At 57.2% G+C, this 87834-nt stretch carries 75 protein-coding genes (1 of these 75 running past the window's edge); 37 read left to right on the top strand and 38 right to left on the bottom strand.

Annotated features, from left to right (window positions below; all coding sequences use genetic code 11):
- Positions 1–518: 518 nt before the first annotated feature.
- Together AC2FJB_RS15370 and AC2FJB_RS15365 are read right to left on the bottom strand one after the other, a co-directional pair.
- Complete coding sequence (locus tag AC2FJB_RS15370; protein WP_209509890.1) at positions 519–797, bottom strand: hypothetical protein; 279 nt, start codon at positions 795–797, stop codon at positions 519–521.
- A gap of 317 nt (positions 798–1114) precedes the next feature.
- The gene (locus tag AC2FJB_RS15365) at positions 1115–3400 is read right to left on the bottom strand and encodes an adenosylcobalamin-dependent ribonucleoside-diphosphate reductase (protein WP_496719418.1); all 2286 of its coding nucleotides are present in this window, start codon (positions 3398–3400) and stop codon (positions 1115–1117) included.
- Between the two features lie 129 nt (positions 3401–3529).
- Here AC2FJB_RS15365 and AC2FJB_RS15360 point away from each other — a divergent pair, with 129 nt between their 5' ends.
- Positions 3530–3961 carry a DUF1489 family protein gene (locus AC2FJB_RS15360; RefSeq protein WP_496719417.1) on the top strand — a complete coding sequence of 144 codons (432 nt, stop codon included), beginning with the start codon at positions 3530–3532 and terminating at the stop codon, positions 3959–3961.
- On the opposite strand, the gene hisG is transcribed toward AC2FJB_RS15360, so the two are convergent.
- The 3 genes from hisG to hisS are packed head-to-tail and all read right to left on the bottom strand — an operon-like array spanning position 3962 to position 7227.
- On the bottom strand, positions 3962–4651 hold the full coding sequence (gene hisG / locus AC2FJB_RS15355) for an ATP phosphoribosyltransferase (RefSeq protein WP_117873089.1): 690 nt from the start codon (positions 4649–4651) through the stop codon (positions 3962–3964).
- Entirely contained in the window at positions 4648–5736 is a 1089-nt protein-coding gene (locus AC2FJB_RS15350; RefSeq protein WP_496719416.1) for an ATP phosphoribosyltransferase regulatory subunit, read from the bottom strand. The genes hisG and AC2FJB_RS15350 overlap by 4 nt, the downstream gene beginning before the upstream one ends.
- 3 nt (positions 5737–5739) lie before the next feature.
- Positions 5740–7227, bottom strand: coding sequence for a histidine--tRNA ligase (gene hisS, locus AC2FJB_RS15345; protein WP_496719415.1), 1488 nt, complete (start codon positions 7225–7227; stop codon positions 5740–5742).
- A 129-nt stretch (positions 7228–7356) separates the two neighbouring features.
- Between hisS and AC2FJB_RS15340 the strand changes: the two genes are divergently transcribed.
- Entirely contained in the window at positions 7357–7551 is a 195-nt protein-coding gene (locus tag AC2FJB_RS15340; RefSeq protein ID WP_117873086.1) for a SlyX family protein, read from the top strand.
- Between the two features lie 4 nt (positions 7552–7555).
- Here AC2FJB_RS15340 and AC2FJB_RS15335 read toward each other — a convergent pair whose 3' ends face one another.
- The 3 genes from AC2FJB_RS15335 to dnaE all read right to left on the bottom strand — a co-directional run bounded on the left by AC2FJB_RS15335 (position 7556) and on the right by dnaE (position 11751).
- Positions 7556–7924: a hypothetical protein gene (locus AC2FJB_RS15335; RefSeq protein WP_496719414.1), complete on the bottom strand. Its 369-nt coding sequence runs from the start codon at positions 7922–7924 to the stop codon at positions 7556–7558.
- Between the two features lie 16 nt (positions 7925–7940).
- The gene (locus AC2FJB_RS15330) at positions 7941–8159 is read right to left on the bottom strand and encodes a YMGG-like glycine zipper-containing protein (protein WP_496670435.1); all 219 of its coding nucleotides are present in this window, start codon (positions 8157–8159) and stop codon (positions 7941–7943) included.
- A 91-nt stretch (positions 8160–8250) separates the two neighbouring features.
- Entirely contained in the window at positions 8251–11751 is a 3501-nt protein-coding gene (gene dnaE, locus AC2FJB_RS15325; RefSeq protein WP_496719412.1) for a DNA polymerase III subunit alpha, read from the bottom strand.
- Positions 11752–12094: 343 nt separating this feature from the next.
- On the opposite strand from dnaE, the gene xdhA reads away from it, so the two are divergent.
- The 7 genes from xdhA to AC2FJB_RS15290 all read left to right on the top strand — a co-directional run bounded on the left by xdhA (position 12095) and on the right by AC2FJB_RS15290 (position 21479).
- A complete protein-coding gene (gene xdhA, locus AC2FJB_RS15320) occupies positions 12095–13456 on the top strand; it encodes a xanthine dehydrogenase small subunit (RefSeq protein WP_496719411.1) in 1362 nt (453 codons plus the stop codon).
- Positions 13453–15855, top strand: a complete 2403-nt coding sequence (gene xdhB, locus AC2FJB_RS15315) for a xanthine dehydrogenase molybdopterin binding subunit (RefSeq protein WP_496719410.1) — start codon at positions 13453–13455, stop codon at positions 15853–15855. Before xdhA ends, xdhB begins: the two co-directional genes overlap by 4 nt.
- On the top strand, positions 15855–16790 hold the full coding sequence (gene xdhC / locus AC2FJB_RS15310; protein ID WP_496719409.1) for a xanthine dehydrogenase accessory protein XdhC: 936 nt from the start codon (positions 15855–15857) through the stop codon (positions 16788–16790). Before xdhB ends, xdhC begins: the two co-directional genes overlap by 1 nt.
- Positions 16787–18304: an ABC transporter ATP-binding protein gene (locus tag AC2FJB_RS15305; RefSeq protein WP_299897821.1), complete on the top strand. Its 1518-nt coding sequence runs from the start codon at positions 16787–16789 to the stop codon at positions 18302–18304. The genes xdhC and AC2FJB_RS15305 overlap by 4 nt, the downstream gene beginning before the upstream one ends.
- Before the next feature lie 63 nt (positions 18305–18367).
- Positions 18368–19450, top strand: a complete 1083-nt coding sequence (locus AC2FJB_RS15300; RefSeq protein WP_117873080.1) for an ABC transporter permease — start codon at positions 18368–18370, stop codon at positions 19448–19450.
- Positions 19451–19453: 3 nt separating this feature from the next.
- Positions 19454–20374: an ABC transporter permease gene (locus tag AC2FJB_RS15295; protein WP_117873079.1), complete on the top strand. Its 921-nt coding sequence runs from the start codon at positions 19454–19456 to the stop codon at positions 20372–20374.
- Between the two features lie 31 nt (positions 20375–20405).
- Positions 20406–21479, top strand: a complete 1074-nt coding sequence (locus AC2FJB_RS15290) for a BMP family ABC transporter substrate-binding protein (protein ID WP_117873078.1) — start codon at positions 20406–20408, stop codon at positions 21477–21479.
- A 127-nt stretch (positions 21480–21606) separates the two neighbouring features.
- Here AC2FJB_RS15290 and AC2FJB_RS15285 read toward each other — a convergent pair whose 3' ends face one another.
- Genes AC2FJB_RS15285 through AC2FJB_RS15275 form a run of 3 tightly spaced genes read right to left on the bottom strand, consistent with a single transcriptional unit; the run spans position 21607 to position 23659 of the window.
- Entirely contained in the window at positions 21607–22404 is a 798-nt protein-coding gene (locus AC2FJB_RS15285) for a metal ABC transporter permease (RefSeq protein ID WP_496670422.1), read from the bottom strand.
- Complete coding sequence (locus AC2FJB_RS15280; RefSeq protein ID WP_496719408.1) at positions 22404–23144, bottom strand: metal ABC transporter ATP-binding protein; 741 nt, start codon at positions 23142–23144, stop codon at positions 22404–22406. Before AC2FJB_RS15280 ends, AC2FJB_RS15285 begins: the two co-directional genes overlap by 1 nt.
- Positions 23145–23146: 2 nt before the next feature.
- Positions 23147–23659, bottom strand: coding sequence for a Fur family transcriptional regulator (locus tag AC2FJB_RS15275; protein ID WP_496670420.1), 513 nt, complete (start codon positions 23657–23659; stop codon positions 23147–23149).
- Between the two features lie 57 nt (positions 23660–23716).
- Here AC2FJB_RS15275 and AC2FJB_RS15270 point away from each other — a divergent pair, with 57 nt between their 5' ends.
- A complete protein-coding gene (locus AC2FJB_RS15270; protein WP_496719407.1) occupies positions 23717–24811 on the top strand; it encodes a zinc ABC transporter substrate-binding protein in 1095 nt (364 codons plus the stop codon).
- 260 nt (positions 24812–25071) lie between these two features.
- Here AC2FJB_RS15270 and AC2FJB_RS15265 read toward each other — a convergent pair whose 3' ends face one another.
- From AC2FJB_RS15265 to AC2FJB_RS15215, 11 genes are all read right to left on the bottom strand, one after another.
- Positions 25072–25833: a Phenylacetic acid catabolic protein gene (locus AC2FJB_RS15265; RefSeq protein WP_496719406.1), complete on the bottom strand. Its 762-nt coding sequence runs from the start codon at positions 25831–25833 to the stop codon at positions 25072–25074.
- Positions 25834–25846: 13 nt separating this feature from the next.
- Complete coding sequence (locus AC2FJB_RS15260; RefSeq protein ID WP_496719405.1) at positions 25847–26920, bottom strand: 2Fe-2S iron-sulfur cluster-binding protein; 1074 nt, start codon at positions 26918–26920, stop codon at positions 25847–25849.
- A gap of 13 nt (positions 26921–26933) precedes the next feature.
- The gene (paaD, locus tag AC2FJB_RS15255) at positions 26934–27392 is read right to left on the bottom strand and encodes a 1,2-phenylacetyl-CoA epoxidase subunit PaaD (RefSeq protein ID WP_299897812.1); all 459 of its coding nucleotides are present in this window, start codon (positions 27390–27392) and stop codon (positions 26934–26936) included.
- Positions 27393–27398: 6 nt separating this feature from the next.
- A complete protein-coding gene (paaC, locus tag AC2FJB_RS15250) occupies positions 27399–28157 on the bottom strand; it encodes a 1,2-phenylacetyl-CoA epoxidase subunit PaaC (protein ID WP_496719404.1) in 759 nt (252 codons plus the stop codon).
- Positions 28157–28441, bottom strand: a complete 285-nt coding sequence (gene paaB, locus AC2FJB_RS15245) for a 1,2-phenylacetyl-CoA epoxidase subunit PaaB (RefSeq protein ID WP_299897806.1) — start codon at positions 28439–28441, stop codon at positions 28157–28159. Before paaB ends, paaC begins: the two co-directional genes overlap by 1 nt.
- A 23-nt stretch (positions 28442–28464) precedes the next feature.
- A complete protein-coding gene (gene paaA, locus AC2FJB_RS15240) occupies positions 28465–29442 on the bottom strand; it encodes a 1,2-phenylacetyl-CoA epoxidase subunit PaaA (RefSeq protein WP_299897803.1) in 978 nt (325 codons plus the stop codon).
- A 15-nt stretch (positions 29443–29457) separates the two neighbouring features.
- Positions 29458–30660, bottom strand: a complete 1203-nt coding sequence (gene pcaF / locus AC2FJB_RS15235; protein ID WP_496719403.1) for a 3-oxoadipyl-CoA thiolase — start codon at positions 30658–30660, stop codon at positions 29458–29460.
- A gap of 232 nt (positions 30661–30892) precedes the next feature.
- A complete protein-coding gene (locus tag AC2FJB_RS15230; RefSeq protein ID WP_496719402.1) occupies positions 30893–31708 on the bottom strand; it encodes a PaaX family transcriptional regulator C-terminal domain-containing protein in 816 nt (271 codons plus the stop codon).
- A 168-nt stretch (positions 31709–31876) separates the two neighbouring features.
- Positions 31877–32908 carry a sterol desaturase family protein gene (locus AC2FJB_RS15225; protein WP_162896889.1) on the bottom strand — a complete coding sequence of 344 codons (1032 nt, stop codon included), beginning with the start codon at positions 32906–32908 and terminating at the stop codon, positions 31877–31879.
- 120 nt (positions 32909–33028) lie between these two features.
- On the bottom strand, positions 33029–33217 hold the full coding sequence (locus AC2FJB_RS15220; protein ID WP_117873064.1) for a hypothetical protein: 189 nt from the start codon (positions 33215–33217) through the stop codon (positions 33029–33031).
- Between the two features lie 35 nt (positions 33218–33252).
- Entirely contained in the window at positions 33253–34218 is a 966-nt protein-coding gene (locus AC2FJB_RS15215; RefSeq protein WP_496719401.1) for an NAD(P)-dependent oxidoreductase, read from the bottom strand.
- 132 nt (positions 34219–34350) lie between these two features.
- Between AC2FJB_RS15215 and AC2FJB_RS15210 the strand changes: the two genes are divergently transcribed.
- Positions 34351–35226, top strand: a complete 876-nt coding sequence (locus AC2FJB_RS15210) for a LysR family transcriptional regulator (protein WP_496719400.1) — start codon at positions 34351–34353, stop codon at positions 35224–35226.
- Between the two features lie 44 nt (positions 35227–35270).
- On the opposite strand, the gene AC2FJB_RS15205 is transcribed toward AC2FJB_RS15210, so the two are convergent.
- On the bottom strand, positions 35271–36176 hold the full coding sequence (locus tag AC2FJB_RS15205; RefSeq protein ID WP_496818601.1) for a LysR substrate-binding domain-containing protein: 906 nt from the start codon (positions 36174–36176) through the stop codon (positions 35271–35273).
- Positions 36177–36265: 89 nt separating this feature from the next.
- Between AC2FJB_RS15205 and AC2FJB_RS15200 the strand changes: the two genes are divergently transcribed.
- From AC2FJB_RS15200 to AC2FJB_RS15185, 4 genes are read left to right on the top strand one after another with little or no spacing between them, the layout of a single operon-like run.
- A complete protein-coding gene (locus AC2FJB_RS15200) occupies positions 36266–37441 on the top strand; it encodes a pyridoxal phosphate-dependent aminotransferase (RefSeq protein ID WP_496818599.1) in 1176 nt (391 codons plus the stop codon).
- Complete coding sequence (locus AC2FJB_RS15195; RefSeq protein ID WP_496670387.1) at positions 37438–38640, top strand: acyl-CoA dehydrogenase; 1203 nt, start codon at positions 37438–37440, stop codon at positions 38638–38640. Before AC2FJB_RS15200 ends, AC2FJB_RS15195 begins: the two co-directional genes overlap by 4 nt.
- A gap of 11 nt (positions 38641–38651) precedes the next feature.
- On the top strand, positions 38652–40841 hold the full coding sequence (locus tag AC2FJB_RS15190; protein WP_496719397.1) for a dehydrogenase E1 component subunit alpha/beta: 2190 nt from the start codon (positions 38652–38654) through the stop codon (positions 40839–40841).
- A complete protein-coding gene (locus tag AC2FJB_RS15185) occupies positions 40838–41875 on the top strand; it encodes an ACP S-malonyltransferase (RefSeq protein WP_496719396.1) in 1038 nt (345 codons plus the stop codon). Before AC2FJB_RS15190 ends, AC2FJB_RS15185 begins: the two co-directional genes overlap by 4 nt.
- Positions 41876–42001: 126 nt before the next feature.
- Here AC2FJB_RS15185 and AC2FJB_RS15180 read toward each other — a convergent pair whose 3' ends face one another.
- Positions 42002–42874: an amidohydrolase family protein gene (locus tag AC2FJB_RS15180; protein ID WP_496719395.1), complete on the bottom strand. Its 873-nt coding sequence runs from the start codon at positions 42872–42874 to the stop codon at positions 42002–42004.
- Positions 42871–43824: a nuclear transport factor 2 family protein gene (locus AC2FJB_RS15175; RefSeq protein WP_496719394.1), complete on the bottom strand. Its 954-nt coding sequence runs from the start codon at positions 43822–43824 to the stop codon at positions 42871–42873. The genes AC2FJB_RS15180 and AC2FJB_RS15175 overlap by 4 nt, the downstream gene beginning before the upstream one ends.
- Before the next feature lie 212 nt (positions 43825–44036).
- On the opposite strand from AC2FJB_RS15175, the gene AC2FJB_RS15170 reads away from it, so the two are divergent.
- The 15 genes from AC2FJB_RS15170 (at position 44037) to AC2FJB_RS15100 (ending at position 58733) form a co-directional block, all read left to right on the top strand.
- The gene (locus AC2FJB_RS15170; protein WP_299897768.1) at positions 44037–45083 is read left to right on the top strand and encodes an ABC transporter ATP-binding protein; all 1047 of its coding nucleotides are present in this window, start codon (positions 44037–44039) and stop codon (positions 45081–45083) included.
- 75 nt (positions 45084–45158) lie between these two features.
- On the top strand, positions 45159–46370 hold the full coding sequence (locus AC2FJB_RS15165; RefSeq protein ID WP_299897765.1) for an ABC transporter substrate-binding protein: 1212 nt from the start codon (positions 45159–45161) through the stop codon (positions 46368–46370).
- A 66-nt stretch (positions 46371–46436) separates the two neighbouring features.
- On the top strand, positions 46437–47459 hold the full coding sequence (locus tag AC2FJB_RS15160) for a carbohydrate ABC transporter permease (protein WP_299636542.1): 1023 nt from the start codon (positions 46437–46439) through the stop codon (positions 47457–47459).
- Position 47460: 1 nt separating this feature from the next.
- Positions 47461–48615, top strand: a complete 1155-nt coding sequence (locus AC2FJB_RS15155; protein WP_496719393.1) for a carbohydrate ABC transporter permease — start codon at positions 47461–47463, stop codon at positions 48613–48615.
- 127 nt (positions 48616–48742) lie between these two features.
- A complete protein-coding gene (locus AC2FJB_RS15150; protein WP_299897757.1) occupies positions 48743–49273 on the top strand; it encodes an ester cyclase in 531 nt (176 codons plus the stop codon).
- Positions 49274–49284: 11 nt separating this feature from the next.
- A complete protein-coding gene (hisD, locus tag AC2FJB_RS15145) occupies positions 49285–50616 on the top strand; it encodes a histidinol dehydrogenase (RefSeq protein ID WP_496719392.1) in 1332 nt (443 codons plus the stop codon).
- Entirely contained in the window at positions 50613–51665 is a 1053-nt protein-coding gene (locus AC2FJB_RS15140) for an ester cyclase (RefSeq protein WP_496719391.1), read from the top strand. Before hisD ends, AC2FJB_RS15140 begins: the two co-directional genes overlap by 4 nt.
- Complete coding sequence (locus AC2FJB_RS15135) at positions 51665–52429, top strand: SDR family NAD(P)-dependent oxidoreductase (RefSeq protein WP_117873048.1); 765 nt, start codon at positions 51665–51667, stop codon at positions 52427–52429. The genes AC2FJB_RS15140 and AC2FJB_RS15135 overlap by 1 nt, the downstream gene beginning before the upstream one ends.
- Positions 52429–53472, top strand: a complete 1044-nt coding sequence (locus AC2FJB_RS15130) for a LacI family DNA-binding transcriptional regulator (protein WP_299897748.1) — start codon at positions 52429–52431, stop codon at positions 53470–53472. The genes AC2FJB_RS15135 and AC2FJB_RS15130 overlap by 1 nt, the downstream gene beginning before the upstream one ends.
- Positions 53469–54458, top strand: a complete 990-nt coding sequence (locus tag AC2FJB_RS15125; RefSeq protein WP_117873046.1) for a nuclear transport factor 2 family protein — start codon at positions 53469–53471, stop codon at positions 54456–54458. The genes AC2FJB_RS15130 and AC2FJB_RS15125 overlap by 4 nt, the downstream gene beginning before the upstream one ends.
- 191 nt (positions 54459–54649) lie before the next feature.
- On the top strand, positions 54650–55615 hold the full coding sequence (locus tag AC2FJB_RS15120) for a cupin domain-containing protein (RefSeq protein WP_496719390.1): 966 nt from the start codon (positions 54650–54652) through the stop codon (positions 55613–55615).
- Positions 55612–56214, top strand: a complete 603-nt coding sequence (locus tag AC2FJB_RS15115) for a class I SAM-dependent methyltransferase (protein ID WP_117873044.1) — start codon at positions 55612–55614, stop codon at positions 56212–56214. Before AC2FJB_RS15120 ends, AC2FJB_RS15115 begins: the two co-directional genes overlap by 4 nt.
- 10 nt (positions 56215–56224) lie before the next feature.
- The gene (locus AC2FJB_RS15110) at positions 56225–57349 is read left to right on the top strand and encodes a cobalamin-independent methionine synthase II family protein (protein ID WP_496719389.1); all 1125 of its coding nucleotides are present in this window, start codon (positions 56225–56227) and stop codon (positions 57347–57349) included.
- Positions 57346–58041 (top strand): alpha/beta fold hydrolase, encoded by a 696-nt coding sequence (locus AC2FJB_RS15105; RefSeq protein WP_117873042.1) that lies wholly within the window; start codon positions 57346–57348, stop codon positions 58039–58041. The genes AC2FJB_RS15110 and AC2FJB_RS15105 overlap by 4 nt, the downstream gene beginning before the upstream one ends.
- Entirely contained in the window at positions 58038–58733 is a 696-nt protein-coding gene (locus AC2FJB_RS15100; protein ID WP_117873041.1) for an RraA family protein, read from the top strand. The genes AC2FJB_RS15105 and AC2FJB_RS15100 overlap by 4 nt, the downstream gene beginning before the upstream one ends.
- Before the next feature lie 297 nt (positions 58734–59030).
- Here the strand turns inward: AC2FJB_RS15100 and AC2FJB_RS15095 are convergent, their stop codons facing one another.
- Positions 59031–62492: an indolepyruvate ferredoxin oxidoreductase family protein gene (locus AC2FJB_RS15095; protein ID WP_496719388.1), complete on the bottom strand. Its 3462-nt coding sequence runs from the start codon at positions 62490–62492 to the stop codon at positions 59031–59033.
- Between the two features lie 127 nt (positions 62493–62619).
- Between AC2FJB_RS15095 and AC2FJB_RS15090 the strand changes: the two genes are divergently transcribed.
- Positions 62620–63087: an Lrp/AsnC family transcriptional regulator gene (locus tag AC2FJB_RS15090; RefSeq protein WP_496719421.1), complete on the top strand. Its 468-nt coding sequence runs from the start codon at positions 62620–62622 to the stop codon at positions 63085–63087.
- Positions 63088–63731: 644 nt separating this feature from the next.
- Here the strand turns inward: AC2FJB_RS15090 and AC2FJB_RS15085 are convergent.
- The 5 genes from AC2FJB_RS15085 to AC2FJB_RS15065 all read right to left on the bottom strand — a co-directional run bounded on the left by AC2FJB_RS15085 (position 63732) and on the right by AC2FJB_RS15065 (position 71013).
- Positions 63732–65396: a Na/Pi cotransporter family protein gene (locus tag AC2FJB_RS15085; protein WP_496719387.1), complete on the bottom strand. Its 1665-nt coding sequence runs from the start codon at positions 65394–65396 to the stop codon at positions 63732–63734.
- Between the two features lie 240 nt (positions 65397–65636).
- Positions 65637–66989: a (R)-1-hydroxy-2-aminoethylphosphonate ammonia-lyase gene (pbfA, locus tag AC2FJB_RS15080; RefSeq protein WP_496719386.1), complete on the bottom strand. Its 1353-nt coding sequence runs from the start codon at positions 66987–66989 to the stop codon at positions 65637–65639.
- Positions 66990–67095: 106 nt separating this feature from the next.
- The gene (gene phnY, locus AC2FJB_RS15075) at positions 67096–68559 is read right to left on the bottom strand and encodes a phosphonoacetaldehyde dehydrogenase (protein WP_496719385.1); all 1464 of its coding nucleotides are present in this window, start codon (positions 68557–68559) and stop codon (positions 67096–67098) included.
- A gap of 3 nt (positions 68560–68562) precedes the next feature.
- On the bottom strand, positions 68563–69807 hold the full coding sequence (phnA, locus tag AC2FJB_RS15070) for a phosphonoacetate hydrolase (protein ID WP_299897723.1): 1245 nt from the start codon (positions 69805–69807) through the stop codon (positions 68563–68565).
- A gap of 18 nt (positions 69808–69825) precedes the next feature.
- Positions 69826–71013 (bottom strand): 2-aminoethylphosphonate--pyruvate transaminase, encoded by a 1188-nt coding sequence (locus AC2FJB_RS15065; RefSeq protein WP_299897721.1) that lies wholly within the window; start codon positions 71011–71013, stop codon positions 69826–69828.
- 120 nt (positions 71014–71133) lie between these two features.
- On the opposite strand from AC2FJB_RS15065, the gene AC2FJB_RS15060 reads away from it, so the two are divergent.
- Positions 71134–72024, top strand: a complete 891-nt coding sequence (locus AC2FJB_RS15060) for a LysR substrate-binding domain-containing protein (protein ID WP_496719384.1) — start codon at positions 71134–71136, stop codon at positions 72022–72024.
- Positions 72025–72048: 24 nt separating this feature from the next.
- On the opposite strand, the gene AC2FJB_RS15055 is transcribed toward AC2FJB_RS15060, so the two are convergent.
- The 7 genes from AC2FJB_RS15055 to AC2FJB_RS15025 form a co-directional block, all read right to left on the bottom strand.
- The gene (locus tag AC2FJB_RS15055; protein WP_496719383.1) at positions 72049–74070 is read right to left on the bottom strand and encodes a putative 2-aminoethylphosphonate ABC transporter permease subunit; all 2022 of its coding nucleotides are present in this window, start codon (positions 74068–74070) and stop codon (positions 72049–72051) included.
- A complete protein-coding gene (locus tag AC2FJB_RS15050; RefSeq protein WP_117873033.1) occupies positions 74067–75182 on the bottom strand; it encodes a putative 2-aminoethylphosphonate ABC transporter ATP-binding protein in 1116 nt (371 codons plus the stop codon). The genes AC2FJB_RS15055 and AC2FJB_RS15050 overlap by 4 nt, the downstream gene beginning before the upstream one ends.
- Before the next feature lie 132 nt (positions 75183–75314).
- Entirely contained in the window at positions 75315–76334 is a 1020-nt protein-coding gene (locus AC2FJB_RS15045; RefSeq protein ID WP_299897710.1) for a putative 2-aminoethylphosphonate ABC transporter substrate-binding protein, read from the bottom strand.
- Between the two features lie 733 nt (positions 76335–77067).
- On the bottom strand, positions 77068–77907 hold the full coding sequence (locus tag AC2FJB_RS15040) for an EamA family transporter (RefSeq protein ID WP_299897707.1): 840 nt from the start codon (positions 77905–77907) through the stop codon (positions 77068–77070).
- Positions 77908–78103: 196 nt separating this feature from the next.
- On the bottom strand, positions 78104–80566 hold the full coding sequence (locus tag AC2FJB_RS15035; RefSeq protein ID WP_496719382.1) for a GcvT family protein: 2463 nt from the start codon (positions 80564–80566) through the stop codon (positions 78104–78106).
- 86 nt (positions 80567–80652) lie between these two features.
- Complete coding sequence (locus AC2FJB_RS15030; protein ID WP_496719381.1) at positions 80653–81408, bottom strand: DeoR/GlpR family DNA-binding transcription regulator; 756 nt, start codon at positions 81406–81408, stop codon at positions 80653–80655.
- 336 nt (positions 81409–81744) lie between these two features.
- On the bottom strand, positions 81745–83010 hold the full coding sequence (locus tag AC2FJB_RS15025; protein ID WP_496719380.1) for a 2-methylserine hydroxymethyltransferase: 1266 nt from the start codon (positions 83008–83010) through the stop codon (positions 81745–81747).
- A 108-nt stretch (positions 83011–83118) separates the two neighbouring features.
- Between AC2FJB_RS15025 and AC2FJB_RS15020 the strand changes: the two genes are divergently transcribed.
- The 5 genes from AC2FJB_RS15020 to AC2FJB_RS15000 form a co-directional block, all read left to right on the top strand.
- On the top strand, positions 83119–84003 hold the full coding sequence (locus AC2FJB_RS15020) for a LysR family transcriptional regulator (protein WP_496719379.1): 885 nt from the start codon (positions 83119–83121) through the stop codon (positions 84001–84003).
- Between the two features lie 220 nt (positions 84004–84223).
- Complete coding sequence (locus AC2FJB_RS15015; RefSeq protein WP_496719378.1) at positions 84224–84970, top strand: ABC transporter ATP-binding protein; 747 nt, start codon at positions 84224–84226, stop codon at positions 84968–84970.
- Complete coding sequence (locus tag AC2FJB_RS15010; RefSeq protein ID WP_496670316.1) at positions 84967–85758, top strand: ABC transporter permease; 792 nt, start codon at positions 84967–84969, stop codon at positions 85756–85758. Before AC2FJB_RS15015 ends, AC2FJB_RS15010 begins: the two co-directional genes overlap by 4 nt.
- Positions 85755–87356: a sensor histidine kinase gene (locus AC2FJB_RS15005; protein WP_496719377.1), complete on the top strand. Its 1602-nt coding sequence runs from the start codon at positions 85755–85757 to the stop codon at positions 87354–87356. Before AC2FJB_RS15010 ends, AC2FJB_RS15005 begins: the two co-directional genes overlap by 4 nt.
- A 9-nt stretch (positions 87357–87365) precedes the next feature.
- On the top strand, positions 87366–87834 hold the 5' portion of the coding sequence (locus AC2FJB_RS15000) for a response regulator transcription factor (RefSeq protein ID WP_496670314.1). The gene runs 215 nt beyond the window's last position; 469 of the gene's 684 nt are visible here — the first part of the coding sequence; it begins with the start codon at positions 87366–87368; the stop codon falls past the right edge of the window.

Here is an 87834-nt window from a genome sequence, read left to right as displayed (position 1 = left end):
CTTGGCGGTTACGATGAGCCAGAAACCCTCTCTTATCAAATCAACCTAAACTGTCCCATTGGTGCTGACGTCAGACAGTCGAATGTCAACTTCCGCTTCTGGTTCAGGGGTGATGTTGTACATGCGAGACGCTCAGTCAAAACGAGCGGCTGTTGAGCGTAGAAAGCAGCCCAACAGGATGTCGACTTCGGCTGGCAGCCTTGTCCGCATCTCGGAAGTCACTATGCTTGGAATTGAAGGTCTACTTTGGGCTACGAGCGGTCGGCAGCAATCATTGAGCCTAGGGCCGTTTTGTCCTGCATTTCGGGGTTTGCAAAGCCCTACGATGATTGTCCGCTTCGGGCTGCGACCCGCCGATGCTGCGCATTGAAGATAAAAACGGGAGTAGCTTGGAACAACGTGTTTGTTGTGTCACTGGAGAGTGCGCAATGAAGTGACCGTAGATGTTCAAGTGAGATTCAGGACTGACTCATCGTCAAAACGGATCGGTCTACGCGCCAGTTTCACGCCTTCCGGTCTCATTCGTCTTGTAGCACCGAGCCCGCTTCGGGGCGGAGAAGTACCGACAATACTCGGCGGTGAATACGATCTAGATCGTAATCGGTTAGTTCTAAACCCTCAGTCATCCGCGCTTTGAATGATTGAAAGTCTCCGCGAGTGATTTCGTCACGGTTTTTGTCGTTTCCGGCAAGTTGCTGCGCGAGTTTTTCCTTTCGGAAGTCCAGCAGAAAACGGGAAAATCGAGCGTTCAATTCGGAGTATTGAGGGGACTCCTCGATAGGCGATTTGTTTTTCATCAATTCGGTATCCGATTGCCATGGAACTGCCCGAGCGTTTTTGCTGGGCAAGTACAACATTCTGGTCAGCTTTTGCGTGTGAAGCGTATGAGACGGTTTGGTTCCATGGCCACAGTCTTGAGTTTTTCTGGTCTTGGTCAATAGCACGAATGCTATCGATGGTCGCACAACGCAGAACAATCTCGAATCTCTACAGGAATCTTTCTTATTTTGTTTCAAATCCTTAATAATCTGTGGGCATTAAAGCCCGTTCAAATGGGCGCAAAAATCAAGCCTATGGGCTATTTATGCCCACCCACACAACTGGACTAAGAAAACTAACCTGAACACTTCGAATGCCCACAACTGCGGCAGGTCATGCAGCCCTCGATCATCACCATGTCGTACTGGCCGCAGGACGGGCAGGCCTTGCCGCGCGGCGCGTCCATGTTGACCACCTGCGCCTGCGGGTCGGACTTCAAGCCCATGCCCTCACCCTCGAGGAACCCAATCGCGATCAGGTGCTGCTCGATCACGCCACCGATCGCCGCCAGGATCGACGGGATGTATTTGCCCTTCACCCACGCACCACCACGCGGGTCGAACACGGCTTTCAGCTCTTCTACCACAAAGGACACGTCCCCGCCCCGCCGGAATACGGCCGAAATCATCCGGGTCAGCGCCAAAGTCCAGGCGTAATGCTCCATGTTCTTCGAGTTTATGAACACCTCGAACGGACGCCGCCTGCCGCCGATGACGATGTCGTTGATGGTCAGATATATCGCGTGCTCGCTGTCGGGCCATTTCAGCTTGTAGGTCGACCCTTCCAGCGACTGCGGCCGGTCAAGTGGCTCGGACATATAGATGACGTCTCCGCCATCCACCTCGTGCGGAGCATCCGCGCTTTCGCCCGGCACCTTGTCATCGCTTTCCGAAACGGTCAGAACCGAACCGGTCACATCATTCGGGCGATAGGTGGTGCAGCCCTTGCAGCCCTGATCCCAGGCTTGCATGTACACGTCCTTGAAGGCGTCGAAAGAGATGTCCTCTGGGCAGTTGATCGTCTTCGAGATCGAGCTGTCGATCCATTTCTGCGCTGCCGCCTGCACCTTGACATGCTCGGTCGGCGTCAAGGTCTGGGCGTTCACGAAATAGTCGGGCAAATCCTTATCGCCAAACTTGTCGCGCCACATCTGCACGGCGTAATCTACCACCTCTTCTTCGGTGCGCGATCCGTCCTTTTGCAGAACTTTACGGGTATACGCATAGGCAAAGACCGGCTCGATCCCTGACGACACGTTGCCCGCATAAAGGGAAATCGTTCCTGTGGGCGCGATCGACGTCAGCAGAGCGTTGCGGATACCGTGCTCGCGAATGGCATCCCGGACATCGTCATCCATCTGCTGCATGGTGCCGCTGGCCAAGTATTTCTCGGCGTCGAACAGGGGAAACGCCCCTTTTTCCTTTGCCAAGTCCACCGACGCCAGATAAGCGGCGCGCGCGATCGCGTGCAACCAGCGCTCGGTCTGACGCGCCGCCTCGTCGGAGCCATAGCGCAGGCCCAGCATCAGCAGCGCATCCGCCAATCCAGTCACGCCCAATCCTATACGGCGTTTATCTTGCGCCTCAGCCTCTTGCTCGGCCAGCGGAAATTTTGACGCATCAACGACATTGTCCATCATCCGAACAGCCGTGGCGACAAGTTCTTGCAGGGCCTCTTCATTCAAACGGGCGGTTGCTTCAAACGGTTCAGACACCAGGCGCGCCAGATTGATCGAACCCAAAAGGCAGGCCCCGTAAGGCGGCAACGGCTGCTCGCCACACGGGTTTGTGGCCGCGATGGTTTCAACGTAGCTGAGGTTGTTGGCTTGATTGATCCGGTCGATGAAGATCACGCCCGGCTCGGCAAAATCATATGTCGCCTGCATGATCTTGTTCCACAGATCACGCGCCTGAACGGTATGATAGACTTTGTCACCAAACACCAGTTCCCACGGTCCATCAGCCTTGACCGCCTCCATGAACGGATCGGTCACCAGCACAGACATGTTGAACATGCGCAGGCGGGCGGGGTCAGACTTGGCAGTGATGAACTGTTCGATATCCGGGTGGTCGCACCGCATGGTCGCCATCATGGCGCCCCGGCGCGAGCCTGCCGACATGATCGTGCGGCACATGGCATCCCAGACATCCATGAAGCTCAGCGGCCCCGAGGCATCCGCCGCGACGCCTTTCACGTCAGCGCCACGCGGCCTGATGGTCGAGAAATCATAGCCGATCCCCCCACCCTGCTGCATGGTCAGCGCGGCCTCTTTCAGCATGTCGAAAATGCCGCCCATGCTGTCGGGGATTGTGCCCATCACGAAACAGTTGAACAGTGTCACCTGCCGCGCGGTGCCCGCACCCGCAGTGATGCGCCCGGCGGGCAGGTACTGGAAATCCTCCAGCGCCTCATAGAATTTCTCTTCCCAATGCTTCGGGTCTTTTTCCACGCGCGCCAGATCGCGGGCAATGCGCCGCCAACTGTCTTCGACCGTCTGATCGATGGGGGTGCCATCCGCCTGCTTAAAGCGGTACTTCATATCCCAGATCTGCTCGGCGATGGGGGCGGCAAAGCGACTCATTGGTGATTCCCTGTGCTGAAAGAGGTATCCAGACTACCCCAAATCACATGCTCACCACAACACCTTGATGACACCGGGAACCAAGCTACAATATAAAGATCAACGTCGGGACGACTCTGTGGGAAAGCTGTGGATAATTACGTAAACCTCATAAAACTGTCCGTTGGTTCGGAAAGTGTCGATACGTTGATGGGCTGGCAGGACAGCCGCATGGCGCTTTACGAGGACGGCTTACCACGCCACGTCACACGTATGTGGCCCAAGCGCGAAGCCGAAATACTCAACGGCGGATCAATCTACTGGGTCATCAAAGGTGTAATCCAGTGTCGGCAGCGAATCCTGCGTCTGGATGAAGTGATCGGAGAGGACGGCATCCGTCGCTGTGCCATTGTACTGGACCCCAAGCTATACCGCACCCAGAACGCCCTGAAACGCCCGTTCCAGGGGTGGCGTTATCTCAAGCCAGAAGATACACCAGCCGATTTGCCCAAAAACCGCGAGCAGGACGACGCCCTGCCCGACGATCTGAACCGCGCCCTGGCAGAAATAGGCGTGCTGTAATTACCGCAGCCGACCCAGCAATTCGGACAGGGCTGCTTTTTCTGCCGCGTCATATTTTGCAACCCGACTGCGCCACAACGTGGCCTGCGATTGCAGTATCAGACCGTCCGAGAGGATCTTCAAATGGTTGGCCCGCAGGGTCTCTCCGGTCGAGGTGATATCGGCAATTGCTTCGGCGGTTTCATTCATCACCGTGCCTTCAGTCGCACCTTGGCTGTCGACCAGCGTGTAATCGGCCACGCCCGCTTCTGTCAGGAATTCCCGAACCAGACGGTGGTATTTGGTGGCAATCCGCAGCCGGTGGCCGTGGGTCTTGCGAAACGCAGCAGCTGCCGCGTCCAGGTCATCAAGCGTATCGACATCGACCCAACACGCCGGGGTCGCGATGATCAGATCAGCTTTGCCGAAGCCAAGCCGCGAAACCTCTTCAACCTGCTGTTCCCAGCGCGGCAGTTTCTCGTGCACCAGATCGATCCCGGTAACACCCAGATGAATCCGCCCCGCCGCCAGTTCACGCGGGATCTCCCCCGCCGACAGCAGGATCAGAGAGACACCGTCGATCCCTTCAACCTTGCCTGCGTATTCCCGATCCGACCCGCTGCGTGACAAGGTGATGCCGCCTTTTTCGAACCACGAGAACGTCTTTTCCATCAACCGGCCCTTCGAGGGCACACCCAGTTTCAGACTCATACTGCACCTTCCTCGATCTCCAGCATCAAATCGGGGCGCAACACACCACCAACTGCCGGGATTTCGTCCCCGTTGCCCAATTGGCGGGTCAGCGCGTCATAACGCCCGCCCGTGGCGATCGGAGGCAGGTCAGGCCGACCTTCCGCGTAAAAACCAAATACGAACCCGTCGTAATACTCCATCGACGTCCGGCCGTAGGCGGCCTCGAAATCCAGCCGATCCACATCGACGCCACGCGCCTGCAGCGCAGCCACGCGCGCCTCCAACCGGTCCAGAGCGGGCGTGATCTGCGGCAGGTCCACTGCCACGTCGCGCAGCTGTTCCAGCGCGAATGGCATGGTCTCGCGCACGTTCAGCAACGTTTCCAGCCCTGCAAGTTCATTGTCTGAAATCGGCGGGGTATCGCGGTCTTCGCGCAGCGCCTCGACCCGCGCTGCGATTTCAGCTGCGCGGCGCTTGCCGATCATAGGGGCATCAAACGCCATCGGATCGGCTGCGTCCAGTAGCGCGTTGCGCCCTTCCAGAGGCGGCTTGCGACCTGCAAACCGATCCAGCAACATACGGAATCGGCGCGGTCTCCACAGGTGTCGCATCAGCGCTGCCTTGCGACGGTCGGTCGTGCGCAGCCCCTCGACAGCGGCAGTGAGGATACCGATATCCCCTGTCGCCGCCCGAAGAGGCAACCCACGCAACTGCAGTGCCATCAGCGAAAACACCTCAGCATCCGCCCCGGCGGGGTCTTCCCGATCAAAGACCTCATAGCCCACCTGAATGTATTCGTTGGCGCGATCGGGGTCATGCTCCTGACGGCGGAACACTTCGCCCGAATAGGTATAGCGCGCGGGCTCAGCGCCTTCGTTCATGTGCATCTGCACGACAGGCATGGTGAAATCCGGGCGCAGCATCTGTTCACCGCGCAGCGCATCAGACGTGACATAGGCGCGGGCCCGGATGTCTTCACCATAAAGATCCAAAAGCGTTTCCGCCGGTTGCAACAGGGGCGTGTCCACCACCTGAGCACCCGCAGCTTCAAACCGGACACGCATCATCGCGGCGCGGGCCTGTATCTGTGAACGGTTGGGCATGTGTCAGTCCTGACTGTCCAGAATTTCACGCACTTTCGAGACCAGATCACCGCGCGGCACTTCGAATTGGCTGGGGCGTTCCTTCCATTCCTCTAGCGTTGCGCTTTCGGCAATTTTGGCGCCAAGTATCAGGTCCTTGATCTGGACGATACCATTGACTTTTTCATCGCCGCCCTCGATCACCGCAATCGGAGAGTTCCGTCTATCCGCATATTTCAGCTGATTGCCGAAGTTCTTGGGGTTACCCAGATAAACCTCGGCCCGAATACCGGCATTGCGCAGTTCCGCCACCATCGCCTGATAGTCGGCCATCCGGTCGCGATCCATAACGGTCACGACTACAGGACCCGTGGCCTGCGCGGCGATCCTGCCTTTTTCGCGCAGCGCGGCCAGCAGACGGTCGACACCGATAGAGATGCCGGTCGCTGGCACTTCCTGGCCGGTGAAGCGCTTGACCAGGTCGTCGTAACGGCCGCCGCCCGAGACCGATCCGAACTGCCGCTTGCGGCCCTTTTCATCGAAGATTTCAAAGGTCAGCTCGGCCTCATAGACCGGACCGGTATAATAACCCAACCCCCGAACGACGGAAGGATCAATCTCGATCCGGTCCGCACCATAGCCACCGGCATCCAACAAAGTGCCGATCTGTTCCAGTTCGGCGATCCCATCCGCACCGATCTTGCTGTCGCCCACCGCAGCGCGCAGATTGGCCAGCGTTCCGGCGGTATCCAGAGCCTTAGATGTCAGGAAGGCAATCACCGGTTCAGCCTGATCTTTACTGAGCCCTACACCGTCAATGAAGGCGCCCGAGGCATCCAGGCGGCCCTTGGTCAGCAACGCGCGCACACCCTGCTCACCCACCTTGTCGAACTTGTCGATGGTGCGCAGAACGTTGTCTCGGGCGGCGGCGTCTTCGCCCAAGCCCATCGCTTCGAGCACGCCGTTCAGAACCTTGCGGTTGTTGACCCGCACCAGATAATCGCCGCGCGGTATGCCCACGGTTTCCAGCGTATCCGACAGCATCGCGCAAATCTCGGCATCCGCCGCCATCGAGGCCGTACCAACCGTGTCCGCATCGCATTGATAGAACTGACGATAGCGCCCCGGTCCAGGCTTTTCGTTGCGCCAGACCGGACCCATCGCATAGCGGCGATAGGGCGTGGGCAGGTCGTTGCGGTGCTGCGCGTATACGCGGGCCAGAGGTGCGGTCAGGTCATAGCGCAGGGCCATCCAGTCGCCATTGCCGCCATCATCGAATTCCTGCCATGCAAAGACGCCCTCGTTCGGGCGATCCACGTCGGGCAGGAACTTGCCCAGCGCCTCGACGGTCTCGACCGCACTGCTTTCCAACGCGTCGAACCCGTAACGATGATACACGCCCGCAATCGTCCGCAGCATCTCATTGCGCTGCGTGACTTCCTCGCCGAAATAGTCACGGAACCCTTTCGGCGTGACGGCCTTGGGGCGGGGCTGTTTCTTGGGCTTGGCCATGTGGGGCGTCCTTGGGAGAGTCCTTGTTCCGCGCGCGGTCTATCCCATGGCCCGCATCGGGGCAAGGCGCGCTTTCTCTGGCCTTGGTCCGACTGTGTCGCTATGACCTGCGCAGGACAGGAGGCACTTATGCAGCATCTGGAAGAAGAGATCGCCCATCTGACCCGTATCGTGGACGAGTTGAACACAGTCGTCACCAGACAACAGTCGGAAATCGACCGGCTGACCCATCGGGTTGAAATGCTGTTGCAGCGAGAAGCAGAACGGGCGCAGGAAGGATCCGGCGGCATAATCCTTGGTGACGAACGGCCGCCTCACTACTGATACATTACAGCCCCAGTGTCGATTTTACAGCATTGTCCACGACACCACCCAACAAGGCGTTTTCGTCCCCGGCACAGCCCTCTTTCAAAGCGGCCACAAAGGATTCGCGCAGAGCGGCCTTTTCCTCGTCCGAAGTCGCGTGGGCCTCGATATCGACCTGTCGGTTGTATAGCGACAGGGCCGTCATCTTCCCAACCACGTCCAGAATGTATTCTTCGTTCCCGTCAGCCTCTTCGACAACAGAGGCGCAGGTGTGATACATCAGCGGCAGCGCGTTCTGCATCATCTGTTCGGCTTCCTCGTCAGCAAAGGCCGATCCGGGGGCTGCGATCAGAAAGGCGGAGGCCGCTAGCTTCAGCGAATTCATACGCATCTTCGTTCTCCTCCACTCACTTGGAATTTGCGCCGATCAGCGCACCAGCCACTGCACCTGCGGCAGCACCCTTGCCGTCGCCGATCAGGGCACCGACACCTGCGCCGATCACAGCGCCTTTGATCGTATTTTCCTTTTTCTTGTCATCCGCCAGCCCAGCTGAAGCCGAAACCAAAGCCAGCGATGCCGCTGCTACAAATACAGTCTTTCTGAACTTGAGACCCGCTATTGCCATAACTGCGCCCTCCCGTGGCATGACCTAATGACATCTCTCTCTCTGTCAGGTCAGCCTAGCGAGGCGCTAATCAACTGGCAACAAAGCGGTGTCAGATCTCTTCGACGGTCATCACGCCCTCCAGCGATTTGATCGCGCCCTTGATCTGCGGGTTGATCGGGAACTCGCGCCCCAGATCCATTTCGACATCGCCGGGCAGGCTTGGGTCCAGCAACATGAACTGGATTGGCCCCCGTGCAGCCCCTTTCGCGGCAGAGGCGGCGTCTTCCAGCACCTTGGCGACCGAAGGCACAGCCTGCGCTTCGTCAACGTAAATTCGCAGCCCGGTTGCCCCGGCCTCGGCCACAAGGGAATCCGCCGGACCAACCGAGCGGCCCAGCAGCTTGAGCTGATCGGCTTCCATCGTCGCCTCGGCGGTCAGAACCACCTGCGCACCGGTTTCCAGAAACTCGCGGCACTTTTCCAATGTGTCCGAAAACAGCGTCACCTCATATGCGCCGGTGGGATCAGACAGTTGAGCGAAAGCAAAGCGGTTGCCCTTGGCCGATTTCCGCTCCTGCCGCCCGGCGACAACCCCGGCCATCTTGGCGATCAGCGGACCAGACCGGGCCTTTTCCGTAACCTCATCCAGCGTCATCACCTTTTTTCGTTTCAGCGCAGGCATGTAATCGTCCAGCGGGTGCCCTGAGAGGTAAAAGCCGATGGCCTTGAATTCTTCGCTGAGGCGCTCGGCCGGCAGCCAGTCCGGCGTCGGCGACAGGCGTGGTTCAGGCAGGTCGTCTCCGGCATCACCAAACAAAGACACCTGATTGGAGTTTTTCTGTTCATGGATGGCCGCCGAATACTGTACCAGGCGGTCAAGGCTTTCGAACACGCGGCGACGGTTCTTGTCGAGCTCGTCAAAGGCCCCGGCACGCGCCAGCATTTCCAGCGGACGTTTGCCGGCTTTTTTCAGATCCACTCGGCGGGCAAAGTCGAACAGATTGACAAACGGCTTGTCGGCACGCCCTTTAACCACAAGGTTCATCGCCTCGACGCCCACGTTTTTCAAAGCGCCCAGCGCGTAAACCAGTTCGCCGTTCACAACGTCAAACGTCGACAGTGAGCGATTCACGCATGGCGGCACGTAGGGCAATTCCAGTCCCTTGCGCACTTCTTCGAAATACACCGCCAGCTTGTCCGTCAGATGGATATCGCAGTTCATGACACCGGCCATGAACTCGACCGGGTGGTTCGCCTTGAGCCATCCGGTCTGATAGCTGACCACCGCATAGGCCGCGGCGTGGGATTTGTTGAAGCCGTAGTTGGCGAATTTCTCCAGCAGGTCGAATACTTCGGAGGCCTTCTTGGCATCCACGCCGTTCTCACCTGCGCCCTTTTCGAATTTTGGGCGTTCGGCGTCCATCGCCTCTTTGATCTTTTTACCCATCGCGCGGCGCAGTAGGTCGGCGCCGCCCAACGAGTAGCCCGCCATGACCTGCGCGATCTGCATCACCTGCTCCTGATAGACGATGATGCCCTGCGTTTCCTCAAGGATATAGTCGATCAGAGGATGCACGGACTCGATCTTGCGTAATCCGTTCTTGACCTCGCAATAGGTCGGGATATTCTCCATCGGGCCGGGACGATACAGCGCCACAAGAGCCACAATATCCTCGATGCAGGTGGGTTTCATGCGCTTGAGTGCATCCATCATGCCCGAGCTTTCAACCTGGAACACCGCCACGGTCTTGGCTGCTGAGTAAAGCTTATATGTCGCCTCATCATCCAGCGGTATGGCGTTGATCTGGTTTTCGGCCCCCTCAGCGGGTTCATAAAGCTCGGTGCCATCGGCGGCGATGTGCAATGGACGCCCAGACTTGAAGATCAGGTCCATCGCGTTCTGGATCACGGTCAGCGTCTTCAGGCCCAGAAAGTCGAACTTCACCAGCCCGGCCTGTTCAACCCATTTCATGTTGAACTGGGTCGCGGGCATATCGGAACGCGGGTCCTGATAGATCGGCACCAGCGCATCCAGAGGCCGGTCGCCGATCACCACCCCTGCCGCGTGGGTCGAAGCATTCCGCAACAGTCCCTCGACCTGCTGGCCGTAGGTCAGCAACCGGTCGACCACCTCTTCCTCGCGCGCGGACTCGCGCAGGCGCGGTTCGTCTTTCAGCGCCTTTTCGATGGAGACAGGTTTCACTCCCTCAACCGGGATCATCTTTGACAGGCGATCCACCTGCCCATACGGCATTTGCAACACCCGCCCGATATCGCGTACAGCGGCTTTTGACAGCAATGCGCCGAAAGTGATGATCTGCCCCACCTTGTCGCGCCCGTATTTTTGCTGAACATAGCGGATCACCTCTTCGCGGCGGTCCATGCAGAAGTCGATGTCGAAGTCGGGCATCGAGACCCGCTCGGGGTTCAGGAAGCGTTCGAACAGCAGGCTGTAGCGCAGCGGATCAAGGTCGGTGATCGTCAACGCATAGGCAACCAGCGATCCCGCACCCGATCCCCGCCCCGGCCCGACGGGAATGTCCTGATCCTTGGCCCATTGAATAAAGTCCGCAACGATCAGGAAGTAACCAGGGAAACCCATCCCTTCGATGATGCCCAGTTCGAAGTCCAGCCGTTCCTGATACTCTTCAGGCGTCACGGCATGCGGGATCACCGCCAGTCGTTTCTGCAAGCCCTCATTTGCGATGCGACGCAGTTCGGCAACCTCATCATCAGCGAATTTCGGCAGGATCGGGTCGCGTCGATAGGCCATGAACGCGCAGCGTTTGGCGATCTCGACGGTGTTTTCGATGGCCTCGGGCAAGTCGGCGAACAGGGTCGCCATCTCTTGTTGTGACTTGAAGTAATGCTGAGCCGTCAGGCGGCGGCGGCCTTCCTGCTGGTCGACATAGGCCCCTTCCGATATGCAGATCAGCGCGTCGTGAGCTTCGTACATGTCCGGTGTCGGGAAATAGACGTCATTCGTGGCGACCAGCGGCAGGTTCCTGGCATACGCCATCTCGATATGGCCACGTTCGGTCTCTCTCTCTGCCTCGGGCTGGCCATCCTCACCCGGATGGCGCTGGAGTTCGATATAAAACCGGTTAGGGAACATTGCCGCGAGCCGGTCGACCAATGCTTCGGCCGCAGGACGCTGGCTCTGTTGCAGCAGCATCCCGACCGGGCCGTCGGGCCCACCGGACAGGCAGATCAATCCTTCAGATCGTTCAGCCAATTCTTCCAAAGTGACCTGAGGCAGTTGCCCGCCCTTGTCCACGTAGAGACAAGTGCTGAGCTTCATCAGGTTTTCGTACCCGGTCTCGGACTGCGCCAGCAGCACCAGAGGCGCGGGTGTCTTCGGCTTCTCGCCGGGCTGGGCCTTGACATAGGTCAGATCAACCTGGCACCCCATGATCGGCTGCACCCCGGCCCCGCTTGCGGTGACCGCGAATTCCAGCGCCGAAAACATCGAATTGGTATCCGTCACGGCGACGGCTGGCATCTCCATCTTCTCGCACAGGCCCGGCAGCTTTTTCAGCCGCACGGCGCCTTCCAGAAGGGAATATTCAGTGTGAACGCGGAGGTGAATGAATCGTGGAGAACTGCTCATAACGCCCAAGTTACTCCAGCCGGCTGCGCGACAAAAGGCAGAACCGCGCCACCTTTGCCGCAAAAATATCGCCATTTATTATTCGGCTTTTTCAGAAGGTGCTTCGGGATTGACTGGGCGCCGCAATCAAAAACCGCTTTATTTACAACTGGCTGCCTATTAATCAGACAAGACGGTAACAGACCGTGGACGTGTAATGGTGCATAATAGAGGCGGTTTTTCTTGCCAGACAAGCCGCGCTGTTTCTAACATCTCATGGCAAGCTATTCGCCCGCCACTCTTTCTACGTCGCATCGAAGGAGGGCCGCAGGGGCGCAACTGGGTAAGGCGACGGGTTTCTCGAATGAACATCACGTTTCTTCTGAACGGAGAGACAGTGGAGCTGGCTGATGTTGATCCGACAGCCACCCTGCTGGATTGGCTGCGCGAAGATCGCGGTCTGACCGGCACCAAAGAAGGCTGCAACGAAGGTGATTGCGGGGCTTGCACCGTGATGGTGACGGATGAAGAGGGCGCCAAGGCTCTGAACTCGTGCATTCTGTTTCTGCCGCAATTGCATGGCAAGGCCGTCCGAACAGTTGAAGGCGCAAGTGACCCGAATGGCGAAGTGCACCCGGTCCAGCAGGCAATGGTCGATCTGCACGGCTCGCAATGCGGCTTCTGCACACCCGGATTCGTTATGTCGATGGTGGCCGGGCACACGAATGGCGCAACGGACCATGACACTCAGCTGGCAGGCAACCTTTGCCGCTGCACCGGCTATGCGCCGATCATTCGTGCAGCCGAAACTGCAGAGGAACATCCGGTTCCGGTTTGGGTGAAAGACAAACCGGTTGTGCCACCTGCCACTTCTCCGTTTCTACCTGGTTCTTCCGATGAATTGGCGAAGGTCTATGCCGAAAACCCGAATGCCACACTGGTTGCAGGGGCAACGGATGTAGGTCTTTGGGTCACAAAGCAACTGCGCGAACTGGACCCGGTGATCTTCCTCAACCGTTGTGACGATCTGAAAGAGATCACGATCACCGACGATGAAGTCCGCTTTGGTGCCATGGTCGACATGAATCGCATGGGAGAAGCGGTGGCTGACGTGCATCCCTCCTATGCCGAGATGATCCGACGCTATGCCAGCGTTCAGGTCCGCCATGCGGCAACTGTCGGAGGCAACATCGCCAACGGCTCGCCCATCGGGGACAACCCGCCCGCGCTGATCGCATTGAACGCGACACTGCACCTGCGCAAGGGCAACGATCGGCGGTCGATCCCACTGGAAGAGTTCTTCATCGACTACGGCAAACAGGAACGGGTTCCGGGCGAGTTTGTGGAAGCCGTCAGCTTCCCCCGCCAACCAGATCGCCTGAAGGCTTACAAGCTCAGCAAACGGTTCGATCAGGATATCTCGGCCGTTTGCGGGTGTTTCAACATAACCGTTTCGGACGGCAGCGTCACACAAGCGCGCATCGCGTTTGGTGGCATGGCCGGTACTCCGAAACGGGCTACCCATGTCGAGGCCGCGTTGATCGGCAAACCGTGGAATCGCGCGACCATTGACGCCGCGCTGCCATCATTTGCCGACGACTTTTCGCCACTCACGGATATGCGCGCCTCGGCCTTCTATCGTCTGGAAACCGCAAAAGCGATGCTGCAACGGTATTTCCTGGAAGATCAGGGTGAGATCACCAATGTGCTGGAGGTGTCGGCATGAGTGTGACCAGAGCCCTGCCCCACGACGCCGCCCCTTTGCATGTTTCGGGTTCGGCGCGGTACGTGGATGACATCCCGACACCCAAAAGCACGCTGCATCTGGCCTTTGGCCTGAGCTCGATTGCCAGGGGCAAGATCACCGCTATGGATCTGTCGGCTGTCAAAGGCGCCGAGGGTGTCGTGATGGTTATGACGGCAGGGGATCTACCTTTTGCCAACGATGTCTCGCCCTCAATCCACGATGAGCCGCTGCTGTCGGACGGCTCGGTGCACTATATCGGTCAGCCCGTGTTTCTGGTCGTAGCGACCAGTCACCTGGCCGCCCGCAAAGCCGCGCGATTGGGCAAGATCGACTACGCCGAAGACGTGCCGATCCTGACGATCGAAGAGGCGCTGACCGCCGACAGCCGGTTTGAAGACGGTCCACGCATCTATGCCAAGGGCGATGCGGATGCGGCCATTTCCAATGCACCGCATGTGATCGAAGGTTCGTTTGAATTGGGCGGGCAGGAGCATTTCTATCTGGAAGGTCAGGCCGCACTGGCCGTGCCCAATGAAGGTGCGGATATGCTGGTGCATAGCTCAACCCAGCACCCGACCGAGATTCAGCACAAAGTGGCCGACGCTCTGGGCGTTCCGATGCACGCCGTCCGGGTCGAAACCCGCCGCATGGGCGGAGGATTTGGCGGCAAGGAAAGTCAGGGCAACGCTTTGGCCGTGGCCTGCGCCGTGGCCGCACGCGCAACCGGCAAGGCGTGCAAGATGCGCTATGACCGCGATGATGACATGATCATCACCGGCAAGCGCCACGCCTTTCGCATCTCGTACAGGGCTGGCTTCGATGAGAATGGACATATACAAGGCGTCTCATTCCTCCACTATGCAATATGCGGCTGGGCACAGGACCTGTCCTTGCCCGTGGCCGACCGCGCGATGCTGCACTCGGACAACGCCTACCTTTTGCCGAACGCTCGGATCGAGAGCCACCGGCTGAAGACCAACACCCAATCTGCCACAGCCTATCGCGGGTTCGGCGGCCCCCAGGGCATGGTCGGCATTGAACGTGTTATGGACCATGCCGCGCATGAACTGGGTTTGGACCCCGTTGAGCTGCGCCGCCGGAATTACTACGCCCCCGCGCACGCAGCGGCCGAACGCGCACCGACAGAAAAAGCACTGGATCATCCCGATCCGCATGAGGACCTGACCAGCCGCGGCGCCGTTGTGATGGGCGATACGCCCGTGCGCCCTTTGCCCGCCGGTGGCAACACTACACCCTATGGGATGGAGGTTAGCGATTTCGAACTGCACAGCATGACCGAAGCGTTGCTGAAATCCAGCGACTATGCCGCGCGCAAGGCGGCTATCGCGAAATGGAACGCCGAGAACAGTGTAATCAAAAAGGGCATCGCCTTTTCCCCGGTCAAGTTTGGTATCTCCTTTACGCTGACTCACCTGAACCAGGCGGGTGCGCTGGTGCATGTCTATCAGGACGGATCAGTCCACCTGAACCACGGTGGTACCGAGATGGGTCAGGGCCTGTTCCAGAAGGTCGCACAGGTCGCCGCGTCGCGCTTTGGCATACCGCTGGCGATGGTGAAAATCACCGCAACCGACACGGCGAAAGTACCGAACACGTCTGCTACGGCGGCATCTTCAGGAAGTGACCTGAATGGTATGGCTGTAAAGGCAGCTTGCGACACGATCCGTGATCGGATGGCCGTCTATCTTGCAGAGCGTCATCAGGCCGATCCATCGACGGTCACGTTCACGGATGGGCATGTCTCCGTCGGAGAAGAACGGTACACTTTCGCCGAAGCCGCCGCACTGGCCTATCAAGGGCGCGTCAGCCTGTCGGCTACAGGCTTTTACAAAACACCCAAAATCGAATGGGACAGGATCGCGGGGCGTGGCCGCCCATTCTTCTACTTTGCCTATGGCGCTTCAGTTACGGAAATTGCCGTGGACACTCTGACTGGTGAGAACCGCATTCTGCGAACGGATATCCTGCATGACGCAGGCGCGTCGCTGAACCCGGCGCTGGACATAGGTCAGGTCGAAGGCGGTTATATGCAGGGCGCGGGGTGGCTGACGACCGAAGAGCTGGTGTGGGACGGAAAAGGAAACCTGCGCACGCACGCGCCCTCGACGTACAAGATCCCGGCCTGCTCGGATCGGCCGGACATATTCAACGTCACGCTTTGGGATGGCGAAAACCGCGAGGACACGATCTATCGCTCGAAAGCTGTTGGCGAGCCGCCTTTCATGCTTGGTATTTCCGCATGGCTGGCGCTGTCGAACGCAGTTGCCGCCTGCGGAGACAGATACCCGGCCCTGAACGCTCCGGCCACGGCCGAAGAGATTTGGCGCGGGGTCCAGAGGATCAAGGGAGGTATCTGATGGGATTTGACCTAGAGGCTTTGAGGGAGGCGGTCAAAACCCACGGGAAAGTGGTTCGGGTGGTCATCGCCAAGGTCAAAGGATCGTCTCCGCGCGAGGTGGGTGCTGCAATGCTGGTCTGGAAAGACGGGCAAAGCGGAACCATCGGCGGTGGTACGCTGGAATACCAGGCAGCGGATGCCGCACGATCGCAATCAGTGACCACGCGTCTGACGCATCACACGCTGGGACCGGACATGGGGCAATGCTGCGGCGGAGCAGTCTCGTTGTTCAGCGAGGTCTATGATCTCAAGACGGTTGAAACGCTGGATGATACGATCATTGCACGATCAGCTTCGGGTGGCACCATGCCTCTTTCGGTCAAGCGCGTGCTGGCGGCAGCACGCAGTCAGGGTATTGCGCCCGAACCACGCCTGATCGACGGCTGGATGATCGAACCTGTGCATAAACCGGCACGAAATCTGTGGATCTGGGGCGCAGGTCATGTCGGACGGGCGCTGGTGGATGTTCTGTCCCCCCTGCCCGATCTTGCAATCACTTGGGTCGATACCGGCCCCGAGCGCTTTCCCGACGTGATTCCCCAAGGCGTGACCGATCTGCCAGCGACGAAACCAGCCGACCTTGTGCGACATGCACCGGCCAATGCCGAGCACCTTGTGCTGACTTATTCACACAATCTGGATCTGGAACTGTGCAACAGGCTGCTTTTGCACGATTTCCGCTTTGCGGGACTGATTGGCTCGGCTACCAAATGGGCGCGGTTCCGATCGCGGCTGGCGGCCCTTGGGCATCCGCCCGACCGGATAAGCCGGATTACCTGCCCGATTGGTGACCCGTCGCTGGGCAAACACCCGCAGATGATCGCCGTGGGCGTCGCAGCGCAACTGTTGCGCCCGGCCCTGCAGAATGAGTTGAAGAAGGACATGAGCGCGTGACCACTCCATTGCTGAGCCTGCAAGGGTTGACCAAAGCCTATCCCGGTGTCGTGGCAAATGATCAGGTGTCCTTCGACATCGGTGAGGGCGAAGTTCACGCCTTGTTGGGTGAAAACGGCGCCGGGAAATCCACGTTGGTCAAGATGATCTATGGCCTGGTGAAACCGGACAGCGGCACCATGCTGTTGCGGGGTCAGACCTTCGCGCCCCCCGAGCCCCGCGCTGCACGGGCCGACGGGATTGCGATGGTATTCCAGCATTTTTCGCTGTTTGACGCTCTGAACGTGGCCGAAAACATCGCCTTGGGGATGGAACACCCGCCCGCCATGGGTGATCTGGCCTCGCGCATCCGCGAAGTGTCCGAAACCTACGGCCTGCCGCTGGATCCGTTCCGCACTGTCGGCGATCTGTCCGCCGGGGAACGCCAGCGTGTTGAAATTATCCGTTGTCTGCTGCAAGACCCGAAACTGCTGATCATGGACGAACCGACCTCGGTATTAACCCCGCAGGAGGTGGAAATCCTGTTCGAGACGCTGAACAAATTGCGGTCCGAGGGCACGTCGATCCTGTATATCTCGCACAAGCTGGAAGAGATTCGGACCCTGTGTGACCACGCCACAATTCTGCGCTTGGGCAAGAATGTGGGCGAATGCGTCCCCTCTGAAACCTCGGCCCGCGACATGGCTGAATTGATGGTGGGAGCGACCCTGCAAACCCCGGAACGTTCGGGGCGAGACTTTGGCGAAGTGGCGCTGGATGTCAGCGGGCTGTCTGTGCCTTCTCCGTCAGAATTTGGAACTGCCTTGCGCAACGTGCATTTGACCGTCCGCAAGGGCGAGGTTCTGGGCATTGGTGGTGTTGCGGGTAACGGGCAGGATGAGTTGCTTGGCGTTCTATCTGGTGAACTCTTGACGACGGCCGATGCGATCAAATTCAACGGCCAGGCAATTGGTAAGCTGGGCCCAACAGCGCGACGCAAGCTTGGCGTGTTGACCGCGCCCGAAGAACGGCTGGGCCATGCAGCTGCCCCGAACATGAGCTTGACCGAAAACGCCCTGTTGACCGGGTCGGTTCGAGAGGGTCTTGAAAGCAACGGCTTTCTGAAATGGGCTGAAACCAAGAGCTTTGCGGAGAAGATCATCGAGATTTTTGACGTCCGGACACCCGGGCCGGAAAACGCGGCGCGGTCCTTGTCTGGAGGAAATTTGCAGAAGTTCGTGATCGGACGCGAAGTATTGCAGAACCCGGATGTGCTGGTTGTCAACCAACCAACCTGGGGCGTGGATGCCGCAGCGGCCGCGTCGATCCGGCAGGCAATCCTCGATCTGGCAGCCAAAGGAACGGCGGTAGTGTGCATCTCTCAGGATCTGGACGAGCTGATGGAAATATCAGACAGCTTTGCTGCGCTGAACGAAGGCCGCCTGAGCGCGCCACGCCCAACAACTGGTCTGACAGTAGATGAGATCGGGCTGATGATGGGTGGCGCTCATGGCATGGAGGTGGCGCATGTCTGATCTGACGGGCCGTCTTCGGCGAGAGCTTTTGCAAGAGAACAGTGAAATCAGGGGAATGAGCTGATGATTGTGTTGGAAAAACGTCCTCAGCCATCCAAGGTCTGGTCCTATGCAACCCCGTTGGTCGCGGTTTTGGCGACGATGTTTTTCGGCGGTTTGTTGTTTGCCATACTGGGCAAGAACCCGGTTGAGGCCATCGGCACTATCTTCTGGGAACCCTTGTTCGGCGAGTTCTCGTTTTACTATCGCCCACAGCTATTGGTGAAAGGCGCGCCGCTGGTGCTGATCGCCATCGGCCTTTCGTTGGGATTTCGGGCAGGCATCTGGAATATCGGGGCTGAAGGCCAGTACATCATGGGCGCCATTTTCGGCGCAGGCGCCGGTCTGGCATTCTACCCGCTTGAGGCATGGTACATATTCCCGATCATGGTCATCGCCGGTGCCTTCGGTGGCTGGTTGTGGGCAATGATCCCGGCTGTTCTGAAAGTACGCTTCGGCACCAACGAAATCCTCGTGTCGCTGATGCTGGTTTACGTGGCCGAGCAGATGCTGGCCTCGGTTTCGCTGGGGCTGCTGAAGAACCCCGAAGGGTTCGGCTTTCCGGGATCGCGCAACCTGCAATCTTATGAAAGTGCTCACAATGCTGAATTGATCACAGGTTCCGGGATGCACTGGGGTGTGGTCGCGGCTTTCATCGCGGTGATTTTTGCCTATGTGCTGCTTAACCGTCACATGCTGGGCTTCCATATTCGTTTGACGGGTGAAGCACCCCGTGCGGCCAAGTTTGCGGGTGTAAACCCCGCCCGCCTGATCCTGTTCTGTCTTGGGATGTCCGGCGCTCTGGCCGGTCTGGCCGGGATGTTCGAAGTATCCGGGCCATCGGGTCAGGTCAGCATTGATTTCAACGTTGGCTATGGTTTCACAGCAATCATCGTGGCCTTTCTGGGCCGCCTGCACCCGGTGGGCATACTTCTTGCCGGGTTTCTGATGGCGCTCACCTATATCGGCGGTGAAATCGCGCAGTCCAAACTGGGCCTTCCTGCTGCGGCCATTCAGGTGTTTCAGGGCATGCTGCTGTTTTTCCTGCTAGCCTTGGATCTTCTGACAAATTTCCGCATCCGTGCGGCCCGAAAAGAGGTGGCGTGACTCATGGATCTTGGCCAAATCAACCCCGTACTTCTGGTCGCCTCACTGATGGTGGCCGCAACGCCCCTGCTGCTTGCCGCAATCGGAGAACTGGTCGTCGAAAAGGCAGGTGTTCTGAACCTCGGCGTCGAAGGCATGATGATCGTGGGCGCAATCAGCGGCTTTGCCATCTCGGTCGAGACGGGCTCGCCCTGGCTGGGCTTTGTCGCTGCCGCCATCGGCGGCGCTGTTCTTTCGCTTCTGTTTGTCTTGCTGACGCAGTTTGCATTGGCCAACCAGGTAGCCAGCGGTTTGGCTCTGACGCTGTTCGGCCTTGGGTTCAGTGCACTGATCGGGCAGAGCTATGTTGGGATCAAACCCCCCAGTATGGGCGACATCCATATTCCGCTGATCAGCGATATCCCAGTTGTCGGCCCGATCTTGTTCCAACATGACCCGGTCCTGTACCTTGGCATCGCGATAACGGCAGCCGTCTGGGCGGTGCTGAAATTTACTCGTGTTGGTCTGATCCTGCGGGCGGTCGGTGAAAACCACGATGCCGCGCATGCGCTTGGCTACAAGGTGATCAAGATCCGCATTCTGGCCATCATGTTCGGCGGTGCCTGCGCCGGTCTTGGCGGCGCCTACATCAGCCTGATCCGAGTGCCGCAGTGGACCGAGGGCATGACCGCCGGAGTCGGCTGGATTGCATTGGCTCTTGTTGTCTTTGCCAGCTGGAAGCCGTGGCGGGTACTGCTGGGTGCCTATTTGTTCGGCGGCATTACGGTATTGCAGCTTAATTTGCAGGCTGCAGGCGTTGCCATTCCCGTCGAGTATCTGGCAATGTCGCCCTATATCATCACGATCCTTGTGCTTGTGATCCTTTCGGCCGACAAGAGCAGCGCACCTGCTTCACTGGGCCGGATATTCCATGCCTCACACTAGGGGCCAACAGAACCAATTTGGGGAGTAACACATGAAATTCACTACACTTCTGACGAGTGCCGCTATGGCGCTGGGTCTGGCCTCGGGGGCCATGGCCGAAGACAAGACCAAAGTCGGTTTCGTCTATGTCGGCCCTGTCGGAGACGGCGGCTGGACCTATGAACACGACAAGGGCCGTCAGGCCGTTGAAAAAGAGTTCGGGGACAAGGTTGAAACCGTATTCGTCGAATCAGTTCCGGAGGGTCCGGACGCCGAGCGTGTGATGACGCAGATGGCGCTGGAAGGCGCAGATCTGATCTTCACCACCTCGTTTGGTTACATGGACCCTACCATCAACGTGGCCAAGAAGTTTCCGAACGTGAAATTCGAGCACGCGACCGGTTATAAAACCGCCGACAACGTCTCGGTCTACTCGGCTCGTTTCTACGAAGGCCGCGCCGTTCAGGGCCACATCGCTGGCAAAATGACCAAGTCCAACATCATCGGTTATATCGGTTCTTACCCGATTCCCGAAGTGATCCGTGGCATCAACTCGGCCTATATCCACGCCAAGAAGGTGAACCCGGATGTCGAGTTCAAGATTGTCTGGGCCTACACGTGGTTCGACCCGGCGAAAGAAGCTGACGCCGCCACCGTTTTGATCGAACAGGGTGCCGACGTAATCCTGCAGCACACCGACTCGACAGCGCCGCAAGCAGCGGCTCAAGAGGCCGGCAATGTGATCACCTTTGGTCAGGCATCGGACATGAGCGAATACGCACCGCTCCCACGAGTGTCATCGATCATCGACAACTGGGCCCCCTATTACATCGCGCGGACTAAGGCCGTAATGGACGGGACCTGGACGTCTTCCAACACCTGGGATGGTATCGGAGCAGGAATGGTTGAAATCGGCGAGATTTCGGACGCGGTTCCCGCAGACGTCAAAGAAGAGGCGCTGGCCCTGAAGGCGGCGCTTGCAGATGGCAGCTATCACGCGTTCACCGGTCCGCTGAAGAAGCAGGACGGCAGCGACTGGCTGGCTGAAGGCGAAACCGCTGACGATGGCACTCTGGCTGGTATGAACTTCTATGTTGAAGGGCTGGAAGGCGAGATTCCGCAGTAAGCTGTATCGTCAAAGAATGAATAAGGCCCGCACTCAATCTGCGGGCCTTTTTTATGCGCACCTGCATCGGACAACACCAGGACCTATCTGGTTAACGTGAATGACATTCGCTTACCGCCCGGGTCGATCAGGCCCTGCCCTGCGTTCGCCATCCGACCACGCTGAGACAGGCAAACAAAACAGCGGCCACGCAGACGATCGAAGGCCCTGCCGGGGTATCGAAAACATAGGCCGCTCTTAGCCCCGCGATCGCGGAAAACGCGCCTATTCCTGCTGCTATCAATGCCATGGATTCCGGTGACCGGGCCAGATTCCGCGCAGCCGCCGCGGGAATGATCAGCATCGCCGCAATCAGCAATACCCCCACGACCTTGATCGCAACTGCCACGGTTACAGCCAAAGACAGGGTCAGGATCAACTGTTCCCGCCTGGGGTCGAAACCACTGGCATAGGCCAGTTCCTCATTCAATGTGGCCGTCAGTAGTTGAGACCATCGCCAGGCAATCAGCGCCACGACAAGCGCCGCGCCGCCCCAGATCACAAGGAGATCAGAACGGGATACTGCAAGAATATCCCCGAACAGATATGCCATCAAATCTATGCGGACGCCGGACAAAAACGAGACAGCAACAAGACCGAAGGCCAAAGCGGAATGCGCCAACACCCCCAGCAGCGTGTCCATCGCATAGCCACGACCAGCCAGCAAGGTGACCGCCAGCGCCATAATCAGTGCAACGGCCAGCGCACCGGTGAAGATCGACATCTGAAATGTCAGCGACAGGGCCACGCCCAGAATTGCGGCATGTGCGGTTGCATCACCGAAATACGCCATGCGGCGCCACACCACGAAACACCCAAGAGGAGCAGCCGCAAACGCAACACCGACACCCGCGAGCGTTGCCCGCATCATAAAATCGTCAAGCATTATTCCGCCGCTTTCTGGGGGTTTGCATCATGGTCATGATGGTGGTCATGCTCGTGCCGGTAAAGGGCAAGCGCACCGCCTGTGCCCGTTCCGAACAAGGCCCGGTATTCCGGTGCCGAGGCGACCACCGCAGGCGATCCCTCGCAGCAGACATGCCCGTTGAGACATATCACTCTGTCCGAGGCGCTCATGACCACGTGCAATTCATGACTGATCATGAGAATGGCGCATCCGGTTTCGCGGCGCACAGCTTCGATTTGCTGATAGAAACTCGCCGAACCGCGCTGGTCCAGTCCCTGTGTCGCCTCGTCCAGCAGCAGGACTTCAGGTTTGTTGATCAGCGCCCGCGCCAGCAACACACGCTGAAACTGACCGCCCGACAAATGCGACATCTGACGCTTCAACAGATCCGGGACGCCCGCCGTTTCCAGCGCCTCGACGCATTGGCGACGTGAAACGCGATCCGTCAGGCGCATGAATCTCTCGACCGAGATTGGCAACGTGGGGTCGACATGCAGTTTTTGTGGCACGTATCCGATCTTCAATCCGGGTTTTAGTGATACATGCCCGGCACATGGCTTGGTCGCGCCAATGATAGCCCGTAACAGGCTGGTTTTACCCGATCCGTTTGGCCCGACGATGGTGACGATCTCACCAGGTTCGACTGCCATATCCACATGGCTCAGAACAGTATTGGCGCCGTAGCGCACACTGAGATTCTCGACAGAAACGAGCGACATTTTCAGGCCTTTTCGGTGCAGTCGGGGCAAAGTCCCTCGGCTTCTACAACCGTTCGCTCGATCTCGAAACCCGCTGCGCGCGCAGCAGCACCAAGAACACCTTTGGCAGGCGTGGACTGAGCCTCGGCAACCGCATCGCACTTCCTGCAGATCATGAACGCCGGAGAATGCGACGCGCCGGGATGAGAACAGGCAACGAATGCATTCAGGCGCTCGATCTTGTGAACGAACCCGTTTTGAACGAGGAAATCCAGCGCCCGATAGGCGACCGGAGGTTGAGATCCAAATCCTTCATCGCGCAAGCGGTCAAGGATCGAATAAGCACCAAGGGCCCGATGCTCTTGCAGCAACATCTCCAGAACCTTGCGCCGGACCGGCGTCAGACGCAGCCCTTCTTCCTTGCACCGCGCCTCGGCGGATACCAACGCCGTTTTGACGCAAGTCTGGTGGTCATGTTCCTGAAAACCGACCGGGGCTGTTTCACCGGCAGAGACAGGATGCGTATCACTTGTCATGTTATTTCATATCATGTATTGCCACTCGTAACGTTATAAAATCACACAGAGGGTCTGATGTCCAGAAAGCTTCTTCCAGTTTCGATTACGGTTGCATTGATGGGTGGCACGGCCCTTGCAGAGGTTCCAAACGTCGCGGTCGACATCGCACCAGTCCATTCGCTTGTTGCTCGTGTCATGGAGGGCGTCGGCTCGCCTGCCCTGATCGTGGCACCGGGTGCCTCCCCTCATGAATACAACCTGCGCCCGTCCGAGGCGGCGGCATTGCAGGATGCCGATCTGGTGTTCTGGATGGGAGAAGACCTGACACCGTGGATGGAAAGTGCAGTCGAAACCCTTACAGACAGAGCGACCGTCACGTCCTTACTGGACTCCGATGGCACTGTTCTTCTTGATTTCCGTGAAAGCGCTCTGTTCGAGGCCCATGATCATGAGAACGAAGACGAACACGATCATGATGATGAGCATACCGAAGACGACGGGCATGATCATGACGATCATGCGGACCACAAAGATCATGATGATCACGATGATGAGCATGCGCATGAAGACGAGCATGATCACGACGACCATGCCAAGGATGATGACCACGATCACGAGGAACACGCCGATCACGATGATCATCACGATCACGCGCACGGCGAGCACGACCCACATGCTTGGCTTTCACCGGCAAATGCTGAAACCTGGCTGAACTTGATCGCTGCGCAGTTGTCGTCAGCCGATCCGGACAATGCAGGCGCATATTTTGCAAATGCCGCAGCCGCGCGCGAAGAAATGGCTGCGCTATCTGCGGAAGTGGCTGAGACGCTTGATCCGGTTCGTGGTGGAAGCTTTATCGTCTTCCATGACGCCTATCAGTACTTCGAAGACGCATTTGACTTACCTGCCGCAGGTGCGATTTCGATCGCCGACGCCTCGGACCCGAGCCCGGCTCGCATTGCTGAGATTCAAAGCCGTATCCGCGAAGAAGGTATCAGCTGCGTTCTCGCCGAGCCACAGTTCAACCCCGGCATCGTCAAAACCGTACTCAATGGGACCGAGGCCAAAACAGGCGTAATCGATCCGTTGGGCTCTGAACTTGAACCCGGAGCCGATCTCTACCCGCAAGTTATTCTCAACATGGCAAAAACTCTGGCCGAGTGTCTCTAGTCCGGTTGCAAACCCGGTTCTGGTCGCGAAAACGGCCGGGTTCAGCCTTCCACGAGACAGGGCGGTTTAACTCGCAGACCGAAAAAATCGCCACTTACTTCGTCTCAAAGGCAATGTCAGGGAAACCTGGCACTGCCACCTCTCTGACAAGGCGTTTTGAAACCAGCCAACCGATCCTTCAGGAACACGTCACAATCGCCAACGCGCTTGTCAAATCACGTCAGAAACGGAATGCTCTCACTCCTTGAGAAATACTCTGGCTAGGAAGGTGGTTTCAAACCCAACCTTTTCAATGCTGCACCCGCTGCCTGTGTCCAATGTTCCTGTAGCGCAGTGTTGGCTCTGTGGCGCAAGCCCAGTGATTTCAGGTGCTCAAATCGTTTCGGATCATCTCTCCCGAAAGACACAGCTACGCGGGGCCACCAATAGTCCACCGCGCGTTGCATGTCTTGTGACTCTCCGTTTTCAACCAGCTTCACAGCGCCTTCCAACGCCAGTTCGCCGTGATGTGCCTCGATCGGTGCGATCTGTCGAAAAGCCTCGGCCAGAGGCTGGTAAGAGACGGTCGAAAACTCCGCCAGTTGCTCTGCTACGGCGCGGCTCATCAGCAGGTTCATGACGACGGCATCAGTCCAACCCGAAATCGGATAGTTGAACACCGCAAGACGCATGTCATGTTCGCTGCGGGCCGCACCAACATCCGCATCACGGTCCAACCGGGCAGTCCACGGGTGGTGCGTGACATACCGATCCGTATCGGCACCGAACTCACCCATGATTTTCAGGACCCGGTCCGCGTGGTCCGTCTTTTCCAACACAATTTTCGCCGCCGCAATGCGTTCCTTTATGCCAGGGCCTTGGTTGATGACATCAGCAAACCCTGCGGCACCAGCGAGTTCACTGTCCACAAACGTAGCCATCAGTTTCATCAGCTCGGCGCGGTAACGCGGCGGTACATTGGTCGGATTGGTCAGCACTCCGCCTGCGGCCAGGTAGCTGTCGAGTGTCATGGCGTCGGTCATTGATCCTCTCCCTTTACTGGTCGTAGTCCACGACCACGCGGTCGGTCACCGGGTAAGCCTGACAACTCAGCACATAACCTTTTTCGACCTCGTAATCTTCCAACGCGTGATTGGCGAGCATCTCGACCTCGCCTTCTACGACACGGCAGCGGCACGTTGAACAAACCCCGGCCTTGCAGGCGTACGGCGCGTCCATGGCATTTTCCAAGGCTGCATCCAGAATGGACTGATCTTTCGGCAAGGTCACGGTCTGCGTAGCGCCATCCAATGTGATCAAAGCGCTGGTCTGGTTTGCCTGCGTGCCTGCCTCTGCCGCGCTTGTCTTGCGCTTGACCCGACCCGGCTGGGCGCTGGCAAAGAGTTCGAACTTGATCTGGCTTTCCTCAAGCCCGTGTTCCCGCAGCGCGGCAGCAATACCCAGCATCATCGGCTCTGGTCCGCAGATGAACGCCGTGTCTGCAGTCTTGATATCGATCCAGTGCTTGAACAGCTCGCGGCATTTTTCCTGCGTTACCAGACCGGTAAACAGGTCAATCTCCTGCGCGTCGGTTTCAAGAATGTGGATAACGTTCAGCCGGCCCATATAGAGGTTTTTCAGATCCTCTAATTCCTCACGGAACATGATCGTGTTGATGCCCTTGTTGGCATAGATCAGCGTAAAACGGGATTTGGGTTCACCGGCCAATGTGGTCTTGAGGATCGACAGAACAGGCGTGATTCCCGATCCGCCAGCGAAGCCAAGGTATTGTTTTTCCGCATCCGCATCGATGGGTACGTGAAAATTGCCCATTGGTGGCATCGCCTGCACAACGTCACCTACATTGAGCTCTTCATTTGCCCAGCTTGAGAAGGCTCCGCCCTCGATGCGTTTGATGCCAACCTGAAGAACACCGTCATCCTTGCCAGCACAGATGGAATAGGAGCGGCGCAACTCTTCGCCGTCAAATTCGCGCCGGAAAGTCAGGTACTGGCCGGCGGCGAAGTCGAACTGTTCCGCTGCGCCATTTACGGGTTCAAGCGTAACAACAACCGCGTCGCGGATGGTTTTGTGGATGTCGGTGACTTTCAGGTCGTGAAAACGTGCCATCCGGTGCTCCTCCTCAGATGCACTTGAAATAGTCAAAGGGTTCCAGACAATCCGTGCAGCGCCAATGGGCCTTGCATGGGGTCGAGCCGAACTGGCTGACCTTTTCGACTGCCTTGCTACCGCAATGGGGGCAGCGATCTGGGCCGCCGGCGGGTTGCGGCGGCGCGATTCCATAGTCTTCCAGCTTGGCGCGACCTTTTTCGCTGAGCCAATCGGTGGTCCAGGCGGGCGAAATGCTGGTTTCTATGCGCAGTTCCCCGATGCCGTGATCGCGCAGGGCGGTTTCGATATCCATACTGATAATGGACGTCGCCGGGCAACCGGAATACGTTGGCGTGACGGTTACGACCAGCGTGTCAGCCTCCCAGCGCACATCACGCACAATGCCCAAATCCACGACGGAAATCACCGGGATTTCGGGATCGGGCACGGCATCCAGCCAGCTCCATATCTGGTCAGTCGGGACCCGCATCCGCTCTTACCACTTGGCTCCGGGATAGGCGCGTTGCAGCCATTGCATCTGCGTCAGCAGATGGCCAAGATTCTCGGTATGCATGCGCCCATCGCGGCCGCCTTTATGGGCAAAACGGCTTTCAGGAACGGTCAGCGTTGCCTGGTTCAGAACCCGCTCAACCAGAGCGTCGTATTCCTCTCGCAAGTCCTCCGGGTTCGGCGCGATACCTGCGGCGAGCATCTGGGCGTCAACCTCGTCGCTGGCAAACATCTCGCCCACATAGGGCCACAGGTAATCCAGTGCGTCCTGCATCCGGGCATGGCTTTCCTCGGTTCCGTCACCAAGCCCGACAACCGTGTCGCCCGAACGTTCCAGATGGTAGGTAACTTCCTTACTGGCCTTGGCGGCGATTGCTGCGACCCGCTCGTCCGAGGATGTCATGAGGCGTCCCAGCATGATCAAATGCCACGCATCGAACAGGAACTGGCGCATCAGCGTACGGCCGAAATCGCCGTTCGGCACCTCGACCAGCAACACGTTACGGAAATCCCAGGCGTCGCGCAGGAAAGCCAGATCGTCGGCGCTTTTGCCACTATCGGCCTCGCCCGCAAGACCCAGCCACATCTGGGTCTGACCTATCAGGTCCAGCGCAGTGTTGGCCAATGCGATATCTTCCTCCAGCACCGGCGCATGGCCGCACCACTCACTGACACGATGGCCGAGGATCAGGGTGTTGTCTCCCATCCGCAGCAGGAATTGCAGAAATGCCTCATCCCGGGTCATCACATTGCCCCCACTTCATCGGGAATGTCGAAGAAAGTCGGGTGGCGGTACACCTTGCTTTCGCTTGGTTCGTACAACGGACCTTTGTCGCTGGGCGACGAAGCCGAGATGTTGTTGGCTTCGACCACCCAGATCGAGACGCCTTCGTTGCGGCGGGTATAGACATCGCGCGCGTTCTTGATTGCCATTTCCGCGTCCGGGGCGTGCAGCGAACCGACATGTCGGTGGCTCATCCCATGTTGGCCGCGGATGAAGATTTCCCACAGGGGCCATTCGGTGCTCATCGGGTTTCCTCCTCAGGGTAAGCTTATTCAGCAGCCAGATTGCCGGCCTTTTTCTTGCGGGCATGGGCCAACAGCCCGTCACGAACCCACTTGCCGTCGTCCCAAGCCTTGTTCCGTGCGGCCAGACGATCGATATTGCAGGGACCATTGCCCTTGATCACGTCAAAGAATTCGGACCAATCGGGATCGGTGTAATCATAGTGGCCCCGCTCTTCGTTCCATTTCAGGTCCGGATCGGGAATCGTCAGACCCAGATATTCGGCCTGCGGAACGGTTTGATCGACAAATTTCTGACGCAGTTCGTCATTGGTGTTGATCTTGATCTTCCAGGCCATGGATTGCGCCGAATGCACACTGTCCTTGTCCGAGGGCCCAAACATCATCAGCGACGGGTACCACAGACGGTTCATCGCATCCTGTGCCATCTTGCGCTGTTCGGGCGTGCCTTCGGCCATCTTGCGGATCGCGTCATAACCCTGACGCTGATGGAAGCTCTCTTCCTTGCAGATACGGATCATGGCGCGGGAATACGGCCCGAATGACGTTCTTTGCAGCGGCACCTGGTTCATGATCGCCGCCCCGTCGACCAACCATCCAACCGCGCCAATATCGGCCCAGTTCAACGTCGGATAGTTAAAGATCGACGAGTATTTCATGCGGCCGTCCAGCAGCATCTCGGTGATCTCGTCGCGGCTGACACCCAGCGTTTCGGCCGCACAATACAGGTAGAGCCCATGCCCGGCCTCATCCTGCACCTTGGCCAGAAGGATCGCCTTCCGTTCCAATGTCGGCGCACGCGTGATCCAGTTACCTTCCGGCAATTGGCCCACAATCTCGGAATGAGCGTGCTGTCCAATCTGACGGATCAGGGTCTTGCGATACCCCTGAGGCATCCAATCCTTAGGCTCGATCTTGATATCCGCGTCGATCCGCGCCTGGAATTCAGCAAGCTTGTCCGGATCATCATTTGACGCTTCGGATTCTACCATCTGAGCATACATGTCCCGTCTCCTCCGTTACACGCGTTCAAGAATAAGGGCAGCGCCCTGCCCGACACCCACACACATGGTGCAGAGCGCATAGCGACCCCCGGTACGTTTCAGTTGATAGGCTGCGGTCAGCACCAGACGCGCGCCGCTCATACCCAACGGATGGCCCAAAGCGATGGCCCCGCCATTGGGGTTCACGTGGGGCGCGTCGTCCGGCAGGTCCAGCTCGCGCAAGGTGGCAAGGCCCTGAGAGGCAAATGCCTCATTCAACTCGATCACATCCATCTGATCCACGCTCAGCCCTGCCCGGGCCAAAACCTTGCGGCTAGCCGGCACCGGGCCGATGCCCATTACACGTGGTGCAACACCTGCAACCGACATGCCAACCACCCGGGCCATCGGGGTCAGACCGTTCTTGGCTGCTGCGGCCTCATTCGCCATCAGGATCGCCGCTGCGCCATCATTCACACCGGATGCATTCCCCGCCGTCACGGTTTTGTCGGGCCCGTTCACACCTTTCAAACCCGCGAGTTTTTCGGCCGTAGTTCCCGGGCGCGGGTGCTCGTCCGTATCAACGAAAATCGGATCGCCCTTGCGCTGGGAAACCGAAACCGGCGTGATTTCGTCCTTGAACACCCCAGCCGCATGCGCGGTGGCCCAGCGGGACTGGCTGCGTGCAGCAAAGGCATCCTGGTCTTCCCGGCTGATACCATAATCTTCGGCGACATTGTCGGCCGTTTGCGGCATGGAGTCCACGCCGTATGCCTGCTTCATTTTCGGGTTCACAAAGCGCCAACCGATCGTGGTGTCGTACACCGCATTGCTGCGGGTAAACGCCGAAGTTGCCTTGGGCATCACGAACGGCGCGCGGGACATGCTTTCCACGCCACCCGCGATGGCCAGATCGTAGTCGCCCGCCTTGATGCCGCGCGCCACCATTCCCACAGCATCCATGCCGCTGGCACATAAACGGTTCACCGTCGTTCCCGGCACTTCAATCGGCAAACCCGCCAGCAGTGCCGCCATACGCGCAACGTTTCGGTTGCTCTCGCCCGCCTGGTTGGCATCGCCATAGATCACGTCGTCAACACTGGCCCAGTCGACCTGAGGGTTGCGCGCCTTCAAAGCCGCCAAAGGAAGAGCGGCCAGATCATCTGTGCGGACCGACGAGAGCGCTCCTCCGTATCGTCCAATCGGAGTGCGCGTCGCGTCACAAATGAAAGCGTCCATCTTAGAGTACCCCTGTTCCCTCGGAACAATATCAACCGTCTGGTCGGTTAATAAATCTTCCCCTGATTCGATGCAAGACTTATGTTACTCAATTTTCTCATGTGTCGCACATCCTGTAACATTAAAGGTGACTGCTGACCAAAGAGGTTTTCGTGACTGCACAAAACGACACAGCCACTCTTGATTATGGCAGGAAATCCAACAGCTCGCCCGAATTTTGCCTTGCTGAGGGTTAGTCTATCAGCTCGGCTTCCAAGCTCGAAAGCGAGCGGCGCGGCAGTCTGTCCAACAAGTGTGAGACAGCGTCTCTGCACGCGGCGCCTTTCCAGTCGTCCGGCAGGAAAACCGGCGGCAGGCTCGGATGGCGCAGAACGATACGTCGCCAAGCGTGCACGACCAATACGCGCAAAACCGCCGAACGCATCGGATCGCCCGCCCCTTCCACAGGCAAAAGCCGCTCAACAATCTGAATTGCGTCCCAGAATTGATCATAGGCGGTTTTCAGCGGCTCCGGTCCACACAGATCCCGAAGCCAGTTTGGGACGGAAATCGTGTCGCTCTCGAAACCCAGAAGCTCCTCAAGGTCATCCGGCATCGGCCCGGGCGCCATGGCTGTGGACGCATTCAGTGAGAAGTAATCTCCTGTCAGCATCAGATCCGACAATTCCTTCCGGGAACTTTCCGAGTTGCTGGCGATGAGGACATGCCAGATATCCGGCATGTTCGAGTCGCGGGAATAGATACGCGGTGCGGCCGCTACGCTTTGACTGCGACCAAAGCTGGTCAGCCTGTGCACACTGTTCCGACCAACCCGCGTGCTTTCAATCCAACCTTCCTTGCGCAACCGATGCAACGCAACACGTGTGGCCTCGGCCCTGATCCCCGCCAGACGCGTAAGCGCCGTAATGAGTGATCCACTGATCTGATCCGACCCATCCTGCGCCAGATCGCCGAAAATCGTGACCAGAACTGACCACACACGTTGAGTACTTGTTGTGGTCAGCTGGCTGACACAGGTTTCAAACCAATCTGGAGCGGTATCTTTCATTTGCCCAGTATAATCGGGCCGGAGGGAATTGCCATCCGGCCCCGCGCGCCCAGTTTCGTACAGGGTCAGGATTTCGGCAACGGGGTCGGTTCAATCAAGCGTTGTCGGGCAAGAAAAATGATCCGCCATAGCGGCGCCATCTGCGCACGGCCCGCGTTGCGTGTCGCCCTATTTGGCGTGCATTTCGCGCTTGCGGTAGCGTGTTCGTTTTGTGGCCTCTTCCGAGCCGTCGTGATAGGTGCCGAACCACTTGTCCCAGGGCATTTCCGCGTTGCCGTAATTGCATTCGTAATAACGGTGATGCAACTGGTGGAAAAACGCCCCGATCAACAACGCCTGACGGTCGCGCACCCAGATGGCCTCGTACCCGGAATGAGACGAGGCGGCACCCAGCATAAGCCAATAGCCCAGAAAGATCATGTGGACCGGGTTGCTGGGCAGTACCAACACGATCAGGATGGCACTAAGATATCCGAAGGCCTCGACGGGGTGCATCGACATGCCCGACCATGGGCCGGTATTGACGTTGCGGTGATGCACGGCGTGAACATGTCTGTAGATGAACGGCTGATGCAGAAGCAGGTGTACAACGTAGAAATGAAAGCTCTGCCAGATCGCCAGGATCGGAAACAGCAGCACGAACCAGACCGGATGCGCGGTGAAGCTGAGCGTGGCGATATAGTTGTTGGCATACATCCAGCGCAGAAAGCACTCCAGCATCGACAGGAAGGTCGCACCAAAGACCATCGAGTAATAGGTGTTGTCCCACGTCTGATAGCCGAACTTGTACAAAGCGTTCTTTCGCTTCATGTAGGGTCTCGGGTCGTATTTCAGCAGCTTTCCTTGCCCGTCGACCCCATAGAACCACATGTGCAGGCCACCGGCGACGATCAACAGCAGCACCCAGTTCCGAATGAATACCCATGACACCCAGCCCGGCGCAAACGAGGCCTGCCCGACACCGACCGGTTGCACCCAGAAGGCCACCAGGAAGGCCAAGGCCAGAAAGATCGAGCGGTCCGAGAACTGAAGCCAGTTGTGCCAAACCCATTTCGCCAAGACGCCGATTTTCGGCGGCCAGTTCCAGTACGGGGCGTATTTCACCGGCAAGTACGGGTGCCAATGCCATTCGCGGCTCATGGGGCCTGGCTCGGGGAGTGCGTTGGTGGTGTCCTGAGGGTTCGCATCTTGGGTCGTCACGTGATTATCCTTTCCTGAATAGAGTCGCCTTTTTCAGGACCAAGCCGGAGGCGGCTCGTAAGGATACTTGCGTGATGGCCGGCGATACATGATGTGACCTATTCGTGGAACGGGCGGCGGTTATCGAGCGCTTCGCGCACTTGCCCCGCCCATCCGGTTTCTTGGGGACACGGGCAGCGGAAATGGAACCGTTCCCATCAGAAACGGCGGCACGAAGAACGGCCAGACGTTCCAGCCGTTTTGCTTCAGGCGTGATGCAGGATCCCCCATGTCGGCGAACGTAACGGCGTAAGAATGATGATCCGCCATGCTGTAGATCCGTTTCCTGCCCGCCGCGCACCGCCCTATTCGGCGGCCTTCAGGTCAGATCCCTGCGGGATCACTTCGTAACCGGGCTCTTCAGGTTCATCGTCCAGCATTTCCGCAGGGAACCCCGGCGCGCGGATATCCAGCCCGGTTTTGTCTTCAAGCCGGCGAATGACGTTGGGGGAAAACTCACGAGGGCCGTATTTCTCGATCCCATCCTTGAAAATCTCGATCATAAGCGGATTGATCTCCAGCGGCACCCCGGCGCGATCCGCCACCTCCTGGAAAAGGCCAATATCCTTTAGAACCAAATCCATCGTGAATGAGATATCGCGAGATCCGTTTAGGATGACCTGACTTTCGGTTTCATGCACGAAGGATGTCCCCGAACTGATCTTCATTGCCTCATACGCCGTATTCAAATCCATTCCGGCGGCCTTGGCGACGACAAGCGCCTCTGAACAGGTGATCAGGTTTGCAGTGGCCAGATAGTTGGTCAGCACCTTCAGCACCGAAGCTGATCCCAGTTCGCCCGTGTGCAGAATGCGACGCCCCATCGTGGTCAGGAACGGCAGGATACGTTCGAACGTGGCGCGATCACATCCGGCAAAGATCGAAATATTACCGGTATCCGCCCGATGACATCCGCCCGAGACCGGACAATCGACGGCAGCGCCACCGCGATCCTTCAACATAGCACCCAGACGCTTGACCTCTGCTTCATCCGTCGTGGACATTTCCATCCAGATTTTGCCCACGGTCACTTCGGGCAGCATTTCCTGCATTACGGCGTCCGAAGCCGCCGGAGAAGGCAGGCAGGTGATGACCGCATCACAATCCCGCATCAGTTGTGCCGGATTCTCGGCAGCCTTTGCCCCGCGGTCGACGAAACCTGACACCAGATCAGAGTTCAGATCGTGTACGGTCAGATCAACGCCGTTGCGCAGCAAACTGCCACTGAGTTTCCCGCCGACATTTCCAAGGCCGATAAATCCAACTTTCATACCTGCGTTCCCTTTCCGATGCCCAATCTGATGACCAGCACTGTTTTTCCCTGATGAAATTTACGGGCGTTGAATGCAGCGTGTAAAACGAATAAATATCGCCAGTATCCATAAATTTTTTTGGTGCTGGAAATGTCCAAATCGCCCAATCTGGTCTGGCTACGGTCTTTTGACTGTGCCGCACGGCATATGAGCTTTACTGCTGCGGCAGAAGAACTGGGCATCACACAGACGGCCTTAAGCCTGCACGTTCGTTCGCTGGAAGCACAGCTGGGCTGCCCTTTGTTCTTTCGCGCCGCGCGGAATCTAAGCCTGACAGAGGTCGGACAGGCGTATGCGTTCTCTGTTCGGCGCGCTTTGGGCGATATCGACCTGTCAACCGCAAGCCTGTTTGGTTCCAGTCAGAAGCACGAGTTGGTCGTGCGTGTGCCGATTTCCACGGCCAGCTTGTTCCTTGCCGGCAAATTGCCCGAGTTTTCGCGCGCCCACCCGGGTGTATCCATCAGGTTGGTTTCAAATATCTGGGCAGAATCCGCAGGCAGGGAAAACGTTGATGTCGAACTGCGTTTGGGAAACAGGGAATGGAACGATGGGCCAATCAGCAAGATCTCGGATGAGCGCATCGTTCCGGTTGCGACCAAGTCGCGAAATCAGAAATGGCCTTCTACTGAAGAACTGCTTGATAAACCGCAGATACAGATCTTGGGGTTTCAGGACATGTGGCACAGGTATTTCTCCGCATTCGGCATAACGTATTCTCCCACGGCGTCTTCCTACACCGTGGACACGACAATTGCCGCCGTGGACATTGTGTCGGAAGGTGGAGGATACGCAGTAATCCTTGAGCGCTTTGCCAGAACGGCAATCGAGGCCGGAAGGTCCATCGCGATTGTCGGGGACGCCATTCCAATCGAACAGAACCATTTCCTTGTCGATGGGCAGAGTTCGAACGCGAACGCTGCTGCAAAACAGATGTTTGAAACCTGGCTCAGGCAGATTTTTGCCTGAGATGTGCCTGCGGGCAATGAATTCGATCTTCTGTATTTGCCCAGTTACCCGCGTGCCCGCGTCTGCTTGCTGATCCAGTTTCCAAAAGCCTGAACCGCGTCGTTCTTCTGACCAGTTGGCGTCGCAATGTAATAGGCGCTGTTCGACGTGTTGGTGATCTGGCCGATTTCGGTCAGAACGCCGGATGCCACCTCTTCTTCAATCAAATAAGAGGGCAGAATAGCGGCACCCAAACCGACGACTGCGGCTTCGATCAGCATCGAGAACTGGTCAAACCGCATCCCCAGAAAAACCGCCCCCGGATCCATCCCGAGCTGAGAGTGATAGGTGGACCACAGCTCGGGGCGCGAGGTCAGATGCAAAAGCGGCAGATCAAAGGTTTGCGCGCGGGTGTCCAGCCTGTGACGCCTCAGCAACTCGGGTGCTGCCGTGACCACCAGATGCTCGGGGAACAACCTGCGCAATTGCGCACCCGGCCAATCCTCCTGCCCGAAATGGATTGCCAGATCCATGCGTCGTTCTTCAAGGCTGAAAGGCGTCGTGTAGGAGTGCAGGTCCAGTTCAATCCCCGGATGGCGCATTTTGAAATCCGGCAGGCGCGGCACCAGCCACCGCGTCGCAAAGGTGGGCAGTACAGCCAAGGTCAATAGCGACGCTCCGTCTCCTGCTGCAATTGCACGGTTGATCGTGCCACTGAGACGCTCAAGGTCACCTGCCAGCTCGTCTCGCAAGGCCCGCCCCGCTTTTGACAAGCGCACGGCCCGACCGACCCGCCGAAACAGCGTAACGCCAATCGCGGCCTCAAGCTCTCGGACCTGACGGCTGATCGCGCTTTGGGTCACACCAAGCTCCTCGGCCGCCATTGTATAGCTTTCATGGCGCGCGGCGGCTTCGAAACTGCGCATGAGCGCAAGAGATGGCAGTGAGTTGATGCGGGGCATGACATTCATGAGTTTTAGTCACTGAAAGGATACTTATTGGCGTATTTTTCTCAAGTGACTTTCTGGCTAAAACCAAACTCATCTGCAGAGGAAGTTATATGATGTTCCAGCGCGCTGACCGGTTGAGCGGTATCGAATTGTCGGAAATCGTCCAGATCTCAGAGGCCGCCGCCTGCCTGCGCGCTGAAGGGCGCGATGTTCTGGCGCTGTCAACCGGCGAACCGGACCTGCCTACACCGCCTTATGTGGTCGAAGCTGCGCATTCAGCGGCACTGGAAGGTAAAACCAAATATCCACCCACTGCCGGTGTGCCTGCACTGCGCGCGGAAATCGCCCGACAAGCGGGCACCGAGATGACTCAGGTCATCGTATCAACAGGCGCTAAACACGTAATCGCAAATGCGATGCTGGCCAGCCTTAACCCCGGCGACGAAGTCATCATGCCTGCACCCTATTGGACGAGTTATTCCGATATTGTCCGCATGGCAGGTGGGGTGCCGGTGGTTTTGCCTTGCCCGATGGAGCAGGGCTTTAAACTGCTGCCTGAACAATTGGAGGCCGCCATCACACCGCGGACGCGCTGGCTGATGCTGAATTCGCCCTCGAACCCGTCAGGCTCGATTTACTCAAAAGCAGAAATTTCAGGACTATTCGAGGTGTTGGAACGCCACACTCACGTCTGGATTCTGGCGGATGAGATTTACCGCCATCTCAGCTATGTGCCTTTCGCTTCAGTGGCCAAGGCCGCCCCGGCGCTGACCAATCGCGTGCTGATCGTCAACGGTGTGGCCAAAGCCTGGTCAATGACCGGATGGCGCATTGGCTGGGGTATCGGACCGACCGATCTGATCAGAGCCATGGTCGCTGTACAGGGACAGGTCACATCGGGGGCATGCTCAATCTCACAATGGGCCTCGCTGGCCGCGATCACTTGCGAACCCGGGTTGCTGGAAGAGCGTCGCGCCCTCTTTGCCACTCGCCGAGACCTGGTCGTAGACGGGTTGAATGCGGTGCCCGGATTGCGCTGTTCAGCACCGGACGGGGCGTTTTATGCCTTTCCGTCCTGCACTGATCTGCTGAAGGAACAAGGCGGGCCATTTGACAGCGACGCGGAATTCTGCACGTGGTTGCTGGAAGATGCCGGCGTTGCCCTGGTGCCCGGCCGCGCCTTTGGAATGCCGGGCCATCTTCGCCTGTCGTTCGCTTATGCCGAAGATACAATTGCAGCGGGCCTTGCACGTCTGAAAACCGCTGTGGAAAGGAAACTTGCATGAAACCTCAATCCGCCCCGCATCTCGGTCCCTTCACCTGGGACGACCCGTTCCTGATGGAAGACCAGTTGGCCGAAGACGAACGCATGGTTCGTGACGCTGCACATGCCTACGCGCAAGATAAGCTGCTGCCTCGGATAACTGCCGCGTTTGCCAATGAAGAAACCGACCCAGCCATCTTTCGCGAGATGGGCGAGATGGGGTTGCTGGGAACAACCATTCCCGAGGAATATGGCGGTATTGGGTCCAGCTATGTGACCTATGGTCTGGTCGCGCGCGAGGTCGAGCGTGTGGACAGCGGCTACCGCTCAATGATGTCGGTGCAATCCAGCCTGGTGATGTATCCGATTTACGCCTACGGCACCGAAGATCAGCGCACGAAATACCTGCCGAAACTGGCAAGCGGCGAATATATCGGCTGTTTTGGGCTGACTGAACCCGATGCCGGTTCCGACCCCGGTTCGATGAAGACAATCGCAAGGAAAACCGAGGGCGGCTATGTACTGAACGGGTCGAAAATGTGGATCTCGAACGCCCCGATCGCGGACGTGTTCGTTGTTTGGGCCAAATCCGAGGCGCATGGCGGCAAGATCAAGGGCTTTGTTCTGGATAAGGGAACGGCTGGGCTGTCGGCCCCCAAGATCGAAGGCAAGCTGTCTCTGCGCGCCTCGATCACCGGTGAGATCGTGATGAACAATGTCGAGGTCAGCGAAGACGCCCTGCTGCCCAATGTCGAAGGTCTGAAAGGCCCATTCGGCTGTCTGAACCGTGCGCGTTACGGCATTGCATGGGGGTCAATGGGCGCAGCCGAGGCGTGCTGGCACGCGGCCCGGCAATATGGGTTGGACCGCAAACAGTTCGGCCGTCCGCTGGCGCAGACACAACTGTTTCAACTGAAGCTTGCCAACATGCAGACCGAGATCACGCTGGGCCTGCAAGCCGCGCTGCGCGTGGGTCGCCTGATGGACGAAGCCCGCGCCGCGCCCGAGATGGTCAGCCTGATCAAACGAAACAATTGCGGCAAGGCGCTTGAGATCGCCCGTCATGCCCGCGATATGCATGGTGGCAACGGGATCAGTCAGGACTTCCACGTGATCCGTCACATGGTGAACCTTGAAACCGTCAACACCTATGAAGGCACCCATGACGTGCATGCCCTGATCCTAGGTCGTGCGCAGACAGGTCTGCAAGCCTTCGCCTAAGGACATCTGACATGGATCGCGCCGCAATCGTGCATGACAATTTCCTGCGCCGGGTTGCAGCGCGGGACTTTCCTGAAGGGACTGCTCCGTCAGGTCCTCTGACCGGCCCAGAAGCCGTTGCGCTTTTCAGGGCGCAATGCCTGAGCCGGGCGCTCGATCAGCAAAGCCGAGCGATGCAGAAGGCGGGTCAGGGGTTCTACACGATCGGGTCGTCCGGGCATGAGGGCATGGCGGCTGTTGCCGCAGCCCTGCGCCCGACCGATCCGGCCTTCCTGCACTACCGCGATGCGGCATTCCAGATTGCCCGCTCGGATCAGGTGCCGGGTCAAAGCCCGACATGGGACATTCTGCTGTCCTTTGCCTCGTCCTCCGAAGACCCGATCAGTGGCGGGCGCCACAAGGTTCTGGGATCAAAAGCGCTGTGCATTCCACCGCAGACCTCGACCATCGCCAGCCACCTTCCCAAGGCGGTTGGCGCGGCGTATGGCATTAGCGCAGCGCGTCGTCGCCGTCCGGAACATGCAGATATGCCGGACGACGCCATCGTCTTCTGTTCCTTCGGTGATGCCTCGGCCAACCATTCCACCGCACAAGGTGCGTTCAACACAGCGCAGTGGACGTCTTTCCAGTCAGTACCCCTGCCCCTGCTGTTCTGCTGTGAAGACAACGGAATCGGTATCTCGACCAAAACGCCGAAAGGCTGGATCGCGGCCACTTTCTCGGGTCGCCCCGGCCTTAAGTATTTCTCGTGCAACGGGTTGGACATGTTTGACTCCTACCACGTTGCGCAACAGGCGGCCGACTATGTGCGCAGCCGAAAGAAACCCGCCTTTCTGCATGTTCGGACTGTTCGTCTGTACGGTCACGCCGGGGCCGATATGCCAACCACATATATGCCAAAGGCCGAGGTTGAGGCCGAAGAGGCCAACGACCCGCTGCTGCATTCCGTGCGCCTGTTGGATCAGTTCGGCGCGATGAGCCCGGAACAGGCGCTAGGCGTCTATAATGATACCTGCGCCCGGGTTGCCCGCGTGGCCGATCAGGCAGTCACTCGCCCTCGCCTGCAATATGCCAAAGAAGTGATGGCCAGCCTGATCCCGCCCGCGCGCCCATGCGCACCAACCAATGGCCCAGCACCCGAGCGTCGGACCGAGGTGTTCGGCAGCGACCTCAAGGCACATTCCGAACCGCAGATCATGTCGCGATTGATCAACTGGGCACTGACCGATCTGATGCTGGAACATGGCGAGATCGTCATGATGGGCGAAGATGTCGGGCGCAAGGGCGGCGTTTACGGCGTGACCCAAAAGCTGCAAACACGGTTTGGCCCTGACCGGATGATCGACACATTGCTGGACGAACAGTCGATCCTGGGCCTGGCGATCGGCATGGCTCAGAACGGGTTCACGCCAATGCCTGAAATCCAGTTTCTGGCGTATCTTCACAATGCCGAGGATCAGCTGCGTGGTGAGGCCGCCACCCTGCCCTTTTTCTCGAATGGTCAATATACCAACCCGATGGTCGTGCGCATTGCCGGGCTGGGGTATCAAAAAGGGTTTGGTGGACATTTCCACAACGACAACTCGGTTGCTGTATTGCGAGACGTTCCGGGCCTGATACTGGCCTGCCCGTCGAACGGTGCCGACGCCGCGCGGATGCTGCGAGAATGCGTGCGCCTCGCGCGTGAAGAACAGCGGCTGGTCGTCTTCCTCGAACCCATCGCGCTTTACCCGATGCGGGACCTGCACGAGGCCGGAGACGGCGGCTGGATGCAAACCTATCCCGACCCTTCTGAAAAGATCGGCTTCGGCGAGGTAGGTGTGGAGGGTGACGGCAACGATCTTGCAATTGTCACATTTGGAAATGGCGTCTATCTCAGCCATCAGGCACGCCAAGCGTTGCAGGCTGACGGGATCAATACCCGGATCGTTGATATGCGCTGGTTGTCCCCATTACCCAAAGCGGCACTGACACAGGCCGTGACCGGGGCCAAACGCATCCTGATTGTAGACGAAACCCGTCATCATGGCGGTGTGGCCGAAGCTCTCATGGCGCATTTCCACGAAACCACCAATGTGCCGCTGGCCCGAATTACCGCCGAAGACAGCTTTATTGCCACCGGTCCGGCCTATGCTGCAACCATGCCATCGAAAGACAGCATCGAAGCAGCCGCGCGATCCTTGATGGAGGCCGGCAAATGAGTTCCGCCAAACAAACTGCCGTTGTCATCTGCCCCGGCCGAGGTACCTATAACAAGCCCGAACTGGGTGTTCTGGGTCGGCAATTCAGCGACAAGGCCCTTCTGGCGCGCTTTGATGACATGCGGCGCGCGCAGGGGCAAGACACCCTCAGCGAACTGGACGGTGCCGCACGATATTCCATTGCCAAGCACACGCGAGGCGACAATGCATCCGCCCTGATCTACGCCGCTACTCTGGGCGATTTCCGCGCCATCAATCCTGACAGAATCGAAGTGGTTGCGGTGACGGGAAATTCGATGGGCTGGTATTCGGCGCTGGCCTGCGGCGGTGCGCTATCAGCCGAAGGAGGGTTCGAGGTGGTCAACACCATGGGCACTCTGATGCAGGAAAACATGATCGGTGGCCAATTGATCTATCCTTTCATGGATTCCGACTGGCGTCCTGATCAGGCCCGCAAGGCAGAGCTGCTTGCCTTGGTGGATGACATTGACCGAACCGATGCAACGCTGACCCTGTCGATTGATCTGGGCGGCATGTTGGTACTTGCAGGCGACGACGCCGGTTTGGCCGTGTTCGAAAAGGCCGTACCTGTGGTTCAGGAACGTTTTCCCATGCGATTGGCCAACCATGCCGGGTTCCATTCGCATCTTCAGGCTCCGGTCTCGGCGCAAGGCCGCACGCAACTGGGCGCTGGCTTGTTTCGGCAACCGGACCTACCCCTGATCGACGGTCGTGGCCGGATATGGTGGCCCGGAGCTTGCGACCTGAATGCGCTTTGGGATTACACCCTGGGCCATCAAGTGACCGAGACTTATGATTTCACCCATGCCATAGCGCAGGCCGCGCACGAGTTCGCACCGGATCTGTTCATTGTCACCGGTCCCGGCACCACACTGGGCGGTGCCGTCGCACAAAGCCTGATCCTGACAAATTGGTCCGGACTGTCGGACAAGTCCACGTTTCAGTCTCGCCAAAACAGCAGTCCGATTCTGTGCTCAATGGGAATGGAGGATCAGAGGAAACAGGTGACATGAAGGTGCGGGCCTGCCGGTCAGCTTTAAAGCCTGCGTGCAGGAGCTTTCATTCGCATGGCCTTTCGCCGGGTTTGCCAAGCAGTCTCAGTAAAACGGCGCAGGTATGCTGGCTTGTATGTGCCGCCGCTATTCAATGCGATAGAAACGTTCTGATGTGCCGCGAAATACGTCGTCCAGCATCGACTCCGGGATGAGTTCCTCGTGTCGGGAAACGACTTCTTTGTAAGTTGAGGTAAGGCTGTCGACCGGGAAGTTCGATCCGAACATGCAGCGATCGGCGCCGAACTGAGACAAGCAGGTAGAAACGATCGGCGAGACGCTTTCAGCGTTCCAGTTGTGGTCGAACATTCCGAGGCCGGAGAGTTTGCAACAGATTTGTGGCAGGCTTGACAATGCCGTCAATTCATCTGCCCACACTCGCAAACCTTGCGGAGTCCGATCGTACGGCGAACCTGCGTGGCAGAGTGCGATCCGGGTTTCCGGGGCCTGTGCGAGGACATTCGCGGTTTGACCCATCAGCTCTGGCAGCAGTTGAAGATCAAAGGACAGCCCCCGGGTGCCTAGTTGCTTCAAACCAGTCAAGAACTTTGGGTCTTCAAGTAGCGCGTTCGTGCCAGTTGAGGCGTCTTCACCCGGAGCGCGGCCAATAATCTGACGAACGCCGCGCACCGAAGGCAGGGTTTGAAGACGGTCTAGCTGTGCATCCAGATCATCAGAGGTCAGATCGCAGAATGCCACTTGCACCAACGGCCAGTCCGGGAACTGGTCGGCAACGGATTGTACCCACTGCGCCTCGGCCCAGGGGTCAGCAGCACCGACCTGAATATGTACCGAAGCGCTGAACCCCAAGGCTATGGCGTCTGCGCGAAACTCCGGGAGCATATAGTCCCGCTGGATGGAAGACGGGTCGCCGAAAAACCGAACTGTACCTTTCTCCAAAAGCCAAGGATAGTTCACGGCCGAAAGGTCCCACAGGTGGTGATGCGCATCTATCCTCATGATGCTTCAATCCCGGTGGTGCGCGCCAGAATGTCTACACCTTGCCCTTTCCAGAAATGCAGCAAGTCGATGAATATCCAGTTTTCGGCCAGCTTGTCTTCGACGCGGCGATAGATATCGATCACCCTGAATTCACCGGGTTTTCCGGTGGCTGGCATCCCCATGAAACCCCCTGTGGGCGTAGCAGTAAAGTTGGGCCATCCAAAGAAGCCACCGTAATGCCCTTCGGCCAGGCGGCAGACGTGATTGGTCTTTGATCGATCTGTGAAAGCGGCGCGAAACGGTCCAGAGTGTTGCCTGGCATAGCGTTCGATCGTGTAGGTCGCGCCAATTCCTTCGGGCCCCCACCAGATCATGTCCTGGTGCCACGTTCGCGCCAATTCTTCTTCCAGCGACAGTCCGCTGTCCCAGCGGCCCAGATCCGCAATCATCGCGTTGATGACCGCCAGTGTCTTTTCGCCTTCGTCTGCGGGTTGTTCATCAAGCAGCAATCCATCATGCGACCTTGGTCCGGGCTGCACCAAATGTGCTGCTGTCTGAGGGGGGAACGGGTTCTGGCCAGCTTGGACCATCAGGTGCGGGATGTCGAAGAACATCGCGGTTTCGACAATTCTGTCACCAGCTACTTTGTAAAACGCGCAATAACGCAGGAACGCCAATTTTCCGTTTGGGCGAATACCTAACCACGGTCGATCGAACAGCCCCATCAAATGGCCCATGGCGACAACCCAAACGTCGGTCTCTCCGCGCAACGCGTTTTGCCCCGCAAACAGAATATCCACACGGTTCTGCAAGTGAGCTAGACTGCCCTTCAGCGGCTGCCAGAATTGCTGGGCAACCTGTTCGACGCCGTTGATTTCATTGAACGGATGAAAGCCGCGCCACTTCAACTCTGAAGCGCAGAACTGGCTCATTACCTTCGGAGTTTCTTTCTCCGCTGCGGAATCCATTACGGTATGAAACGCAGAGACAAGTTTTTTTTCTGTCTGAAAGTTCACGGTATTTACCATTTTAGTCAAAGTGTTGCGAGGGGTGACAAGCCAGTTTGAGTCGGACTCTTCCTGTAGTTTTGCATACGCATGCAAAAAAGTCTTGCCTGATTTGGTACATGCGAATTACAGTTTTGCAAACGTATGCAAAATGATTCCTTGCAGGGGGCACCATGGCGGAAATTCAATTGCGGAACGTCGGCAAGCGATGGGGCTCATTTGTTGGGGTTCACAATTTCGACCTGACCATTGCTGATCGCGAGTTTCTGGTCCTACTCGGCCCCTCGGGTTGCGGCAAGACAACGACGATGCGGATGATCGCCGGACTTGAGGACGTGACCGAGGGCGAAATCCTGGTCGATGGGAATGTGATCAACGATCTGGAGCCGAAGGACCGCGACGTTGCGATGGTGTTCCAGAGCTACGCGCTTTATCCCAACATGAACGTCTATGAAAACATCCGCTTTCCGCTGAAGGTGCGCGGCATCGACCCGTCGACCCACGACGAAAAGGTACGCCGCGCCAGCGCGATGGTCGAGCTGGACGATTTTCTACATCGCAAACCCGCCGAGCTCTCAGGTGGTCAGCGACAGCGAGTGGCGCTCGCCCGTGCTATCGTGCGCGAACCAAATGTGTTCCTGATGGACGAACCGCTGTCGAATCTTGACGCCAAACTGCGGGTCTCCACCCGGGCGCAGATCAAGAACCTCAGTCACGAGCTGGCTGTCACCACCATTTACGTCACCCACGACCAGATCGAGGCCATGACCCTTGCTGACCGCGTCGTCGTGATGAAACAGGGCGTGGTTCAGCAGGTCGGAAGCCCGACCGAAATTTATGACCGTCCCGCGAATACTTTCGTCGCCAGCTTCATCGGTTCACCAGCAATGAATTTGATGGATGGCGAAGTTGCCGACGGAATATTCCGCGCCGAGCATGTCGAAATTGCGGTGGACGCACCGGATGGCCCAATGACACTGGGCTTCAGGGCCGAAGATGCCAGCCTTGCCGATGGGAAAGGTCAGATCACCGCTCCGATCTATACACTGGAATTGCTGGGCGACGCGACCATGATCTCGGTTCGGGTAGGCGGAGCTCTGGTCTCGGTGAAAGCAGACAAAGCATTCCGCGCCGAGATTGGCGAAACGGTCTCGTTCTCGGTGCCGACAGAAATCTGTCACCTCTTCGAAGCTGGAAGTGGTGCGCGGATCGGGGGCTGACCCCACAAATGGCCCGAAAGGGCATAACACCGGTCCGGACGTCGACGACGGACCGATCCTGACAGGGAGAAACCTATGAAACTCAAGACGATCCTCATGGCCGGAGCCATGTCCATCGCCGCCACCGGCGCGTGGGCAGATTGCGCCTTTGAAAATGATGTACCGCTGAAATCACTGTCCGCCGGTTTTGAAGCCTGGAAGGCGGTCACCGATGCGATGGCAGAATGCGGCAATTTCAGCGCATCGCTGGACCAGGAATTCCGCGAAAAGCAACCTGAGGCATTTGCCGCTGATCCGGCGCTTTATCAGATCGGCGGTGTTTCGAACGCAACTCTGGTGCCTTTGCTCAACGCCGGTACGATCCGTCCGCTGGACGATCTGGTCGAGAAGTACGGTCAGGATTTGCTGCCCAATCAGTTGATCAAAGTTGATGGCAAGACCATGGCGATTGCGATGATGGTGAATGCGCAGCACCTGATGTATCGCGACGATGTTCTGGCTGAACTGGGCATCGAAGAGCCCAAGACATATGGCGATGTTCTTTCCGCGGCTGCCAAGATCAAGGAAGCCGGCGTCATGGACTATCCCATTGGTGGGACGTTCAAGACCGGTTGGAACCTTGGTCAGGAGTTCGTCAATATGTATTTGGGCGAGGGCGGTTCGTTCTTTGGTGACGGCAACATGCCTGCCATCAACAATGAGCAAGGCGTAGCAGCGCTTGAGACATTGAAGGCCATGACCGAGTACATGGACCCGGAATATCTGGTCTCTGACTCGACCTATGTGCAGCAGCAGTTCCAGCAGGGCAAGATCGCGATGGCAAACCTTTGGGCCAGCCGTGCAGCCGCGATGAATGATGAGGCCGAAAGCCAGGTCGTTGGCAAGGTGACCATGGCCGCGGCTCCAATGGGATCGGCGGTTCCGGCGACCACAATCTGGTGGGACGGTATTGTTCTGGCGTCGAACATGAGCGACGAAGAAGCAGATGCTGCCTTCCGCGTCGCACTTGAGGGCATGGACTCCGATACGGTCAGTGCGAACAACGATGTCGCCGTATGGCTGAGCACGGCCTATTCGGCAGGTCCTTTGGCTGCAGGTGCTGCAGCGTCCGCTGAAGGCGGTGCCAAGGCTTACCCGGCTTCCGGTCCTATGGGCATCATGCACACCTCGTTGGGTAACGGACTGGCCGACTACCTGACCGGTGCCAAAGACGCGCAGACGACTCTGGCCGATATCGAGGCAGACTACGTCACTGCCGCGAAAGAAGCGGGTCTGATCAGCAACTGATCCTCCCTTGGGAGGGCTACGGCCCTCCCATCCCTTTTCCTCGAGAACCATTAGAAAGGCAGAGCCATGAATTTCCGGACATTCGCCGTCTTTGTCGGTCCCTCTGTCTTTATGATGCTTCTCTTCATCGCGTTCCCGTTGATCAGCGTGTTCAAGCAGAGTTTCTATGTCACCCAGCCGATCTATGAGACCGTCGAAAAGGAAACCTGCACACCCGGATTCCTGACGCAGACCTGTGTGACCGAGCAAGTGTCACAGCCGAAGCTGGACGAGCATGGCGAGATTATTACGCAAACCCATTATGTCGGCTTGCAAAGCTATCGCAACGTGCTGGAGCCTGAGCGCGCATGGCGTGCCATAAGCGACGGCAGTTGGCATGTGTTATCCACCATCAATTTCTGGAAAGCGTTGCGGTTCACTTTAACCTTTACGCTGATTACTCTGCCGCTGGTGGTCGGGTGCGGGCTAGGGATTGCGATCCTGATCAACAATGCCGCGCGATCGATCCGCGGACCGGTGATTTTTGTCTCACTGCTGCCGTTTATCATTACGCCGGTTATCGGTGTACTGTCGATCAACTGGCTGTTCCGTGGCGACGGTATCCTGACTGCGATGATGGAATGGTGGCTGAACCGTGACATAGCCCTGTTCGCGCAGGCCTGGACGATTGAAGTTCTCATGATGATCTACCGCGTCTGGCACGTTGCGCCTTTTGCCGCCATCATCTTCTATGCCGGTCTGCAAACGGTCAATCAGGACAGCCTGGAAAGCGCCGTAATAGACGGAGCGACCCGCTGGCAGCGGCTGAAGTACATCGTCATCCCGCATCTGATGCCGCTGATCATCTTCGTGTCGATGATCCACCTGATGGACAGCTACCGCGTGTTCGAAGAGATCGTCGGCTTTTCGAGCCAGGGCTACGTTATCTCACTGCAATGGCTGACCTTCGACTACCTGACGCCGGATCAAGCCGGCAACCGGTCGATCAGCCGGGCTTCGGCCAACTCGATGCTGACCATGATTGGCGTCGTCGTCCTGCTTATCCTTCCGCTACGCCGAACCTGGCGTGATCACAAAGGAAGTCACTGATATGTCCTCGCGTGCGCTCCGGCAGCCTTTAAGTCTGCGGCTGACCTCAAACATTTTTCTGGCATTCTGGTGCCTGATCGCAGCCTTCCCGATCTTCTGGATCGTGGTGATGAGCTTCAAGTCACCCGTCGATGCATTCGACAGCAACGCGCTGAACGTGATCTTCGGGCCGGCGACGCTGAGCGTCGGAAAGGGTTTGTCGCTGCTGGATATCATTCTGGGCATTGCGGTTATCTGGGGCACGATCCTCGCGGCAACCAGAACGTTACCTTCAATGGTCAGATCCTACACCAAACCCGGACAGGAATGGTTCGGCTGGCTGATCGGTGTGCTGGCCTTGCTGGTGGGTTTCCTGCTGGTGTTCTTCGTCGTCCTGCCTGCAATCCTGAACCTGTTGAACCCGCTGTTTGGCCCTCTGGGACGGGATGTGCTTGGCCTGACGACCGAGCATTACAAAACCGTCTGGATCGACCGGGGCTTTTCAAACAACTTCAAGAACTCGCTGATCGTAACGACGGGCGTGGTGACAGTGTCGCTGACCGTGGGCACATTGGCAGGCTACGGCCTGGCGCGGTCAGGATCAACTTTGGCCTTCTGGATCCTGATCGTTGCACTGGTGTTCCGGGCGCTGCCGCATTCTGTTCTGGTGGCAGGCTATCTGCCGGTGTTCATAAACTCGGCAGAATGGCTGAGCCCGATCTTAGGGGAAAACGCACCAACCTTGTACGGCAAGCCTTTTGCGGTAATCGCTGTTCTGGTTGCGATCAATCAACCCTTCACGATCTGGATGCTACGCTCGTTCTTCCAGAACATCCCGTCCGAATTGGACGAGGCCGCCCGCGTGGATGGATGCAGCCATTTTCAGGCCTTCCGCCGTGTCATCATGCCGGTGATGTGGCCGGGTGTCATAACCACGGGTCTGTTCAGCTTTCTGCTGGCCTATAACGACTTTCTTGTCACCGCGTTGCTGTTGGACGCGCAGAACCAGACCATGGTTCCCGCCATCGTCGGCATGTTCAACCGCGAGACCACGACAACCGACCAAGTGGTTGCCGTGGCCGCCGCCGTGTCGATCACCGCTCCTCTGATCTTCCTTGTCCTGATCTTCCAGCGCCAGATCGTAAGCGGCCTGACAGCCGGGGCAGTCAAAGGCTGATGAGCAACAAGGCCCGACATAATGCCATGTCGCGCCATCCGGCGCTGAGCAGGATGCCAAGGGACTTTCTGAGCATTGGGGCCGCACGTCCCAATCCCTTCCCTCGGCAACCTGAAAGGATAGAAAGATGAAAGGTTCCCGTCCCGAACAAGCGGTTCTGACCCGCGACACGGACATGAGCAAAACCGACGACACACGCCGCGTGATCGAAACAATGGTGGATGGTCTGAACGACCACCGTATCGACGATATCGGAGAATTCTTTGCCCAAGGCTTCCGCTGGATGGGCAATCAAGGCTGCGGAACCAAGACCGGCCTGGAAGAGTTTCAGGACAACTGGCAACGCCCGTTCCAAGCGGCGTTTTCGGACAAGACCTGTATAGACGAGGCACGTCTTTACATGGGTGAATGGGCAGCCGCGTTTGGCCGTCAGGAAGCCACGCATTCCGGCGAGTTTCTGGGCATCGCCCCCACGGGCAAGCGTGTCGAGATCAGGTACATGGACTTCTGGAAAGTGGTCGACGGCAAGATTGTCGACAACTGGGTGAATGTCGACTTTGCCCACGTTGCGGCTCAGCTGGGCGTGGACCTGTTCAACGGCGAAGGCTGGGAAGCATTTGATCGGGGTGAGAAACGTCCGCCCCGGCCGCAAAACTGAGGATTGGAAAGATGGCAATCGAGTATCTTAAACGCGGCAAGTCCGATGCGGATCGGGCAGAGGATGATGCCAAGACCCGTGCCGTGGTTGAGGCGACACTGAAAGACATCGAAACCCGCGGGGATGCCGCGGTGCGTGAGTTGAGTGAGAAGTTCGACAACTACTCGCCAACCTCGTTCCGCCTGAGCCAGCAGGAAATTGATGACCTGATCGGGCAATTGTCCGATCGTGAGCTGGCCGATATCAAGTTCGCGCAGGAACAGGTGCGCAACTTTGCGCAGGCTCAGCGGGATTCAATGCTGGACATTGAGGTCGAAACCCTGCCGGGCGTTATCCTTGGCCATAAGAATATCCCTGTGCAATCGGTTGGATGCTACGTTCCTGGCGGCAAGTTCCCGATGGTCGCCTCGGCGCATATGTCGGTAGCGACCGCCTCGGTGGCAGGGGTGCCGCGCATCATCGCATGCACGCCCCCGTTTCAGGGCAAACCCAACCCAGCGGTGATTGCCGCCATGCATCTTGGAGGCGCGCATGAGATCTATGTCATGGGCGGCATTCAGGCGATTGGCGCGATGGCACTGGGTACCGAGACGATCGATCCCGTTCATATGCTGGTTGGTCCCGGCAACGCGTTTGTGGCCGAAGCCAAGCGCCAGCTGTTCGGGCGCGTAGGTATCGATCTGTTCGCAGGTCCTACCGAAACGATGGTCATCGCTGACGAGTCCGCCGCAGATGCGGAACTCTGCGCCACGGATCTGCTTGGTCAGGCCGAACATGGATACAACAGCCCCTGTGTGCTGCTGACCAATTCTCGCAAACTGGCCGAAGACACGATGGCCGAAGTTGACCGCCTGCTGGGTATCCTTCCGACAGCAGACACCGCCAAAGTGTCGTGGGATGAATACGGCGAGGTGATTGTCTGCGATACCTATGACGAGATGTTGCGGGTTGCCGATGATATTGCCTCGGAACATGTGCAGGTGATGACTGACCGCGACGACTGGTTCCTTGAGAACATGACCTGCTATGGGGCGTTGTTCCTTGGGCCGCGCACCAATGTTTCGAACGGGGACAAGGTGATTGGCACCAACCACACGCTGCCTACCAAGAAGGCCGGGCGATACACTGGTGGGCTTTGGGTTGGTAAGTACCTGAAGACGCACAGCTATCAAAAGGTTCTGACCGATGAGGCCGCAACGCTGATCGGCGAGTATGGTTCGCGCCTGTGCATGCTCGAAGGGTTCGTTGGTCACGCTGAACAGTGCAACGTTCGTGTGCGCCGATATGGCGGAATCAATGTTCCCTACGGTGCGCCGGCCCCTTACCGGGACGCTGCTGAATGAGTGACAAACATACTCATCACAAGGCCCTGATCGAACCGCTCAGGGCTGCGATGTACGATTTCAATGAGGCGGGTGTACGTCGGGCTTTCGCGGATATCACGTCGCCGGATGCCGTGTTCCGTCTGTGTCATCCCTTTGGGGACAGCATCGGCAGTGATGCTTTCTATGACATTGGGTATAAAGACTTGCTGGCGGCCTGGCCCGATCTTGAGCGTCGGGATTACATCGTCATGGCCGGGCCGGATGCGTTCGGTGCAGATTGGGTCGGATGCAGCGGGTATTACACCGGTGTTTTCATCGGCCCTTGGCTGGATATCCCACCAACGGGTCATCAGGTCACGATACGGTTTCACGAATTCTACCGATTCGAAAACGGCAAGATCGTCGAGATGCAGGCGCTGTGGGACATCCCCGAAGTTATGATGCAGGCGGATGCCTGGCCGATGGCGCCAAGTCTGGGCCGCGAATGGCACGTCCCGGGACCTGCCACTCAGGATGGGTTTGTCCCTGGTCCTTATGATGCGGCCAAGGGAAAACAGACCTGCCAGCAAATCATCGACATGCTGGAGCATCTCAAGAAACACCCGTCCCAGGGTGGCCCCGAGGTGATGGAGATGGAGCGGTTCTGGCACCCGCGCATGAACTGGTACGGTCCTTCGGGCATCGGCACCGGGCGCGGGTATGCAGGGTTCCGCAACTGGCATCAGATTCCGTTTCTGAACGGTATGCCGGATCGCGGGCAGTTTGTGGACGACATCACCTATCACTTCTTCGGTGACGGGGAATATGCGGCCGTGACTGGCTGGCCCAACATGATCCAGACCGTCACAGACGATGGTTGGATGGGCATCGCTCCATCAGGCAAGAAGATCACCATGCGCAGCCTCGATTTCTGGCGTTTGGAAAACGGCAGGATCCGGGAAAACTGGGTGCTGGTTGATTTGCTGGATGCCTACCGGCAGCTTGGCGTTGACGTCTTTGCCCGTCTGCGGGAATTCAACAAGGCTCGAAATATGGGCCGCATTGAAATACCGGATGGAATGAACTGATGACGGAATTGCCACGCACCCCTTCGTTTTCCCTGAACGGCAAATCCGCCCTCGTTACCGGAGCTTCATCTGGTATCGGTCAGGGCTGTGCAGTGGCTTTGGCCGAGGCAGGCGCGCATGTCGTCTGCGCGGCCAGAGGCAAGGACCGTTTGAACGACACTGTCGCTGCCTTGCAGGATCACGGCTGGTCGGCCGAAGCACTTGTGATGGATCAGGGTGATCTGGGCGCATTGGAACAGCTTTTCGCGTCGCGCTGCTTTGATGTCGTGGTGAATTCGGCCGGGATCGCACGGCACAGCGCGGCCATCGAAACCACGCCCGATGACTTCGATGTTGTCACCAATGTCAATTTGCGTTCGGCCTATTTCCTGTCCGCCTACGCCGCCCACGCTTTGATCAAGGCAGGAAAGCCGGGATCGATCATCCACATCTCCAGCCAAATGGGGCATGTCGGTGGGGTCGACCGGGCACTTTATTGTGCAACCAAGCATGGCCTGGAGGGCATGGTCAAATCCATGGCGATCGAGTGGGGTAAACAGGGCATTCGGATCAACACGGTCTGCCCGACTTTCATCAGAACCCCCCTGACCCAATCCACTTTCGACAATCCTGAACGTGCCGCTTGGATCATGGACAAGATCAAGCTGGACCGGATCGGAGAAGTCGAAGACATCATGGGCGCGGTGCGGTATCTCGCGTCAGACGCCTCTGCTCTGGTCACTGGTACTTCGATGTTGATTGACGGGGGTTGGACAGCAGATTGATGGCTAGAAAGGTCACATCTCTTCAGGTTGCGCAGTTGGCTGGTGTCAGCCAGTCCGCCGTCAGCCGCGTTTTCACGCCTGGCGCTTCTGTCAGCAAAAAAACCGAGGAGAAAGTGCGCAAAGCCGCCGCTGAACTGGGCTATCGCCCAAACGTTCTGGCCCGCGCCATGGTATCCGGGAAAAGTCGCATCATCGGATTGGTGGTCGCCTATCTGGACAACTACTTCTACCCAGAAGCGCTTGAGAAACTGTCAAATGCCTTGCAGGAACAGGGCTATCACGTTCTGATCTTCATGGCCTCCAGAACCGCTGGAAACATAGACGACGTGATGGAGGAAATTCTCGATTATCAAGTCGATGGCGTCATTCTGGCCTCGGTTGCGATGTCGTCGGATATTGCAACGCGGTGTCAGCAGGCGGGTGTGCCGGTGGTGTTGTTCAACCGCAGTCAGGATATCGACGGGATCACCTCGGTTACATCGGACAACTACGCTGGCGGTCGTAAGGTGGCCGAGTTCTTTATCGCCGCTGGTCACAGACGCATCGCCTATATTGCCGGGTGGCAGGGCGCTTCAACACAGCGAGATCGCGAGGCCGGCTTCCGGGCCGCGCTCAGCGATGCGGGCCAAGAACTGTACGCTCACGACATCGGTGAGTTTCACACTGAGAACGCACGCCTCGCGGCCCGCCGTATGTTTGATGTCGAACCGCTGAAACGGCCTGATGCCGTGTTTGTTGCCAATGATCACATGGCGCTTGCGGTCATGGACGTCATTCGGTTTGAGTTAGGAATGCGTGTGCCCGAAGACGTGTCTGTCGTTGGTTACGATGACGTCCCTCAGGCCGGATGGCTTGCCTACAATCTTACGACCATTCGTCAGCGGGCCAATTTGATGGTTTCCGAGACCGTGGATGCTCTGCTGGACCATATTGAAAAACCGACAGCTGCTGCGGCGCGTAAAGTCGCCATTGATGGGCCGCTGATCGTGCGGACTTCGGCCCGATTGCCCAAGGGATGGGCCCCACAAAGGACAGAGACATGAAAGGCTTCGATCCAAAATTCCGGGATTTTCCGGATTACATCATCGGCATCACCAAAGAGATATGGGAAGACCGGGGGATCGCCACGCTGCATGAATATTACAGCGATGACATCGTCGTCCGTTCGCCCGGTTCGGTCGTTTTGGGCAATCAGAATGTCATTGGGGCCACAATGGCAACGCTGGCCGAGTTTCCAGATCGGCAGCTGCTGGGCGAAGACGTGATCTGGTCCGGCACACCGGAAGAGGGCATGCTGAGCTCTCATCGCATCATTTCAACGGCCACGCATTTGGCCGAGGGCGTCTATGGCAAGCCAACCGGCACCAAGCTGCGTTACCGGATTCTTGCGGATTGCCACGCCATCGACAATCAGATCAACGATGAATGGCTGATCCGTGATCAAGGCGCGATTGTACGCCAGATGGGCTGGGATCCCAAGGAATACGCCGCGAATCTGATTGCCCGCGAAGGAGGCAAGGAGAACTGCGTCAAGCCTCTGACCCCCGAAATCGATCAGCCTGGACCATACAAAGGCCATGGGAATGACAACGAATGGGGGCAGCGCTACGCCGACATTCTGACGCGGATCATGAATGCAGATATGGGCGTGATCGGTTCAGAATATGACCGAGCTGTTCAATCAGAATATGTGGGTGGCGTAACAGGGCATGGCTGGCAGGCCGTCGACCGTTTCTGGATGGGTCTGCGGGCGAGTTTTCCGAACGCAGAATTCAAGATTGAGCATCAGATCGGGCGAGACGACCCTGATATGCCTCCGCGTGCGGCAATTCGCTGGAGCCTATGGGGCAAACATGATGGCTGGGGCGTGTTTGGGGCGCCGACTGGTGCACAGGTTTATGTCCTCGGTATCAGCCACGCTGAGTTCGGCGCACTGATTGCGGGGCAGCCGCAGTTGCGTCGTGAATACACTATTTTCGATGAAACCTCGGTCTGGAAGCAGATCCTGTTGCAGAGCGGAGAAGTCTGAGTGGGCCGTCCGGTCTCATATCGCATCCTTTCAGGCGGTCTGTCCGAGCCCCGGACCATTCGACGTTTCCATATGTACCGTCAAAGCCTTAGGGCGCGGAGACTGAACCTGCGCCCGCCCGGAGAGTAAGGGCGTGTCCTGCTCGGGCACACGAGCTTTCTTTCCAAAAACGTTAAATCGGATCGTACGTCATGACAAAATCATCCATCCCTTCCCGCATAGTCCGCTATGGCGAGCTTCAACCCTGTAAAACCGCTTTTATCGATGCCCACACTCCCGGCAGCGATCAGAAAGAGAATTTCACGATAATCGGCGGCGGCGTCTCGGAATCTCCGGACCAGCATGTCCACATCACCGACAAGATCGGCTTCAACATCGGAGCCGCGGGGCAGCCGCCGAAGTGCCGAAACTCACTGCACAGCCACACCACGGCCGAGGTCTTTTTTGTTGCCAAGGGTCGTTGGCGGTTTTTTTGGGGCCGCTATGGCACGGCCGGGGAATTCATCGCCGAGGAAGGGGACATCTTCAACATTCCAACGGGGATTTTCAGGGGCTTTGAGAATGTCGGCCAGGATTACGGAATGATCATGTCAATCCTGGGCGGAGACGATGCGGGCGGCGGCGTCACATGGGCGCCTCAGGTAATCGAAGATGCGCAGACACATGGTCTGATGCTGGGCGACAATGGCGTTCTGTACGACTCCAAACAGGGCCAGGACCTGCCCCATAATGTCCGTCCGATGCCTTTGCTGACCGAAGAACAACTGAAAAGCTATCCTGAGGTTCCCGTCGAGGATGTGGTCAACAAATACGTCGCGCGGTATTGGGATCTGATGGCGTTGTCGGCCAAAAAGCCCGCAAAGGTGATTGGCGAAAACGCAATGATCAAGGACAAACCCGGATTTGCGGTCGACTTCCTAGGACGAGGATCCTCGGTGACCCAACCGATTGCCGCAGAGAAACCGGTGGTTCTGATGCCGGCCAGCGGTCACTGGCGTGTTGCGATTGACGGGTACGAAACCACGATCTCGGTGGGCGACACGGCCTTGGTTCTTCCCGGCGAAACCTATGGCGTTCGACCATCGATGACCGGACAGGCGGGCCTGTACCGCATCACCGCAACCGATGACCCGGCAGGAGCGACCTGGACAGGATGAACGCGGACCCGAATGACACCCACGCCGTTTATGAGCGACAGGCAACAGAGTATGACAGGCGCCGTTCAAAGGCCCTGTTCGAAGCGCGCTGGTTGGCGCGCTTCACTGCCAGCCTGAAGCCGGGTGACCGCGTATTGGATCTGGGCTGTGGCTCGGGCGACCCCATTGCACGGTGGTTCATGGCAGAAGGATTTGATGTCACAGGCATCGATTTTTCCGACGCCATGCTTGCCATTGCGCGGGGCCGTTGGCCCGCTGGGGACTGGCGCAACGCGGATATGCGGAGCTTTGAATTGGATCAACAGTTCGAAGGTATCATCGCCTGGAACAGCTTCTTTCACCTTACGGCGGATGAGCAAAAAGACTGTATCGCCCGGATGGCGCGCCATTTGCGGCCCAAAGGAATGCTCATGCTGACTGTCGGACCTCGTGCCGGAGAGGTCAGCGGCACGGTGGGATCAGAACTTGTGTACCACGCCTCGCTGTCCCCGGCGGGTTACGCCGAGTGTCTCGAGAAAAACGGGCTGCAAATGACCGGATACCTGGCCGAAGACCCTGAAGCCCAAAGCCACACGATCCTGATGGCACGAAAGATCTAAGGAGGTCCCAATGACCGTAAAAACCACACATGTTGGCTCTCTGCCCCGAACGCAGGACGTCGTGGATTTTATTTTTGCCCGCGAAAACGATGAACCCTATGACACAGGCGCCTTTGATACCTGCATGGCCAACACCGTGGCCGAAACGGTGCGCAAACAGGTCGAAGCCGGTGTTGATATTGTCAGCGACGGCGAAACTTCGAAAATCTCCTATGCGACCTATGTCAAGGATCGTTACGCCGGGTTTTCGGGCGACAGCCCTCGTAACGCGCCGGCAGACTTGAAAATGTTCCCCGGCTTTCTGCAAAGACTGGCCGATGACGGCGGTACGCCACAATACGCAAGGCCGATGTGCACGGGTGAGGTGCGATCAAAGGGGCAAGGCGAGTTACAAAAAGACATCGCCAACCTCAAGGCGGCCATGGCTCGGCACGGGGCCGAGCGTGGTTTCATGAATGCCGCGTCTCCCGGAGTGATCTCGCTGTTTTTGCAGAATGATTTCTACCCGACGCGCGAGGCCTACCTGGCTGCGTTGGCCGACGCAATGAAAGAAGAATATGAAACCATCGTTACTGCCGGTTTGGACCTGCAACTGGATTGCCCCGACCTCGCCTTGTCGCGCCACATGCTGTTCACCGACCTGTCGGACGATGAGTTCATCAAGATAGCCAACATGCATGTCGAGGCCCTGAACCACGCGCTTCAGAACGTCCCGCAGGATCGCGTACGGGTACATATATGCTGGGGCAACTACGAAGGCCCGCATTGCTGTGACATCGCCATGGACAAGGTTTTCAACACCCTGATGGCGACCAAGTCGCGCTATGTCCTGTTCGAAACATCGAATCCGCGGCATGCCCATGAATGGACTGTCTTCCGGGACCGCAAGGCCGAGATTCCCGATGACAAGGTGCTGGTGCCCGGCGTGGTCGACACCACAACCAATTTCGTCGAACATCCCGAACTTGTGGCCCAACGGATCGACCGGTTCACAGAAATCGTGGGGGCGGACCGGGTGATCGCGGGCAGCGATTGCGGCTTTGGCACTTTTGCGGGATTCGGCGCCGTTGATCCCCAGATCGCCTATGCCAAGCTGGCGGCGTTGTCCGAAGGGGCAAAGCTGGCCTCAGCATGAAACCTCTGATCTTCTTGCCGGGCATGATGTGTGATGCCCGGCTTTTTGGCCCCCAGATCAATGCTCTGTCGGGCAGAATGCCCGTGATGACCTTTCCGTTGTCTCACCACGACAGCGTTGAGGCCATGGCGCACGATATCCTCAGAAATGCGCCACCGGTTTTCACGCTGGCCGGGTTGTCCATGGGGGGTATCGTGGCGATGGAAATAGCGCGCCAAGCCCCTGAACGTGTTTCGCATCTGGCTTTGCTTGACACCAATCCACTGGCGGAAAAGCCAGAGGTAAAAGCGCGTCGCTCGCCCCAGATGTCCGCCGTTCGCAACGGTCAGCTGAGGACCGTGATGCGTGACGAGATGAAGCCCGGTTACCTGGCTGATGGACCGAACCGGGAGGCGATCCTGGATCTGTGCATGGCAATGGCCGCCGACTTGGGCCCTGACGTTTTCATAAGTCAGTCCAAGGCACTTATGAACCGCCCTGACCAAAGCAAGACACTGACGGCTTATACCGGAAGGGCTATGGTTTTGTGCGGGCGTGAAGACCGGCTTTGCAATGTTGAACGCCACCGACTTTTGCATGACCTGCTGCCACAAAGCTCGCTCGAGATCATCGACGACGCGGGTCACCTCCCGACTTTGGAACAACCTGAAAAAACAACAGCGGCGCTGTCCCGCTGGCTGGAGGACACATGACCCCGACCCTTTTGTCTTTGCTCCGCAAAGTCGACACACCAACTGTCTGCAATGCCATCGAGGTGGCGCAGGGCAAGCGCGGGTTCGACAGGTTCACGCGTGGCACCATGCTAAGCTCTGCCCCCGAAGGGCCTGCCATCGTCGGCTATGCCCGCACTGCCAAGATCGCTGCGGTCAATCCCCCGACCGAGCCGCCCGAAGTCATCAAAGCCCGACGTATGGCTTATTACAAGTACATGGCCGAGGCACCCGGCCCTTCAATCGCCGTGGTCGAGGATCTGGATTATCCTGATTGTATCGGCGCTTACTGGGGTGAGATCAATACGACAGTTCACAAGGGATTCGGCATGTCGGGGGCTCTGACCAATGGTGTCATGCGGGATCTCGGGGATTTGCCCCAAGGGTTCCCGGTTGTCGCTGGTTCCATCGGACCGAGCCATGGTTTCGTCCACGTCCGCGAGGTTGACACTCAAGTTTCGATTTTTGGTCTGACAGTTGAGTCTGGTGATCTGGTTCACGCCGATCGTCATGGCGCTTTGGTCATACCGAATGATGTCGTCGATCAATTGGAAGGTGCTATCCAAAAGCTTTTGGCGACAGAACGTATTGTTTTGGACGCAGCCCGCGAGCCCGCGTTTGATTTCGAAGCATTCGAAACCGCCTGGGCCGCCTTTGAAAAAGCAAGGGTCTGATCGCGGGGGCAGAGACAATGAAAGCCGATTGGGTGAAAAACACTTACAGGTCCCTTACTCGTCAACCCAGAGCCGGAGCAAGACGGCCTCTGCCAACGCAATGCCCGTGACGAAGGTTTAGCCACATCTGCCTATCCGGTGACGGCGTCGCGCCGCTGCCGGTGGCGTCCGAACGTGATCCGGATTATGTCGCACCATTGCACAGACAGCAGCCCATTTCATCGCGATGTGCGGGGGTTCAGATCCGTTCAGCCCCGCCTGAAATCCGCGTTTCCGGACAGATTTCGGAAAGAACGTTCAAGCCTTATGAGAAGCAAAGCCCTGCGCATCACTTCGCTGTTCTCCGATCACGTTCAGCATGGCATCTACATCAGCACGTACGGTTCGTGTTGCCGCTTCGCGCACCGGACCAAAGCCGCGGATATCCAGCGGGGCTGACAGGATTTTCAGGCAGGTTTCCGCCTCCAGTTCGGGGTTGGCCTCTTCGATGCGGTCCAACACACTCAGAAACCAGGCTTGGGTTTCGTTTTCAAGCTTGCGGTCCCTTGAAAACCGGAACGGATCAAGCCATCCTCCGCGAATCCTGCGTACACGGGAAAGGAGCCTCAGGACGGGGGTCATCCAACCACCGTAGCTTTGCTTGCGCGGCCGTCCGCGTGCATCCTTCTGACCACCTAAAACCGGAGGAGCGAGGTGGTATTTGATCCGAAAATCCCCCTCGAACTCGGACTGTAGTTGTTTCTCGAATTGTCGCGATGTCAGCAACCGGGCGACCTCGTATTCGTCCTTGATTGCCATGAGACGGAACAAGGATTTTGCCGCAAGCGAAAGCGCTTTCTCCCGTATCTGATCAGGCAGTGCTGCGGACAGCCGGGCCAAGCGATCCCGGTACTGTTGCGCATAAGCGTCATCGTGGTAGGTCGCCAATTCGTCGGACCGGTAATCGATTATCTGCTGCGCGGATTCTTGCGAAGACCTCTTCTCCTTTGCATTCAGCACCTGTGGGTTTGCTGCGATCACCCGCCCGAGATCAAAGGCCATCGCGTTGGCCTCGATCGCGGTTCCATTGAGCTTGATCGCCTGTTTGATCGCAACCTCACTGATCGGAATGTTCCCCAGCTGCCACGCGACACCAAACAGCAAGGTATTGGCGAAAACCGAGTCCCCCAGCAAATCCACCGCCAATTGGTTTGCATCCAAACCGAAGACATTTTCTTCGCCGACGGTCCGGCGTATCAACGCTTCTCGTTCATCGACCTTGAGCTGGGCATCGCGCTGCAAAACAAGGTCACCTGTTGGCATTTCCGCACGGTTCAGTACGACTTTTGTGCGTTTGCGATAGTGAACCGAGGCTTTGGGCGCCGAAGACACGACCACGTCACACCCAATGACGGCGTCGGCGCTTTTGGACTCAATTCGGACCTGATTGATTTCGTCGGGCGTGCGGGCAATGCGAACATAGCCGACAACCGTACCGAATTTCTGGGCGAACCCGGTGAAATCCAGCACGCTGGCGCCTTTGCCTTCCAAATGCGCCGCCATCGTCAGAACGGCGCCCACTGTTACGACACCGGTACCACCGACCCCACCGACCAGAAGATCGTACGGCGCGTCCAAGTCAGGAAGCTGCGGGTCGGGAACCTTGGCAAGAAGTGAAGGGATATCCAGTTTTTGCTTGGGTTCTTTTCGCCGTGTCGCCCCTTCCACGGTAATGAAACTGGGGCAAAACCCGTTCAGGCAGGAAAAGTCCTTGTTGCAGGAGTTCAGGTTGACCTTTCGCTTGCGGCCCAATGGGGTTTCCAATGGTTCAATACTCAGGCAGTTGCTTTCGACAGAGCAATCGCCGCAGCCTTCGCACACCGCGGGGTTGATGAAAGCAAATCGTTTGGGGTCTTCTGTTTTTCCACGCTTGCGGCGACGACGCTTCTCGGTGGCGCAGGTCTGCTCGTAAATCAAAACCGTTACACCTTCGATGTCACGCAACTCACGCTGCACGGCATCCATCTCTTCCCGGGGGTGAAAGCTCGTTCGTGCCGGAAAATCTCTGGAATCGAATTTTGTAATATCGTCTGAAACTAACGCGATCCGGTCCACGCCTTCTGCGCGACAGGTCTGGGCGATCCCGGAAACGCTGATAGGGCCATCAACAGGCTGCCCCCCCGTCATCGCCACTGCATCATTGTAAAGGATCTTGTAAGTGATGTTTGTACCTGTCGCCACGGCCTGGCGAATGGCAAGCGACCCGGAATGATACCAAGTGCCCTCGCCAAGGTTTTGAAAGATATGTTTGTTGCCATTGAATTTCGAGGCAACAACATGCGGCACACCTTCGCCACCCATCTGCGCATAACCGACCGTGTTGCGGTTCATCCAACTTGCCATCACGTGACAGCCGATGCCTGACGCAGCCGTGCTTCCATCCGGAACTTTGGTGGACGTGTTGTGGGGGCAACCCGAGCAAAAATATGGTGACCTGACCGCACCCGGAACATTCAGAACAGATGGCGGTTCGTCCGTCAGCGCCTTCGCCTTTTCCAAGAATCCTTGTTCCGGAAAAAAACGGTCGAGTCGCTCTGCAACGACCGGAATCAGGTTCAACGGGCTCAACTCTCCGGTCCAGGGAATCAACGGATCGCCTGCCGCGCGGTGTTTTCCAACCATCTTTTCGGGTTTGTCCCCCGGCCAGTCATAGAAGTATTCCTTGAACTGGCTTTCGATGATCCCGCGTTTTTCCTCGACGACCAGCACCTCTTTTTTGCCACGGACAAAAGACAGCGCATCGCGCCGTGCCAAAGGCCAAACCATCCCGACCTTGTAAATGTCGATGCCCAAACGGCGGCATCCGCTTTCGCCGAGACCCAGAAGGCGCAGCGCTTCCATCAAGTCCAGATGGCTCTTGCCCGTTGTGACAATCCCGAATGGAGCATCCTTGATATCATAGATTCGCCGGTCGATCGGGTTGGCTTCGACAAAAGCCTCGACCGCCCGCAACTTGTGTTCGATCCGCGTCTCGATGGCCGGGCTTGGCAAATCGGCGCTGCGCACGTGCAAGCCGCCCGGCGGCAGATCTATTTCCGGCAAGGTAAATTTACGGTCCGGTCTCAACTGCACGGATTGCCCGCTTTCCACGGTTTCCGAAATCGCCTTGAACCCGACCCAGGTGCCTGAATATCGGCTCAGCGCGATCCCGTATTCACCGAACTCCAGGTATTCAGCAACACCGGCTGGATTCAGCGTTGGCATGAACCAGGTCATGAAGGCGACGTCGGACTGATGCGGCATTGAAGAAGACACGCAGCCATGATCGTCACCCGCGACAACCAGAACCCCGCCTTTCGGCGACGAGCCATAGGCATTGCCATGGCGCAGAGCGTCCCCTGAACGGTCGACTCCGGGGCCCTTCCCGTACCACATCGAAAACACGCCCTCGACCTCACAATCGGGATCCAGCGAAGCCTGCTGGGCACCAAGAACCGCTGTGGCGCCGAGGTCTTCGTTTACGGCCGGCATGAATGTGATCCTGGCCGCCTCGGTTTCCTCTTTCGCTCGCCACAGTTCCAGATCCAGACCACCAAGGGGGGACCCCCGATATCCGGAAATGAACCCAGCCGTGTTGTTTCCTGCTGCTGCGTCCCTGCGGGCCTGGTCCAACATGATGCGCACCAGAGCTTGCGTTCCCGTCAGGAAAACACGACCCTCCGAGGCTTTGTATCGGTCCGACAGGGCGTAAGTATCGAATTTCAGGGACTGGTCAGTCATGGATGCCTCGCCTTTTCTGGGTATTTTACCGGAAATTTCTGAGGAATCTGTTCTACCTTCCCGAAAATTATGAAGTTGTTTGAAAAATTCTCTCTCCTTTTGTTGCAATATGGGGTATTTTTCTCGGATGCTTCTCGACTCACGTGACTGCCAACTTCTCGCGATCCTTCAGAATGATTGCCGCATCTCAAACGCTGACCTTGCAGAACGGGTGGGTATGTCATCTTCTGCCAGCTGGCGTCGAGTTCGTGCGTTTGAAGAGGCCGGTCTGATTTCGCAATACCGGGCCGAATTGTCGCCTCAACACGCAGGGCTTTCATTTCAGGCCATGGTGCATGTACATCTGACCCGGCACAATCCGGAACATCTAGAGCAGTTCATTGCAGCGATCGAGACGCGCCCGGAAGTAATGGAATGCTACGCAACGACCGGGCAGGCAGACTACCACATGCGGGTGATCTGCAAGGATATCGGGGCGTATAACGTTTTTCTTGAAGAATTCCTGTTTCGCCTGCCGGCAGTGGAAAGCGCGCAAACGAATGTCGTTCTCCGCGAAATCAAACGCAGCAATGCCCTGCCCATTCCTTCTTGTTGATATCGATTGTCGAGGGACTTATTTGCCTTTTGTTTTTGGTTTAGTTGCACAGCTTTAAACACACCAGCGGAAGGCTCATTCATTTCGCTTTAGAAAAAATGCCGTGTTAGCAGGCAGCCGCAAACAGATTGGCCGTTTTTGAGTGCTCCAAACGGCAGGTTCACGCGAACACGTTACCAAGCGACGGTCACACCCTCCAAACCCCGCGGCGTTGCTGAAAACTGAGATTTTCACAGGTCAGGATTCCGCAAGCCCTCAAAAAAACCGACGCGCGATCAGGCATTAAGGCAGGTAAAACGTTGTCGCCTTTTGGACTGCGACATTTTGAATTCTGCCATCTATTCCGTGCATCAAACGGTACGATCGTGCATCTGAAGACCTGCCCTCAACTGTAGGAGAAGCTGGTTCACTTGAATTGATGTGATCTCTTGTGCGGCGCTCCGGGCGGAAGGTGCCAGAGACGCCGAACAATCTCAAAATCAAATTTCGAGCCTGAAGCCACTTTGATGCTTCGATTTTCGTTTTTTTTCTTTTCTTTTCCCTTGCTTGCATTGAGTCCGGCTCCTGTTCCCTGCCGTCATCAAGAGTGTAGCACCGTTTCTTTGCTTTTGCAGATTTGAGAGCGAACTCTCCTTGGCTTTCGGCTACTCCGCAATTTCGTCGATCAACCGCGTCTCCAGAAGCTGGCCATTCTGGTACAGAACCGGGTACGCAATAGATGCAATGTGGCTGTTGAACTCTCGGAACGCACGTAACGTCTCAAGATGAATATCACTGGTTTCGAAGCTTTCCCGTGACCCGTGCTGCAATCGGCGCAGGTGTCGTTTTCGGCTTTCACGTTCCACCCGTTTGATTTCGGTCTTCTCGAGGCTGAGCAGGCGCGCGCTTTCCAGATCGTCTGAAATGAGTACGTTTGAAGCCAGCTTCACATTAGCCAGAATGCCCTCGTGCATCTGAACAAGTTCCGACCAGCCTTCCTGCGAGAAACTCGAGCCCTTGGCCCGCATTTCACCCGCCAACACTGTCAAGCGCTTGGCAACGACGTCCCCGGCCGTCTCAAGCCGGATAGCGAACTCCATAAGGTCGCGTGCAGTTTTTGCGTCCCTTTTTTCGTATACATCTGGCGGGATCGCCGAAACAAATGCCCTGATCCCGGACAGACAATTGTTCACGTCTACGTCTATGGCTTGCACCGCTCGGATCTGATGTTTGTCCCCACTGCGATACAATTCCAGGCAAGGCCGGAACATGGTTTCGACAAGGTCGCTCATCCGCAACAGCTCACGCTTGAGGCTTGGCAGGGCCTGGCTGGGATTTGCCACGTTGCCTATGTCCAATGCGCTGGCCGGTCGTGCCGGTTGCGGTACATTTTCCTTTTTCTGATCAGGCAAAAACCTTTCGAACGGGCCTTTCAATTTGCCACAAAACGGTAAGGCGAGGACCAGCAGCGACAAATTGAACACAACGTGCACATTGACCAGCATCTGCCCGCCTTGCGGATCGCCCAATAACCCGGTCCGCAGAGCCATGTTGGCCGCAAATAAACTCATCAAAGCCCAACTGCCACGCAATGCCAGGTTGGCGTAGGGAATGCGCCGGGCCGGGACGGGCATGGCGCGGGTGAGCCAAATCGGAATGAAGGCAGAGCCGAAGTTTGCGCCAAAAACCAAGGACATTCCGGCTGCAAACGGGATCGCTCCGATCTGTACAAGGGTCACACACATGAGGATGGCCGCCACCGAGGAATGCATGATGAAAGCCAAAGCACCCCCTACAAGGAACGCGGTGATGTAATCGCGCGCCAAATAATCGGCCACCGCAGGCAGAAACGCACTATCCCGAATGGGATCCATCGCCTCGCGAAGGAACCGAAGCGAGATCAAGATAAAGGCCACACCCATCAGGATACGCCCCAGTTGTCGCGTTTTTTTGGCTTCGGTCTTTACGAACAGATACCCCCCAACCGCCAACAGCATTGGAACAAGCCAGTCCAGCCGGAACGAAAGTATCTGGATGATCAGCGCCGAACCCAGATCGCCGCCAAGTACAATCGCAAGGCCGGCAGGAAAACTGAGCATTCCACTGGCCGCAAATCCCGAGGTCAACAGAGCAACAGCCGCCGAGCTTTGCAGCACAACCGCCATCGTCAAGCCAACCACCGAGGCCTGCAGGTAACTGCGCTGTTGGGTCATTACACGCTGGAAAGACGCGCCATAGCTGCGCTCGATCCCGGTTCGCACCATACGAACCGCGTAAAGAAGCAGCATCGTCGCCCCGGCAAGGCTGATAAGGAAGCTGACAATTGCCATACTCTACCCCGTTATTATTGTTGGCTCAGTGTATCGCAGCGCATGGTATTTTTCATGTGTCTGACCGCGATTGGGAAGTGTTACATCCCATTGAGGCCCACAAGGCGTAAACTCCTGTGTGTTTCACTGCAACCATTTGAAAGCGTTTTGACGGAATACCCGTCGCTTATGAGGTTGGCCAAGGGGTCCCGGAAGGGCGCGATCACTGATCCTATTGTGACACGAGATTGGTCGCGGACGTCAACTCTCGGCCTTGATTGCGGCAATTACAATGTCGATTGCGCGGTCCAGGTCCAAACGCGAGATGGTCAGCGGCGGTGACAATGTCAGAACGCACCCCTGGCTGATCTTATAGCTTAGACCGGCCTCGAGGCAGGCATAGTATATCCGTTCGGCGCACGCGTTCCCCGGCGTTTTGTCGACGCGATCATCGACGATTTCAATCCCGAACATCAGGCCCCTTCCCCGGATGTCTCCGACAATCGGAACGTTCTGAAGTTCATCCATCAAGCGACCAATGGCATGTTCACCCAGTTCCGCTGAACGGTGAACCAAGCCTTCGTCTTCGATGATCTGGATCGTCGTCAAAGCGGCCCGGGCAGTGACCGGGTTCTTTTCGTGCGTGTAATGTCCGATGGCAAAATCTCCGCAAACATCCAGCTGCTTACGGGCAACGCAGGCCGCGATGGGCAGGATGCCGCCGCCAAGCGCTTTCCCAAGTGTCACGATATCCGGGATGATCTCGTCATGCTCAAAGGCGAACATCTTGCCAGTCTTGCCAAGACCCGTTGGGATTTCATCCATGATCAAAAGCGCCCCGTGACGGTTGCACGCCTCGCGAACCGTCTTCCAGAACCCCGGCGGAGGGACATAGGGCACCGCGCGCATCGGTTCCGCTATGACAGCCGCCACATCTCCTTCACGCTCGAGGACATATTCGACCATTTTCGCGCAGGCCAGTCCGCAGGTTTCAGGGACCGTGTGATTGTACGGGCATCGATAGCAGGCAAAGGGGGCGACATGTTCGGTACCGGACAGGAGGGGGCCTGCGATATGACTGCGAAACGTCGCCTCTCCGCCCACACTTGCGGCGCCGAAACCAGCGCCATGGAAGGCATCCCAGAAGCTGATCGTTTTGAACCGACCCGTAGCGGCGCGTGCAATCTTGAGGGCAACCTCGTTGGCGTCAGAGCCGCCGGTGGTAAAGAGCATTTTCCCCAGATCGCCAGGCACGATCTCTGCCAGTTTCTCGGCCAACTCTACGGCCGGATCATTGGTGAAGCGGCGTGGCGCAAAAGGAAGATCGTCAAGCTGTGCCTTAATGGCGGCAACCAAACGGGGATGGCCATAACCGATGTGGTGCACCGAGTTGCCATGGAAATCCATGTACCGGCGGCCCTCCATATCCTCGATCCAGATCCCCTCGGCCTTTGCAATGGTGCTGACGCAAGGTGAGGATAGAGATTGATGCAGGAACACGTTCGCATCGCGTTTGAGCAATGGCGTTGACTTCGGCCCCATGGACTTTTGCAACCACACCTTGCGCGCCTCAGACGTGTTTGATTCCCCTTCAGTATGGACAATTTGTGGCATGTCCGCTCCTCTTTGCCGTCATCAAATGATGCGGACCCCGCAAGGCCCGCCAGTACCAGGGAGGAACTGTGTTACCCTTTCCACAGATGGGGAAAAGGCGGTACGCTTAGTTAGGCCACGGCAACGAATAGGTTTTGACGTTGGTGAAAAACTTCATTGCTTCGATGACGCCTTCCTTCACCCCGTTTCCACTGTCCTTGATGCCGCCAAAGGGCGACATTTCAATGCGATAGCCCGGCTGTTCCCAGATGTTGCAGGTGCCGACGTTCAACCCGTTGATGAAAGCAATCGCCCGGTTCAGATCGTTTGTGCAGACGCCCGAAGACAGGCCAAACTCGGTGCCGTTTGAAATCGCCATCACCTCTTCGTCGTTGTCCGGCACGCGAACGATCGGCACGATAGGACCAAAGGTTTCCTCCATCACCAATTCGCTGTCATGGGGCACCTTGTCGACCACGATAGGCGGCAGCAGCGCACCCTGACGGCCGGGGTGGTACAGAATTTCAGCCCCCTCTTTTTCCGCCTGAAGAACACGGTTTTCAAAAATCTCGGCGGCCTTGTCATGGATCACGCATCCCAGTTCGGTTTCCGGGTCTTGCGGATCGCCGAACTTGATCTTCTTCGCCTTCTCAAGAACCAGCGGCACAAATTTGTCGGCCACACTTTCCTGCACGAGTATGCGCTTGACCGCCGTGCAACGCTGACCGGAGTTTCCTGTAGCCCCCGCCACGGCAATTGTTGCCGCCTTGTCCAAATCGGCCTCAGTGAGGTCATTCAGAACGATCAGAGGGTCGTTGCCGCCAAGTTCCAGCGCCTGACGCTTGTAGACGCCTTTTTCGGCGATCATCTTGCCCACGGGCACACCGCCGGTAAAGGTGATGATATCGATGTGTTCATTGGTGATCATCTCGTCGCCAATGTCGCCGGGCCAACCTGTCACGACCTGGAACATCTCGGGCGGCAAGCCTGCCTCATAGAGAATGTCAGCCAGTGTCAATGCGGTCAGCGGCGTCAGTTCAGTCGGTTTGCAAACCATGCAATTGTTGGTGGCAATCGACGGCGCGATCTTGTGGCTGACCATGTTCAGCGGGTGATTGAACGGCGTGATCGCACTGATTGCTTTCACCGGCTCTCGGGTGGTGAAAATCTTGCGGGCCTTTCCGTTATGGGTCAGGTCGCAGGAAAAGATCTCACCATCATCCTTCAGTGCCTCGGCCGCCGCGAATTGATACACGTCCTGCGCGCGTTTGGTTTCGTAGATCGCATGCTGGTGACAGATCCCCAACTCCAGCGTCAGCCATTTCGCAAGATAGTCGCGCTTTTCGCCGATCAACTCGCCCGCCCGTTGCAGGATTTGGCTGCGCTCGTATCGGGTCAGCTTGGGTTTGTAATTCGCCGCAATCTCAAAAGCCCGGCGCGCATGTTCGGCTTTACCGGCTGGTACGTGACCCACGACTTCGTTGGTGTACGGGTAGAGAACGGGAACAGTGTCGTCGGTAAAGACAATCTCGCCACCGATCCGCATTCCCTCGTTACGTACTTCGATTTTCGACATGGTCTGATCTTTCATAGCTTACTGTGCCGCCGCTGTTGTTGCGTAAAAGAAGGCATCGAAATTGCGCAGCACGGGTTGGTTCGGCAGGTCGATGACGCGGTTCACGATGAAGGGAACTTCCTGTTCGGTCAAACCGCCATGGCTGCGCAACGGTTCTTTGAGCGCTGCCAGATCATGGCGATGCTCGGACGTGCCGATACAGATGTTTTCGCCGGAAACCATCACGATGTCGCCAATGCGGTCGCCTGGCAATTCGAATTGCTCGATCGCTTCGGCCTTGGTCAGCACGTGCGTAATGCCGTTGGTCGCCTTGAGCTTGCCGATGATGTCGTCCCGGTCTGCTCCGTCAGGCAAATAGGCGGTTGCGAAGGAACCCAACGCGCCATGATGCACGACGTATGGATCGGTAATCGGAAGGATGACCCGTGCCGCGTCCTTGCCCAGCCATTCGTCCATCAGGTCCTGCACGTAAACTACAGAGGGCGATCCATCCGCCAAATGCTTGGGCTTCATGCCGTGATCCGCGGTCACCACGATGGCCGCTCCCAATTCATCCAGTTCGCCAAGATACCGGTCGAACATGGCATAGAAATCGAGTGCGCCTTTTTGATCGGGTGCAAACTTGTGCTGGATATAGTCGGTGGTCGACAAATACATCACGTCGGGCTTGAACTCTTTCAGCAGCTTGACGCCAGCGGCAAAGACAAATTCGGAAAGCTCTGCCGAGTAAACCTCGGGGACGTCCATGCCCAGCCATTTGCTGGCCTTGTCGATGCCGTGTTCCGCCAGCGTCGTTTCACCCGACCGTTCGGAAGAAAACGCAACCGCCCTGCCTTCGTCAAACTTCAGCCCGGCACCTAACAGCGCGCGCAGCTTGTCCTTGGCGGTTACCATCGCCACGCGGAAACCCGCGTCGTAGAACTGGGAAAAGATGGTCGGCGCACGCAGGAAGCGGACGTCATTCATCATCACCTCTTCACCACTGTCTGGGTCGATGAGGTAGTTGCCACAGATTCCGTGCACGATTGGAGGACGCCCGGTGGCAATCGAAAGATTGTTGGGGTTGGTGAACGACGGGATAACGGAATGTGCCAGCCGGTCCGTGCCCTCTTCCCGCATTCGCTTGAGGTTGGGCATCAGCCCTTTCGCAATCGCGACATCGAGGTATTCAGGTTCACATCCATCAAGGCAGATGGCAATGGCGGGCACCTTCGGCGTCGGATAGACGCGCTCATTTGCTTCGACAGGAGTTTGGATAGTCATCTGTGTTTTCCTTGATGTTTAAGCGGCCAACTTGGCGCGTTCTTCCAGTGCCCGGAGAGGAGGAGCGGCACTTGTAACGCCCATTTCGTCCAGAGATTCTTTTGCTGCGTTCACAACCTTACGCATGACGTCTTCGTCCATCTGACCGATACATCCGACGCGGAAACTGTCGACGACGGTCAGCTTACCCGGGTAGATAATGAACCCTTTGTCTTTCATCAGGTTATAGAACTGATCGAATACGAACTTCTCGTCGGCGGGGCAGAAGAACGTAACGATGATCGGGCTCAGCCAACGGTTGTCCAGCAGTGTTTCGAAACCCAGTTCGCGCATCCCCGAAACCATAACGTCCCGGTTGCGGGTGTAACGTGCGCCGCGGCCGGCAACGCCGCCTTCAGCAGCGTGCGCCCGAAGCGCTTCGATGAAGGCTGCAACCACGTGCGTCGGCGGGGTAAAGCGCCATTGACCGGTCTTGTTCATGTGCGCCCACTGGGCGTGCACATCCAGAGACAGGGAATGACTGTTGCCCTTTGCGGCTTCCAGTTCGCTCTTGCGCGCCACAATGAACCCAAAGCCCGGAACGCCCTCGATGCACTTGTTTGCAGAAGATACCATGGCGTCATATCGAATATCTGTGGGCCTGAGCTCGATCGCACCAAAGGCAGACATCGAGTCTATCAACAGCTTGCGACCGGCTGCATATGTGGCCTCGGATATTTCCTCGACAGGGTTCAAGATCCCCGAGCTGGTTTCGCAGTGAATGGCAACAACATGCGTGATGGCCGGGTCATCCGCGAGAATACGCGCAACCTCGTCGCCCCGCGGCGGCAGGTAATCGCCCTTGTCCAGCACGATATGGTCCCGGCCCAGGTACTGCAATGTCTGGGCTGAACGCTGCCCGTAGGCGCCATTGGCCAATACCAGCGCCTTTCCTTCCGGCGGGATGAAGGATGCCAGCATCGCCTCGACTGAAAACGATCCGCTGCCCTGCATTGGGACGCAATCAAACGCGTCAGCGCCCTCACCAAGCAGGTCCAGCAGGCTTGATCGTACTTCCCGGGTCATGGCGCGAAAGTCGTCGTCCCAGCTGCCCCAATCGCGCAACATGGCCTCTTTCACGGCATAGGACGTCGTCAATGGCCCGGGTGTCAAAAGGTATGGTTCGCCGAGGCGCGGTTGCTCGATTTTTGGATGGGATGGCGTCATTACCAGGCTCCAGAACAGCGTTTTCACAAACACCATTGCAGCAATGGTTGCTATATGTGAAATTGCAAATATCAATCTAATTATAAGTGCAGCCTATGCATAAATCATTGGGGACCGGTGATGCGGCACAGCCAGCTCAAAGCCTTTCATTACGTGGCCAAACATGGCGGGTTTTCCCGCGCGGCCGAGGCACTTTTTCTGACGCAGCCGGCGATTTCCGAACAGGTTCGAAAGCTGGAACAGGATCACGACCTGTTGTTGTTTCAGCGCGAACGAAAACGCGTGAACCTCACCCCCGAAGGCGAACAGCTTTACCAGTTCACAAAGCAGTATTTTGAGATCGAAGATCAGATCGAGGACTACCTCTCGGAAACCAAGGCCGCGATCGACGGGGAATTGCGGATCATTGCCGACTCAGCGCATCACATGACGTCTTTCCTGGGTTCGTTTCAAAAGAAGTATCCCAAAATCACCATCACCGTGCGGTCCGGCAACACCGAAGAAATTCTGGAAGAACTTCGGTCATACAACGCAGAGATCGGCGTTGTTGGCAGCTTGTCTCCTGGCAAGGATATGGATGTGTTGAATCTGGGGTCCACTGAAATCGTGGCCTTCGCCGCGCAAGGTGTGCTTTTGGCATCCAAACCTTCGCTTTCTTTGGAAGAGTTGGCCGATCAACCGCTGGTTTTCAGAGAGCATGGGTCAAAAACACGTCAGAAACTGGAAGAAGAAGCCGAAAGGCGCGGTATCACGTTGAATCCTGCAATCGTTGCGGAAGGGCGCGAGGCCGTTCGCGAGCTTGTAGCCTCGGGTGCAGGCATCGGATTTGTCTCTGAAGCAGAGTATGGGCACGATGATCGGTTGCGGCAAATCAAGCTGAAAGGCGTGACGTTGCAAATGGGTGAAAGCATGATTTCGCTTTCGCAACGGCGCAACGTAAAGATCATCCGAGCCTTTATGGACTTCGCCCAGCGCGCGCTGGAAGAAAAAAGCCCCCCCGCCGATACCTGATCGGCGGGGGGCAGAGTTCTTTGACTACCTGCTTCGCCAAGCCTGAGTGCGCTTCAGAATGCCTTTTGAGGCAATCAGGTGAACGATCCGGGCAGCGGCGTTGGTGTAAAAGATCATCATACCCATTGCCGCCGCCGGTGCGATATCCCCGGCATCATCCATGTTCAGCACCGCGATGGACGCAAGCGTCGTTTTGGGAGAATAAAGAAACACCACTGCCGACACGGTCGTCATCGCGTTGACGAACAGATAGATTGAAATATCCAAAACCGCTGGCAGGCAAACCGGAACCGTTACCCGTGCAAACAGCTTCATCGTTGGTTGTTTGAGCGAAGACGACACCGACTCAAATTCTCTGTCCATTTGCTTGAGCGCGGTGACGGCCGTCAGGTGCGACACGGTGTAGAAGTGGGTCACTGTACAAATCACCAAGATCGACATCGTGCCGTAAATCCCATTCAGCGGGTTGGATGGGTTGTTGAAGAAGAAGATGTACGACAGCCCCAATACCATGCCCGGGATCGCCATCGGCAGCATCGCAAACATCTGGAAAATCGACCGACCGGTTCTGAACCCGTTCGATTTTTCCACCAAGTAAGCCCCGAAGAACACAACTGTCGTGCCGATAACCGCCGTCAGCAACGCCAGTTTGATCGAGTTGAAATACGATCCCCAGCCGCCGCCGTCCATTCTGTTGAACTGATAGTTCTTGAGGCTCAGGCTCAGATCGTACGGCCAGAACTTGATCAGCGCCGCAAACTGACACACAGCCAGAAGACCGACGATGAACAGGCCGACCAAGCTGCAGTAGATCAGGAATATGCGATCAGCCTTTGGGTTTGGAGTCGGCTGATACGGCACAGAACGCGCCGAAAGCTGCGCCACCTGCTTGGACTGAACCATCCGGTCGATGGCAAATGCCAGGATGGCCGGGACGACAAGAACCACCGATACCACAGCGCCCATCTCAAAATTCTGCTGACCGATCACCTGTTTATAAATATCCACTGCAAGCACGTTGAATTGACCGCCGATGACCTTGGGTAGACCGAAATCGGTGATCACCAGATTGAAAACAACAAAGGCCGCTGAGATCAGCCCATAGCGGGCCCCGGGTATCGTTACGGTCCAGAAGGTTCGCCATGGCGTCGACCGCAAGCTGGCAGCAGCTTCATACAGGCGCGCGTCAGATATCGCGAGCGCGGTCGATATGATCAGGAATGCGTGCGGAAAGGTAAAGAAAACCGATCCGATCACGATGCCGATGGGGCCGTAAATGCTGGCACCAAACAGCAACTCCTTGATCATCCCCTGGTTGCCGAAAAGGTAGACCAACGCGATGCCCGGCAAGAGCGACGGAACCAGGATCGGTGCCATGGCAATGAGGCGAAAAACGCCTTTGAACCGCATGCAGCTTCGGTTCAGCGCATAGGCGAACCAAAACGCCAGCGTCACCGTTACAATGGTGCTGACAACCGAAATCCAAAGAGAGTTCTTGATCGAATTGAACAGTGCCGGTGTCGAGAAGTAGTTAATGAAATTGTCCAGTCCTCGCGACTGGACCGGCCGCATTTGCACCCGGCGGAACGTGTTGGAATCAAGCTCGACCCAATCGGTGCCTTCATTCAAAGTCGACCCGACCAGAAAGCGCCCGGTATCCGTTGTGTTACGGATCTTGTACATGACCGGGCTGCGAAAGCTGAAATCAGGGAAGAGTCCGGTCACAGGCAAACGTCCGTCCGAGCCAGTCACCAGATCAGTGTCGGAAAAGACCCTCAATTGCCTGTTCAGTTCGTCAGCCGACAGGATCGTTCCATCGAATACGCCTGCATCGTCACTTAGCTGAAACTCATACTGGGACAGTTCTATCCGATAGGTCGAGAACGACTTGGAGAGCATCGTGTAAAGTGGCAACGCCAACGTCACCACCAGATATAGCGCGATCACCATCATGCTTCCGCGCATCAGGATGTCGTCGCGGCTGAGCTTTGGCTTGATGTCCGGCCCGACAGGCAAGGTGCCTTGGTTGGTCGAAAGCGAGCTCATGCCTCAGCCTCCGGGACGTCAAAAGCCATAAGACGGTTTTCGGGGAGCTCAATCACCATGCTGCGCCCTTCTTCCAGCTCAAGACGACGTACAGCGTTGATCGAGAAATCCGCAATTAGTTCCGATGATCCGAACCTCTCGTTGTTCAATCGGCAGCGCCAGAACGAACCCAGGAACTCCATCTCATCAAGCGTGACCTCTATGCAGTTCCGATTGCCACCTGTGTCCAGGTAACCAGCTTCATGAGGGATGATATCTTCGGGTCGAATAGCTGCGATGATCGGGGTCCCATCGTTGAATTTGTGGCTAAGGCAGGCAAAGGTCTTCTCCCCGACGCTCAATCGTCCGCCTTTGGTAACCTGCGACCGGATCTGGTTCATTTCACCGATAAAGTCGGCGACAAACAGATTGGCCGGCTCCCGGTAGATTTCGGTGGGAGGCCCCACCTGTTCGATCACACCATGATTCATGACCACGATCCGGTCTGCCATGGCCAGCGCTTCTTCCTGATCGTGGGTCACCATCACGGTGGTCACACCCAGCTTGCGCTGCAACTCCTTGATCTCATGCCGCAGATGAACGCGCACTTTGGCGTCCAGCGCCGATAACGGCTCATCCAGAAGTAAAAGACCCGGGTTGGTCGCGATGGCGCGGGCCAGTGCAATCCGTTGCTGCTGACCACCTGACAATTGCGCTGGGTATTTCTTGCCCTGTTCCGGCAAACCAACCAGATTCAAGAGTTCGTTTACCCGAACAGCGATATCCGATTTGCTGCGGCCGGTGTTTTCAAGGCCAAAGGCGATGTTCTTTTCAATCGTCAGGTTCGGGAACAGAGCGTAGGACTGAAACACAATCCCGAAATCCCGTTCGGACGGGGGGAGATTGGATACGTCCTTGCCATCCTGCATGACCGTACCCTTTGTCTGCAAATCCAATCCGGCAATCGCCCGCAAAAGAGTGGTCTTACCGCAACCGGACGGGCCTAGAAAGCAGACAAATTCCCCTTCATTGATTTCAAGAGAGATGTCCTTGAGCGCCAGAAAGCTTCCGAACGCCTTCCACAAATTCTGGATGCTGAGATACAGTTCACCGGGTGGTGTTTTCTGAAGCACGGGAGAGGTCCTCACATCTGCACCTCGGGCACGGCCGATCCTGGCCGGTTTGAACCGGGTGAGTAAGTTGTTTGTTGGGGAACAAGATACTGGTGTGCAGGAGAGGCACAAAAGCCTCTCCTGCTAAAGGGATTACTTCGCTTCCGACTTTCCGTCATAGCGAGACTGCCATTCCTTCAGGATTGCCGCGCGATTATTGGCGGCAAACTCAAAATCGTTTTCGATCATTGCATCCAGAAGACCGTCTGGGAAGTGCTCAACCGGCTTTGCAACACCCGGATAAGCTACGACGGCATAGCCGGTGTTGTACATCTCGTTGGCTTCCTTGGTGACCGTGAAGTCCACCAGCTTCTGCGCGGCCTCCAGATTTGCAGTGCCAGCAACAATTGCGGTGGCTTCCATGTCCCAGCCTACGCCTTCAGAAGGCACGATGATCTCAAGCGGCGCGCCGTCGGCTTTGGATTTTGCCCCGCGGAACGCGAAAGAGATGCCGATAGGGATCTCGCCTGCTGCCGCCAATTTGCAAGGTTTTGAACCTGAATGGGTGTACCGTGCAATGTTCTCGTGCAGCGCATCCATGTATTCCCAACCACCTTCTTCACCGAACATCTGCAACCAGCTGGACACATCAAGGAACCCCGTACCCGATGAATTCGGGTTGGGCATGATCACCTGATCTTTGTACATTGGGTCGGTGAGATCCTTCCAGGATGTCGGCGGGGTCAACCCGGCCTTCCCGGCCTCGACTGTATTGTAGCAGACAGAAGCAACCCAGGCGTCCATACCGACCCAGGCAGGGGGGTTGTCGCCATCAACAAATTTTTTGTCCAGCTTTTCCACACCAGCCGGCGCATAAGGCTCCAACATACCTTCTGATTTCAGCAGCAGCAGCGACGTGGCGGCCAGGCCCCAAACAACGTCTGCCTGCGGATTATCACGTTCTGCCAGCAATTTCGCCGTAATGATGCCGGTCGAGTCGCGAACCCAATTGATCTTGATATCAGGGTGACTTTGATTGAAAGTTTCGGCGTACCGGGCCAAGTCTTCCGCCTCGACTGCGGTATAAACTGTCAATTCAGTTTCCGATGCCGCAACCGTTGCCGTTAGCGCACCTATAGTCAGAGCCGCGAGAAATGATGTCGTGTGTTTCATTGTGATCCTCTGTTGGTAATTATGTTGTTTTCGCCATTCTTACGCGGCGTTCGAACTCGATTATTATGCACCGATTGTTTGACAGCAGTTTGACAGATAAAAACGCCAATAAAAATCGATTATATCTTCGATGTCATAAGCAATACCTATAGGTGGCATTGGCAAGGCCTCAGGCCGAACAGGGCGAATTCACGAACCTGGTTTTTTGCTTTTGTGCGATCTCATGGTCCATTATTCCGAACGCATCCCTATCGGCGAAACTTCCCCGTTTTCATCCATATCCAAGTGTACATGCAGCGTGCAGGCACCAATTGCGGCCAGCCGGTATGGTTTCGTACAGAGAATGGACAAACTGGACTGCCGCGAAGGCAATCTGAGGTCTGACATCCGGTTCGTCGGCTCTTCCGGATTACCAAAGGCGAGTTAAAAACCGCTGCGTTCAGAGCGTTCGGCTTCCGTATCATCCAAGACATCTTTCAAGCTTTGTCTTTTTATTGAGGCTGGGACAAAAAGGGATACCCGGCTGGCTCAACAGGCTTGTTGGCGGCAAAACGGCGGGCAAAACCAACCACGTTTCCCCAAGGTCTTCGCGGTTTGGGCCGTCCGCCACCCAACCGAAACCGCCCTACCCCACCAAATCATTGCGGAACTGGCTTATGACGATCAGCAGAACACTCAGGCATGTTTCAGGGTCTGAATTCCGCAAACTTTTCTTCGATGCCCCGAAGGACGCTCAACGTGTCATTGCAAGGATTACTATTCCGATCGCGACGATGGTCGCTGCAAGAAGCCTGTTGGATTTTGGACCCTCACCAAACCACATCACACCAATAAGCGACGCAAAGATAACTGAGCTTTCCCGGAGGGCGGATACCACGCCCAAGGGCGCAATGGTCTTGGCATAGAGTACCAACCCGTACGCCAGCCCAGAGATGACGCCGCCTGTCAGGCCCGCCCAGACATAGCGCTTGGGCAGTGCAACGAAACGCTGCCATCTGGTCGTGAAGATAAACCCGGCAACAATAATCTCGGCAACGAACAATGCTGCAATGTATCCCAACGTATTCCCGGAAAGCCGGATACCGATACCATCCACGATCGAATAGGACGCAATCATCAAACCCGTGCCAAAAGCGGCCGCTACGGCGATCCAGTTTGTGTTTCTGCCCAGCCCGGCCAAGGACAGACATCCGATCCCAACCGAGATGCAGACGATACCGGCCCATGCGATCGGCGGCAGAAACTCACCCGCAAAAAAGATAGCACCCACCGTAACCAGGATTGGCGTCATCCCGCGTGAGATTGGGTACACTACCGACAGGTCACCGTGCTTATACGCGGTGTTGAGAAACCAATAGTAACCCCAGTGAATCAGGGTCGAACCGATGATGAAGGGGACAGCTGCCCAAACTGGCAACCCGACAAAAGGCAACGCAATCAACGCAGGCACAGCGTGGCCAAGCGACACCAGCCCCAAAACCACGGCTTTGTCGGGCGCGCCTTTGACAACCGCATTCCAGAGCGCGTGCAACACGGCTGCGGTCAATACGATGAGAACTGCCTGTATTGTCATTGTGGCTCGACGATATGAGCAAGTTTTTTTTCTTTCATCACAGTTCGGCTCTCAGATAGGCCAGCCCCAACGAAAGCTGATCCAACGGCAATCCATCCCAGCACAAAAGTGCTGATATCCGTGACATGCGCCGTGTCAGGTTTGATGACAGAACAGTGTTTCATCTGGATTTAGGCCAGTCGTTTACCATCGGAACCTAGCCGTCCATCTTGGGTCGTTCGTTCCCGAAATCATATGGGCTTCTTAAATGGGCTGTTGCTGAAAATCTGGTTCCGGCAAGATCAATCTCGAAAACGCCGTTCCGGATATATTCCAATGTGATGCGTTCCGGCGCGTCAAGCTGGCATAAAGCTACCGCTGCCCCCAGCGTATGGCCATACGCCGCCGAACGAACTTCTCCGATTTCAACGCCGTTACACAGGACGGCCTCGCCGCCCCAAAGCTGCTGTGCGCCATCATCCAGCACCAGCTGAACAATGCGGGTTTTCAGGTGACTGGGGTCTTCTTTCGCAGCCAGCAGCGCCTCTCTCCCGATAAAGCCGCCCGGCTTTTCGAAATCGACCGCAAAACTCAGCCCCGCCTGCAACGGTGTGATGCCGGGGGTCAATTCACGGCTCCAGGCGCGGTATCCCTTTTCCAGCCGCAGCCCCTCCAGCGCATAATATCCGGCGTCGCGAATGCCGTACTCTGCTCCGGCGCACATCAGGTCTTCATAGACACCGATGGTGAATTCAACCGGAACCACCAGTTCCCAACCCAGTTCGCCTACATAGGTTATGCGATTTGCCAACACGGAGGCGTAACCCAGGTCAATCTCCTGTACCGCGGCAAATGGGAAACCGGCATTGGACAGGTCAGTTTTGGTCAGCTTGCGGAGCACGTCGCGAGACTTTGGCCCCATAACGGCCAGCACTGACCAGGCCGAAGTTACATCCGTCAGGAATGCGTGTGCATCCTCGACGAAATTCCTGCGTATCCAATCCGTATCATGCACAGCCTGTGCCGAGCCCGTGATCAGCATGAACTCCTGATCCTTCAGGCGCAGCACGGTCAGATCGGATTCATACCCGCCGCGCTCATTCAGCAGGCCAGTGTAGATTGTGTGACCCACCGGCACATCCACATTGGCCGCACAAATCCGGTTTAGCTGGGCACAGGCATCGCGACCTTGAACCAGGAGCTTGGCAAACGAGCTCTGGTCAAAGACCGAAACCCCCTCGCGGGTATTCTTATGCTCAGTGGCAACCGCGTCATGCCAGTTCTGACGGCCAAAACTGTAATGAATCTCGGGCGCCTCACCTTCAGGCGCAAAATAATTCACCCTCTCCCAGCCCATTTTCGATCCAAATACGGCATTCTTCGCCGCCAGACGGTCATAGAGGGCAGAGCGTCGGAATGGACGCGCCGAATCCAGCTCTCGGTTCGGCCAGGGCATCGCGTAATGAAGTCCCAGAGTTTCCTTGACCCGGTCATGCAGCCAAGTGGGGTTGTTGTTGAAACTGGCAAACCGGCGGATATCAACGGCAAACAGGTCCGAGGTCGGCGCCCCCTCGACAATCCACTCTGCCAGAGCGCGCCCTGCCCCGCCGGCGCTGGCAATACCCATAGAGTTGAACCCGGCGCCGATGAAGAAGTTCTTCAGTTCAGGGGCCTCTCCAAGCAGATAGTTGTTGTCAGGCGTAAAGCTCTCGGGGCCGTTGTAGAATTTGCGCACGCCGGCTTCGGCCATCTGCGGCACCCGGACCAGTGCGTTTTTCAAAAGAATCTCGAACTGGTCCCAGTCATCGGGCAGCAACTGGAAGAAGAACTTGTCAGGTATTCCATCCATTGCCCAGGGCTTGGCCTCAGGTTCGAACCCGCCCAACACCAGACCACCGGTTTCTTCCTTGAAATAGATGTAACCGTCTGGATCGCGGAGCACCGGCAGGTTAGGGGTCACACCCTCAACCTGCTCAGTCACGATATACATATGCTCGGCCGAATGCATGGGAACGTTGACGCCGCACATCTTGCCAAGTTGCCGTGCCCATTGGCCACCGCAATTGACTACGACCTCGGCCTTGATCGTGCCCTGATCAGTCACCACACCGCTTACCGCGCCATTCTTAGTCAGGATATCGGTGACCTTTATGCCCTCGATCACCTTTGCGCCGCCCATCCGTGCGCCCTTGCCCAGCGATTGAGTCAGATCGGTCGGATTTGCCTTTCCGTCCCCGGGCATCCACAACCCGCCCTTGACATCATCCACCTGCATTACCGGCCACTTGTCCTGCGCTTCCTGAGCGCTGATGACCTGAACCTCGACACCCTGCGCCCGCGCCGCCGCAGCCGTGCGCAGCAGCATGGTCATACGGTCATCTGTCCGTGCAACAGTAACCGAGCCGCACTCCATCCAGCCTGTCGCGAGCCCGGTCTCTGCCTCAAGCTGCGAATAGAGCTCGGTCGAATAGCGGATCAGGTTGGTCATCGCGGGTTGGCTGCGCAACTGACCAACCAGACCGGCCGCATGCCATGTGGTGCCACAGCTCAGCTGCCCCTGCTCCAGAAGCACCACGTCACGATGCCCCATCCTGGTCAGATGATACGCAACCGAGCAGCCAACGATACCGCCTCCCACAATGACATATTGTGCGCTGTGCGGAAGTTTGGTGTCAGCCATCGGCTCGCTCCGTACTCAGGGATTCGGATTTGCTTCCACCCTATTTGTGCTTTGCAATTTTTGGCAACTGCTTTCGTATTTTTGCGTTACACTTTCACAATATCCACGGGTTGGTTTTGTAGCGCGCCAACTATGCTATTTGGCAACTCCTCATCCACCACCAGTGCTGCTTTCACCGGCAGCGGTTTCATCGCGATCGGACCAACCACGTCGAACTTGCTGCCATCCGCCAGGATCAGTGGCCGCTGCGCCCGTTCCATCATCATGTGACGCAGGTTGGCACCTTCTAGCGAAAAGTCTGTAAACAATGCCCGAGAGCTCACACCGCCGACCCCTATCAGTGCATATTCCGCATTGTACCGCGACAGGTGGTCGAGCGTGTCCAAACCCAACGTAGCATTCTCTAAAAAATCCAGCCGCCCGCCCAGCAGCGTGACTTCGGTGGTCGCTGGTGCCAGCACAGAAGCAATCGTTAAGTCGTTGGTATATATAGTAAGATTCTGGCGAACAGTCGCCAAAGCCTGCGCCGCTGCCATTGTCGTTGACCCATTGTCAACTATCACGCTGGCCCCGTCCGGGATTACGCTGGCCACATAGGCTCCAATCCGTTTCTTACCCTCCGGGTTGGTTTGGGACCGGTCGGCCATGGAAGGTTCCTGCCTGCGCACACTGGTCGCCCCGCCCCGCACCTGATGAAGCTTGTTCTCCTGAGCCAGCTGTTCAATATCTTTGCGCACGGTTTCCCGGGATACACCAAGCCGTTCAGTCAGAGATCGGATCGAGACCGCGGGTTGGCGCGAGACTTCTTCCAGAATAATGGCGTGGCGTTCGGGTGCTAGCATTGGCCGGCCCTATGGTTTGGCATTGCACGAATATGCCAAAACTTGCCAATAGGGTCCAGCCTGAACACACAATCAGGCACGAGTTTTCGTAGCCGCCGCGGTGACGCTCACACGCAAATGGTCCAGCGCAGTTAAATGCCCTGTAACCCTAAGTTACTTTGAAAACTGCCGGATTGACCCGGATCATCGGCGTCGAGGCACCCGCTCAACCGGCAGAACGAGGTCGGATCGGGGATGACAATGGTGGCGCGGATCAAAAAACGGCTTGACCTGCACCACGAGAGCTTGATCGCAGACACAGCGTAAGGAACTGGGCCATTTCCGGGCAAGGAGTGTTTACACCGCATAGGTGGGAAATGACGCGCACAACACGGCGACTGTAGCTTTACAGCGCAGGACTGTCGCGTCGGCATCACCTGCTGCCTCAGCTTCGATCAAGTCCGCAATCACATTGCCCAACTCTTCGAACTCGGCTTCCTTCATTCCGCGGGTCGTGGCTGCGCTCACGCCCAGACGCAACCCAACCCATTCCGTCGGACGTGTGCTGTCATTGGGGATCGCGTTTTTGTTTGCCGTGATATTGGTCTTTTCAAGAACGACCTCAGCACGTTTGCCCGTGATACCCTTTGGGCTGAGATCCACGAGTACCAGGTGTGTGTCGGTGCCACCGGAAACAATACGCAAGCCCCGGGTCTGCAAGGTTTCTGCAAGTTTGGCGGCGTTGGCTTTAACCTGTGCTCCGTAATCCTTGAACTCGTCCGTAAGCGCTTCTGCGAGACAAACAGCTTTGGCTGCCAGTACCTGGCTGTGGATCGAGCCCTGAACGCCGGGGAAAACCGCAGACTGCAGCTTCTTGAACCAGTCCTCGTTGTTCGTGAGGATCAGTCCGCCACGCGGGCCTCGCAGTGTTTTTGTCGTGGTGCAAGTTACAATGTCAGCGTGTGGGAAAGGCGAGGGATGCGCGCCAGCGGCGACAAGCCCGGCAATATGAGCCATGTCCACGTGGAAATGTGCGCCCACCTTTTTCGCGATTTGCCCCATGCGCTCAAAGTCGATTTCGCGCGGATAGGCAGAACCACCCGTGATCAACAGCTTAGGCTGGATTTCCTCAGCCAGTTTTTCCAGCGCATCACAGTCAATAACTTCAGAGTCGGCATCAACACCATAGTGATGCGATTCGAACCAGCGACCCGACAGGTTGGCTTTCAGGCCGTGACTCAGGTGACCGCCAGCTGCCAGATCAAGCGACAAGACCTTGTCGCCAGGCTTGAGTAGCAGAAAGAAAACAGCAAGGTTCGCCTGGCTGCCGGAATGGGGTTGAACGTTGGCATAGTCGCACCCGAACAATTCCTTGGCGCGGTCGATTGCCGCTTGCTCGACGACGTCGACGAACTGACCACCTCCGTGGAACCGGTTACCCGGATACCCCTCAAGCGTCTTGTTGGTCATCTCATGTCCGAGGACATCGAGAACTGCACGGCTGACGATGTTTTCGGACGCGATCAGCTCAATTTGATTCTGCTGACGCATTTTCTCGTTTGCAAGAGCTTCTGCGACGACGGGATCGGTCGTCCCCACTGGATTTTCAAAGTGCCGCAACATCCGGGCTCCTCCGATGCGTTTTGGTTTAATCCAAAATCCAGAGTTTCACTGGCGGAAGCAAATCAGTATTGCTATTTATTTGCCGCAGAAAAACTAAGGCTCAAGTAGATGTCACTTTCTCCTCGTCGTCCAAAAGGTCCACATCTCAATGCCCTGCGAGCATTTGAGGCAGCAGCTCGGCTGGGCAGTTTTGCCGCTGCGGCAGACGAGCTATCCGTTACCGCGGGCGCGATAACCCAGCACGTCAAGACCCTGGAAGCTTGGGCGGGCACCCAACTTTTTGTCCGAAATGCCCGTGGGGTTGAGATGACGGCGCTCGCCGAAGAGCTTTTGCCCGAGTTTAGCCAGGCGTTTGACCAATTGGGAATGGCTGTGCAGGAACTCCGAAGCAAGGCCTTGCCCCGGAAGGTCAAAGTTGCTGCGTTGCCGTCGATCGCGCAGTTGTGGCTGGCCCCGCGGCTTGGAAAGCTAAGGCGTATTGCTCCGGATTTGTCCGTGTCTGTTGTTGCACTCGAAACACCGCCAAACCTCGCGCGTGAACCTTTTGACATGACCTTGTTTTTTACTAGTGAACTGATCGGAGCAAACGAAATCAGAATAGCGGAAGATGTGATTTTCCCAGTTTGCGCCCCTTCAGTCGCGGACAGATTGAATTCTGTTTCGGATCTTTCGAAGGAAACACTTCTCCATGACGGGTCGTGGGCAAATGATTGGGGCAATTGGTTGAACAGTCAGCCTGGTGGAGCAAACGTGCCGCAGACGGGAACTGTACACTCGCTATATTCTGTCGCGCTGGAGGAGGCGCGTCATGGCGGCGGCGTGTTGATGGCGCACGAAGTTCTGGTACAGAACTTGTTGGACTCTGGCGATCTGGTCCGCCCTTTTTCAGCCTCGTTGAAGCTTCCGAGTGCAATGGTGGCGAAATTTACTCCATCGTTCAGCAGATCCCCCGCCTTCAACGAGTTACGATCATTTTTGCTGGCCGCGAACTGAAGAGCGGTTTCCGCAATACGGTTGCTACCGCCAATCAGGCACCGCTTCGCCTCACAAACTCAGTTGGTCGAAACGTCGCGACAAATCCTGCGAGCACATGCATCAAATCCGTGAACCTTCACATACTTAAGTCGTGGTCGAGCCTCAGACTGGAAGGTTGAGAAACGCGGCCCGACATTGCAAGCTGCTGTCAAGACCCACGGTCCGGGACGGAGGAAGAATGTCAGACGCGCGCCCTTCGGCGGAATCCAATCCTGGTCTCGCGGTACGCGACCTGAGTTTTCACTATGGCGCCAAGACGGCTTTGGATGCTGTCTCTTTTGACGTGTCGGCGGGGACGTTCTGCGGTCTGCTTGGTCCGAATGGGGCTGGGAAATCGACACTGGTGTCGTTGCTCACGCGATTGCTAGTGGCACCAGATGGTGAAATCACGGTCGCAGGCCATAATCTTCGCCAATCCCCGCGCAAGGCGCTGGCAAAGCTCGGCGTGGTCTTTCAGCAACCGACACTGGATCTGGGTTTGACGGTACGCCAGAACATGACCTATTTTGCCGCGCTGCACGGGCTACCTCGATCCGATGTCCCCGACCGGATCGACGCAGCGCTGGATCGGCTGAACATGCGGGAACGTGCCGGGGAACGTGTACGCGATCTTAATGGTGGTCATCGTCGTCGGATGGAGCTGGCTCGTGCCCTGCTGCACGAACCATCGGTGTTGCTGTTGGACGAGCCAACAGTTGGGCTTGATGCCGCGGCACGGCACGCGATAACCGACCATGTGCACGACCTGGCGGAACAGGGGTTGTGCATCTTGTGGGCCACGCACCTGACAGATGAAGTGCGCGACGACGACCAGTTGCTGGTTCTGCATTGCGGTCAGATTATTGCCAGTGGGCAGACAGGCAGCCTACGGGGGGATCAAACCCTGTCCGACTGGTTCCTGTCCCGAACCGAGGTTGCGACATGAGCGGGTTCCTGGGTGTCGCACGTGCCATCATCGGACGCGAGTTTCTGCGTTTCATCCATCAACGTGAACGATTTCTCGCAGCTCTGGTTCGGCCAATGGTCTGGCTTTTGATTTTCGCTGCAGGGTTTCGTGCCGCCCTGGGCCTGTCGATAATTCCACCCTATCAGACCTATATCACCTACGAGACCTATATCATCCCTGGCCTCTGTGCGATGGTTCTGTTGTTCAATGGGATGCAAAGCTCACTGAGCCTTGTCTATGACCGCGAGATGGGCTCGATGCGTCTGCTGCTGACCAGTTCGTTCCCGCGCTGGTGGTTGTTGTTCTGCCGCCTGCTGGGATCAACGGCGATATCCATCCTGCAGGTCTATACGTTTCTCGCATTGGCCGCTTTGTTCGGCATTGTCCTGCCGTTGCCCGGATATGTCGCGGTTCTACCGGGATTGGTTCTGGGCGGTCTGATGCTGGGCGCGCTGGGGCTGGTGCTGTCCAGTTTCATCAGGCAACTAGAGAATTTCGCCGGCGTGATGAACTTTGTCATCTTCCCGATGTTCTTCTTGTCTTCCGCCCTCTATCCGCTGTGGAAAATGGCTGAAAGCTCGCCGTTGCTGCGTGATATCTGTGCGCTCAATCCTTTCACGCATGTGGTCGAGTTGATCCGGTTTCTGCTTTACTTGCAGATCAACTGGGGGGCCCTGCTGTGGGTTCTGGCATCAACTGCGATACTGAGCGCGATCGCCGTTTGGGGGTATGATCCGGCCCGGGGCCTGATGAGGCGGAAATCGTGACAGCCGCGCCACAAACCGTAAAGCGCAGTCTGCTTCTGAAAACCCGGCTGGGCCTTGGTGCCGTCGTGCTTGGATCAGGCACCTTGCTGGCGGCCGCAACCCTTTACTTCGGGATGCAGAACGTCGCCAGCCGTCTGGAAACCGCGCTGGCTTCGGAAACCCGTATGGCACGCTATGCGGCTCTGTCGACCCAGGCCGCCACCTTTCTTGTGATCGCAACCGAGTCGATACAAACCGGCCAAACAGTCGAGTCACGAATTGATCGCCTTTCCCCGATCCGAGACCAGATTGCGACAACGTTTCTGCAGCTTCGTTCTGATGTGGAAGACGCTGTTGCCGCGGTTCAGTCCCTGGGGCTGGACGAACAATCGCGTTACGGAACCCAATCCTTGGGTCTGGCCAGAATGGAGGCGCTTCTGGCCAGCACGCTGGAAGGGCTGGCCGACGCGGAGGCCGATCAGGCGCGGCTGCGTGCCCATGTCGACTCGTTTGCGTCGGCGTTTGATCCTCTGCTCAGTCAGGCGGTGAATACCGAGGTTCTGTTTCGAAACTCCGTATTGGCCGGGATCGAAAGGACCCGCCTGGTTCTGACTTGGGTGGCACTGACACTGGCATTATTCGCCTTGCTCAGCACGGCGTGGTTCTACTTTGGTCTGGTGCGGCCGCAGTTCTCTCGCCTGGATCGGCTGCGCAATGCGGCGGTTCAGGTCGGCCAATCCGAATTCGCAATTTCGTTGCCGCAAACCCGCAATGATGAGATCGGCCAGTTATATGGCGAGACCAACCGCATGGCGGCTGCATTGAGACAACGCCAGGCCGAGGTTGACGCAGAGTGGGCCCGGTTAAACGAGACCATTGCCCAGCGAACCCGGGAACTTAGCGCTGCAAACGAATCCCTGTCCAAGATTGACGAAAACCGGCGCCGCTTTTTTGCTGATGCCAGCCACGAACTGCGCACACCGCTGACGGTGATCATGATGGAAGCTCAGATTGGCCAGAGGGATGTCCAGACCGCGCCAGAGGTGTTGGCAACAATCGAAAACAGCGCCGCAAAACTGAACCAGAGCATCGATGATTTGCTACGCGTCGCCCGATCCGAAACCGGTGAGCTGGCTCTGGAACCAACTAACGTTGCACTATGCGATCTGATACAAACAATTGTCAGCGACATTCAGCCTGAAATCGACAGCGCCAACATGCAGCTCGAAACGGGCCGCTTCCCGGATTGTTCGTTGCACTGTGACCTGAATTGGATTCGTCAGGTCCTGCTTAGCCTGATACGCAATGCGATCCGACATGCGCGCGAAGGGAAGGCGTTGTTACTGTCCGGTAAAACAGTAGACAGCGGTGTTCAAATACAGCTAACGGATAACGGCCCCGGCATTCCCGATGGCGCCCAAACCCGGATCTTCGAGCGGTTTGTTCAGGGAGGGGCGGCAAACAGTCAGGGCTTCGGTGTCGGGCTGGCACTGGCCAGATGGGTCGTCGAGGCCCATGAAGGAACCATTTCGGTGGCAAGCCCGGTTCCTCGCAACAATGCTCTGGGATCAAATGCCGGTACAATTGTCTGCATTCGATTACCGCTGGCGAAGGCATAGAATAAATACATGGTCTCCAAGCTTCTGATCATAGATGACGACCCCAGAATCACGTCGGCCCTTGTCCGGGGCCTGACGCTGCACGGCTACTCAGCCGAGGCTGAAAACCGCGCCGACCAAGGGTTGGAACGGTTGAAAAGCGGTGCATTCTCAGGTGCGATTGTTGATGTGATGCTGGGAACGGATAGCGGTGTCGAACTGGTCCGAGCTGCGCGCCGTGCTGGGGTCGGAATCCCGATCCTGATGTTGTCGGCGCTATCGGATGTCGACCATCGCGCCGCAGGGCTGGAAGCCGGAGCCGATGACTATGTCGTAAAGCCGTTCAGCTTTGATGAACTTGTCGCCCGATTGCAAGTACAGGAACAGCGCGCACTCTCTCACCGCCCGGACCCCGCGCGGCTATCCACGCGGGACAGAACAATTTCAATCCGAGAGACAAGCATTGCACTCACCGAACGTGAATTCGATCTGCTCACGT

The sequence above is a fragment of the Ruegeria sp. CDSC085 genome (genome assembly GCF_059610465.1).
This window is presented reverse-complemented; position numbering and strand designations above follow the sequence as displayed.

Excerpts from the sequence above, each read along its gene's own strand:
- AC2FJB_RS15370 (WP_209509890.1), bottom strand. The coding sequence starts at position 797 with ATGAAAAACAAATCGCCTATCGAGGAGTCCCCTCAATACTCCGAATTG.
- AC2FJB_RS15365 (WP_496719418.1), bottom strand. The coding sequence starts at position 3,400 with ATGAGTCGCTTTGCCGCCCCCATCGCCGAGCAGATCTGGGATATGAAG.
- hisG (WP_117873089.1), bottom strand. The coding sequence starts at position 4,651 with ATGAGTCTGAAACTGGGTGTGCCCTCGAAGGGCCGGTTGATGGAAAAG.
- AC2FJB_RS15350 (WP_496719416.1), bottom strand. The coding sequence starts at position 5,736 with ATGCCCAACCGTTCACAGATACAGGCCCGCGCCGCGATGATGCGTGTC.
- hisS (WP_496719415.1), bottom strand. The coding sequence starts at position 7,227 with ATGGCCAAGCCCAAGAAACAGCCCCGCCCCAAGGCCGTCACGCCGAAA.
- AC2FJB_RS15340 (WP_117873086.1), top strand. The coding sequence starts at position 7,357 with ATGCAGCATCTGGAAGAAGAGATCGCCCATCTGACCCGTATCGTGGAC.
- AC2FJB_RS15335 (WP_496719414.1), bottom strand. The coding sequence starts at position 7,924 with ATGCGTATGAATTCGCTGAAGCTAGCGGCCTCCGCCTTTCTGATCGCA.
- AC2FJB_RS15330 (WP_496670435.1), bottom strand. The coding sequence starts at position 8,159 with ATGGCAATAGCGGGTCTCAAGTTCAGAAAGACTGTATTTGTAGCAGCG.
- dnaE (WP_496719412.1), bottom strand. The coding sequence starts at position 11,751 with ATGAGCAGTTCTCCACGATTCATTCACCTCCGCGTTCACACTGAATAT.
- xdhA (WP_496719411.1), top strand. The coding sequence starts at position 12,095 with ATGAACATCACGTTTCTTCTGAACGGAGAGACAGTGGAGCTGGCTGAT.
- xdhB (WP_496719410.1), top strand. The coding sequence starts at position 13,453 with ATGAGTGTGACCAGAGCCCTGCCCCACGACGCCGCCCCTTTGCATGTT.
- xdhC (WP_496719409.1), top strand. The coding sequence starts at position 15,855 with ATGGGATTTGACCTAGAGGCTTTGAGGGAGGCGGTCAAAACCCACGGG.
- AC2FJB_RS15300 (WP_117873080.1), top strand. The coding sequence starts at position 18,368 with ATGATTGTGTTGGAAAAACGTCCTCAGCCATCCAAGGTCTGGTCCTAT.
- AC2FJB_RS15295 (WP_117873079.1), top strand. The coding sequence starts at position 19,454 with ATGGATCTTGGCCAAATCAACCCCGTACTTCTGGTCGCCTCACTGATG.
- AC2FJB_RS15290 (WP_117873078.1), top strand. The coding sequence starts at position 20,406 with ATGAAATTCACTACACTTCTGACGAGTGCCGCTATGGCGCTGGGTCTG.
- AC2FJB_RS15285 (WP_496670422.1), bottom strand. The coding sequence starts at position 22,404 with ATGCTTGACGATTTTATGATGCGGGCAACGCTCGCGGGTGTCGGTGTT.
- AC2FJB_RS15280 (WP_496719408.1), bottom strand. The coding sequence starts at position 23,144 with ATGTCGCTCGTTTCTGTCGAGAATCTCAGTGTGCGCTACGGCGCCAAT.
- AC2FJB_RS15275 (WP_496670420.1), bottom strand. The coding sequence starts at position 23,659 with ATGACAAGTGATACGCATCCTGTCTCTGCCGGTGAAACAGCCCCGGTC.
- AC2FJB_RS15270 (WP_496719407.1), top strand. The coding sequence starts at position 23,717 with ATGTCCAGAAAGCTTCTTCCAGTTTCGATTACGGTTGCATTGATGGGT.
- AC2FJB_RS15265 (WP_496719406.1), bottom strand. The coding sequence starts at position 25,833 with ATGACCGACGCCATGACACTCGACAGCTACCTGGCCGCAGGCGGAGTG.
- AC2FJB_RS15260 (WP_496719405.1), bottom strand. The coding sequence starts at position 26,920 with ATGGCACGTTTTCACGACCTGAAAGTCACCGACATCCACAAAACCATC.
- paaD (WP_299897812.1), bottom strand. The coding sequence starts at position 27,392 with ATGCGGGTCCCGACTGACCAGATATGGAGCTGGCTGGATGCCGTGCCC.
- paaC (WP_496719404.1), bottom strand. The coding sequence starts at position 28,157 with ATGACCCGGGATGAGGCATTTCTGCAATTCCTGCTGCGGATGGGAGAC.
- paaB (WP_299897806.1), bottom strand. The coding sequence starts at position 28,441 with ATGAGCACCGAATGGCCCCTGTGGGAAATCTTCATCCGCGGCCAACAT.
- paaA (WP_299897803.1), bottom strand. The coding sequence starts at position 29,442 with ATGTATGCTCAGATGGTAGAATCCGAAGCGTCAAATGATGATCCGGAC.
- pcaF (WP_496719403.1), bottom strand. The coding sequence starts at position 30,660 with ATGGACGCTTTCATTTGTGACGCGACGCGCACTCCGATTGGACGATAC.
- AC2FJB_RS15230 (WP_496719402.1), bottom strand. The coding sequence starts at position 31,708 with ATGAAAGATACCGCTCCAGATTGGTTTGAAACCTGTGTCAGCCAGCTG.
- AC2FJB_RS15220 (WP_117873064.1), bottom strand. The coding sequence starts at position 33,217 with ATGGCGGATCATCATTCTTACGCCGTTACGTTCGCCGACATGGGGGAT.
- AC2FJB_RS15215 (WP_496719401.1), bottom strand. The coding sequence starts at position 34,218 with ATGAAAGTTGGATTTATCGGCCTTGGAAATGTCGGCGGGAAACTCAGT.
- AC2FJB_RS15210 (WP_496719400.1), top strand. The coding sequence starts at position 34,351 with ATGTCCAAATCGCCCAATCTGGTCTGGCTACGGTCTTTTGACTGTGCC.
- AC2FJB_RS15205 (WP_496818601.1), bottom strand. The coding sequence starts at position 36,176 with ATGAATGTCATGCCCCGCATCAACTCACTGCCATCTCTTGCGCTCATG.
- AC2FJB_RS15200 (WP_496818599.1), top strand. The coding sequence starts at position 36,266 with ATGATGTTCCAGCGCGCTGACCGGTTGAGCGGTATCGAATTGTCGGAA.
- AC2FJB_RS15195 (WP_496670387.1), top strand. The coding sequence starts at position 37,438 with ATGAAACCTCAATCCGCCCCGCATCTCGGTCCCTTCACCTGGGACGAC.
- AC2FJB_RS15190 (WP_496719397.1), top strand. The coding sequence starts at position 38,652 with ATGGATCGCGCCGCAATCGTGCATGACAATTTCCTGCGCCGGGTTGCA.
- AC2FJB_RS15185 (WP_496719396.1), top strand. The coding sequence starts at position 40,838 with ATGAGTTCCGCCAAACAAACTGCCGTTGTCATCTGCCCCGGCCGAGGT.
- AC2FJB_RS15180 (WP_496719395.1), bottom strand. The coding sequence starts at position 42,874 with ATGAGGATAGATGCGCATCACCACCTGTGGGACCTTTCGGCCGTGAAC.
- AC2FJB_RS15175 (WP_496719394.1), bottom strand. The coding sequence starts at position 43,824 with ATGGATTCCGCAGCGGAGAAAGAAACTCCGAAGGTAATGAGCCAGTTC.
- AC2FJB_RS15170 (WP_299897768.1), top strand. The coding sequence starts at position 44,037 with ATGGCGGAAATTCAATTGCGGAACGTCGGCAAGCGATGGGGCTCATTT.
- AC2FJB_RS15165 (WP_299897765.1), top strand. The coding sequence starts at position 45,159 with ATGAAACTCAAGACGATCCTCATGGCCGGAGCCATGTCCATCGCCGCC.
- AC2FJB_RS15160 (WP_299636542.1), top strand. The coding sequence starts at position 46,437 with ATGAATTTCCGGACATTCGCCGTCTTTGTCGGTCCCTCTGTCTTTATG.
- AC2FJB_RS15155 (WP_496719393.1), top strand. The coding sequence starts at position 47,461 with ATGTCCTCGCGTGCGCTCCGGCAGCCTTTAAGTCTGCGGCTGACCTCA.
- AC2FJB_RS15150 (WP_299897757.1), top strand. The coding sequence starts at position 48,743 with ATGAAAGGTTCCCGTCCCGAACAAGCGGTTCTGACCCGCGACACGGAC.
- hisD (WP_496719392.1), top strand. The coding sequence starts at position 49,285 with ATGGCAATCGAGTATCTTAAACGCGGCAAGTCCGATGCGGATCGGGCA.
- AC2FJB_RS15140 (WP_496719391.1), top strand. The coding sequence starts at position 50,613 with ATGAGTGACAAACATACTCATCACAAGGCCCTGATCGAACCGCTCAGG.
- AC2FJB_RS15135 (WP_117873048.1), top strand. The coding sequence starts at position 51,665 with ATGACGGAATTGCCACGCACCCCTTCGTTTTCCCTGAACGGCAAATCC.
- AC2FJB_RS15130 (WP_299897748.1), top strand. The coding sequence starts at position 52,429 with ATGGCTAGAAAGGTCACATCTCTTCAGGTTGCGCAGTTGGCTGGTGTC.
- AC2FJB_RS15125 (WP_117873046.1), top strand. The coding sequence starts at position 53,469 with ATGAAAGGCTTCGATCCAAAATTCCGGGATTTTCCGGATTACATCATC.
- AC2FJB_RS15120 (WP_496719390.1), top strand. The coding sequence starts at position 54,650 with ATGACAAAATCATCCATCCCTTCCCGCATAGTCCGCTATGGCGAGCTT.
- AC2FJB_RS15115 (WP_117873044.1), top strand. The coding sequence starts at position 55,612 with ATGAACGCGGACCCGAATGACACCCACGCCGTTTATGAGCGACAGGCA.
- AC2FJB_RS15110 (WP_496719389.1), top strand. The coding sequence starts at position 56,225 with ATGACCGTAAAAACCACACATGTTGGCTCTCTGCCCCGAACGCAGGAC.
- AC2FJB_RS15105 (WP_117873042.1), top strand. The coding sequence starts at position 57,346 with ATGAAACCTCTGATCTTCTTGCCGGGCATGATGTGTGATGCCCGGCTT.
- AC2FJB_RS15100 (WP_117873041.1), top strand. The coding sequence starts at position 58,038 with ATGACCCCGACCCTTTTGTCTTTGCTCCGCAAAGTCGACACACCAACT.
- AC2FJB_RS15095 (WP_496719388.1), bottom strand. The coding sequence starts at position 62,492 with ATGACTGACCAGTCCCTGAAATTCGATACTTACGCCCTGTCGGACCGA.
- AC2FJB_RS15090 (WP_496719421.1), top strand. The coding sequence starts at position 62,620 with ATGCTTCTCGACTCACGTGACTGCCAACTTCTCGCGATCCTTCAGAAT.
- AC2FJB_RS15085 (WP_496719387.1), bottom strand. The coding sequence starts at position 65,396 with ATGGCAATTGTCAGCTTCCTTATCAGCCTTGCCGGGGCGACGATGCTG.
- pbfA (WP_496719386.1), bottom strand. The coding sequence starts at position 66,989 with ATGCCACAAATTGTCCATACTGAAGGGGAATCAAACACGTCTGAGGCG.
- phnY (WP_496719385.1), bottom strand. The coding sequence starts at position 68,559 with ATGAAAGATCAGACCATGTCGAAAATCGAAGTACGTAACGAGGGAATG.
- phnA (WP_299897723.1), bottom strand. The coding sequence starts at position 69,807 with ATGACTATCCAAACTCCTGTCGAAGCAAATGAGCGCGTCTATCCGACG.
- AC2FJB_RS15065 (WP_299897721.1), bottom strand. The coding sequence starts at position 71,013 with ATGACGCCATCCCATCCAAAAATCGAGCAACCGCGCCTCGGCGAACCA.
- AC2FJB_RS15060 (WP_496719384.1), top strand. The coding sequence starts at position 71,134 with ATGCGGCACAGCCAGCTCAAAGCCTTTCATTACGTGGCCAAACATGGC.
- AC2FJB_RS15055 (WP_496719383.1), bottom strand. The coding sequence starts at position 74,070 with ATGAGCTCGCTTTCGACCAACCAAGGCACCTTGCCTGTCGGGCCGGAC.
- AC2FJB_RS15045 (WP_299897710.1), bottom strand. The coding sequence starts at position 76,334 with ATGAAACACACGACATCATTTCTCGCGGCTCTGACTATAGGTGCGCTA.
- AC2FJB_RS15040 (WP_299897707.1), bottom strand. The coding sequence starts at position 77,907 with ATGACAATACAGGCAGTTCTCATCGTATTGACCGCAGCCGTGTTGCAC.
- AC2FJB_RS15035 (WP_496719382.1), bottom strand. The coding sequence starts at position 80,566 with ATGGCTGACACCAAACTTCCGCACAGCGCACAATATGTCATTGTGGGA.
- AC2FJB_RS15030 (WP_496719381.1), bottom strand. The coding sequence starts at position 81,408 with ATGCTAGCACCCGAACGCCACGCCATTATTCTGGAAGAAGTCTCGCGC.
- AC2FJB_RS15025 (WP_496719380.1), bottom strand. The coding sequence starts at position 83,010 with ATGTTGCGGCACTTTGAAAATCCAGTGGGGACGACCGATCCCGTCGTC.
- AC2FJB_RS15020 (WP_496719379.1), top strand. The coding sequence starts at position 83,119 with ATGTCACTTTCTCCTCGTCGTCCAAAAGGTCCACATCTCAATGCCCTG.
- AC2FJB_RS15015 (WP_496719378.1), top strand. The coding sequence starts at position 84,224 with ATGTCAGACGCGCGCCCTTCGGCGGAATCCAATCCTGGTCTCGCGGTA.
- AC2FJB_RS15010 (WP_496670316.1), top strand. The coding sequence starts at position 84,967 with ATGAGCGGGTTCCTGGGTGTCGCACGTGCCATCATCGGACGCGAGTTT.